At 70.9% G+C, this 113357-nt stretch carries 97 protein-coding genes, 1 tRNA gene and 7 pseudogenes (2 of these 105 running past the window's edge); 45 read left to right on the top strand and 60 right to left on the bottom strand.

Annotated elements, in window-relative coordinates; genetic code table 11:
• The 3 genes in view from I2W78_RS31210 to uvrC are tightly spaced (each overlapping or abutting the next) and all read right to left on the bottom strand, a layout consistent with a single transcriptional unit that may run on beyond the window.
• On the bottom strand, positions 1-455 hold the start of the coding sequence (locus I2W78_RS31210) for a gluconeogenesis factor YvcK family protein (RefSeq protein ID WP_196463584.1). 613 nt of this gene lie to the left of the window's left edge; only the first 455 of its 1068 coding nucleotides appear in the window; the start codon lies at positions 453-455; its stop codon lies off the left edge, out of view.
• The gene (gene rapZ / locus I2W78_RS31205; protein WP_196463583.1) at positions 452-1468 is read right to left on the bottom strand and encodes an RNase adapter RapZ; all 1017 of its coding nucleotides are present in this window, start codon (positions 1466-1468) and stop codon (positions 452-454) included. The genes I2W78_RS31210 and rapZ overlap by 4 nt, the downstream gene beginning before the upstream one ends.
• On the bottom strand, positions 1465-3639 hold the full coding sequence (uvrC, locus tag I2W78_RS31200; protein ID WP_196463582.1) for an excinuclease ABC subunit UvrC: 2175 nt from the start codon (positions 3637-3639) through the stop codon (positions 1465-1467). Before uvrC ends, rapZ begins: the two co-directional genes overlap by 4 nt.
• Positions 3640-3941: 302 nt before the next feature.
• On the opposite strand from uvrC, the gene I2W78_RS31195 reads away from it, so the two are divergent.
• The 3 genes from I2W78_RS31195 (at position 3942) to I2W78_RS31185 (ending at position 7013) form a co-directional block, all read left to right on the top strand.
• A complete protein-coding gene (locus I2W78_RS31195) occupies positions 3942-4922 on the top strand; it encodes a hypothetical protein (RefSeq protein ID WP_196463581.1) in 981 nt (326 codons plus the stop codon).
• Between the two features lie 151 nt (positions 4923-5073).
• Positions 5074-6105 carry a LacI family DNA-binding transcriptional regulator gene (locus tag I2W78_RS31190; RefSeq protein ID WP_196463580.1) on the top strand — a complete coding sequence of 344 codons (1032 nt, stop codon included), beginning with the start codon at positions 5074-5076 and terminating at the stop codon, positions 6103-6105.
• A complete protein-coding gene (locus tag I2W78_RS31185) occupies positions 6102-7013 on the top strand; it encodes a carbohydrate kinase family protein (protein WP_196463579.1) in 912 nt (303 codons plus the stop codon). The genes I2W78_RS31190 and I2W78_RS31185 overlap by 4 nt, the downstream gene beginning before the upstream one ends.
• 70 nt (positions 7014-7083) lie before the next feature.
• On the opposite strand, the gene uvrA is transcribed toward I2W78_RS31185, so the two are convergent.
• The gene (gene uvrA / locus I2W78_RS31180) at positions 7084-10083 is read right to left on the bottom strand and encodes an excinuclease ABC subunit UvrA (protein WP_196463578.1); all 3000 of its coding nucleotides are present in this window, start codon (positions 10081-10083) and stop codon (positions 7084-7086) included.
• Positions 10084-10307: 224 nt separating this feature from the next.
• Between uvrA and I2W78_RS31175 the strand changes: the two genes are divergently transcribed.
• Entirely contained in the window at positions 10308-10994 is a 687-nt protein-coding gene (locus tag I2W78_RS31175; RefSeq protein ID WP_196463577.1) for a maleylpyruvate isomerase family mycothiol-dependent enzyme, read from the top strand.
• A gap of 44 nt (positions 10995-11038) precedes the next feature.
• The gene (locus I2W78_RS31170; protein ID WP_196463576.1) at positions 11039-11692 is read left to right on the top strand and encodes an MBL fold metallo-hydrolase; all 654 of its coding nucleotides are present in this window, start codon (positions 11039-11041) and stop codon (positions 11690-11692) included.
• A gap of 556 nt (positions 11693-12248) precedes the next feature.
• Here I2W78_RS31170 and I2W78_RS31165 read toward each other — a convergent pair.
• Complete coding sequence (locus I2W78_RS31165) at positions 12249-13880, bottom strand: MFS transporter (protein WP_196463575.1); 1632 nt, start codon at positions 13878-13880, stop codon at positions 12249-12251.
• Between the two features lie 94 nt (positions 13881-13974).
• A complete protein-coding gene (locus I2W78_RS31160; RefSeq protein WP_196464793.1) occupies positions 13975-14997 on the bottom strand; it encodes an NAD(P)/FAD-dependent oxidoreductase in 1023 nt (340 codons plus the stop codon).
• A gap of 409 nt (positions 14998-15406) precedes the next feature.
• Here I2W78_RS31160 and I2W78_RS31155 point away from each other — a divergent pair, with 409 nt between their 5' ends.
• Positions 15407-16030, top strand: a complete 624-nt coding sequence (locus I2W78_RS31155; protein WP_196463574.1) for a TetR/AcrR family transcriptional regulator — start codon at positions 15407-15409, stop codon at positions 16028-16030.
• A gap of 120 nt (positions 16031-16150) precedes the next feature.
• Positions 16151-16339: pseudogene (locus I2W78_RS31150) on the top strand (MBL fold metallo-hydrolase); the annotation flags it as partial.
• A gap of 243 nt (positions 16340-16582) precedes the next feature.
• Here I2W78_RS31150 and aroQ read toward each other — a convergent pair.
• Positions 16583-17056 (bottom strand): type II 3-dehydroquinate dehydratase, encoded by a 474-nt coding sequence (gene aroQ / locus I2W78_RS31145; RefSeq protein WP_196463573.1) that lies wholly within the window; start codon positions 17054-17056, stop codon positions 16583-16585.
• Positions 17057-17292: 236 nt separating this feature from the next.
• On the opposite strand from aroQ, the gene I2W78_RS31140 reads away from it, so the two are divergent.
• Entirely contained in the window at positions 17293-18576 is a 1284-nt protein-coding gene (locus I2W78_RS31140) for an MFS transporter (RefSeq protein ID WP_230885647.1), read from the top strand.
• Positions 18577-18590: 14 nt separating this feature from the next.
• Here the strand turns inward: I2W78_RS31140 and I2W78_RS31135 are convergent, their stop codons facing one another.
• The 6 genes from I2W78_RS31135 to I2W78_RS31110 all read right to left on the bottom strand — a co-directional run bounded on the left by I2W78_RS31135 (position 18591) and on the right by I2W78_RS31110 (position 27016).
• Complete coding sequence (locus tag I2W78_RS31135; RefSeq protein WP_196463571.1) at positions 18591-19691, bottom strand: calcium:proton antiporter; 1101 nt, start codon at positions 19689-19691, stop codon at positions 18591-18593.
• A gap of 233 nt (positions 19692-19924) precedes the next feature.
• Positions 19925-20926: a TerC/Alx family metal homeostasis membrane protein gene (locus I2W78_RS31130; RefSeq protein WP_196463570.1), complete on the bottom strand. Its 1002-nt coding sequence runs from the start codon at positions 20924-20926 to the stop codon at positions 19925-19927.
• Between the two features lie 231 nt (positions 20927-21157).
• On the bottom strand, positions 21158-23158 hold the full coding sequence (locus I2W78_RS31125) for a TerD family protein (protein WP_196463569.1): 2001 nt from the start codon (positions 23156-23158) through the stop codon (positions 21158-21160).
• Between the two features lie 61 nt (positions 23159-23219).
• Positions 23220-23798, bottom strand: a complete 579-nt coding sequence (locus tag I2W78_RS31120) for a TerD family protein (RefSeq protein ID WP_196463568.1) — start codon at positions 23796-23798, stop codon at positions 23220-23222.
• Positions 23799-23958: 160 nt separating this feature from the next.
• Complete coding sequence (gene uvrB / locus I2W78_RS31115; protein ID WP_196463567.1) at positions 23959-26109, bottom strand: excinuclease ABC subunit UvrB; 2151 nt, start codon at positions 26107-26109, stop codon at positions 23959-23961.
• 40 nt (positions 26110-26149) lie between these two features.
• The gene (locus I2W78_RS31110; RefSeq protein WP_196463566.1) at positions 26150-27016 is read right to left on the bottom strand and encodes an MHYT domain-containing protein; all 867 of its coding nucleotides are present in this window, start codon (positions 27014-27016) and stop codon (positions 26150-26152) included.
• 401 nt (positions 27017-27417) lie between these two features.
• Between I2W78_RS31110 and I2W78_RS31105 the strand changes: the two genes are divergently transcribed.
• A complete protein-coding gene (locus tag I2W78_RS31105) occupies positions 27418-27972 on the top strand; it encodes a methylated-DNA--[protein]-cysteine S-methyltransferase (protein ID WP_196463565.1) in 555 nt (184 codons plus the stop codon).
• Positions 27973-28024: 52 nt separating this feature from the next.
• Here I2W78_RS31105 and I2W78_RS31100 read toward each other — a convergent pair whose 3' ends face one another.
• Positions 28025-28453 carry a VOC family protein gene (locus I2W78_RS31100; RefSeq protein ID WP_196463564.1) on the bottom strand — a complete coding sequence of 143 codons (429 nt, stop codon included), beginning with the start codon at positions 28451-28453 and terminating at the stop codon, positions 28025-28027.
• Positions 28454-28551: 98 nt separating this feature from the next.
• Here I2W78_RS31100 and I2W78_RS31095 point away from each other — a divergent pair, with 98 nt between their 5' ends.
• From I2W78_RS31095 to I2W78_RS31085, 3 genes are all read left to right on the top strand, one after another.
• Positions 28552-29460 (top strand): pseudouridine-5'-phosphate glycosidase, encoded by a 909-nt coding sequence (locus tag I2W78_RS31095; protein ID WP_307783864.1) that lies wholly within the window; start codon positions 28552-28554, stop codon positions 29458-29460.
• Positions 29445-30413, top strand: a complete 969-nt coding sequence (locus tag I2W78_RS31090; protein WP_196464791.1) for a carbohydrate kinase family protein — start codon at positions 29445-29447, stop codon at positions 30411-30413. Before I2W78_RS31095 ends, I2W78_RS31090 begins: the two co-directional genes overlap by 16 nt.
• Positions 30414-30720: 307 nt before the next feature.
• On the top strand, positions 30721-31848 hold the full coding sequence (locus I2W78_RS31085; protein WP_196463562.1) for a magnesium and cobalt transport protein CorA: 1128 nt from the start codon (positions 30721-30723) through the stop codon (positions 31846-31848).
• Between the two features lie 30 nt (positions 31849-31878).
• On the opposite strand, the gene I2W78_RS31080 is transcribed toward I2W78_RS31085, so the two are convergent.
• The 3 genes from I2W78_RS31080 to I2W78_RS31070 form a co-directional block, all read right to left on the bottom strand.
• Positions 31879-32307: a CBS domain-containing protein gene (locus I2W78_RS31080; RefSeq protein WP_196463561.1), complete on the bottom strand. Its 429-nt coding sequence runs from the start codon at positions 32305-32307 to the stop codon at positions 31879-31881.
• Positions 32308-32410: 103 nt separating this feature from the next.
• Positions 32411-32839 (bottom strand): PPOX class F420-dependent oxidoreductase, encoded by a 429-nt coding sequence (locus I2W78_RS31075; protein WP_196463560.1) that lies wholly within the window; start codon positions 32837-32839, stop codon positions 32411-32413.
• 71 nt (positions 32840-32910) lie between these two features.
• Complete coding sequence (locus I2W78_RS31070) at positions 32911-33543, bottom strand: uridine kinase (RefSeq protein WP_196463559.1); 633 nt, start codon at positions 33541-33543, stop codon at positions 32911-32913.
• Positions 33544-33632: 89 nt separating this feature from the next.
• Here I2W78_RS31070 and I2W78_RS31065 point away from each other — a divergent pair, with 89 nt between their 5' ends.
• The 3 genes from I2W78_RS31065 to I2W78_RS31055 all read left to right on the top strand — a co-directional run bounded on the left by I2W78_RS31065 (position 33633) and on the right by I2W78_RS31055 (position 36620).
• Positions 33633-34367, top strand: a complete 735-nt coding sequence (locus I2W78_RS31065) for a DUF2293 domain-containing protein (RefSeq protein ID WP_196463558.1) — start codon at positions 33633-33635, stop codon at positions 34365-34367.
• Between the two features lie 178 nt (positions 34368-34545).
• On the top strand, positions 34546-35025 hold the full coding sequence (locus I2W78_RS31060; protein ID WP_196463557.1) for an anthrone oxygenase family protein: 480 nt from the start codon (positions 34546-34548) through the stop codon (positions 35023-35025).
• A gap of 107 nt (positions 35026-35132) precedes the next feature.
• The gene (locus I2W78_RS31055; protein ID WP_196463556.1) at positions 35133-36620 is read left to right on the top strand and encodes a glutamate synthase subunit beta; all 1488 of its coding nucleotides are present in this window, start codon (positions 35133-35135) and stop codon (positions 36618-36620) included.
• A gap of 348 nt (positions 36621-36968) precedes the next feature.
• Here I2W78_RS31055 and I2W78_RS31050 read toward each other — a convergent pair whose 3' ends face one another.
• Positions 36969-37550, bottom strand: a complete 582-nt coding sequence (locus tag I2W78_RS31050; protein ID WP_374222710.1) for a carboxymuconolactone decarboxylase family protein — start codon at positions 37548-37550, stop codon at positions 36969-36971.
• A 46-nt stretch (positions 37551-37596) separates the two neighbouring features.
• On the opposite strand from I2W78_RS31050, the gene pdxR reads away from it, so the two are divergent.
• Entirely contained in the window at positions 37597-39009 is a 1413-nt protein-coding gene (pdxR, locus tag I2W78_RS31045) for a MocR-like pyridoxine biosynthesis transcription factor PdxR (protein ID WP_196463555.1), read from the top strand.
• A gap of 46 nt (positions 39010-39055) precedes the next feature.
• On the opposite strand, the gene I2W78_RS31040 is transcribed toward pdxR, so the two are convergent.
• From I2W78_RS31040 to I2W78_RS31030, 3 genes are all read right to left on the bottom strand, one after another.
• A complete protein-coding gene (locus tag I2W78_RS31040) occupies positions 39056-39844 on the bottom strand; it encodes an SAM-dependent methyltransferase (RefSeq protein ID WP_230885646.1) in 789 nt (262 codons plus the stop codon).
• Positions 39845-39963: 119 nt separating this feature from the next.
• Complete coding sequence (locus tag I2W78_RS31035) at positions 39964-40239, bottom strand: DUF397 domain-containing protein (protein ID WP_196463553.1); 276 nt, start codon at positions 40237-40239, stop codon at positions 39964-39966.
• The gene (locus tag I2W78_RS31030; RefSeq protein ID WP_196463552.1) at positions 40240-41100 is read right to left on the bottom strand and encodes a helix-turn-helix domain-containing protein; all 861 of its coding nucleotides are present in this window, start codon (positions 41098-41100) and stop codon (positions 40240-40242) included.
• Positions 41101-41372: 272 nt separating this feature from the next.
• On the opposite strand from I2W78_RS31030, the gene I2W78_RS31025 reads away from it, so the two are divergent.
• From I2W78_RS31025 to I2W78_RS31015, 3 genes are all read left to right on the top strand, one after another.
• Positions 41373-41993, top strand: coding sequence for an ATP-binding protein (locus tag I2W78_RS31025; protein ID WP_307783863.1), 621 nt, complete (start codon positions 41373-41375; stop codon positions 41991-41993).
• The gene (locus I2W78_RS31020) at positions 41984-42421 is read left to right on the top strand and encodes a hypothetical protein (RefSeq protein WP_196463550.1); all 438 of its coding nucleotides are present in this window, start codon (positions 41984-41986) and stop codon (positions 42419-42421) included. Before I2W78_RS31025 ends, I2W78_RS31020 begins: the two co-directional genes overlap by 10 nt.
• Positions 42422-42995: 574 nt before the next feature.
• A complete protein-coding gene (locus I2W78_RS31015; protein ID WP_230886808.1) occupies positions 42996-44858 on the top strand; it encodes an ABC transporter ATP-binding protein in 1863 nt (620 codons plus the stop codon).
• A gap of 10 nt (positions 44859-44868) precedes the next feature.
• On the opposite strand, the gene I2W78_RS31010 is transcribed toward I2W78_RS31015, so the two are convergent.
• The 3 genes from I2W78_RS31010 to I2W78_RS31000 all read right to left on the bottom strand — a co-directional run bounded on the left by I2W78_RS31010 (position 44869) and on the right by I2W78_RS31000 (position 47372).
• The gene (locus tag I2W78_RS31010; protein WP_196463549.1) at positions 44869-45045 is read right to left on the bottom strand and encodes a hypothetical protein; all 177 of its coding nucleotides are present in this window, start codon (positions 45043-45045) and stop codon (positions 44869-44871) included.
• Between the two features lie 155 nt (positions 45046-45200).
• The gene (locus I2W78_RS31005; protein ID WP_196463548.1) at positions 45201-45890 is read right to left on the bottom strand and encodes a DUF899 domain-containing protein; all 690 of its coding nucleotides are present in this window, start codon (positions 45888-45890) and stop codon (positions 45201-45203) included.
• Between the two features lie 117 nt (positions 45891-46007).
• The gene (locus I2W78_RS31000) at positions 46008-47372 is read right to left on the bottom strand and encodes an amidohydrolase (protein WP_196463547.1); all 1365 of its coding nucleotides are present in this window, start codon (positions 47370-47372) and stop codon (positions 46008-46010) included.
• A gap of 136 nt (positions 47373-47508) precedes the next feature.
• Here I2W78_RS31000 and I2W78_RS30995 point away from each other — a divergent pair, with 136 nt between their 5' ends.
• On the top strand, positions 47509-48450 hold the full coding sequence (locus tag I2W78_RS30995; RefSeq protein WP_196463546.1) for an endonuclease/exonuclease/phosphatase family protein: 942 nt from the start codon (positions 47509-47511) through the stop codon (positions 48448-48450).
• Positions 48451-48474: 24 nt separating this feature from the next.
• Here I2W78_RS30995 and I2W78_RS30990 read toward each other — a convergent pair whose 3' ends face one another.
• From I2W78_RS30990 to I2W78_RS30965, 6 genes are all read right to left on the bottom strand, one after another.
• On the bottom strand, positions 48475-50343 hold the full coding sequence (locus I2W78_RS30990) for an FUSC family protein (RefSeq protein ID WP_196463545.1): 1869 nt from the start codon (positions 50341-50343) through the stop codon (positions 48475-48477).
• A gap of 181 nt (positions 50344-50524) precedes the next feature.
• Positions 50525-51721 carry an ABC transporter permease gene (locus I2W78_RS30985; RefSeq protein ID WP_196463544.1) on the bottom strand — a complete coding sequence of 399 codons (1197 nt, stop codon included), beginning with the start codon at positions 51719-51721 and terminating at the stop codon, positions 50525-50527.
• The gene (locus I2W78_RS30980; protein ID WP_196463543.1) at positions 51718-52398 is read right to left on the bottom strand and encodes an ABC transporter ATP-binding protein; all 681 of its coding nucleotides are present in this window, start codon (positions 52396-52398) and stop codon (positions 51718-51720) included. Before I2W78_RS30980 ends, I2W78_RS30985 begins: the two co-directional genes overlap by 4 nt.
• Positions 52399-52438: 40 nt before the next feature.
• Entirely contained in the window at positions 52439-54013 is a 1575-nt protein-coding gene (locus I2W78_RS30975; RefSeq protein ID WP_196463542.1) for a hypothetical protein, read from the bottom strand.
• A gap of 58 nt (positions 54014-54071) precedes the next feature.
• Positions 54072-54536, bottom strand: a complete 465-nt coding sequence (locus I2W78_RS30970; protein ID WP_196463541.1) for a hypothetical protein — start codon at positions 54534-54536, stop codon at positions 54072-54074.
• Positions 54537-54838: 302 nt separating this feature from the next.
• Positions 54839-55618 carry a nucleotidyltransferase domain-containing protein gene (locus I2W78_RS30965; protein ID WP_196463540.1) on the bottom strand — a complete coding sequence of 260 codons (780 nt, stop codon included), beginning with the start codon at positions 55616-55618 and terminating at the stop codon, positions 54839-54841.
• A 230-nt stretch (positions 55619-55848) separates the two neighbouring features.
• Between I2W78_RS30965 and I2W78_RS30960 the strand changes: the two genes are divergently transcribed.
• Positions 55849-56250: a RidA family protein gene (locus I2W78_RS30960; protein WP_196463539.1), complete on the top strand. Its 402-nt coding sequence runs from the start codon at positions 55849-55851 to the stop codon at positions 56248-56250.
• 20 nt (positions 56251-56270) lie between these two features.
• Here I2W78_RS30960 and I2W78_RS30955 read toward each other — a convergent pair whose 3' ends face one another.
• Together I2W78_RS30955 and I2W78_RS30950 are read right to left on the bottom strand one after the other, a co-directional pair.
• Positions 56271-57002 carry an aspartate/glutamate racemase family protein gene (locus I2W78_RS30955; protein WP_196463538.1) on the bottom strand — a complete coding sequence of 244 codons (732 nt, stop codon included), beginning with the start codon at positions 57000-57002 and terminating at the stop codon, positions 56271-56273.
• 6 nt (positions 57003-57008) lie between these two features.
• Entirely contained in the window at positions 57009-58460 is a 1452-nt protein-coding gene (locus tag I2W78_RS30950; RefSeq protein ID WP_196463537.1) for an NCS1 family nucleobase:cation symporter-1, read from the bottom strand.
• A gap of 245 nt (positions 58461-58705) precedes the next feature.
• Here I2W78_RS30950 and I2W78_RS30945 point away from each other — a divergent pair, with 245 nt between their 5' ends.
• The gene (locus I2W78_RS30945) at positions 58706-59359 is read left to right on the top strand and encodes a GntR family transcriptional regulator (RefSeq protein ID WP_196463536.1); all 654 of its coding nucleotides are present in this window, start codon (positions 58706-58708) and stop codon (positions 59357-59359) included.
• Between the two features lie 55 nt (positions 59360-59414).
• Here I2W78_RS30945 and pip read toward each other — a convergent pair whose 3' ends face one another.
• The 3 genes and pseudogenes from pip to I2W78_RS30925 all read right to left on the bottom strand — a co-directional run.
• The gene (gene pip / locus I2W78_RS30940; protein ID WP_196463535.1) at positions 59415-60380 is read right to left on the bottom strand and encodes a prolyl aminopeptidase; all 966 of its coding nucleotides are present in this window, start codon (positions 60378-60380) and stop codon (positions 59415-59417) included.
• Between the two features lie 37 nt (positions 60381-60417).
• Positions 60418-60555 (bottom strand): annotated as a pseudogene (locus I2W78_RS30935) (uracil-DNA glycosylase); the annotation flags it as partial.
• 235 nt (positions 60556-60790) lie between these two features.
• Positions 60791-61387, bottom strand: a pseudogene (locus tag I2W78_RS30925) (uracil-DNA glycosylase); the annotation flags it as partial.
• A 155-nt stretch (positions 61388-61542) separates the two neighbouring features.
• Here I2W78_RS30925 and I2W78_RS30920 point away from each other — a divergent pair.
• The gene (locus I2W78_RS30920; RefSeq protein ID WP_230885643.1) at positions 61543-62310 is read left to right on the top strand and encodes an RNA-binding S4 domain-containing protein; all 768 of its coding nucleotides are present in this window, start codon (positions 61543-61545) and stop codon (positions 62308-62310) included.
• Positions 62311-62742: 432 nt separating this feature from the next.
• Here the strand turns inward: I2W78_RS30920 and I2W78_RS30915 are convergent, their stop codons facing one another.
• Positions 62743-63228: a DoxX family protein gene (locus I2W78_RS30915; RefSeq protein ID WP_196463534.1), complete on the bottom strand. Its 486-nt coding sequence runs from the start codon at positions 63226-63228 to the stop codon at positions 62743-62745.
• 156 nt (positions 63229-63384) lie between these two features.
• Positions 63385-64077: a class I SAM-dependent methyltransferase gene (locus I2W78_RS30910; protein WP_196463533.1), complete on the bottom strand. Its 693-nt coding sequence runs from the start codon at positions 64075-64077 to the stop codon at positions 63385-63387.
• 194 nt (positions 64078-64271) lie between these two features.
• Between I2W78_RS30910 and I2W78_RS30905 the strand changes: the two are divergent.
• Positions 64272-64538: pseudogene (locus tag I2W78_RS30905) on the top strand (DUF6343 family protein); the annotation flags it as partial.
• Between the two features lie 495 nt (positions 64539-65033).
• Here the strand turns inward: I2W78_RS30905 and I2W78_RS30900 are convergent.
• The 4 genes from I2W78_RS30900 to rpsA form a co-directional block, all read right to left on the bottom strand.
• Positions 65034-65414, bottom strand: a complete 381-nt coding sequence (locus I2W78_RS30900; RefSeq protein WP_196463531.1) for a tetratricopeptide repeat protein — start codon at positions 65412-65414, stop codon at positions 65034-65036.
• A gap of 215 nt (positions 65415-65629) precedes the next feature.
• On the bottom strand, positions 65630-66259 hold the full coding sequence (gene coaE, locus I2W78_RS30895; RefSeq protein ID WP_196463530.1) for a dephospho-CoA kinase: 630 nt from the start codon (positions 66257-66259) through the stop codon (positions 65630-65632).
• A 77-nt stretch (positions 66260-66336) separates the two neighbouring features.
• Positions 66337-67275 (bottom strand): PAC2 family protein, encoded by a 939-nt coding sequence (locus tag I2W78_RS30890; RefSeq protein ID WP_196463529.1) that lies wholly within the window; start codon positions 67273-67275, stop codon positions 66337-66339.
• Between the two features lie 203 nt (positions 67276-67478).
• Complete coding sequence (rpsA, locus tag I2W78_RS30885) at positions 67479-68969, bottom strand: 30S ribosomal protein S1 (protein WP_196463528.1); 1491 nt, start codon at positions 68967-68969, stop codon at positions 67479-67481.
• Positions 68970-69288: 319 nt separating this feature from the next.
• Here rpsA and I2W78_RS30880 point away from each other — a divergent pair, with 319 nt between their 5' ends.
• The gene (locus tag I2W78_RS30880; protein ID WP_196463527.1) at positions 69289-70134 is read left to right on the top strand and encodes a class I SAM-dependent methyltransferase; all 846 of its coding nucleotides are present in this window, start codon (positions 69289-69291) and stop codon (positions 70132-70134) included.
• A 66-nt stretch (positions 70135-70200) separates the two neighbouring features.
• Positions 70201-72753, top strand: coding sequence for an ATP-dependent helicase HrpB (hrpB, locus tag I2W78_RS30875; protein ID WP_196463526.1), 2553 nt, complete (start codon positions 70201-70203; stop codon positions 72751-72753).
• On the opposite strand, the gene I2W78_RS30870 is transcribed toward hrpB, so the two are convergent.
• The 3 genes from I2W78_RS30870 to I2W78_RS30860 all read right to left on the bottom strand — a co-directional run bounded on the left by I2W78_RS30870 (position 72743) and on the right by I2W78_RS30860 (position 75778).
• Positions 72743-73735 carry a DUF3068 domain-containing protein gene (locus I2W78_RS30870; protein WP_196463525.1) on the bottom strand — a complete coding sequence of 331 codons (993 nt, stop codon included), beginning with the start codon at positions 73733-73735 and terminating at the stop codon, positions 72743-72745. The two genes, hrpB and I2W78_RS30870, sit on opposite strands and share 11 nt — an antisense overlap.
• Positions 73736-73756: 21 nt before the next feature.
• A complete protein-coding gene (locus tag I2W78_RS30865; protein ID WP_196463524.1) occupies positions 73757-73891 on the bottom strand; it encodes an SPW_0924 family protein in 135 nt (44 codons plus the stop codon).
• Between the two features lie 156 nt (positions 73892-74047).
• Complete coding sequence (locus I2W78_RS30860; RefSeq protein WP_196463523.1) at positions 74048-75778, bottom strand: lytic transglycosylase domain-containing protein; 1731 nt, start codon at positions 75776-75778, stop codon at positions 74048-74050.
• Between the two features lie 284 nt (positions 75779-76062).
• On the opposite strand from I2W78_RS30860, the gene I2W78_RS30855 reads away from it, so the two are divergent.
• Positions 76063-76920, top strand: a complete 858-nt coding sequence (locus tag I2W78_RS30855; RefSeq protein ID WP_196463522.1) for a DUF4184 family protein — start codon at positions 76063-76065, stop codon at positions 76918-76920.
• Here I2W78_RS30855 and I2W78_RS30850 read toward each other — a convergent pair.
• Both I2W78_RS30850 and polA read right to left on the bottom strand, forming a co-directional pair.
• Positions 76865-77251, bottom strand: coding sequence for a hypothetical protein (locus tag I2W78_RS30850; RefSeq protein WP_196463521.1), 387 nt, complete (start codon positions 77249-77251; stop codon positions 76865-76867). The genes I2W78_RS30855 and I2W78_RS30850 overlap by 56 nt on opposite strands.
• Before the next feature lie 880 nt (positions 77252-78131).
• A complete protein-coding gene (polA, locus tag I2W78_RS30845; RefSeq protein WP_196463520.1) occupies positions 78132-80858 on the bottom strand; it encodes a DNA polymerase I in 2727 nt (908 codons plus the stop codon).
• Positions 80859-81734: 876 nt separating this feature from the next.
• Between polA and I2W78_RS30840 the strand changes: the two genes are divergently transcribed.
• The 8 genes from I2W78_RS30840 (at position 81735) to I2W78_RS30805 (ending at position 91670) form a co-directional block, all read left to right on the top strand.
• On the top strand, positions 81735-84017 hold the full coding sequence (locus tag I2W78_RS30840; protein WP_196463519.1) for an FdhF/YdeP family oxidoreductase: 2283 nt from the start codon (positions 81735-81737) through the stop codon (positions 84015-84017).
• Between the two features lie 57 nt (positions 84018-84074).
• Positions 84075-84563 carry a PaaI family thioesterase gene (locus tag I2W78_RS30835; RefSeq protein WP_196463518.1) on the top strand — a complete coding sequence of 163 codons (489 nt, stop codon included), beginning with the start codon at positions 84075-84077 and terminating at the stop codon, positions 84561-84563.
• 57 nt (positions 84564-84620) lie between these two features.
• Positions 84621-85007, top strand: coding sequence for a hypothetical protein (locus I2W78_RS30830; protein WP_196463517.1), 387 nt, complete (start codon positions 84621-84623; stop codon positions 85005-85007).
• 912 nt (positions 85008-85919) lie between these two features.
• The gene (locus I2W78_RS30825) at positions 85920-87149 is read left to right on the top strand and encodes a branched-chain amino acid ABC transporter substrate-binding protein (protein ID WP_196463516.1); all 1230 of its coding nucleotides are present in this window, start codon (positions 85920-85922) and stop codon (positions 87147-87149) included.
• A gap of 117 nt (positions 87150-87266) precedes the next feature.
• Positions 87267-88199, top strand: a complete 933-nt coding sequence (locus I2W78_RS30820) for a branched-chain amino acid ABC transporter permease (protein WP_196463515.1) — start codon at positions 87267-87269, stop codon at positions 88197-88199.
• Between the two features lie 7 nt (positions 88200-88206).
• Positions 88207-90033: a branched-chain amino acid ABC transporter permease gene (locus I2W78_RS30815; protein WP_196463514.1), complete on the top strand. Its 1827-nt coding sequence runs from the start codon at positions 88207-88209 to the stop codon at positions 90031-90033.
• 3 nt (positions 90034-90036) lie between these two features.
• On the top strand, positions 90037-90957 hold the full coding sequence (locus I2W78_RS30810) for an ABC transporter ATP-binding protein (protein WP_196463513.1): 921 nt from the start codon (positions 90037-90039) through the stop codon (positions 90955-90957).
• Complete coding sequence (locus tag I2W78_RS30805; RefSeq protein ID WP_196463512.1) at positions 90954-91670, top strand: ABC transporter ATP-binding protein; 717 nt, start codon at positions 90954-90956, stop codon at positions 91668-91670. Before I2W78_RS30810 ends, I2W78_RS30805 begins: the two co-directional genes overlap by 4 nt.
• Before the next feature lie 77 nt (positions 91671-91747).
• Here I2W78_RS30805 and I2W78_RS30800 read toward each other — a convergent pair whose 3' ends face one another.
• Entirely contained in the window at positions 91748-92404 is a 657-nt protein-coding gene (locus I2W78_RS30800; protein WP_196463511.1) for an ANTAR domain-containing response regulator, read from the bottom strand.
• A 101-nt stretch (positions 92405-92505) separates the two neighbouring features.
• Here I2W78_RS30800 and I2W78_RS30795 point away from each other — a divergent pair.
• Positions 92506-92579, top strand: a tRNA-Leu gene (locus I2W78_RS30795).
• Positions 92580-92684: 105 nt separating this feature from the next.
• Positions 92685-93460, top strand: a pseudogene (locus I2W78_RS30790) (helix-turn-helix domain-containing protein).
• Positions 93461-93480: 20 nt separating this feature from the next.
• Here I2W78_RS30790 and pyk read toward each other — a convergent pair.
• Both pyk and I2W78_RS30780 read right to left on the bottom strand, forming a co-directional pair.
• Positions 93481-94908, bottom strand: a complete 1428-nt coding sequence (gene pyk, locus I2W78_RS30785; protein ID WP_196463510.1) for a pyruvate kinase — start codon at positions 94906-94908, stop codon at positions 93481-93483.
• 194 nt (positions 94909-95102) lie between these two features.
• Positions 95103-95822, bottom strand: a complete 720-nt coding sequence (locus tag I2W78_RS30780; RefSeq protein WP_196463509.1) for an SIMPL domain-containing protein — start codon at positions 95820-95822, stop codon at positions 95103-95105.
• 163 nt (positions 95823-95985) lie between these two features.
• Here I2W78_RS30780 and I2W78_RS30775 point away from each other — a divergent pair, with 163 nt between their 5' ends.
• Positions 95986-97782 (top strand): bifunctional metallophosphatase/5'-nucleotidase, encoded by a 1797-nt coding sequence (locus I2W78_RS30775; protein WP_196463508.1) that lies wholly within the window; start codon positions 95986-95988, stop codon positions 97780-97782.
• Positions 97783-97795: 13 nt separating this feature from the next.
• Here I2W78_RS30775 and I2W78_RS30770 read toward each other — a convergent pair whose 3' ends face one another.
• The 7 genes from I2W78_RS30770 to I2W78_RS30740 form a co-directional block, all read right to left on the bottom strand.
• Positions 97796-99283: a lysine N(6)-hydroxylase/L-ornithine N(5)-oxygenase family protein gene (locus I2W78_RS30770; RefSeq protein ID WP_196463507.1), complete on the bottom strand. Its 1488-nt coding sequence runs from the start codon at positions 99281-99283 to the stop codon at positions 97796-97798.
• Positions 99280-100638, bottom strand: coding sequence for a pyridoxal phosphate-dependent decarboxylase family protein (locus I2W78_RS30765; RefSeq protein WP_196463506.1), 1359 nt, complete (start codon positions 100636-100638; stop codon positions 99280-99282). Before I2W78_RS30765 ends, I2W78_RS30770 begins: the two co-directional genes overlap by 4 nt.
• A 254-nt stretch (positions 100639-100892) precedes the next feature.
• On the bottom strand, positions 100893-103376 hold the full coding sequence (gene pepN / locus I2W78_RS30760) for an aminopeptidase N (RefSeq protein ID WP_196463505.1): 2484 nt from the start codon (positions 103374-103376) through the stop codon (positions 100893-100895).
• Positions 103377-103434: 58 nt separating this feature from the next.
• Positions 103435-103977 (bottom strand): response regulator, encoded by a 543-nt coding sequence (locus tag I2W78_RS30755; protein ID WP_196463504.1) that lies wholly within the window; start codon positions 103975-103977, stop codon positions 103435-103437.
• 136 nt (positions 103978-104113) lie between these two features.
• Positions 104114-104464 (bottom strand): chorismate mutase, encoded by a 351-nt coding sequence (locus I2W78_RS30750; protein WP_196463503.1) that lies wholly within the window; start codon positions 104462-104464, stop codon positions 104114-104116.
• Between the two features lie 11 nt (positions 104465-104475).
• Positions 104476-104964, bottom strand: a complete 489-nt coding sequence (locus I2W78_RS30745; RefSeq protein ID WP_196463502.1) for a GNAT family N-acetyltransferase — start codon at positions 104962-104964, stop codon at positions 104476-104478.
• A 66-nt stretch (positions 104965-105030) separates the two neighbouring features.
• The gene (locus I2W78_RS30740; RefSeq protein WP_230886797.1) at positions 105031-105795 is read right to left on the bottom strand and encodes a S1 family peptidase; all 765 of its coding nucleotides are present in this window, start codon (positions 105793-105795) and stop codon (positions 105031-105033) included.
• Between the two features lie 193 nt (positions 105796-105988).
• Between I2W78_RS30740 and I2W78_RS30735 the strand changes: the two genes are divergently transcribed.
• Positions 105989-106885 carry a hypothetical protein gene (locus I2W78_RS30735; RefSeq protein WP_196463500.1) on the top strand — a complete coding sequence of 299 codons (897 nt, stop codon included), beginning with the start codon at positions 105989-105991 and terminating at the stop codon, positions 106883-106885.
• 14 nt (positions 106886-106899) lie between these two features.
• Here I2W78_RS30735 and I2W78_RS30730 read toward each other — a convergent pair whose 3' ends face one another.
• Positions 106900-107160, bottom strand: a complete 261-nt coding sequence (locus I2W78_RS30730) for a hypothetical protein (protein WP_230886795.1) — start codon at positions 107158-107160, stop codon at positions 106900-106902.
• 7 nt (positions 107161-107167) lie between these two features.
• On the opposite strand from I2W78_RS30730, the pseudogene I2W78_RS40820 reads away from it, so the two are divergent.
• Positions 107168-107377: pseudogene (locus I2W78_RS40820) on the top strand (IS630 family transposase); the annotation flags it as partial.
• Between the two features lie 25 nt (positions 107378-107402).
• Here I2W78_RS40820 and I2W78_RS30725 read toward each other — a convergent pair.
• A complete protein-coding gene (locus tag I2W78_RS30725; RefSeq protein ID WP_196464787.1) occupies positions 107403-107888 on the bottom strand; it encodes a GNAT family N-acetyltransferase in 486 nt (161 codons plus the stop codon).
• A gap of 225 nt (positions 107889-108113) precedes the next feature.
• On the opposite strand from I2W78_RS30725, the gene I2W78_RS41770 reads away from it, so the two are divergent.
• Complete coding sequence (locus tag I2W78_RS41770; protein WP_374222709.1) at positions 108114-108533, top strand: NAD(P)-dependent oxidoreductase; 420 nt, start codon at positions 108114-108116, stop codon at positions 108531-108533.
• Positions 108534-108536: 3 nt separating this feature from the next.
• Here the strand turns inward: I2W78_RS41770 and I2W78_RS30715 are convergent, their stop codons facing one another.
• Positions 108537-109448 carry an SDR family oxidoreductase gene (locus tag I2W78_RS30715; protein WP_196463498.1) on the bottom strand — a complete coding sequence of 304 codons (912 nt, stop codon included), beginning with the start codon at positions 109446-109448 and terminating at the stop codon, positions 108537-108539.
• Position 109449: 1 nt separating this feature from the next.
• Positions 109450-110184 (bottom strand): annotated as a pseudogene (locus I2W78_RS30710) (SDR family oxidoreductase); the annotation flags it as partial.
• A 213-nt stretch (positions 110185-110397) separates the two neighbouring features.
• Here I2W78_RS30710 and I2W78_RS30705 point away from each other — a divergent pair.
• The 4 genes in view from I2W78_RS30705 to I2W78_RS30690 are tightly spaced (each overlapping or abutting the next) and all read left to right on the top strand, a layout consistent with a single transcriptional unit that may run on beyond the window.
• Positions 110398-111144: an enoyl-CoA hydratase family protein gene (locus tag I2W78_RS30705; protein ID WP_196463497.1), complete on the top strand. Its 747-nt coding sequence runs from the start codon at positions 110398-110400 to the stop codon at positions 111142-111144.
• The gene (locus tag I2W78_RS30700) at positions 111141-111989 is read left to right on the top strand and encodes a CoA transferase subunit A (protein ID WP_196463496.1); all 849 of its coding nucleotides are present in this window, start codon (positions 111141-111143) and stop codon (positions 111987-111989) included. Before I2W78_RS30705 ends, I2W78_RS30700 begins: the two co-directional genes overlap by 4 nt.
• On the top strand, positions 111986-112726 hold the full coding sequence (locus I2W78_RS30695; protein WP_196463495.1) for a CoA-transferase subunit beta: 741 nt from the start codon (positions 111986-111988) through the stop codon (positions 112724-112726). Before I2W78_RS30700 ends, I2W78_RS30695 begins: the two co-directional genes overlap by 4 nt.
• Positions 112726-113357, top strand: partial view of an NAD(P)H-dependent flavin oxidoreductase gene (locus I2W78_RS30690; protein ID WP_196463494.1) — the 5' portion only. Its footprint extends 427 nt past the window's final position; the window shows 632 of its 1059 coding nt (coding positions 1-632); it begins with the start codon at positions 112726-112728; its stop codon lies beyond the right edge, outside the window. Before I2W78_RS30695 ends, I2W78_RS30690 begins: the two co-directional genes overlap by 1 nt.

Raw genomic sequence — 113357 nt, 5'->3', positions numbered from 1 at the left:
AGCTTGCCGACCAGGTCGAGGGCCAGGACGTGGTCGCCGAGCTGCTCCCACAGGGCGACGATCAGCAGGTTGCCGACCGCGTGGCCGTGCATCTCGCCGCCGGACTGGAAGCGGTGCTGGATGACCCGGGCCCAGGTCTGGCCCCAGTCGTCGTCGCCGCACAGCGCGGCGAGCGCCTTGCGCAGATCGCCGGGCGGCAGCACGCCCAGCTCGTCGCGGAGCCGGCCGCTGGAGCCGCCGTCGTCGGCCACGGTGACGACGGCGGTGAGGTCGCCGGTGATCCGGCGCAGCGCGGCGAGCGAGGCGGACAGTCCCATGCCGCCGCCGAGGGCGACCACCTTGGGCTGGGTGCCCCGGCGGCGCGGGCGGCCGCCCCGGGACTCGGTGAGCCGGCCGCCCCGCCCCTCGGGGGTGACCCTGCGCAGCCGGCTCAGCCGCAACGTACGTCCCGTCATTCGCGTCCCATGTCCCGGTGCACGACCACCGTTTCCACACCCTCGGCCGCCAGGCGCGCGGCGAGCTTCTCCGACATCGCGACCGAGCGGTGCTTGCCACCGGTGCAGCCGACCGCGATGGTCACATACCGCTTGCCCTCACGCCGGTAGCCCGCCGCGATGAGCTGGAGCAGCTCGGCGTACCGGTCGAGGAACTCCTTCGCGCCGGGCTGGTTGAAGACATAGCCCGACACCTCCTCGTTGAGGCCGGTGAACGGGCGCAGCTCCGGCACCCAGTGCGGGTTGGGCAGGAAGCGGCAGTCGACGACGAGGTCGGCGTCGACCGGCAGGCCGTACTTGTAGCCGAAGGACATGACGGTGGCCCGCAGCTCCGGCTCCTCCTCGCCCGCGAACTGGGCGTCCATCTTGGCGCGCAGCTCGTGCACGTTGAGGCTGGAGGTGTCGATCACCAGGTCGGCGTCGCCGCGCAGCTCGCGCAGCAGCTCGCGCTCGGCGGCGATGCCGTCGACGATCCTGCCGTCGCCCTGCAGGGGGTGCGGGCGGCGCACCGACTCGAAGCGGCGCACCAGGGCCTCGTCGGAGGACTCCAGGAAGACGATCCGCCGGGTCACCCCGCGGGTGTCGAGGTCGGCGAGGGACTCGCGCAGATTGTCGAAGAAACGCCTGCCGCGTACGTCGACGACGACCGCGATCCGCGCCACATTGCCCTGCGAGCGGGCACCGAGCTCCACCATGGTGGGGATCAGCGCGGGCGGGAGGTTGTCGACCACGAACCAGCCGAGGTCCTCCAGACACTTCGCGGCCGTCGAGCGTCCGGCTCCGGACATGCCCGAGATGATCACCAGTTCGGGGATGGCCGCTTCGGGGACCCCGCCTGCTTCGATGCCCGTACCCACCTGTGCTCCGTCGTCCTGAGGCGCGTCCTGCCGGGTGCGATCCTCGTCGGTCACCTTGTGAGTTTCCTTGGGTTCCTGATCTCGCCGGTCCGTGGACTGCTTCTCGTGCTCGGTCATCTCTCCTGCCCCCGTCGCTCGTCCGGGGCGCCCGTGGGCACGGGCTCCCCTGGGGTACCCGCCGTCGTCTCGGGTTCCCCGTCTTCCACGTCTTCCATGATCTCTCCAGTCGCCGTGTTCACGGCGGGTGCGGCCGGGGCCGTCCGGGCGAGCGCCACGGCGATCGTCTCGGCCGTCTTGCGACCTATGCCCGGTACCTCACAAATCTCGTCGATTGTCGCGGACCGTAGCTTCTTCACCGACCCGAAGTGCTTGATCAGCGCCTGTTTGCGCGTCTCGCCGAGCCCGGGCACGTCGTCCAGGGGACTGGAGCGGATGCGCTTGGCGCGCTTGCTGCGCTGGTAGGTGATCGCGAACCGGTGCGCTTCGTCGCGGACGCGTTGCAGCAGGTAGAGGCCCTCGCTGGTGCGGGGCAGGACGACCGGGTCGTCCTCGCCGGGCAGCCAGACCTCCTCCAGGCGCTTGGCGAGGCCGCACACGGCGATGTCGTCGATGCCGAGCTCGTCCAGGGCCCGCTGGGCCGCGGCGACCTGCGGCTGACCGCCATCGACGACGACGAGCTGCGGGGGGTAGGCGAAGCGCTTGGGGCGACCGTCGTCCTCGGTGAGGGAGCTGGTGAGGGCGCTTGCGCCACCGGCGGTGAGCGCGCTTGTGCCACCGGCGGTGAGCGCGCTTGCGTCCCCGTCGGCGCCGACGCTTGTGCCACCGTCGGCCAGGGCGGGCTCGCCGTTGGTGAGGGCGGGCTCGCCGTCGGCCCACTCGCCCGTCCGCTCCTTCTCGGCGAGGTAGCGCCGGAAGCGGCGGGTGATCACCTCGTGCATCGAGCGGACGTCGTCCTGGCCCCGGAAACCCTTGATCTGGAAGCGGCGGTACTCACTCTTGCGCTGCAGCCCGTCCTCGAAGACGACCATGGAGGCCACCACGTCGTCGCCCTGGAGGTGCGAGATGTCGTAGCACTCGATCCGCAGCGGGGCGCTGTCCAGGTCCAGGGCGTCGGCGATCTCCTCCAGCGCGCGCGAGCGCGTGGTCAGGTCCGAGGCGCGCTTGGTCTTGTGCAGCGCCAGTGCCTGGAGGGCGTTGCGCTGCACGGTCTCCATCAGGGCCTTCTTGTCGCCGCGCTGCGGGATCCGCAGCGAGACGTTCGAGCCCCGGCGGACGGCCAGCCACTCCTGCACCGGCTCCACCGGGTCGGGCAGCGCCGGGACGAGTACCTCCTTGGGGACCGCGTCACCGGTCTCCTCCCCGTACAGCTGCTGCAGGGCGTGCTCCACCAGAGCCCCTGTTGTGATCTCCTCGACCTTGTCGGTGACCCAGCCACGCTGGCCGCGCACCCGTCCGCCACGGACGTGGAAGATCTGCACGGCCGCTTCCAGCTCGTCCTCGGCGACCGCGATCAGGTCGGCGTCGGTCGCGTCGGCGAGCACGACCGCGTTCTTCTCCATGGCCTTCTTCAGGGCCTCGATGTCGTCACGCAGCCGGGCCGCCCGCTCGTACTCCAGCTCCTCGGCCGCCTGCCCCATCTGCTTCTCCAGACGGCGCAGGTACGTGCCCGTACGGCCCGTCATGAAGTCGCAGAACTCCTCCGCCAGCTCCATGTGCTCCTCGTCGGAGATCCGGCCGACGCAGGGCGCGGAGCACTTGCCGATGTAGCCGAGCAGGCAGGGGCGGCCGGTGCGGCGTGCGTTCTTGAAGACGCCGGTCGAGCAGGTGCGTACCGGGAAGACACGCAGCAGCAGGTCGACCGTGTCCCGGATGGCCCACGCGTGCGCGTACGGCCCGAAGTAGCGCACGCCCTTCTTCTTGTGGCCGCGCATCACCTGCACGCGCGGGTACTGCTCGTTCATCGTCACCGCGAGGTACGGGTAGCTCTTGTCGTCGCGGTACTTGACGTTGAACCGGGGGTCGTACTCCTTGATCCAGGAGTACTCCAGCTGTAGTGCCTCGACCTCCGTGGACACCACCGTCCACTCCACGGATGCGGCCGTGGTGACCATGCTCCGGGTGCGCGGGTGCAGGCCGGCCAGGTCCTGGAAGTAGTTGGCCAGGCGCTGGCGCAGGCTCTTCGCCTTTCCGACGTAGATCACCCGGCGGTGCTCGTCACGGAATCGGTACACCCCCGGGGAGTCCGGGATGTCTCCCGGCCTGGGGCGGTAGCTGGAGGGATCGGCCATGTCTCACACCCTACTGGCGAGCGGTGACACCGCGGCGGGCCTGTGGACAACGCCCGCCGAACCGCCGGGCGGCACGGTGGGCGCTCCCCCGTGACGCACCGGTCGAACCTCGGCCACGAGCACACCACGGTTGGGCATCAGGTGTTGTCGAGGCATGGTCAACACGCTTCAATGCGGAGGAACTCGGGACCGTGAACGGCGGCGTACGCATGTGAAGACGGCCCGACGCCGCCCGGGTGACCCGGACGACCTGCGCGAACGGACTGACCAGCCGTTGTGATCCAGCACAGAAAGGCCCCTGCATGCCGCACGCCACACCGCACGCGGACGTCGTCCCCGCGGAACTGGACACGGAACTGGACTCCGAACTGGACACGGCCCTGCGCGGCGGCCCCTTCCACGTCGCGCTGCGCGCCGCGATAGCCGCCCGCGGACTGCCGTTGCAGCGGGTACAGCACCATCTGACGCGGTACGGCGTGAAAGTGGGCGTCACGAGCCTGAGTTACTGGCAGCAGGGTGCCCGCCGCCCTCAGCGCCCCGAGTCGCTGCGCGCCGTACGGGCCCTGGAGGAGATCCTCCACCTCCCGGAGGAGTCGTTGATCCGGCTGCTCGCCGAGACGACCGACGACCGCACGTCCGCGCGCCGCCCCGAGGGCCGCTCCTACCGGTCCCTCATCGAGGCTTCCGGCGTCCTGGAACGGCTGCTCGCCGAGCTGGGCGCCCCGCTCGACGGCGGCCTGCACATGCTCGGGCACCACGAGCGGGTACGGATCGGGGCGCGCCGCGAGCTGCTGGGGCGGGAGTCGCACCACATCGTGCGCGCACACCGGGACGGCGTCGACCGCTTCGTGGCCGTCCACCACGGCGACCCCGGGTGCGCGCCGGACCGCATGACCGTGCACGCCCTGGAGAACTGCCGCACCGGACACGCCCGTTGGCACCAGGAGACCGGGATCCTCGTCGCCGAGCTGCTCTTCGACACCCGGCTGCGGACCGGCGACACCTTCCTCTTCCGCTACGGCGTCGAGGACGGCACGGCGGGCGTGTCCCGCGAGTACGTCCGTGGCTTCGGGCCGGCCGGCGGCCAGTACGCCCTTCAGGTGCGGTTCGACGAGAACGCCCTGCCGGTGCGCTGTCACCGGTTCGCCCAGCACTCGGCCGCGGCGCCGCGCAGCGGCCACCAGGACCTGCCGCTGACCGGGCGGCACCACTCGGTGCATCTCGTGGAGCCGCGGGTGCGGGCGGGGATCTTGGGGATCGGGTGGGAGTGGGAGGACGGGTGAGCCTCGGAGTGACGTAAACGTTTGCGCAAGCGTTTACGTCCGGCTCTGGATGGGATACCGTCCCCGCCAGGAAGGGCGCGGCCCGGCATGACCCCGCCCGGCACGGGCGCCTTCGGGAACCGCATGGGCGCCTTCGGGAAGGGGACACACCATGGCGACGATGGCGGACGTGGCGCGCAGCGCCGGAGTCTCCGTGGCGACCGTCTCCCATGTGCTGAACGGCACCCGACCGGTGCTCCCGCAGACCCGACAGGCCGTCCTGGACGCCATCGACGAGCTCGGCTACACCCCGAACACCCTGGCCCGCTCCCTGGTGACCTCCCGCACCCGCTCCGTCGGGCTCGCGGTGTCGGCCATCAGCAACCCGTACTTCACCGAGATCCTCCAGGGTGTCGAGGCGACCGCCCTGGAGCAGGGCTACAGCCTCCTCATCGCCGACCCGCACGAAGATCCGCAGCACGAGCGCAAGGTCGTCCAGCTGCTGCACGAGCGACGCGTGGACGGCCTGATCGTCGCGCCGTCCCCACACCCCCACGAGCTGCTCTCCTACCTGCACCGCCACAAGGTGCCGACCGTGCTGCTGGACCGCGTGGTCGACGATCCGGCGAGCGGTGCGCCGCGCTTCGACCAGATCTGCGCGGAGAGCGCGGAGCCGGTGGCGAGCCTGGTCACCCACCTAGCCGAGCTCGGCCACCGCCGTATCGCCCTGGTCGCGGGCCGCCGCGGACTGAGTACGACCGCCGAGCGGATCACCGGCTACCGGCACGGGCTGGCCGCCGCCGGGCTCCCCCACGACGAGCGACTCGTCGCGCACGGCGACTCCGAATCGGCCGGCGGCGCGGAGGCCACCGCCGCCCTGCTCTCGCTCGCCGCGCCGCCCACGGCCCTCGTCACCGCCAACAACGCCATGACCATCGGCGCCCTGCGCGCCCTGCGCGAGCGGGGTCTGTCCGTGCCCGGCGACATCGCGCTGTGCTGCTTCGACGACTTCGCCTGGGCGGACCTGTTCTCGCCCCGGCTCACCGCGATCGCCCAGCCCAGCAAGGACCTCGGCGCCCAGGCCGTTCGGGTCCTCCTGGAACGCCTCGCCGCTCCGGACCGGCCCGCCCGGACCGTTCGGCTCCCCTGCACCTTCGTCCACCGCACGTCCTGCGGCTGCCCCGAGAAAGGACCCGACTCGTGATCGTCGTCGCCGGTGAGGCCCTGATCGATCTGGTACCGCAGGGCCCGGGTGCCCTCGCCGGACTGCGGCCCGCCCTCGGCGGCGGCCCGTACAACACGGCCGTGGCCCTCGGCCGGCTGGGCTCGCCCACAGCCTTCTGCTCCCGCACCTCCTCCGACGCCTTCGGCGAAGCCCTGCTCGACGGGCTGCGCAAGGCCGGTGTGGACGTCTCGGCCGTACAGCGCGGCCCGGAGCCGACCACGCTCGCGGTCGCGACGATCGACGGAAACGGTTCGGCCGCGTACTCCTTCTACGTCGACGGCACCGCCGACCGGCTGTTCACGGCCCCGGACCGCCTGCCCGCCGGCACACGCGCGGTGTCGTTCGGTACCTGTTCGCTGGTCCTGGAGCCGGGGGCGAGTGCCTACGAGAACCTGATGCGCACGGCGGCCGGGCAGGGCGTGTTCACCGCGCTCGACCCGAACATCAGGGCCGGACTCATTCCCGACGCTGACGCCTATCGGGCCCGATTCCAGGGCTGGCTGCCCTCGGTGACGCTGCTGAAGCTCTCCGAGGAGGACGCGGAATGGCTGGGCGGCACGCCCGGCGAGTGGCTGGCGGCGGGGCCCTCGGCGGTGGTGATCACCCGGGGTGGCGACGGGCTGACCGTCTTCACCCGGGACGGTGGGGAACACTCCGTGCCGGGTGAGCAGGTCGAGGTGGTGGACACGATCGGCGCCGGCGACACGGTCAACGCGGCCCTGCTGCACGGCCTGTCCGCCTGGAACGCCCTGTCCCCCGAGGCCCTCGCCACCCTCGACGCCGACGCCTGGACCCGCCTTCTGCGGTTCGCGGCCCGCGCGGCGGCGATCACCTGCTCACGGGCGGGGGCGGAGCCGCCGTATGCCTCGGAGCTGGGTGAGCTGTAGGGGGAGGCCGACAGCCAAGGGCGGTGCCCACGGGTGTTCCCGCAGGGTACCGCCCCTTCGCTCGCTGTTCTCAGGCCTTGCGAGCCCGCGTCGCCTTCTTCGCGGGCGTGGCCTTCTTGGTCACCCCGATCGCCTTCTTCGTGGACGTGTTGTTGACCGCCTTGGCTGCCGCCATCTTCTTGGCCGCGGCCCTGCGCGGGGCCGGCACCGCGGCGGCGTCGCTGATCCGGTCCGCGCCGAGGATCTCCCGCAGGAACTTGCCGGTGTGGCTGGTCGACACCGCGGCGACCTCCTCCGGCGTGCCCTCCGCCACGACGAGACCACCGCCCGCGCCGCCCTCGGGGCCCATGTCGACGAGCCAGTCGGCGGTCTTGATCACGTCGAGGTTGTGCTCGATGACGATGACCGTGTTGCCCTTGTCGACCAGGCCGGACAGGACCTTCAGCAGCTTGCTGATGTCCTCGAAGTGCAGACCGGTGGTCGGCTCGTCGAGGACGTAGACGGTGCGTCCGGTGGAGCGCTTCTGGAGTTCGCTGGCGAGCTTCACGCGCTGGGCCTCGCCGCCGGAGAGGGTGGTCGCCGACTGGCCGAGGCGGACGTAGCCCAGACCCACGTCGTGCAGCGTCCTCAGGTGGCGGGAGATCGCCGGGACGGCCTCGAAGAAGTCGAGTGCCTCCTCGATCGGCATGTTCAGGACCTCGGCGATGGACTTGCCCTTGTAGTGGACCTCCAAGGTCTCCCGGTTGTACCGGGCGCCGTGGCAGACCTCGCACGGGACGTAGACGTCCGGGAGGAAGTTCATCTCGATCTTGATCGTGCCGTCGCCCGCGCAGTTCTCGCAGCGGCCGCCCTTGACGTTGAAGGAGAAGCGGCCGGGCATGTAGCCGCGGACCTTCGCCTCGGTGGTCTCGGCGAACAGCTTGCGGATGTGGTCGAAGACACCGGTGTACGTCGCCGGGTTGGACCGCGGGGTGCGGCCGATGGGCGACTGATCGACGTGGACGACCTTGTCGACGAGGTCGTCGCCGTCCACGCGCGTGTGCCGCCCGGGCACGTTCCTCGCGCCGTTCAGCTCGCGGGCGAGGTGCGTGTACAGGATGTCGTTGACCAGGGTCGACTTACCGGAGCCGGAGACACCCGTGACCGCGGTGAACACGCCCAGCGGGAAGGACACGTCGATGTCCTGGAGGTTGTTCTCCCGGGCGCCGTGCACCGTGAGCTGCCGCGAGGGGTCGCGAGGCCGGCGGATGTCCGGCAGCGGGATGGACTTCTTCCCGGCGAGGTACTGACCGGTCTGCGACTCCTCGTTGGCGAGCAGCTCCTTCAGGGAGCCGCTGTGCACGACCTTGCCGCCGTGCTCGCCCGCACCGGGGCCGATGTCGACGACCCAGTCGGCGACCTTGATGGTGTCCTCGTCGTGCTCGACGACGATGAGCGTGTTGCCCATGTCGCGCAGCCGGACCAGGGTCTCGATGAGCCGGTGGTTGTCCCGCTGGTGCAGGCCGATGGACGGCTCGTCGAGGACGTACAGGACGCCGACGAGGCCGGAGCCGATCTGGGTGGCCAGGCGGATGCGCTGGGCCTCGCCGCCGGACAGGGTGCCGGCCGCGCGGTTCAGCGAGAGGTAGTCGAGGCCGACGTCGACCAGGAACCGCAGCCGCTCGTTGACCTCCTTGAGCACGCGCTCGGCGATCTTCTTGTCGCGCGCGCTGAGCTTCAGCTCGCCCAGGAACTCCGCGCAGTCGCTGATCGACATCGCGGAGACCTCGGCGATCGACTTCTCCATGATCGTGACCGCTAGGACGATCGGCTTCAGGCGCGTGCCCTCACAGGTGGGGCAGGGCACCTCGCGCATATAGCCCTCGAAGCGCTCGCGGCTGGCGTCGGACTCAGCCTCGCTGTGCCGGCGCTTGACGAAGGGGACGGCGCCCTCGAAGGGCGTGGTGTACACCCGCTCGCGCCCGTACCGGTTGCGGTAGCGGACCTCGATCTGTGTCTTGTGCCCGTACAGCAGGGCCTTCCTGGCGCGCTGCGGCAGGCCCGCGAAGGGGATGTCGGTCCGGAATCCCAACGCGTCCGCGAGAGCGCCGATCAGGCGGCCGAAGTAGTCCTTGGTGTGCCCGTGCGACCAGGGGTGGATCGCGCCCTCGTCGAGGGACTTGTCCTCGTCCGGGACGATCAGCTCGGGGTCGACCTCCATGCGCGTACCGATGCCGGTGCACTCGGGGCAGGCGCCGAAGGGCGAGTTGAAGGAGAAGGAGCGCGGCTCCAGCTCCTCGAAGGACAGGTCGTCGTACGGGCAGTACAGGTGCTCCGAGTACATGCGCTCGCGCTCGGGGTCGTCCTCGGGGAGGTCGACGAAGTCGAGCACGACCATGCCGCCGGACAGGCCGAGCGCGGTCTCCACGGAGTCGGTGAGGCGGCGCTTGGCGGAGTCCTTCACCGTGAGGCGGTCGACGACCACCTCGATGGTGTGCTTCTCCTGCTTCTTCAGGGTGGGCGGGTTGGAGAGCTGGATCGTCTCGCCGTCCACCCGCGCGCGGCTGTAACCCTTGGTCTGGAGATCGGCGAAGAGGTCGACGAACTCGCCCTTGCGCTCGCGCACCAGCGGCGACAGCACCTGGAAGCGGCTGCCCTCCGGCAGCTCCAGGACCTTGTCGACGATGGCCTGCGGCGACTGGCGGGAGATCGGGCGGCCGCACTCGGGACAGTGCGGCTTGCCGATGCGCGCGAAGAGCAGGCGCAGGTAGTCGTAGACCTCGGTGATGGTGCCGACCGTCGAGCGCGGGTTGCGCGAGGTCGACTTCTGGTCGATGGAGACCGCCGGCGACAGGCCCTCGATGAAGTCGACGTCCGGCTTGTCCATCTGGCCCAGGAACTGGCGGGCGTACGAGGAGAGCGACTCCACGTAGCGCCGCTGGCCCTCGGCGAAGATGGTGTCGAAGGCCAGGGAGGACTTGCCCGACCCCGACAGGCCCGTGAAGACGATGAGCGAGTCGCGCGGCAGGTCGAGCGAGACGTTTTTCAGGTTGTGCTCGCGCGCGCCACGGACGATGAGACGGTCGGCCACGCCGGTCCGCACCTTTCTTGAGAGAAGTGACAGGGGCGGGGCCCCCGTGCTTTCTCAGACTAGGGGGAGCCACTGACAACGCCGGTCGGATTCCCGGATACGACAACAATCCCGGGCCTTCCAGCATGCCCGACGCCACGTCCGACCCTATAGCACGCGCATTCGATTTACGGCACCCGTTCACCACCTTCACCCAAAGGTGTGGCGGGACTAGTGTCAGCACCATGATTGATCACGCTCGTGACCTGGTGTCTGTACGAGAAGCGACCGAGAGGCTGCTCACAGCAGCCGCCAAGCTGGACAACGCGTCGGTGGCCGAGCCGTCACGGCTCCCCGGCTGGACCCGCGGCCACGTCCTCGCACATCTCGCCCGCAATGCGGACGCCCTAGTGAACGTCCTGGAGGGTCGACCCATGTACCCCTCCGCCGGGACCCGGGACGCCGACATCGAGCGGGACGCCCCGCGGCACCTCGACGCCCAGCTCGCCGACGTACGCGAGAGCGCGGCCCGCTTCCAGGAGGTTGGGACGGCACCGGCGGACTGGTCGCGCACGGTGACGCTGCGCAACGGAGTCACGGACGCGGCGGCCCGGGTGCCGTTCCGGCGGTGGGTCGAGGTGGAGCTGCACCACGTGGATCTCGGGATCGGATACGACCTGGAGGACCTGCCGGCGGAGTTCGTGGAGCGGGAGACCGACTTCCTCGCGGAGCGGTTCACCGGTCACCCCGATGTGCCGCCGACGCGTCTCACGGACGGCACGCGCGCGTGGAGCACGGGCCGGGAGGCCGAGGTGCCCGATGTCACCGTCACAGGCCCCGCGCCGGAGCTGCTCGGCTGGCTCGCCGGGCGCCGCGACGGGGCCGGGCTGACGGTGGCGGGCGGCCCGCTGCCGCCGCTTCCCCCGCTGTAGTGGCTGGACGGTCCCCGGACGCTCTGCCGCTATAGGCTGCCGCCATGACGTACAGCGGACAGGTGACGGTCGGCGGCCCGGCGGACGTGCACGAGCTCAAGGACCTGATGATCACCAAGATCGCGGTCGGCCCGATGGACAACAACGCCTATCTGCTGCGCTGCCGGGCCACCGACGAGCAGCTGCTGATCGACGCCGCCAATGACGCGGACTCGCTGCTCGGCATGATCGGTGACGACGGCATCGCGTCCGTCGTCACCACCCACCAGCACGGCGACCACTGGCAGGCGCTCGCCGCGGTCGTCGCGGCAACCGGCGCCCGTACCTACGCCGGCCGCGACGACGCCGCCGGCATCCCCGTGCCGACCGATGTCCTGGTCGACGACGGGGACACCATCCGGGTGGGGCGCGTGGAACTCACCGCGCGCCATCTGGTCGGGCACACGCCGGGCTCGATCGCCCTGGTCTACGACGACCCGCACGGGCACCCGCATGTGTTCACGGGCGACTGCCTCTTCCCCGGGGGGCCTGGGCGGACAACACGTCCGGAAGAGTTCAACTCCCTGATGGGTGGCCTGGAGACCAAGCTCTTCGACGTTCTGCCCGACGAGACGTGGATCTACCCCGGCCACGGCAACGACACCACCATCGGCACGGAGCGGCCCCACCTCGCGGAGTGGCGCGCACGAGGCTGGTAACCGTCCAACGCCGACCGCTCCAGTTTCGAAACCGAAGCAGGGGCGGTCGCGCATTCAGGCCCGTCCGCGCTCGGGAGGGTCATGCCCCACGGATGGTGGCCTCCAGAGCACCGCACCGATGCCGGCAGCGATGACCGCCATGGTCAGGGGGACGGTTGCATGGGCTGCGGTCTGCCGGGCGGGTTCAACTGGCAGGCAGCGGAACCTCCCCCTTCTCCGCAATCCATCCCTTCGGCTCCCAGCCGTACTACGGGCGCGAAACACCCGCACGCAGCTGGAGGCCGCGCTCAAGCGGCCTGCGACCGCCGCTGTCACTTCACGCCTTGGCCTCCGGGCCGCCCCGGCGGAGTCCCCGGGGCGGCCCGGAGGCCGAGGACGGTGAAGTGTTCCGGCAGAGGATCCGCGTGGCTGTGGACCGTGGACGACGCACGCGCCCTGCGCGTCTCGCGCCGCCGGGGCTCCTGCCTGACTCGCCTCGCGGGTGATCCGGCGGAGTCGGTGCCCGGCGACCCGGCGGGCGCGTCCCCGGTGATCCAGTGGACGGCCCGCCGGCGGTCTAGCGGGTGGCCCCGGTGTGCTCCCGCACAGTCGCCGTCTCGTTCGCCGTCGTCCCGGCTCCCGGCTCGGCGTTGTGCTTCGCGAAGCCGCGCCGACCCGGCAGGATGGCGAGGACGATCAGTGTTCCGGCTGCCATGATGATCCCGCCGATGAGGCTGGTCTGGGCGACGCCGTGGGCGAAGGCCTGGTGGACGGCGTCCACGGCGGCCTGGGCCTGCTGGGGTCCGGCAGCGGGATCCTGCGCGACCCGCTCCGCGACGGCCAGGCCGGCGCCGACCGAGTCCTTGGCGGTCTCCATCGCCTCCGCCGGGAGCCGGTTGCCCACCAGGTCGGTCAGCTCGTCCCGGTAGGCCGTGCCCAGCAGCGAGCCCAGCACCGCGATGCCCAGCGCCCCGCCCAGCTCCAGCGCGGTGTCGTTGACACCGCCGCCGACGCCCAGCTCGGACTCGGGGAAGGAGCCCATGATCGTGTCTGTCGCCGGAGAGATGGCCAGTCCGAGCGCGAGGCCCAGCATCATCATCGGCGCCACGAAGTCCCCGTACGTCGAGCCCTTGTCGATCTGGGTGAGCAGGAACATGCCCGCCGTGCCGATGGCCAGGCCGGTCACGACCATCGGCTTCACGCCCAGCTTCGGGGTGAGCATCCCGGTCAGCGCGGACCCGAGGAACACCGCACCGGCCAGCGGCAGCAGCCGTACACCCGTGTCCAGGGCGCCGTAGCCGAGGACGAACTGCAGGAACTGCGTCGCGTAGTAGATCACGGCGAACATGCCGAAGAAGAAGAACAGCACCGCGAGCATCGAGCCGCTGAAGGGCCGCAGCGCGAACTTGCGGACGTCCAGCATCGGGTGCGGGTGCCGCAGCTCCCAGGCGACGAAGGCGACCAGACCGACAGCGGCGACCACGGCGGCGGTGACGGGGCCGACGCCCCAGCCGGAGTGCGGGCCCTCGATGGCGGCGTATATCAGGGAGCCGACGGTGACGATCGACAGCAGACCACCGACGTAGTCGATCCGGCCCATGCCCTGCGCCTTGGACGGCGGCACCAGGGCGAGCGCGCCGAACACGCCGAGGAGGGCGATCGGCACGTTGATCAGGAAGGTCGAGCCCCAGGCGTGGTCCTCAAGCAGCCAGCCGGAGACCAGCGGGCCGACGGCGACCGCCAGCCCGGAGGTCGCGGCCCAGGCGGTGATGGCCTTGGTCCGCTCGCTGCGGGGGAAGGTCGCGACCACCAGGGACAGCGTGGCCGGCATCACGACCGCGGCACCGACACCCATGATCGCGCGGGCCACGATGACCAGCGAGGTCTCGTCGACCAGGCTCCCCATCACCGAACCGGCGGCGAAGATCAGCAGACCCAGCACCAGCGCGCCGCGTCGGCTGTACTTGTCGCCGATCGCGCCCAGCACCAGCATCAGCGCCGCGTACGGAACGGTGTAGGAGTCGACGACCCACTGCAGATCACTGCTGCTCAGGCCCAGGTCGGTGGTCATGTCGGGGGCGGCGACGATCAGCGACGTGTTCGCCATCACCGTGATCAGCAGGCTCAGACACAGCACGAGCAGCGCCCACCAGCGCCGCGCGTACGGCTCGGTCATCTTCTCCACGGGGGTATGTGCAAGGAAGGGCATCAGTAGCTCCTGAGAGGGACGGGGCGGACGAGCGGAATCACTTAATTGCCCGTGAGGGGAGCGGGCGGCGGGCTGAGATCTCAGGGCTTCGAGATCATCCTGTGGCCCCGTGTGGGCTTGCCTCGGCGATTCCCCGGAGGGCCGCGTCGGTGTCCGCGGTGGCCAGCATCCTGTTGATGTAGTCGCCGGCCAGTGCGCCGGCCGCTGCGGAGGCCCCGACCTGGGCGACCGGATCGGTGGCGTTGCCGGCCACCCACACACCCGGCACCTCGGTGGTGCCGGCCATGCCGGAGGCGAAACCGCGGCCCATGTTGTTCGGCAGGTCCTGCACCGGCAGGCCCAGACCTTCCAGGCCCTGAGTGCGGGCCTGCATCTGCGGGGTGACCGCGAGGACGCGGCGGGCCACGACCTGACCGTCGGCCAGGCGCACCCCGGCGAGGGCACCGTCCTCGTCGTTGACGACCTCGGTGACCGGGGTGTCGATGATGCGGATGCCGCGGGCGGCGAAGCGGGCGCGGCTGTCCTCGTCCAGGTCGGTGCCGTGGGTGAAGTAGGTCAGGTCCTCGGTCAGCTGGCGGAACAGATACGCGTGGCCGATGGAGGCCGGGCCGGTGGCGAGGATGCCGATGGGCTCGTCGCGCATCTCCCAGCCGTGGCAGTACGGGCAGTGCACCACACTGTGCCCCCAGTGCTCGGCGAGCCCGGGCACCTGTGGCAGCACATCCGTGAGGCCGGTGGCCACCAGGATGCGGCGGGCGGTGATGCTGCGGCCGTCGGCCAGGGTGACGGTGAACCGCAGGTCCCCGTCCGCCGACGGGGCGGCGGACTCGGCCGAGACCACCTCGCCGAACACGACGCGTCCGCCGTACTGGCGCACCTGCTCCCGGCCCCGTCGAAGGATCTCGGACGGCGGGGTGCCGTCCAGGACGATGAAGCCGTGCATGGCCTCCGCGGGCGCGTTGCGCGGGGAGCCGCTGTCGATCACGACGACCGAGCGGCGGGAGCGGGCGAGGATCAGTGCACCGTTCAGCCCCGCGGCGCCCCCGCCGATCACCACCGCGTCGACGGTCCCCTCGGCCAGTGCGTCGCTCACGTACGGAGGAGTCGCCACAGCCATGGCCTCCTGCCTTTCCTTATCAGTCATGGTTCGGTCAGCCCTTCGAGTTCCGGGTGGTTGGAGGGGGTCAGCCGTTCAGAAAGCCGAGGATGTGGTCGGCGACCGTCTTGGGCTGTTGTGGAGAGTCCGGCCCCGGTGTGCTTGGGACGTTCGTCATGTACAGATCCAGTACGGCGATGAAACTCGCCGTCGCCAGGATCGCGAGGATCAGACCGTGCCTTGCCGGCCTGGAAGGCGTCGCAACGCCGGGCGGCGCGGAGGAGTTCAAGGCATGGGCTGCCCTCGATCGCGCCAGGCGTGCACGCAGCCTGTCCGGTGAGCTCAGGTCCGTTGTGTACTGAACAGTCAGAAACCTAGGCGGTTCTGTACTGGGTTGTCAAATACGGCGGGTCGGCTTTACCTTCGATGTATGGCGAGACCACGGAGCTTCGACCCCGACCACGTCCTCCACGCCGCCGAGCGGCAGTTCCGCACCTCGGGCTACAACGGCACGAGCGTCGACGACATCAGCGCCGCCACCGGCCTGGGCCGCGGCAGCCTCTACGCCGCGTTCGACGGCAAGCACGGCGTGCTGCTGCAGGCGATGACCGGCTACTTCGCCCGGCTGGCGCAGGGTCCGCGGAAGATGCTCGCCGGACCGGACGAGGGCGCCCTGGAACGACTGCACGCGTACCTGCTCCGCGCCGTCCACGGGGTGCCACTCGCCGCCGACGTACCCGCCGCCCCTGACCGGACGGCGGCGGCCTGCTTCGCCGCCAAGATGGCCCTGGAGATCGGCGCCTCCGACCCCGAGGTGCAACGCCTGGCCAACGACTGCTTCTCCGTAGTCCGGACGGCGGTGGCCGAGTGTGTGCAAGCGGCGCAGCGCAACGGCGACATCGACCCCGACGCGGACCCCGACGACCTTGCCTACCTTCTGCTGACCATCATCCGCGGGACCGATGTCGTAGGCGCGTACGGCCACAGCCCTGACCGCCTGACTTCGATCGCGGAGAGCGCGTTCGCCTTGCTGCCTCGCCCGCGTCACCGCTGAGAAGGGCACGGCCGGCCTCGTTGCACAGGCATCTGATGCGGTCGGCCCACTTCGACGCCGCGGAGGCACGGCCCGTAGGTTTACGCGCCGCAGTGACCTCGCGTGTTGGCGCGTGCTGTGGTGTTTCCGGGCGGGGTGGGCAACACCCGTAAGGATCCGAAGGCGTTCGCCAGTCTGATCCACGATGTCGAGACGAAGATCTTCGACGTGCTCCCGGACGAGACCTGGGTCTACCCGGGACACGGCGACGACACCACGCTCGGTGCGGAGCGTCCGCAGCTGCCGGAGTGGCACGCGCGCGGGTGGTGAACTCCGGAGGTCCACGCGGGTGGTGAACTCAGGAGACTCAGGGGGCGCGTGTTGCAAGACGCGCGCCCCGTGTGAATCCTCTGCACGCGCCGGTGCCCTGTGCGCGCTCCCCGCGCGCGTGGTTGCGCGGTCAACTGGAAGTAGCCCCGCGCGGGATCACAGCCCCTGCGCGGTATGGGCCGCCGGTCCCTCGATCCCCGCCCTCGGCCGGCGGCCCAGGCAACCACCCACCCCGGACACCCCCTAGGCGTCGGCCTGTGCTGCCCCGATCAGCGCCGCGACTCGCTCCACCCCGAACACGTACCCCTGCACACCACATCCCGCGATGACCCCGTCGGCGCGCAGCGAGACGTACGAGTGGTGCCGGAACGACTCCCGCTGATGGATGTTGGAGATGTGGACCTCCAACACGGGCATGCCGTCACAGGTGTTGAGTGCGTCCAGGATCGCGACGGACGTGTGCGAGTAGGCGCCGGGGTTGATGACGATCCCGCAGTGGTTGAGCCGCGCCTCGTGGATCCAGTCGACCAACTGACCCTCGTGGTTGGACTGCCGGAAGTCCACCGTGCCGCCGTGTGCGGCGGCCGCCTTGGCGCACAGGGCCTCGACGTCGGCGAGTGTGTCGGAGCCGTAGATCTCCGGCTGGCGTTGCCCGAGAAGGTTCAGGTTGGGCCCGTTGAGGATCATGATCGGGGCGTTGGCCAGGGTGCGGGGCACGGTTCCTCCGGTCCGGTCGAGGTCGGGCGGTCCACGAGGACCGCTGCTCGGACCCGGTCTATCACGGTGCGCCGACACCGGGCCCCGCGCACCTTCCTCGCATGAGGACAGTTCCGGCCGGCGCATCACCCGTCACTTGTCGAGGCGCACCGCGCCTCCGCGCGCCCCCGTAACCCGTGGTCACCGTGGGTAGTTGACGCGGCATGCACGACGTACGCACCGTAAGGGCACCTTCCATGCTGCGGCTCGCGGCCGCCTCGCTCGCCGGAACGGCCATCGAGTTCTACGACTTCTTCGTCTACGGGACAGCGGCGGCGCTGGTCCTGGGGCCACTGTTCTTCCCCACCTTCTCGCCGCTGGCGGGGACGCTGGCCGCCTTCGCCACGTTCGGCGTGGGCTTCGTGGCGCGGCCGCTGGGTTCCGTCCTGTTCGGGCACATCGGGGACCGGCACGGACGGCGGCCGGTCCTCGTCGGCTCGCTGCTGCTCACCGGTGCGTCGACGGTCGCCGTCGGCTGCGTACCCACGTACGACTCGATCGGTGTGGCCGCCCCGGTGCTGCTGCTCGTCCTGCGCTTTCTGCAAGGGCTCGGGCTCGGCGGCGAGTGGGGCGGGGCCGTGCTGCTGACCGCGGAGCACGCGCCGGCCGACCGGCGGGGACTGTGGTCGAGCTTTCCGCAGGTGGGGCCCCCGGTGGGGTTCGTGCTCGCCAATGGCGCGGTGTTGACGCTGTCGGCGACGCTGACCGACGCCCAGTTCGCCGCGTGGGGCTGGCGGGTGCCGTTCTGGGCCGCCGGGGTGCTGGCCCTGGTGGGGCTGTGGCTGCGGTCGTCGCTCACCGAGAGCCCCAGCTTCCTCGAAATCGACGACTACGCGCGCGTGCCGCTCGCCGAGGTCGTGCGCGACCATTGGCGGCTGGTGCTGCTGACCGCCGGCGCGCTGGCCGTCGGGTACGCGATCTTCTACGCCGTGACCACCTGGTCGCTCGCGTACGCCACGGAACGGCTCGGGGTGAGCCGTACCGTCATGCTGACCTGCGTCATGGCCGCCGTGGTGATGAAGGGTGCGCTGACGCCGGTGGCGGCGGTGCTCGGCGACCGCTACGGGCGGCGGCCACTGTGTCTCATCGGGTGTGCGGCGGCCGCGCTGTGGATGTTCCCGATGGTGGCGCTCCTCGCGACCGGCGCCCCGCTGCTGATCTTCCTCGGCTTTCTGGTGGCGCTGGTCGCGTTCGTCACGATGTTCGGGGTGATCGCCGCGTACCTGCCGGAGCTGTACGAGCCCCGGGTGCGCTGCACGGGCGCCGCCGTCGGGTACAACCTCGGCGGCGTCCTCGGGGGCGCGCTCACCCCGATCGTGGCGACGGCACTGGCCGAACAGGGCGGTCGGGTGCCGTGGGGTGTGGGCGCCTATCTGACCGGCATCGCGCTGCTCAGCCTGGGGTGCTTCGCGCTGCTCCCGGAGACGCGCCGGGTACGGGTGCGTGCGGCCAAGGCGGAGGCCGAGGCGGCCGCCGGCTGACTTACGGATCGTCCCTACGGATTGACCGCCAGTTCCAGGTACGCCGCCAAAAGCACCAGATGGACGCCTCCCTGCAGCGGTGTGGCCCGGCCCGGCACCACCGTCAGGGAGGCGACCACGACGGTCAGCGCGAGCAGCACCATGTGGGTGGAGCCGAGGCCCAGGATGAGCGGTCCGGGCAGCCAGATGGAGGCCAGGGCCACGGCGGGGATCGTCAGGCCGATGCTGGCCATGGCGGAGCCGAGCGCGAGATTGAGGCTGGTCTGCACCCGGTCGCGGCGCGCGGAGCGCAGCGCGGCGATGGTTTCGGGGAGCAGCACCAGCAGCGCGATGATCACCCCGACGACGGCATGGTCCAGGCCGACGGCTGCCACGCCCGACTCGATCGTCGGCGACACACCCTTCGCCAGACCGACCACTCCGACCAGCGCGAGCAACAGCAGGCCCAGGCTGATCCAGGCGGTGCGGGCGGACGGGGCCGCGGCGTGGGTCTCCGCGGTGATCACCTCGCCCTGGCGGGTGATCGGGAGGAAGTAGTCGCGGTGCCGGACGGTCTGCGTGGTCACGAACAGGCCGTAGAGGATCAGCGACGACAGCGCGGCGAAGGTGAGCTGCACAGTCGAGAACTCCGGGCCGGGCTTGCTGGTGGTGAAGGTCGGCAGCACGAGGCTGAGCGTGGCCAGCGTGGCGACCGTCGCGAGGGCGGCGCCGGTGCCCTCGGGGTTGAAGACGGCCGTGCGGTGGCGCAGGGAGGCCACGAGGAGGCTCAGGCCGACGATGCCGTTGCAGGTGATCATCACGGCGGCGAAGACGGTGTCCCTGGCCAGGGAGGCGCTCTTGTCGCCGCCGTCGGCCATGAGCGTGACGATCAGCGCGACCTCGATGACGGTGACGGCGACGGCGAGGATGAGGGAGCCGAAGGGTTCGCCGACCCGGTGGGCGACCACTTCGGCGTGGTGCACGGCGGCGAGAACCGCGCCTGCGAGGACGACCGTCATCAGCACCACGACCGCGCCCGGCACGTCCCGGCCCCAGGTGAAGACCAGCAGGACCGCCGCGAGCACCGGCGCTACGGACGTCCACCCAGGCGTGAGCGACCTGAGCCGAGCGATCATGCGGCGATCCTCGCAGACCGGTTACGACCTCGCATTCCGGCCGACCGGCGGTCAGCGCAGGTCGTGGGCCGCCCGTACGTCACCGTCATGGCCTCCTCGTATGAGTCGCATGCGTCGCATGAGTTGTATGAGTCGAGTCGAATCGAACGAGTCGAACTCGAAGAAGCGGGAGCGGTGCTCGGTGAACTGCCGAGCACCGCTCCCGGTGATGGTTGTCGCCGCGTCCGCGGTGGTCAGACGTCGATGCTGTCCTTCGGAGCGTCTTCGCTCCGCTCCTGCGCAGCCTCGGCCGCCGCCTGCTTCCGGGAGGCCCTCAGGCTGGTGATCGTGGTGACGATCAGGACCGTGCAGATCACGCCGAGCGAGACCGGGATGCTGATCTCCGGGACGTGGACCCCGGACTCGTGCAGGGCGTGCAGCACCAGCTTGACGCCGATGAAGCCGAGGATGATCGACAGGCCGTACGACAGGTGGACCAGCTTCTTCAGCAGGCCGCCGATGAGGAAGTACAGCTGCCTGAGACCCATCAGCGCGAAGGCGTTGGCGGTGAAGACGATGTACGGGTCCTGCGTGAGGCCGAAGATCGCCGGGATGGAGTCGAGCGCGAACAGGACGTCCGTGGTGCCGATGGCGAGCATCACGACCAGCATCGGGGTCATGACCCGCTTGCCGTTCTGCTGGATCCACAGCTTGGTGCCGTGGTACCGGTCGGCCACACCGAAGCGGCGCTCGGCGGCCTTGAGGAGCCTGTTCTCCTCGTACTCCTCGTCCTCGGCGTCGGCCCGGGCCTCCTGGATCAGCTTCCAGGCGGTCCAGATCAGGAAGGCGCCGAAGAGGTAGAACACCCACGAGAAGCTGGCGATGATCGCGGCACCGGCGGCGATGAAGACCGCGCGCAGCACCAGGGCTATGAGGACGCCGATGAGGAGCACTCGCTGCTGGTACTGCGAGGGCACGGCGAACTTCGCCATGATCAGGACGAAGACGAAGAGGTTGTCGACGCTCAACGACTTCTCGGTGATGAAGCCGGCGAAGAACTCACCGGCGGGCTGGCCGCCTCCGAAGACGAGCAGGCCGAGGCCGAAGAGACCGGCGAGGACGATCCAGACGACGGTCCAGATCCCGGCTTCCTTGATTGATACGTCATGGGGCTTGCGGCCGATGAAGAAGTCGACCGCGATGAGCGCGGCGAGTCCCACGATGGTCAGGACCCACAGGTTCACGGAAACATCCACTGCGCCTCCGGCAGTACGTAACGGCTTAACAGTCAGTCAGCGTCGTCGCTGCCGGAGGTCTCTTCCACCCATAAGTGGGCCGACGCCCCGGGATCTGGCCTGATCCGTATTGACGGGTACGCCGCAGTAGTCAGGGAGTACTCCCCTCCGTACGAAGAACAGTACCCCAATCACCAAGGATTGGTAAAGTGCTTGGCAAAGTAAAGACCAAGTGCGCAGGTCAGCCGGGCTTTACCGTTGCTTGGTGCGAGCTGCGGCGACCTGGTCGAGCACCCGCTGGAGCACCTGGCTGCCGGGCGGCACCAGCGCCGGCTCATACGTCCAGGCGTGGCCCACCCAGGGGTCGGCGAGGTGGTCGTCGGGAACCGGAGTCAGTCGCAGCAGCGAACGCCACAGCGGGTCGAGCAACGGTCCGTAGGCGGCGGCGTCCTCGCGGTCCGCGACCATCATGAGGTGGACGCCGACGGCGGGGCCCTCGTCGGCCAGGTAGCGCAGTTGCGTGACGGCGCGGTCGTCGAAGCCGTGCGGGAAGTCGTTGACCACCAACAGGTTCTGGGACGTGTCGAAGCCGGGCGGGAGGGCGTCGGCCGCGCCGCCGCGCACCGCCATCTGCACCAGGTCGACCCGCTGGGTGAGCTTGCCCAGGACGTCCGCCACCCCCGCGGCACCGACCGCGGGCGGGGCCGCGAGCACCCCGCTCTGCACCAGCGGCACCAGCGTCTGCGCCCCCGAACCGGCCGGGTCGATGACGTACACGGTGAACTCGCCCGTCGGATGGACGGCGAGCAGCCGCGCCACCTGCGCCACGGCCGCCTCCATCGCCAGGCGCCGCAGGTCGTGCGCGTCGTGGAACGAACCGTCGACGGAACCGGCACGACCGCTGTCGATCCACAGGCCGCGCTCCAGGGGCAGCCGGACCAGCATCGGTATCCGTATCTCGGCGCACTCCGGCAGATGCAGGTCGCCCAGGCGCAGGGCCATGGGCGTCTCCGTCGGCACGCGGTAGCCGTGCCAGACGGGGTTGTCCCAGCGGGCGTACGCCGGTGGCAGGGCCGGTTCGACGACGTCGGCCTCGGCGGCGAGCTGGGCGACGTCACGGTCGAGGGCCTGCCGGGCCTGGTCGACGAGCCGGCCGTGCCGGGCGCGGGCCGCCTCGCGCGCGGCGTCGGCCTGCCCGCCGATGCGGCTGCGCGGGTCGGACAGGACCTCCTCCAGCTCCTTGTCCATGCGCGACTCGGCGAAGTCGACGGCGCTGCGGTACGCGGCCGTGGTGCGGGCCAGGTCCTCGAACATGCCCCACACCTGGTTGTAGAGCCGCTCGTCCATGGACCAGCCGGTCGCGTCACCCGCGACGGGCTGGGCGGGCCGGCCGGGCGCTACAGGAGGGGCTGTCGGTGGGGGCGGGGGCGGTGCGGAGTTCCGGCGGCGCGGGTGGTTGTAGTCGATCGGGCCGCCCGCAGTGGGCGCGGACGGCTGGGTGAGGGCAGAGGGGTCGGCGACGGCGGGGGGATCGGTGTGGGCGGATCCTGCGGAGTAGCCCGTACGTCCCCCCGTCGCGCCCTGAGGGGTCTGGGTGCCGTAGGGCGAGCCGCCGTGGTCCGGGCCCAGGGTGGGTGCGGCCGCCTGGCGGGTACGGTCGCCGTCCGTCGTACGGGGCGGGGGTGCCGCCACCGAGCGGGCCATGCCCTGGGCGACCGCGTCGTTGATGGTGCCGGCGAGCTGGTGGGCCTGGGGCAGGCCCTGGTCGGTGAAGAGCTCGGCGAGGCCGCCTGCGTAGCCCTGGCCGACGGCGCGCACCTTCCAGGCGTCCTGGCGGCGGTAGAGCTCGAGGGCGACGACGGCCGTCTCGGCCTCCAGGCCGGTGATGGTGTAGCTGGCGACCTCCGCACCGTCGAGTCCGGTGACCGCGACGAAGGGGGCGGCCACGGCGCCGAAGCGGGCCGGTCCCCCGGCGCCGGTGGGCAGAGCGAGCAGGACATGGACCCGGTGCACGGCGTCCGGCATGGCGTCCAGATCCACCGCGAGCCGGTGGGCGGCGGCCGCCTGGCGGGGCACCTCCAGTCCGGGCAGGGTGGGTGCGCCGGGGTGGGCCACCCGCTCCGTGTCCTGGACCTTGCCCTGCTCGTCGCTGAGCGTGGCCGCGGCCACGATCGGCTTGTCGGCCGAGACCCGGATCTCCAGGCGGGCCTGGGAGAGCGGGTGGTTCTGCCCCCGCACCAGCTCGGCCGTCATCGCCTCAATCCCCCTGTGTGGTTGTTGTTTGTCGTGTTGCCGCTCGCCCGGGCCCGCCGTCTCAGAGGAGCGGCAGGATCGACGGCATCAGGTCCTGGAAGGTGCGGCCGTTGGCCGGGGTGCCGAGGGCGGTCATGGACCAGCCCGTGCCCGCGCGGTGCACCTTCGCCATGATCTGGGCGGTGTAGGCGCCGCCGCCGGCGAGCGTGTAGCGGGCGAGCTCCTGGCCGTTGGTCTCGTCGACGAGGCGGCAGAAGGCGTTCTGCACCTCCTGGAAGGTCTGGCCCGTGAAGGAGTTCACGGTGAAGACGATCTGGTCGATGTGGACCGGGAGGCGCTGCAGGTCGACGAGGATCGCCTCGTCGTCGCCGCCCTGGCCGACACCGCCGACCAGGTTGTCGCCGGTGTGGCGCACCGAGCCGTCGTCGCTCACCAGGTGACGGAAGAAGACGACGTCGACCGGCTGCTTGTCCGCGAACAGGACGGCGGAGGCGTCGAGGTCGATCTCCCGGGTGCGCGAGCCGAACAGGCCGCGCCGCGGGGCCGCCTGCCAGCCGAGACCCATACGCACCGCGGTCAGGCTGCCTCCGTCGTTCTTCTGCAGACTGATGGCCTGACCCTTGGTCATGTTGACGGTCACGCGCAGATTCCCCTCTCGAGCATTCCCCTGTTGCCGCGAAGTCGCGGATGACCAGCACCTTACGCAGGGGCACTGACAGCGACGTACTCCGGTCCGCACTTTGTGTCGGTCTTGCAACACAGCGCAGTCGCGGCGAGGTCACAGCGGTCCCGCCGGCCCGTCAGGCCAGGCCGGCCTCCTTCATCTGGCGCAGTTCCTTCTTCATCTCGGACACCTCGTCGCGCAGCCGTGCCGCGATCTCGAACTGCAGGTCCGCGGCGGCGGCGCGCATGCGCTCCGTCAACTCCTCGATCTGCTCGGCGAGTTCCGCGGCCGGACGGTCGGTCGGCACGGTCTCCTTGACCTTGCCCTTGGCGCGCTTGGTGGGCTTCACGTCCTTGACCGCGTGGTCCTTCAGGGAGGGCACGGGGGCCCTCGTCCCACGGCCGTCCTTGCGGGACTGGCGATAGCCCGTGCCGAGCAGCTGTTCGGTGTCGACGTCCTCGCGCGCGATCTGCGCGACGATGTCGTTGATCTTCTTGCGCAGCGGCTGGGGGTCGACGCCGTTCGCCTTGTTGTACGCGATCTGCTTCTCCCGGCGGCGGTTGGTCTCCTCGATGGCCTTCTCCATCGCCGGGGTGATCTTGTCGGCGTACATGTGGACCTGGCCGGAGACGTTGCGCGCCGCGCGGCCGATGGTCTGGATCAGCGAGGTACCGGAGCGCAGGAAGCCCTCCTTGTCGGCGTCGAGGATCGCCACCAGGGAGACCTCGGGCAGGTCCAGTCCCTCCCTGAGGAGGTTGATGCCGACCAGGACGTCGAACTCGCCGGAGCGCAGTTCGCGCAGCAGCTCGACACGGCGGAGTGTGTCGACGTCGCTGTGCAGATAGCGGACCTGGATGCCGAGCTCCAGGAAGTAGTCGGTGAGGTCCTCGGCCATCTTCTTGGTGAGCGTGGTGACCAGGACGCGCTCGTCCTTCTCCACGCGGGTGCGGATCTCGTGGACCAGGTCGTCGATCTGGCCCTCGGTGGGCTTGACCACGACCTCTGGGTCGACCAGGCCGGTGGGGCGGATGATCTGCTCGACGACGCCGTCGGAGCGGGACATCTCGTACTGGCCCGGGGTGGCCGACAGGTAGACGGTCTGGCCGATGCGTTCCTGGAACTCCTCCCACTTCAGCGGGCGGTTGTCGAGGGCCGAGGGCAGCCGGAACCCGTGTTCCACGAGGGTCCGCTTGCGGGAGGCGTCGCCCTCGTACATGGCGCCGATCTGCGGCACGGTGACGTGCGACTCGTCGATGACGAGGAGGAAGTCCTCGGGGAAGTAGTCCAGCAGCGTGTTCGGCGGGGAGCCGGGCAGGCGGCCGTCGAAGTGCATCGAGTAGTTCTCCACGCCGGAGCACGTGCCGATCTGGCGGAGCATCTCGATGTCGTACGTCGTGCGCATCCGCAGCCGCTGGGCCTCCAGAAGCTTGCCCTGCTTCTCCAGCTCGGCGAGCCGCTCCCCCAGCTCCTTCTCGATGTCGTTGATGGCCCGCTCCATGCGCTCGGGGCCCGCGACGTAGTGGGAGGCCGGGAAGACGTACAGCTGCTGGTCGTCGCTGACGATCTCGCCCGTGAGCGGGTGCAGCGTGGACAGCGCCTCGATCTCGTCGCCGAACATCTCGATGCGGACGGCCAGCTCCTCGTAGACCGGGAAGATCTCGATGGTGTCGCCGCGGACCCGGAAGGTGCCCCGGCTGAAGGCCATGTCGTTGCGCGTGTACTGGATGTCGACGAAGCGGCGCAGCAGCTGGTCGCGGTCGAGCTCGTCGCCGACGCGGAGCGGCACCATGCGGTCGACGTACTCCTGCGGCGTACCCAGGCCGTAGATGCAGGACACCGAGGCGACCACGACGACGTCGCGGCGGGTGAGCAGCGAGTTGGTCGCCGAGTGGCGCAGGCGCTCGACCTCCTCGTTGATCGAGGAGTCCTTCTCGATGTAGGTGTCCGACTGCGGGACGTAGGCCTCGGGCTGGTAGTAGTCGTAGTACGAGACGAAGTACTCGACGGCGTTGTTCGGCAGCAGCTCTCGGAACTCGTTCGCCAGCTGGGCGGCCAGCGTCTTGTTCGGCGCCATCACCAGGGTGGGGCGCTGGAGCTGCTCGATCATCCACGCGGTGGTGGCGGACTTGCCGGTGCCGGTCGCGCCGAGGAGCACGACGTCCTTCTCCCCGGCTTCGATGCGCCGGGCGAGGTCGGCGATGGCCGTCGGCTGGTCGCCGCTCGGCTGGTAGGGGCTGACGACCTCGAAGGGCGCCACCGTGCGTTCGATGTTGGAAACGGGCCGCATGGAATCCACCGTACGACCCCGCACTGACAACGGGCTCCGATCAGCGGTTCTGCGGGGTGCGGGAACCGCTGCGAGTGGGGTGCCGACGGGTGCGGAGGGCGAGTCGGCGGGTCTGGTCCGGCAGCGGCGGGTGCGCCGGGACGCCGGGCTTGTGCTCGGGGCGGGCCGTGGCGGGCCTGCCCATGACCATCAGCGGGTCGAACAGCACGACGACGGCCGCGAGGAGCAGGAGGGCGAGCGGGCCGATCAGCATCGGGGCGAGCAGCGCGGCGGGCGAGTCTCCCGTGGCGGGGTCGGCGGTGCCGTGGAGGTGGACGCGGAGGGCGGCCATGCCTGTGTAGTGCATGCCGGTCACGGCGAGGCCCATGACGAGGCTGGCGCCCACGCTCCACAGGAACCCTCTGACCTGTCCGGCCGCCCACAGGGCTGCGGTGGCGGCGACCATGGCTATGAGGACGGAGGCGGCGACGGTGACCGTGTTGTACTCCAGCTTTCCGTTCAGTTGCAGGCCGGCCATGCCCAGGTAGTGCATGGACGCGATGCCGAGGCCGGTGATGGTGCCGCCGGTGAACAGGGCCGTGCCGGACGCGCCCCGGTAGCCGACGATGAAGATCCCGACGCCCACCATCAGGATGGCGACGCCGAGGCTGGCGTACGTCATGGGCTTGTCGTAGTGGATCGGGGCCTGCTGGACCGTGAAGCCCATCATCGCGACGAAGTGCATGGTCCAGATGCCGGAGCCGATCGCCATGGAGCCCAGGGCGAGCCAGCCGGGGCGCCAGGAGCCCGCCACCAGCAGGGATCTGGTGGTGCAGCGCAGGCCGAGGGCACCGCCGAGGCAAGCCATGAGATAGGCCACCAGCGGTGTGACGAGGCCGTAGCTGAATCCATCGACCGTGCCCTGCATGTGCGGCTGCCCTTCCGCCCCATTCCGTCCCGGAATCCCATGAAATACTCCCCCACCCAGGACCGCCCGAGCGGTCAGGGTTGAGGCAGAGAGTATGACTCGCACTGGAATGGTCGAACGACTTTCCGGCAAAGAAACACGCCTCTGCCCCAGTTGTGCCGCACTGGTGAGCACCCTCGGGCAACTCCATGCCATCTGTGTCCATCCTGTACCCCCCGGCGTTGACCCTCCGCTGTCAGGTAGGGGCTGTTCGTGATGGGGGTCGAGCGACCACCTGGCCTGGGGTACGGCCAGAGGCGACGAGGAAAAGCCCGATGTCGTCCGGGACGCGCTGGGCGGGCAGTGACGTTCCGGCATCGGTTCGGGCCGGCGTTGTCAGTGGCGGGTCGTACGGTGGGCACATGGACAGCCATGGGCAGTACGAGCAGCAGGTCGTGTGGGCCGTCGTCGCCAGTGACATCGGTCCGCTGCTGCTGGCCGCGACCGACGAAGGCCTGGTCAACGTCGTGTTCCACGCCACGGACCCGGTGCGCGACAGGGCGCTCGGCCGGCTGGCGTCCCGCCTGGGCGCCGAGCCGGTCGAGGCTCCCGGCTCCCCGTTGCTGGCCGAGGCGATACGTCAGGTCCGGGCCTACTTCGCGGGCGAGCGCCACGACTTCGAACTGCCGCTGGACTGGTCGCTGATCGCGGGCTTCAACCGCCAGGTGCTGCGCGAGCTGGCGTCCGGCGTGCCGTACGGCACGGTCGTCGGATACGGCGATCTGGCCGACCGGGTCGGTCAGCCGGGCGCGGCCCAGGCGGTGGGGACCGCGATGGGCGCCAACCCGCTGCCCGTGGTCGTGCCCTGCCATCGGGTCGTGGAGAGCGACGGTGGCATCGGCGGGTTCGGCGGCGGCCTGGAGACCAAGCGGAAGCTGCTGGCGCTGGAGGGCGTGCTGCCCGAGCCGCTGTTCTGAGACCGACGGGGGCCGGTGTGCGACCCCCGCTGATACGTCCGGTGGATACGTCTCAGGCGTAGTGGCGTGCCTCGAAGAAGTTGCCGTCCGGGTCCCGGAAGTAGAAGTTGCGCCGGGCGTTGCCGCGGGCGCCGAAGGAGTCGTGGCCGATGTCCGTCATGGGGACCGAGCGTTCTTGCAGGCGGTCGCGCAGGGCGTCGAAGTCGTCCTCGGGCAGGGCGAGGCAGACGTGGTTGACGGGGTGCCCGGAGCTGTCGGCCGCACCGGGGAGCATCGTCATGCGCTCCGCCGTGCTGAGCGGCATCAGGTCGATGATCGTCTCGTCGTTGACGCGCACCGAGGGGAAGGGCACCTGCCCTGCGGCGAACTCGGTGAGCCTGACCGGCTCCAGGCCGACCGCCTTCTCGTAGAAGTCGGCGGCCGCGACCGGGTCGCGCACCCAGAGGACGACGTGGTCGAGACGTGTCGTGTTGTCCGTCATGCCCCCAGGCTGGTGTCGTCCCGCATCGACCGCAAGGGTTTGACGGGGCGCGCCGCCTGCCAGAGATGAGGGAAGACCGACAGACAGGAGGCAGGCGCGTGACGCTGGTGGTGTCCGAAGAGGTCCGGGAGGCGGTCCACGCACGTCGGCCCGTGGTGGCCCTGGAGTCCACGATCATCGCGCACGGGCTGCCACGTCCCCGCAATCTGCGGGTGGCGCTGGAGCTGGAGGAGGCGGTACGGCAGGAGGGCGCCGTTCCGGCCACGATCGCGGTGCTGGACGGGCAGCCCCGGGTGGGTCTGGACAAGGAGCAGCTGGAGCGGATCGCGAACGAGGACGGGATCCGCAAGCTCGGCCACCGTGATCTGCCGCTCGCGGTGGCCGCCGGGGCGAGCGGGGCGACCACGGTCTCCGCGACCGCGCTGCTGGCGGCCCTGGCGGGCGTGCGGGTGTTCGCGACGGGCGGGCTCGGCGGGGTGCACCGGCAGTGGACGGTGACGCAGGACGAGTCGGCCGACCTGGGTCTGCTGGCCCGCACACGGATCACGGTGGTGTGCGCGGGCGTGAAGTCGATCCTGGACGTGCCGGCCACGCTGCAGCGGCTGGAGACGCTGGGCGTGGCGGTGGCCGGGTACGGCACGGACCGCTTCCCCGGCTTCTACCTCTCGGACTCCGGGCACCCCGTGGACTGGACCCTGGACAGCCCGCGGCAGGTGGCCGACGTCATGCGCGCCCAGGACGCGCTCGGCGGGCCGGAATCGGCGCTCGTCGTGGCCAACCCGGTACCGGAGGCGGAGCAGCTGGATCCAGAGCTGCACGCGCGCGTGCTGGCCGACGCGCTGCAGGCGTGCGATGCGGAGGGGATCACCGGCCAGGCCGTCACACCGTTCCTGCTCGACTACCTGGTACGGCACACGGAGGGGGCTTCGCTGAGCGCCAACCTGGCGGCGGTGCGCGGCAACGTGCGGCTGGCGGCGCGGATCGCGGCGGCCTGGGCCGAGGCGTGAGCGGGTCGGGGCGCGTGTCGGTCGGCGGCGCCCTGCTGGTCGTCGGGGATGTCGTGACGGACGTCGTCGCCCGGCACCGGGGCCCACTGGCGGGCGGCACGGATACAGCGGCCGTGATCCGGACGCTGCCCGGTGGCGCGGGCGCCAACGTGGCCTGCTGGGCGGCCCATTGGGGCTGGGCGGACGTGCGGCTGCTCGGGCGGGTGGGCCCGGACTCGGCGGCGTGGCACGAGCGTGCGCTGACCACGGCGGGGGTGCGTCCCCATCTGGTGGTCGACCCTCAAGCACCGACGGGGACGGTGATCTGCCTGGTGGACACGGGCGCCGCAGCCGAGCGGACGTTCCTCACCGACAGCGGCGCCTCGTTGCGGCTCGATCCCGCGGACTGGTCGGACGCGCTGCTCGACGGCGTGGCGTGGCTGCATCTGTCGGGCTATCTGCTCTTCTCCGAGCCGGGACGGGCGCTGGTGGCGGCGGCCCTGGCGTCGGCACGTGCGCGTGGAGTGCCGGTGAGCCTGGATCCGGCGTCGGCCGGGTTCCTAATGGAGTTGGGGGTGGACCGTTTCCTCGCGTCCGTCGACGGCGTGCAGGTCCTGCTGCCCAGCCGGGACGAGGCCTGCCTGCTCACCGGGCTGCCGGACGCGGCCGACGCGGCGGCGAAGTTGAGCCGCCAGATCCCGCTGGTGGTGGCCAAGCAGGGCGCGGACGGGGCACTGGTGGCCCGGTCCGGCACCGTGCACGCCCGTGTCCCCGCCGTACGCGCGACGCCCCGGGACACGACGGGCGCCGGCGACGCGTTCACCGGGGCGTTCCTCGCCGCCCTGCTGGCCGGCGCCCAGCCGGAGGTCGCGGCGGCGGAGGGGTGCACGGCGGGGGCGCGAGCGGTCGAACAGGTGGGCGGCAGGCCTCCCGTGGGCCCGGCCTCCGGTGGCGGCGGGTCCACCATCGCCTGAGACAGGTACAGCCGTCCGGCCAACACACCGCCTGCCCTTCGGCCGGGCCCGTCGACGAGGGCGAGCCGGGCATGCATCAAGTCGAACCCCTTCCCCCGGCGGCTCCCGCACATCCACGTCGTGCATCGCGCCGCTCGACAGGCGAACGCAACGGTATGCAGGCTGGGGACCAACTCCCGTTGTCCACAGGCGGGAACCAAGCGGAACGTGGGGTTTCCACAGGCTTACCCGCTGCTCACGCGGTCCTGGCACACTGGCCGAACGGCGCAGGAATGCGGCGCGAGAGGATCCACGCAAGGAGATCCAGATGTCCATGGCAGGGAATCTGCGGAAGGTCACGAGCCTCGGCGGGGTCGGCGGCCTCCGCAAGGTGGCGCGGCTGGCCCGGCGGGGCCGACGGGTCGACCTCAGCCACCCCGCGCGCTCCCCGCTGGGCTCCTCCGTGGTCAACTGCGTGGCCTACGAGGAAGGTGCCCGGCTCCCCCTCGGCGGTGACCTCGTCGACACGGTCGAGCGGGTCCGCAAGAGCGGCGCGGCCTTCGTCTGGCTGGGTCTTCATGAGCCGACGGACCAGGAGTTCGCGGGGATCGCCGAGCTCTTCGACCTGCATCCGCTGGCGGTCGAGGACGCGATCGAGGCCCACCAGCGTCCGAAGGTGGAGCGGTACGGCGAGACGCTGTTCGCGGTGTTCAAGACGGTCTGCTACGTCGAGCACGAGGAACTCACAGCGACCAGCGAGGTGGTGAACACCGGCGAACTCATGGTGTTCGTCGGCCAGGACTTCGTCGTCACGGTGCGGCACGGCCGGCACGGCTCGCTCGGCCCGCTCCGCGAGGAGCTGGAGGCCAACCCCCACCAGCTCGCCAAGGGCCCGTCCGCGGTGCTGCACGCGGTCGCGGACCACGTCGTCGACGACTACCTCAGCGTCATCGACGCGGTGCAGGCGGACATCGAGCAGGTCGAGACGGACGTCTTCGCGGAGAACGGCGCACGCGCCGACCCGGGCCGCATCTACCAGCTCAAGCGCGAACTGCTGGAACTGAAGCGGGCCGTGGTCCCGCTGAACCGGCCGCTGCTGGACCTCGCCGACCGGCCGATGCGGGTGGTGGAGCCGGAGATACAGGCCTACTTCCGCGACGTCTCCGACCACCTGATACGGGCCACGGAACAGATCGCCGGCTTCGACGAACTGCTCAACTCCATCCTGCAGGCCCACCTCGCCCAGGTCACGGTCGCGCAGAACGAGGACATGCGGAAGATCACGGCATGGGCCGCGATCGTCGCCGTACCGACGATGGTCTGCGGCGTGTACGGCATGAACTTCGACCACATGCCCGAGCTGCACTGGAAGTACGGCTACGGCATGGTCGTCGGCGTCATATCCGTGGCCTGCCTGGCCCTGTACCGCGGATTTCGGCGCAACGGCTGGCTGTGACCGTCCGGTGCGGGCAAGGCGGGCTGGCGGTCAGCGGCTCGCACTCCTGGCGTAGACCCGCTCCGCCCACTCGGCGATCTGGTCCTCCGTCAGGTGCTGGGCGAGATCGGCTTCGCTGATCATGCCGACCAGGCGCTTGTTCTCGATGACGGGCAACCTGCGGATCTGGTGATCCTCCATCTCCTGGAGCACCTCGCTGACATCGGCGTTCGCGTCGATCCAGCGCGGTGTGCCCTTGGCCATCTCGCCTGCGGTGATCTTGGACGGGTCGTGGCCCATGGCCACACAGCCGACCACGATGTCGCGGTCGGTGAGGATGCCGCAGAGCCGTTCGTTCTGGTCGCTGATGGGCAGGGCTCCGACATTGAGCTCACGCATCAACTGGGCTGCGCGGTCCAGGGTCTCGTGCGCGGGGATCCACTGGGCACCCCGGTGCATGATCTCTCCGGCAGTGGTCATGGAGTACCTCCCGGTGCCGGACGGCCGGCGCGGCGCGGGACGCACCGCTGGTCCCGGCGTTCTTCATTCTCGCCGGGTACTCCGGGGCACGCACCTGGGAGGCTCAGGCGGAGAACCCGATGATCTTCCGTGGCACCACGCGGATGATCACACGGACCTCGTCGTCCTTCTCCGCGGGCGGGTCGATGCCGAGGTACTTGTGCGAGAGCTCGTACGGGAGCCGCTTGCCCTCGTCCGGGAGGATCTCGGCGGTGCCGCGGATCTCGACCGAGGTGTAGGGGTTGGCGAGGTCGAAGACCGAGAGGCTGATGCGCGGGTCGCGACGGAGGTTGCGCACCTTCTGGCGGCCGTCGGTGGAGGAGAAGAGGACGGTGTCGCCCTCGCGCTTGATCCAGACCACGGAGTTCTGGGGGGCGCCGTCGGGGCCGAGGGTGGCGACGCCGGCGAAGTTCTTGCCGTCGAGGAGGGCCCGGACCGAGTCGTTGAAGGAGACGGGGGATGGGGAAGCCGTGGACGTGGCTGAAGTCGTCATGCCAAGGGAGCTTACATGCGTGTGCATATAAATTGGCGTGGATTCTGGAGGGAGTTCGAGCCGTGTTCCGGTCAGCCGCTCCACGCCGGGCGGCGCGGATCGTCGGCGCGTACGAGGACGTCGGCGGTGCCGGCGGGGTCGACCTCGCCCTCGTAGCGCTCGAAGGCGGGGAGGGTCCAGTGCTCGGCCTCCGGGGTGCGGCGGCGCAGAGCGCCCGGGGAGAGGAGGAGGTGAACGGTCAGATCGAAGGGGAACCAGTGGCGCAGCAGGAGGGGGCCGTGCACCAACAGAAGGCCGTCGTGCGGGAGTTGGATGTACGGGCTGCGGGTGGCGCGGTCGGTGACCGGGTCCAGCAGGTCGGGCAGGACCCGCCCGTCGCCACCGGGTTCGAGGGGGCCGAACACCTCACGCCACAGGGCGCCGGTGTCGAACCAGCCGTCGTAGTAGGCGTCCACGTCGTGGTGCCCGTGCTCCAGACGCACGGAGGCCGGGCGCAGGAAGCCCTCCGTGCCGACGACCAGCGAGGACCGGCCGCGTATGCGCAGGGCGTCGTGGACGCGTGCTGCGAGGTCTCCCGGGGCGGCCGCCGGGGCGCCGTCGAAGGCGACGCGTGGCCAGGGGCTGCCGTCGGCCGGCTTCAGGTCGAGCAGGCGTTCGGCGAGGCGGTCGACGAGCCGGTCCCAGGTGATCGCTTCGAGTCGCACACGACCATGATTACGGATGCGGAGGTGGTGGCGGACATGGCCGAGGGGCGGGGGCGTGGAGGGCGTGGGGCCATGGGAATGAAGCGGATATGGCAGTGCGTGTGACTCCCTCGTCCTCCGGCGGAGGCGAGCTCAGACCCCTCACCGGCTCCCGTACCGCTCCTGTCGTCATCCAGCCACTGAAGAAGAAGCGCTGTGCCAAGTGCCGGCGTGGGCCGCTGTCGCTGCTGGTCATGGAGGACGGGGTGCCGCGGTGCCTCGACTGTGCCGACCTCGGGCATCTGGTGTTCCTGCCGCGCGGCGACACCGCGCTGACGCGCAGGGCGCGGGAGGAGAGCTCGCTGTCGGTGGTCGTCGTGCGGTTCAACCGGCGCAAGAGCCGTTACGAGCGGCAGGGTGTCCTCGTCGAGGAGGCGGGGCTCACCCGGGCGGAGGAGCGGTGTCTGGCCGATGCGGAGGCCCGGCGGCGGCGCCGGGCGCGGGACGCGCAGCGCCGGGCGGTGGAGGATGCACGGTTCGCGGAGGCGTTCGCGGCGGAGATCCTGCGGCTGTTTCCCGGGTGCCCACCCGAGCGGGCTCGGGCCATCGCGGCGTACGCGTCCCTCCGGGGCAGTGGGCGCGTGGGGCGGTCGGCGGCCGGGCGGGCGCTGACGGACGGGGCGGTGACGTCGGCGGTGGTCGCGGCAGTACGGCATGTGGACACGCCGTATGACCAGCTGCTGATGAGTGGCGTGCCCAGGTACGAGGCGCGGCGCAGGATCGCGGCGACCGTGGAGTCGGTGCTGAGGGAGTGGCGGGAGGTGGGGCTCGACTCCGTCGGGTGAGGGTGAAGGGGACTTGCGGGCGTGTGTGTGCCGGGGTAGAGCCCGGCCTGGACGCTCGCGTATGGGGCCGCGGCGTTGAGAAATGGTCCGGGTCGGTGGGCCGGGATTCACTGGTGGGGAGTGGGGATGACCGGTGTGCTGGGCGGCGGCCCGGTACGACGTGGGAGGAGTGGGTGCCGTGATCGACGGGCCGTACTTTGCGCTGACGGTCGTGGGGCTGATCGGGGCCGGGCTGGTGGCCGGGGTGTTCTGTGCCTTCTCGACGTTCGTGATGCAGGGGCTGGCCGCCCTGCCGCCCGCGCAGGGCGTCGCCGCGATGCAGGCGATCAATGTGACGGCGTTGCGGCCGGCCTTCATGATCGTGTTCCTGGGTTCGACGGTGCTGTGCGCGGTGATCGCCGTGGTGACGTTCGTGCTGTGGCCGGACGAGGGGGCGGTGGAGTTGTTGGTGGGCAGCGCCCTGTACCTGTTCGGGTGCTTCGGGGTGACCGTGCTCGCGAACGTGCCGCGCAACAACGCGCTGGTCAAGGTGGAGGCGGGCACAGCCGAGGCGACCGCGTACTGGCCGACGTACGTGCGCGAGTGGACGGCGTGGAACCACGTCCGGACGGTCGCCGCGGTCGGCGCGGTGGTGGCGTACGTGCTGGCCCTCACGTAAGCCGCCGGGGAGGGCTCTGCACAGGTGGCCGACGGGACGTATCGTGGCCAAAAGGGTGCCGCCGATGACGCACGGCCCGTCGTACCCCTATGCAAGGAAAACCGGCCATGGCCGATCCCAAGGGTTTCATGACCACCCCCCGCCAGGACTGGCCCCGCCGGCCGGTCGAGGAGCGGGTGCGGGACTGGAACGAGGTCTATGTCCCGGGGGCGCTGCTCCCCATCATCAACCAGCAGGCGGATCGCTGCATGGACTGCGGCGTGCCGTTCTGCCACCACGCCTGTCCGCTGGGCAATCTCATCCCGGAGTGGAACGACCTGGTCTCCCGGGACGACTGGCGGGCGGCGAGCGACCGGTTGCACGCCACGAACAACTTCCCCGAGTTCACCGGACGGTTGTGCCCGGCGCCGTGCGAGACGGGGTGCGTGCTCGCCATCAACCAGCCGGCGGTCACCATCAAGAACGTCGAGTGCGCGATCGCCGACCGGGCCTGGGAGGAGGGCTTCACGCCGCCGAGCCCGCCGGAGCGGCTGAGCGGGCGGACGGTCGCGGTGATCGGGTCGGGGCCCACGGGGCTGGCGGCGGCACAGCAGCTGACGCGGGCGGGGCACACCGTCGCCGTGTACGAGAAGGACGACCGGCTCGGCGGGCTGATGCGGTACGGGATCCCCGAGTTCAAGATGGAGAAGCACCATCTGGAACGCCGGCTGGAGCAGATGCGGGCCGAGGGGACCAAGTTCCGTACCTCGACGGTGGTCGGGCGGGACGTCGGGGCGGCGGAGCTGCGGTCGCGGTACGACGCGGTGGTGATCGCGACCGGGGCGACGGCGTGGCGTGAACTTCCCGTGCCGGGGCGGGAGTTGGCCGGGGTGCAGCAGGCGATGGAGTATCTGCCGCTGGCCAATCGGGTGTGTGAGGGCGATCTGGAGGTCTCGCCGCTGTCCGCGGCCGGGAAGCATGTCGTGATCGTCGGGGGCGGTGACACGGGGGCGGACTGCCTGGGGACGGCGGTACGGGAAGGTGCGGCGTCAGTGACACAGCTGGACATCTACGCGCAGCCGGGGGGCGAACGGGACGAGGATGCGGAGCCCTGGCCGACGTACCCGAAGATCTACCGGCTCTCGGCGGCGCACGAGGAGGCGCGCGATCTGCGGACCGCGCCGGCGGCGGATGCGGACGCGCGGTTGTTCGCGGCGTCCACGCTCCGCTTCACGGGGGACGAGGAGGGGCATGTGCGGTGGCTGCACCTGGTCGAGGTGGACGCGCAACGGCGGCCGGTGTCCGGCACCGAGCGCAGGCTGCCCGCCGACCTCGTGCTGCTCGCGCTGGGCTTCTCCGGGCCCGACCGGGAGGACGGGCTCATCGAGCAGTTGGGGCTGGAGATGGAACCGCGCGGCACGGTCGCGCGGGACGCCGGGTTCGCGACGAACGTCCCCGGTGTGTTCGCCGCCGGGGACGCGGCGCGAGGACAGTCGCTCATCGTGTGGGCGATCGCGGAGGGGCGGGCGGTGGCGGCGGCCGTCGACCGCCATCTGACAGGGAGTTCAGAACTGCCGGCGCCCATTGGGCCGTACGACCGGCCGATGGTGGTGTGAGGGGCGCCGCGACCGGCGGGCCAGGGAGGCGGAGGGCCTGGAGGCTCGGCCCTCGCCGGGCCGCGCCGGTGACTGCTCGCCGTGGCGGGCAACCGACACCGGCCATCCGCCGCCCGACACCGGCCGCCCGGGACCCGGCACCCGACACCGGCCACCCGACACCCGGCACCCCGCACCCCGCACCCCGCACCCCGCACCCGCTACCCGACACCCGCCACCCAGCACCCAGCACCCGGCACCCGGCACCCGGCACCGGGCGCCCGCCCCCACCCGGCACCCGCCACCCAGCACCCGCACCCGCACCCGCACCCGCACCCGCACCCGGAACGCCCCCTCCCACGGGCATGCTCAACCGCGGCGTTCGTCCGTCCCCGCCACCTTCCCCGTCGACAGCGCCACCCGGTTCCACGTGTTGATCGTGCAGATCAGGGCGATGACCTGGGCCAGTTCCCGGTCCTCGAAGTGGGCCGTGGCCTCGGCGTAGACGTCGCCGGGGACGCCGGCGTCGGCGACCAGGGTGAGGGCCTCGGTGAGGGCCAGGGCGGCCTGCTCCTTGGGGGTGAAGAAGTGGCGGGCCTCGCGCCACACGGCGACCATGTGCAGCCGGTCCTCGCTCTCACCGGCCTTGCGGGCGTCGTTGGTGTGCATGTGCAGGCAGTACGCGCAGTGGTTGAGGTGCGAGGCGCGGATCTGGATGAGCTCGACCAGGGCCGGGTCGAGGCCCTCGCGGGCCGCCGCGTCGAAACCGATGAGGGCGCGGAAGGCCTTCGGGGCGGACTTGGCGAAGTCGAGCCGGGTCCGCTCGGCCTCGGCGGCGGCGATGGCGGCAGCGGGGGCGCCGGGCGTCGCGTGCATCGTGTTCGTCGCCTTGTTGGTCGTCGTGTCGGTCGTCTTGCTCGTCGTTGCGTTCGTCGTTGCGTTCGTCGTCATGCCCTCAACCTACGGCCCGCAAAGACCGGCTGTAGGGTGCATTTCCATGGCAGAAACGTGGGTCAATTCCGCCCAGCGCATCGGCTCCGACCTGCACCTGGAGCTGGCGGGCCCGGGTGGTCGCCGCGCCGCCCTCATCCGGGCGCTGCGGGACGCCGTACGCAGCGGCCGCCTCCCCCCGGGCGCCCGCCTGCCCCCGTACCGCTCGCTCGCCGCCGATCTCGGCGTCGCCCGCAACACGGTCGCCGACGCCTACGCCGAGCTCGTCGCGGAGGGCTGGCTGACCGCCCGTCAGGGCTCGGGCACCCGCGTAGCCGACCGGGCCGAGCCCCTCAAGGGCAGCACCCGGGTCGCGAAGAAGACACCCGCACGCGCGCGTGGCCCACGACACGACCTCCGGCAGGGCACCCCGGACGCGTCCGCGTTCCCGCGCGCGGCCTGGCTCGCCTCGTACCGGCGGGCGCTCCAGCAGGCGCCCAACGAGGTGTTCGGCCCAGGGGACCCGGCGGGGCGCCGGGAACTGCGCGAGGCACTCGCCGAGTACCTGGCACGCGCGCGTGGCGTCCGCACCGAGCCCGGCCGGATCGTGATCTGCTCCGGTTTCGCGCACGCCCTGCGGCTGCTCTTCGGCGGCGGCGTCCTGCGCGGCCCACTGGCGGTGGAGGCGTACGGACTGGGCTTCCACCGCGAGTTGCTGACCGCGACCGGCGTACGGACGGTCCCGCTGCCCCTGGACGAGGACGGCGCCCGCGTCGACCTGCTCGCGCGCGAACGGGCCGTCCTACTCACGCCGGCCCACCAGTTCCCGACCGGCGGCCCGCTGCACGCCACGCGCCGCGCCGCCGTCATCGACTGGGCACGCGCGCGTGGGAGCGTGATCCTGGAGGACGACTACGACGGGGAGTTCCGCTACGACCGCAAACCCGTCGGCGCCGTCCAGGGGCTCGACCCCGAGCGGGTGATCCACATCGGCTCGGTCAGCAAGAGCCTGTCACCGGCGCTGCGGCTGGGGTGGATGGCCCTGCCGGAGCGGTACGTCGACGGCGTCCTCGCGGCCAAGGGCGAGCGGGAGGGCTGGGCGAGCGTCCTGGACCAGCTCAGCCTCGCCGACTTCATCGCCAAGGGGTCGTACGACCGTCATGTGCGGCGCATGCGGCAGCGGTACCGCAGCCGCCGGGACCGTCTCGTCGCCACGCTCGCCGAGCACGCCCCGCACATCGAGGTGACCGGCGTCGCGGCCGGCCTGCACGCGGTGCTGCGGCTGCCGCCCGGCACCGAGCGCTCCACGGTCAAGGCCGCCGCCTGGCAGGGCGTCGCCCTCGACGGTCTCGCCGCGTTCCGGCACCCGCGGACGGACATGACCGCACGTGACGGCCTGGTCGTCGGCTACGCGACCCCCTCGGAACACGCGTACGGGGCGGCACTGGAGGCGCTGTGCGGCATCCTGCCGCCCCAATGAGTGCTTCCGGCACCCCGCAGGCCCCGTAAGGACACGACGCAAACGCTTACGCCTTCCGCCCCACGGCCCCGTACCCAGGAATCACCCCGTCGTCCTGCCCCGGCACCGGCTCCCCCAGCTCCGGACGCCACTCGGGCACCACCACGACCCCCGGCTCGACCAGTTCGAGCCCGTCGAAGAAGCGGGCGAACTCGCCCCGGGACCGCAACGCCAGCGTGACGCCCGCCGCCCTGAGCTTCTCGGTGGCCGCCGCCGACTCCTCCGGCGTGAAGTCGGCGGTGGCGTGGGTCATCATCAGGTAGCTGCCGGAGGGGAGTTCGGACAACAGCTCCGTGACCAGCTCGTGCGCGCCGTCCTCGTCGTCGACGAAGTGCAGCAGCGCGACGAGGGAGAGCGCCACCGGGCGGCTGAGGTCCAGGACCTTCCTGGCCCCCTCGATGATGGTGGCCGGTTCGCGCACATCGGCCTGGAGGTACTCGGTCACGCCCTCGGCCGTGCCGCGCAGCAGGGCGCCCGCGTGGGCCAGCACGATCGGGTCGTTGTCGCAGTAGACCACGCGCGCGTCCGGTGCGACGGCCTGCGCGATCTGGTGCAGGTTGGGCTCGGTCGGGATGCCCGTGCCGACGTCCAGGAACTGCCGTACGCCGTTCCCGGCCAGCCAGCGCGTGGCCCGGTGCATGAACGCGCGGTTGACCCGCGCCATCACCGGCACGCGCGGGTCCAGGGCCAGCATCTGCCGGCCCATCTCCTCGTCGACGGGGTAGTTGTCCTTGCCGCCGAGATACCAGTCGTACATCCGTGCGGGATGGGGCTTGCTGGTGTCGATCTCGGTCATGAGGCACTCCATAGGCGTCGGACGCGATAAGTGATCAAGTCAGTACCAAGATAGGGAAGTTGAGCCGCAAACAAGGACAGAAGAAGGGCACCAACAAGCCAAAGTCCGTCGGGCCGGCGTCAGGACAGCAGGAAGTCCGCTTCCCCCGCCTTCGCACCCTCGATGAACGCCGTCATCTCGTCGGAGGTGTAGATCAGCGCCGGCCCGTCCGGGTCGGTGGACTGCCGGACGGCGATACGGCCGTCGGCGAGCTTCATCGCCTCCAGGCAGTTGCCCCCGTTGCCGCCGCTCCACGGCTTGTGCCAGCCCTCGCTGCCCAGTTCCCGGGCGGGCATGCCGTTGTAGATCCGCTCGGTGCGGACCCGCGGCTTGGGCTGGGACGTGATGCGATCCATTCACAGCTCCTTGCGGAGATCCTCGAGGATCTCCTTCGTGCGATGTGCCGTAGCGGCCTGCGCCGCCATGCGGTCCATGACCTCGAGGTGGGTGGCCACCTCGGCGCGCGCGTCCAGGTAGACGGCGCCGGTCAGGTACTCGCTGTAGACCATGTCCGGAAGTTCGGGCACGGCGAATCGGAACAGCACGAAGGGCCCGTACGTGCCGGGGTGCGGCCCCGTGGCGAACGGGACGACCTGCAACGTCACATGGGGCAGCTTCGTGGCGTCGAGCAGTCTTTCGATCTGGGCACGCATCACCTCCGGGCCGCCGATCGGGCGGCGCAGCACGGTCTCGTCCATCACGGCCCACACCCTGGGTGCGTCCTGACGGGTGAGCAGTTCCTGGCGTTGCATACGCAGTGCGACGTGTCGCTCGATGTCCTCGGGCCGGGTCTGGCCGACGGCGCCCGATTTCAGGACGCCACGCGCGTAGTCCTCGGTCTGCAGGAGTCCGGGCACGAAGTGGGGTTCGTAGCTGCGGATGAGGGAGGCGGCACCCTCCAGGCTGACGTACATCGAGAACCAGCCGGGCAGGATGTCGTGGAACCGCTGCCACCAGCCGGGTTTGTTGGCCTCCTCGGCCAGTTGGACGAACGCGTCGGCCTCGTCGTCGGGGACGCCGTAGGCCTTCAGGAGCAGTTGGAGATACGGGATCTTGAGGGCGACCTCGGCCGTCTCCATACGGCGGATGGTGGCGGGGGCGACGCGCAGGACACGGGCGGCCTCCTCGCGCTTGAGGCCGGCGCGTTCGCGCAGGTCGAGCAGGCGCCGACCGAGAACGACCTGGCCGACCGTCGGTGCCGACCGCGGCTCGCTCACGCTCCACCTCCACTCATCGAGGTCCTGACGGCTCATCGAGACCCTGACGGCCGCACGATGCGCATGAACCCCGTACGAATCCTGTACGAATCCTGACAGCCCAGCGGCGCCATTCGAAGACCTATTCGAAGGTCGGTGCCGACCTCCGGGGATCTCAACTGGCGCCGCGTCACATGTTGTTGCGAGCAGTGTGCCACGACCCTTCACCGCGTCATACAGCACTCTGCAATTTTCAGAGTGACACTTGCCAAGTTGTTCGCGGCGGGGCGATAGTGGCAAGCGTGATTCCGTCCGCGCCCTTAGGAACAGACGCCGCCGCAGGCCGTTTCGGCCTCGGTGCAGCCGCGGCAGCCGGCCCCTTGGGGTCCGCTGCCGAGCGCCGGTTCCGCTTCGAGCTGGCCGCACACCCGGGTTCTCCCGCGCAGGCCAGACGTCTGACGCGGACCCGGCTGACCGGCTGGGCGGTGTGCGAGGACACCTGCGACACGGCCGCGCTGGTGGTGTCGGAGCTCGTCACCAACGCGATCCTGCACACCGCGAGCGATGTCGTCGTCTGCGAGTTGCACGACGGCGACCACATGGTGCGCATAGCCGTGCGTGACCAGGGATGCGCCGCGGGTGATCCCCATCCGGCCCCGGGCAGGCCCGAGGAGGAGCACGGGAGGGGACTGCTCCTCGTCGACGCGTTGTCGCACGCCTGGGGCGCCCAGGAGCACGGCCCCGGGCTGCTGGTCTGGGCCGAGGTGCCGCGCCAGGCCGACGCGCCCCGGGGCGACCTCGGCTGGGGCGCCCGCCCCAAGCCGGGTCCGTCCGGCGGCTCGGGCGAGGACGACGAGGCGCACGCGCGCGTGTGCCGGCCGGCGCGCGGTGAAACGGGGACCGAATGGGTGTGACGGCTGCCTCCGGCGGCGGACAGGTACTCGCCCTGGACACGCTCGTCCGCCTGAGCCGCGGGCTGCGCGGGGCGGACGCACCGTCTCTGCGGCTGTCCGTACCCGACGGCATGACGGCCCCGCTGGGCTGCGACGCGGTGCAGGTACCCGCTCGCTTCGGCCCACTCGTCCTGCCCCGCCTCCCGCGCGTGGGGTGCGTGTACGCCGACGACGCGCACTGGTGGTGGCTGGTCCCGTCCGACTCGGACTACGCCCTGGAGTGGCCCGCCCCCGCCCGCTACGCCACCGGCGCGGTCGTCCCCGAGGCCCCCCGCCTCATCCACCGCCCCGACGGCACACTCCCCTACACCCCACCGATCCCCCTCTACCTGGCCCTGTGCCGCATCATGGGCACGACGCCGAGCTGGTCACGAACGGTCACCGCGTAGCGCTCCGCGGAGGCGCACCCGACCACGCAAGCCCCCCGCAGGGGACGCACCACCTAGCGCAAGCCCCTCCGCACAGGCGCACCCGACCACCGCGAGCCTCCCGCAGGGCACGCACCACCTAGCGCAAGCCCCTCCGCACAGGCGCACCCGACCACCGCGAGCCTCCCGCAGGGGACGCACCACCCGGCACAACCCCCGCCACAGAAGCGCACCCGAACCACGCAAGCCCCTCACAGGCACGCACCACCCGGCACAACCCCCGCCACAGAGACCCACCCGACCACCGCAAGCCCCCCACAGGACCGCGCCCAACCAGCGCCCCCTCCCCCGCAAGAGCACACCGCCCAGCGCAACCCACCCCCCACGCGCCCCCACCCCAAGGCCCGCGCCCCCGCACACCCCGGCGTGCGCCCCCACCCCCACCCCGCGCCCTGCCCAGTCGCCGACCGTGCCGCGATAGTGGCCGTTCGTGCGGGTTCGGGGGAGGCAGACGGTGGGGACGAAAGGCGGCACGGACAAGCCGGAGGTGTCCGAGTCGGAGCGGCTGCTCTTCGGTGGCCCCCTGCGCTACGACATGGGCTGGAACCAGCACTCGGAAGCCTTCCTGGAGCTCTCCTTCCGGGCCATGATCACGCGGATGCCCGCCCTGCTCGCCTCCAGCCTCCGGCTGGCCCGCCAGGCCGACCGCGGTGCCACACGGACGGTGCTGGCGGCCGAGGTGGGCCGGGGCATGGCGCAGGCGGTGAGCCTGTTCGCGGTCAACAGCGTGCTCAGCCGACTGATGGGCACCGGCCCGATCGAGGACCGGCTGCGCGGCGCCGTCCCCGCGCTGGTCGCCATCGCCGTCGTCCTGCTGCTCGGCGCGCTGCTGCGGGCCGCGTCGACGTACGCCACCGGGCGGCTGGAGCCGAAGGTGGAGCGCGTCGCGACCGAGCAGTACCTGGAGCGGGCCGCGGCCGTCGAGCTCGCGGCCATCGAGGACCACGCCTTCCACAAGCTGCTGGACACCGCGCAGTACGGCGCCGCCTCGGCACGCCGGATGATCATGTACGGCACGCGCGTGGTGAACGCGCTGATCTCGCTGGTCGCGGCAGCCGGCGTACTCACCGTGCTGCATCCGCTGCTGCTCCCGCTGCTGGTGACGATGACGCTGCCCAGCGCGTGGAGCGCGCTCACGAACGCGCGGCGGCGCTACGAGTCGTTCCACACCTGGGTGCAGCACGCGCGCGCGGGACACCTCATCAGCAGTCTGCTGACGGAACCGGAGGCGGCGCCGGAGATCCGCCTGCACGGCGTGGGCCCGTTCCTGCTGCGGCACTTCCGCGCGATGTCGGAGGCGGCGGAGGCGGAGCAGGCCCGGCTGGCACGGCTAGCGGCCCGTACCGGCCTGATCGCGGCGGCCTGGACGGGCCTCGCGACCGTGTCGACGTACGCCACGCTGGGCGGTCTGCTGCTCTCCGGGGCGATGTCGCTGGCGGTGGCGGGCACGGCCGTGATCGCGATCCGGACCGGCTCGGCGAGTCTGGAGTCGCTCGTGCTGGAGATCAACCAGCTGCACGAGGAGGCCCTCTTCGTGGGCGACCTGGAGCGTCTGTACGTCGAGGCCGCCGACCGTGCGATTCCGGTCGGCGGCGTGGTGCTGCCCGAGAACGCGCGTGAGATCCGCTTCGAGAACGTCACGTTCAGCTACCCGGGTGACGCCACCCGCCCCGCGCTCGACGACGTCTCCCTGACGCTGCCGCTCGGCCGGATCGTCGCGCTGGTCGGCGAGAACGGCTCGGGCAAGACCACCCTGGTCAAGCTGCTGGCCGGGCTGTACACACCGGACCGGGGCCGGATCCTGTGGGACGGCGTCGACGCGGCGACCGCGGACCGGCGCCTGCTGGCCGAGCGGATCGCGATGGTGGCGCAGGACTTCAAGCGGTGGCCGTTCACGGCGCGGGTGAACATCGCTGTGGGCCGTCCCTCGGTGCCGGTGGCCGAGGAGCGGCTGGCGGCGGCGATTGTCGAGGCGGGGGCCGAGGACGTGGTCGCGGATCTGCCGCGCGGTCTGGACACGCTGCTGGCCCGCCATTTCAGCGGCGGGCACGAGCTGTCCGGCGGGCAGTGGCAGCGGCTGGGCATCGCCCGGGCGGCGTACCGGCGGGGCGGCATCCTGATCGTGGACGAGCCGACGGCCGCGCTGGACGCCCGGGCCGAGCTGGAGGTGTTCGACAAGATCCGCGCGCTGGCCGGGACCGGCCAGACGGTCGTGCTCATCACCCATCGGCTGGCGTCCGTACGCCATGCGGACCTGGTGCACGTCCTGGACGAGGGCCGGCTCGTGGAATCGGGAACCCCGGAGGAACTGCTCGCCAAGGGCGGCGTCTACGCCGAGCTGTACGGGCTGCAGGCGGAACAGTTCGCGATGCCGGCGCCCGCGCCCGAAGTGAGCTGATCCTTGTCACTCACTCCGTGCCGTCGCCACCCCGGACGATCACCAGGAACGTGTCCGTCGCGAGGTCCATCACGACCTCGGCGGGCAGGCCCTCCGACCGACGCGCCCGCGCGAACTCCTCCGCGGGCCACGACCCGCGCGGCCCGCCCGCGGGAAAGCGTTCGAGCACCATTCGCCCGTTCACCATCCTGCACCTCCAGAAAGCGTCGTACTTGTAGGAGTTAACGCCTTCCGAAGGGAAATCGCCTCGCCAAGTGACACTACTGAGACGTAGTTGACACTCGTTCACCGTCAAAGGTGAGGAGGCTCTCCCCATCTGCACGTTTACCGTTACCCTCCGCTTCACTCCTCGTACTCGTCGTGATAACGGATCCGCTCACTTCCCGCGGGCGCCCCGAACGCCGACGCGCGCCCCTTGGGTTCCTCCCACTCCTCCTGTCGGCCCAGCGCGGTGAGGTCCAGGAAGCTGGTGGTCGAGCCGAGCCCGTCCAGCCCGCGCTCGTACGTCGAGTAGGTGTGGAACGCCCGGTCCCGGTCCCGCAGGAAACAGCTGACGCCGGGGCGGTCGACGAGTTGCCCGTCGTGCTCCAGGGTGGCCGCGAAGTCGTGGTTGAAGTCGTCGTCGTACGACGAGTACCAGGGCAGCGTCCAGCCCATCCGCGCCTTGAACGGCAGGATCCGCGTGTACGGCGCCCTGGAGACGGCCGCGAACGTCGTCCCGCGCGCGTGCAGATGCGCCAGATGCCCGACCTGGTCGAGGAACGCCGAGCAGCTGCGGCAGCCGGCGTCCCACTCGGGCGCGAACATGAAGTGGTAGACGACGAGCTGGCGCCGGCCCTCGAAGAGGTCGAGCAGAGTGGCCTTGCCGTCGCCACCCTCGAACACGTATTCAGTGTTGATCTCCACCATCGGCAGCCGCCGCCGCTCGGCGTTGAGCGCGTCCCGCGCGCGTGTGGCGGCCTTCTCCTTGACCAGCAGTTCCTGACGCGCCCTGCGCCACTCCTCGCGCGAGGCGATCTCCGGAAGCGACATGGCCCCTCCTGTGCAACGGTCCCGTTGCGGATGGTGACCGTTGGACGGGGTGGAACTCATCGCGGTTCCCCGAAGATTTTTTGGCGCGGCAGAAGATTCTTCGCGGCGGGCGAAGTCTCAGGTGTCGTACTCCTGGATACGCCGCCCATGGCTCCGGTCCAGCAGCGCGGGCATGCGCTCACCCAACTCCCGTACGACCGCGCTCACGTCCAGCGTCAGCAGCTCGCGGTCGCGCATCAGGATCCGCCCGTCGACGATGGTCGTGCGTACGTCCGAGGAGCGGGCGCTGTGCACGAGCGTCGCGGCGAGGTCGTGCACGGGCTGGGTGTGCGGGCCGGTGAGGTCGACGAGGACGATGTCGGCGCGCCGGCCCGGCGCGAGGGCGCCGATGGCGTCGCCCAGTGCGACCGCGCGGGCGCTCTGCAATGTGGCGTGGTGCAGGGCCTGACGTGCGGTCAGCCAGCGTGGATCGCCCTCGGTCGACTTCTGGATGAGGGCGGTGAGCGCCATCGACTCCCAGACGTCGAGGGAGTTGTTGGAGGCGGCGCCGTCGGTGGCGAGTCCGACGGGGACGCCGATGGCGCGCAGGGCGCGGACGGGTGTGGTGGTGGGCCAGCCGAACTTCAGATAGCCGCGCGGTGCGGTGGCGACGGCGACACGTCCGCCCGCGCGTTCCAGCAGGGGCAGGTCACGGTCGACGATGCCGGTGCCGTGCGCGATGAGCAGGTCGGTGTCGAGGAGCCCTGTGCGTTCCAGGACCTCGATGGGGGTGATGCCGTGGCGGGCGAGGCTGGTGTCGGTCTGGTCGCGGTTCTCGGCGGCGTGGAGGTGCACCGGGAGGCCGTGAGCGCGGGCGAGGTCGGCGGTGGCGGTGAGGTCGGCGTCGTCGACGGTGTAGGGGGCGTGCGGGGCGAGGGCGGTGGTGATACGGCCGTCGGCGCGCCCCCGGTTCCGTAGCGCGAAGTCGAGACTCCGCTCCCGCCCTTGAGCCCCCTGCGAGGAGAAGAAGGCCTCGCCCAGATGGGCGCGCATCCCGCACTCCTCGACGACGGCGGCGACCGCGTCCATCGTGAAGTAGTGGTCGGCGAAGCAGGTGACGCCGCCCCGGATCATCTCGGCGCAGGCGAGCCGCGCGCCCAACTCCACGTCCCGCTCGGTCAGGTTGGACTCGACGGGCCAGACGACGTCGTTGAACCACGCCTCGGTCGGCAGGTCCTCGGCGAGGCCGCGCAGGGCGACCATGGGCGCGTGGGTGTGACAGTTGACGAGTCCCGGGAGGGCGACCTGGCCGACGGCGTCGATGCGCTCGACGGCGGGCAGGTGCCGTACGGCATCGGCGGTGGTGACGGACTCGACGACTCCACTTCGTACGACGACCGCGGCGTTCTCCTCGAACCGGATCCGCTCCTGATCGTCGTGCACGAGGACGGCGCATCCGGTGATGACGAGGTCGGCGGGAGCTTCCGCGGGAGAAGGCGTCATCAGGCCAACGTACGACGCGGTCGCCGGGGCGCGTGAAGTGAACGGCGCATCCTGTCACGGGTCTGTCCAGGAACCGCGCGCACGGGCACGCTGGCCTCACCACACACCGCCGTCCAGCCTCTGAAGGGAGCCCGGCATGCTGCTCGGCACCTGGAACCTGGAGAACCTGTACCGGCCCGGCGGGCCGTTCGGCCCCAAGGACAAGGCCGCCTACGAGACCAAGCTCGCCGCCCTCGCCGACGTCATCGCGGAACTCGACCCGGCCCTGCTCGGCGTACAGGAGGTCGGGGACCCGGACGCGCTGGCCGACCTGGCCGGGATGCTGGCCGGCAACTGGCACATCTGCCTGTCCGAGCACGCCGACAGCCGGGGCATCCGGGTCGGCTTCCTCAGTCGTACGCCGCTGGTGGTGCTGTCGGACACGACAACGTTCCCGGCGCCGTTGCGGCCGGTGCAGGCGGACGACTCGGGACCGGCCGTGGCAGAGGCGGGCCGGGGCCTGCTGGCGGTGCGGGCCGGTGAGCTGTCGGTGGCCGTCGCGCACCTCAAGTCGAAGCTGCTGTCGTACCCGGAGGGCCGTTTCCACCCCCGTGACGAGGGCGAACGCGCACGCTACGGCGCCTACGCCCTCTACCGGCGGGCCGCCGAGGCGACGGCGCTGCGGGCGCTGGCCGACAAACTGCTGGCGGGCGACGGGCGGGCGCGGGACGTGGTGGTGCTGGGCGACCTGAACGACGAGGCCCAGGCGGCGACCACCCAGATCCTGCTCGGCCCGCCCGGTTCGGAGATCGGCACGCCCGGCTTCCGGGCGACCGACAAGGGCGACGCGGCCCGGCTGTGGAACGTGGCGCCGCTGATACCCGCCGAGCAGAGGTTCTCGCGGGTGAACTCCGGGCGGCGCGAACTGATCGACCACATACTGTGCAGCCACCGGGTGGTCCGCCGGGTGACGGCGGCGGGGACGGGACTGCCGGGGACCGGTGCGCCTCAGTTGCCGTCGGTGGGGCCGGATCCGGCGGAACGGCGGGGCGCGGCGGGGTCGGATCACGCGCCGGTGTGGGTGCGGGTGGGGAGCTGACGGCCTCCTCGCAGGGGAGCCACGTCAGCCGGCGACGGGCAGCTCCGGCTCGCGCAGGCCGAGGCGGCGGCGTCCCGACTCCAGTTCGTCGAGGAGCTCGGCGAGTCGCTCGGTGTGGCGCGGCGTGAGCCGGCCGGCGTCGTCGAGGTGGACGGCGCACGCGGTGGTCGTGTCGACGAGCCGTTCGAGGGTGCCGGCGACCTCGTCGGCGCCCTCCGTGTGCCGGGCGAGCGCGGGCAGTTCGGCGGCCGCGAGGGCGATGGCACCTCGCGCCTCGGCGAGCGTGCGGTAGGCCTCGCGGCGCAGGGTCCAGCGGGCGGCGCGGTCGTCGGACTCGCTCATCACATGGGCGAGATAGGCCTGGGCCGCGCTCCCGGCCGCGCCGAGCCGTGCCCGCACGCCCCCGCCCCGCTGCCCCGGCATCGGCAGATGCCCGACGACCAGGACGATCGCGCAGGCCAGCAGGGTCTCCCCGATCCGGCTCACGGAGGCCTGCGGTTCGCCGCCGACCATCACCAGGGCGAGGACGAGCACGGTCACGACGGCGGTCTGGGCGGCGAAGTGCCGCGTGGCGACGGGAATGAGAGCACCGCTGACGGCGACGAGCGCGACGAGCCCCTCGGGCCGGGGCAGCAGTGCCGCGAACCCGGCGAAGACGAGGGCGCCGAGCACGGTACCGGCGGCACGGCACAGGACACGGGAGACGAGTGGTCCCAGATCTGGCTTGACGAGGAAGACGACGGTGGCGGGGAGCCAGTACCAGTGGTCGTGCGGCCCGTACCACTGGGCGTGTCGCAGCGCCTGGGCGATGGCGACGCCGGCGCCGAAGCAGAGGGCGACGCGCAGCCCGTACTCCCGGCCACCGACGCCGACGACGGCCCGCAGCAGGCCCCGGGCCGTACGCCGCCGGGTGTGCAGGTCGCCGCCGTCACCCTGGTCGAAGACCTCGGCGGCGTGCAGCAGGGCGTCGTCGAGGGCGCGCAGGGCGGGCATCGACCGGGCGGGCGCGGGGAGCGGCCCGGTGTGCGCGTTCCCGCGAACGGCGGCGGCCAGCCGACGGGGCCCGGCGGAGGCCCGTTCGGAGGCCCGACCGCTGAGGCTCTCGCCCGCCCAGGCGAGGGCGGTGGCGGCTTCGGCGAGGGGCAGCGCGGCGGCGTACTGCGCGTGCAACCGCCGTTCGGCGGCCGAGGAGGCGTACCGCCGTAGCCGGGGGCCGGTGAGGGCGTCCTGTGCGTGATCGAGGGCGGCGGTGAGGGCGGCACGCCGGGTGGTGGCGTGCTCGGTGCCGACGGCGTCGAGCAGGTCGCCGATGGCGTCGTACACGTCGGCGACGGCTTCCCGCTCCCCGTCGAACCGGTAGTCACCGGCGAGGGCGCCGGGCGTGGGAAGGAGCAACCGCAGCGCGAGCAGCCACCCGGCCCCCGCAAGGAAGGCGAGCGCCCGCAGCCACCCCGGCTCGGGCAACGGCATCCCGGCGCCGACCGCGCACGCGACCAGCAACTGCGTACCGGCCGCGGAGGCGACGGGCCCGACAGCGCTGACGCTTCCGGCGACGAGCCCGAGCCCGGTGAGGAGCAGCGTCTGCACGACGACACCCGCGTGCTGCCCGGCGTACGTGCCGACGAGCAGCCCCACCGCGCCCGCGAGCGCGGGCGCCCCGAGCCGCCGTACGGCTGCCCGCCGGCTGCCGGGCCGGTCGTTGATCCCGGCGAGCATGGCGGCGATGGCGGCGACGACACCGACGGAGGGGTGACCCACGAGCACGGCGACGAGGAGCAGCGGCCCCGCGGCCAGCGCCCCTCGGGTGACCGCGCTCCACGGCACGGGGCCGCGTTGGGCGCGGAGGGCGTGGGCGAGCCAGGGTGGGAGGGCGCGGGTGACGCGGCGGTACACGGGGCTCCTGTCGATGCGAGGGCTGGGTTGGTGCCTTCGGGCGACGGTGGCCGGGCGGTGGGTTGTGCTGTCAACCGTAGATCGCGTTCTTGGAGGGCGTGGAACGCTCGTATTACCGCGATGTGACGATGTCTGGATGGACCACGTTCTTTATGAACGCAATCGGTGCGGGGGTCTCCCGTCAGGTGTGCGCTCGCGCCGTGAGGTACGGATCCCGCCGGAGAACCTCACGGCTGCCGAGGAGAGTGCCGGCGGCCAGACCGGCGGCGGGTAGCACAAGTGCCGCGGCGGCCCAGGCGGGCCCCGGCAGGGCGTCCGCGACCGTGATGGGCAGACCGAGCACGTCGCTCAGCGGCCCGACCAGCGCGACGGAGAGCCCGGTCCCGGCAACGGCCCCGACCAGCCCCGCCACCCCTCCGGACAGCAGGGCTTCACCGAGCAGGATCCGCCGCAGTTCGGGCTGGCCGGTACCGAGGATCCGCAGGACGGCGAACTGTCCGAGTCGCGCCCGCGCGCTGTCGGAGGCCCGGACGGCACCGAGCCCCAGCGCGCCCACGGCCAGGAGCAGGACCCCGACCCGCATCGCGAGATCCGCCACGCCGAACAGTCCCGGCAGATTGCGCACCCGGTCGGACACCGCGGACGCCGAGAAGCCGTCGTCCTGCAGCGCCTGGGTGACAGCGGCCACCTGCCTCTGATGCTCGACGACCACGACAGCGGACTGCGCGCCCTCCTTCTCCCGGTACGCCTCCGCGTCCACGCCCGCGCGTGCCGCGGCCAGGAACGCGGCGGTGTCCTCGGCGAGATAGGCGACGCCGGGCCCGTCGGCCTGCCAGCTCGGGTCGTACAGGGCGACGATCCTCAACTCAATGACGTCGGTGGTACCGGAGGCGGCCCCGGACGCCTGGGTGTACCCGAAGGAGACGGTCCGGCCCAGCAGTGGCGCGAAGTCGGTCCCCTGCGCGGTGGCGGGCAGAACGACGTCCTTCGGCCCCAGCTCCGCCGGGATGGCACCTTCGCGGACGGGAAGATCGTCGCCCGGGGTGAGGGTGTGGCTGGTCAGGTCGTACGTCCCGTGCTCTTCGGCATACAGCACGGAGGAGTAGTCACCGACGACCTGCCGAACACCGGGCACACTCCCGGCGTCCCGCAGCGCCGAGGCGGTGAGCGACCGCACCGACGCATCCCCCTCGAACGCGGACAGCTCGACCTGAGTGAGCCCACCCGACCCCAGCACATCCCGCTCCACAGCACCGGCAGCCCCGGCCGCCACCCCGGCGGACGTGGTGAGCAACGCGGCGAGAACGGCAAGGGCGGGCACGGCCCGACGCAGGGAACGCCCGTCGCGTTTCCAGGTGTGGAGGCTCCAGTGACTCATCCCAGCTCCTTACTGGCTGCCGACAGAACTCCGGCATCGAGGACATGGCGCTGATCGCAGCGCTCGGCGACCGCCGAATCGTGCGTGACGAGCAGCACGGCCGCGCCCCGCCGGGCGCATGAACTCAGGGCATCCATCACGGACTTCGCGGTGTCGGGGTCGAGCCCCGAGGTCGGCTCGTCGGCCAGGACGAGCACCGGTTCCTTCACGGCCGCGCGGGCGACGGCGATACGTTGCCGCTGGCCACCGGAGAGTTCGCTGACCGGGGATTCGGCGAGTGGCTCCATGCCGAGGTCGGCGAGCAGGTCGTGGGCCGCGGTGCGGTGCCGGGCGAGGCGGGGACCGAAGGCGGCGGCGACGTTCTCCCAGGCGTTGAGGAACGTCAGCAGCCCGAGGTCCTGCAGGACGATGCCGATCGAACGCCGGCGCAGGAGATCCCGGTCCGCCGAGGACAGCGAACCGGTGTCCGTGCCGGCGATGCTCAGGGAGCCCGCGGCCGGCGAGAGGATCAGACCGAGGAGGGCGAGCAGGGTGCTCTTGCCCGAGCCCGAGGGGCCCTCGACGGCCGTCATCGTTCCTGCATCGAGGGTGAGGTCCGCACGGGTCAGCCCACCCCCGGACGCGTAGTGGAAGCCCAGGCCTTCGGCAACGACAGCGGGTGGAGAGGCGGTGTTCATACGACGGGGTGACCTTCCGGGCATGGAGGGGCGGGCGGGTTCAGGCGAGGAGGTAGTACGCGGCTCTGGTCGCGTCCGCTGAAGCGGCACCGCCCGGTGAAGGGGCGTACAGCTCGGGAAACCTCGCGTCCCGATACCGCTTCAGCAGGCCGGGGAGCTCGCTCCAGAAGGCCTGCGGAATGCTCTGGTCGGAGACGAGGGCCGCCTGCACCGCATCGGAGGCGGTCACCAGATCCCCGGCAGCCAGGGCTTGCCGAGCCCGTGCCACCAGATCGGTCCCCTCCGTGAGCCGTGCCGCCTGGGCCGCACAACCGGCGTCGGCGAGTACGACCACCCTGCGCAGCGAGCGGGAGGACAGGGTGGAGCGCTCGTCGGCGGACAAGTCGACGGACGTGTGCCGACAGCCCAGCCCGAACTCGGCCCTCGCTGCCATGGCGCCGTACCAGCCACGCTCGTTCTCTGCCGTCAGGCGTGGCGGCACCTTCAGCGCGGCCGCCTCCTCGACCCCCTTCTCGGCCTGCGGCCCACAGGCCAGGGCCAGTCGATGGCAGGTCATGGCCAGCAGAACGCGGTCGGACGGATCGAGGTGACGGTCCGCCCCCATCTGCCTCAGCCGCTTCTTCAACCATCCCGGCGCCTGCTCCTGCTGGGCGCGTGCGGTCAGGGCCCGCGCGGCGTTGTAGGTGGCGGTGAGCGTGCCCAGCTGTGCCGGGGACTTGGCGACCAGACCGTCGGACCGAATGCCGCTCACCGGAGCGGGAAGCGCCGGGGAGGAGTCGGACGCACCGAGGGCGAGCGCGCGCCGGACCAGCCATCGCGTCTGAGGGTCGGAGTCGTGCAGTGCGGGTCGGAGGCAGTCACGTGTCGCTTGCGGCAGCCGTTGACGCAGCAGGGCCAGTGCGGCTCGCTGGATGGGGTCGAGGCCGGCGCAGCCACCCTCCAGCAGCACGTCGGCGCCACGAACAGCCCGGGTGGTGTGGGCTCGTACGCCCGCCACGCGCAGAGCCTCGACGGCGTAGAGCACCGGTACGGGCTGATCGGCACGAGCGGTGTCCGCCGCGAGTCGGTCCAGGGTGGCGCGCGACACCTCGCTCTCGCGATCCAGGCACGTCAAGGTGGTCAGAAAGGCGGCACGGGTGGCGAGCGAGGTCAGACCGTCGTCCCCACGGTCCGGAGCGCGCAGATAGGCCAGCGCTTCGCTTTCGGCCTGTTCCCGAATCCCGGCCCGTTCCAGGACGGTTGCCGCGTCGGTCGGCTTCGCGCCCTTGGAGCCGGACAGCGACAGACACACGTAGTGGGCTCGCCAGGCAGGGGTGTCCAGGGCGTCGGTGCGGGCGAGATCCGCCAGGGCGGCGGGGCTGACCGCGGGTACCGTCTCGCCGGTACGTCGGTCCTCGGTGAGCGCGGCCTCCAGCCGCCCGAACGCGGTCGGATACAGCGCGGGTTCCCGTCCGACATCGGCGCGGGAGGCACGTACCAGATCATTGGCACCGCGCAGGGCGTCGAGCTGCTCGGCGAGGCCGCCACCGGGCGGGCCGGGCCGCTCGACCGCTCCACCGCCGTACAAGGAGGCGCCCAGCGCCGCGGCGATCGCCACCGCGACGGCGGCGAGCACACGGTTTCGATGACGCGTGTGCCGGTGGAGAAGGCTGTTCTTCACGGCAGGTCGCCGGTCAGTCGTTGGCGCAGGCAGAAGCGAACGCCTTGACGCCGGACTTGAAGGCACCGCCGTCGGAGCAGGTGGTGATGCTCGTGTTCATGGAGCCGCCCGGATCTGCGATGCCGCTGATGTCGGCGATCCAGGTGTTCTTGTTGGTCCAGCTGACCTGGCGGGTGTTCTCACTGACCTGCGTGCCGCTCGGGCTCAGGGAGAGAGTGGCCTGCCACCCGTTGGCCTTCACGGTCGCCACATTGGTGATCTTGCTGACCTTGTACTTCGCGCCGTCCTTGGTGGTCTTGGTGGACGTCTTGAAGGAGCACTTGTCGGCGTAGACGTTGCAGTGCCAGGCGTTCGCCACGACCCTAGCGCCTGTCCCCGGCAACGGCGCCGACCCGGTGTCGGAAATCGCCATACCCGGCACGGCCGTACCCGTGACCAGCACCCCGACGAGCCCAGCGGTCAGCAGAGCCTTCTTCATGTGTCTCTCCCCCTGCTCATGGCGCACCCACGCACGTCTTACGTCGCCCTCTGGCGGAAGCCGGACTGTACATGCCGCGGAAAGCACCAAGAGCGACCGAAAAGCGGCGTATGAATGCCCAGGAATCGGAGAGATGCGGGCAGCGCCGGCGTGATGGGGATGACCGTCTTCAATGACTCAGCGCCGCGCCGCACGGCGACCTCAACGATCAGCCGCCCGAGCCCCAGCACGCGCCCGCCGCCCAAGGTGGACAAGATCCAGCCACTTGGAGTCGCCCTGATTCACACGCCGGCGTGACACGCTCAAGTCGCCGTCGCCGCCTCCACCGCCTGCGCGAACAGCTGCTCAGCCTCGGTGACCGCCTGACTCAGCTGATCGCCGCGGATTCCCAGACCACCGATCACGCCGTCCACGGTTCGCAACCCCGCCCGCTCCAACAGCCCCTTCTCATTGGTCACCCACTCCCCCCGCGCCGCCAGCACGGCATGCCCGGCCTGCATGGCTGCCGTTGCGATGGCGCCGGCGACCTCCGTGAGGCGGCCCGTCGGGGCGTGGTTGGCCTTGGCGTAGGCGAGGGTGGCGGCGGCGGTGCCGTGCCAGCGTCGGCTCGCCGTGCGGCGCAGTCTCCTCGGGTACGACGCCGGCCGCGGCAGCTCACCCCGCAGCACCTTGTTGATCGCCAGCTCTGCGACGACCAGGTAGCTGGGAATCCCCGCGAGATGGAACAGCAGGGGCTCCACCCGGAACCGCCCCTCCTCCGCCTCCGCCAACTCCCGCTCCACGACGTCGAGGTCACGGTAGTGGACGTCGACGCGCCGCCCGTCGATCGTCAGCCACGCGCCCCCGTTGAAGACGCCGCCGCCCCAGCCGCCGACCTCCGACACCTCGCCCTCCCAGCCGAGGGCGCGCAGGTCGGCCGGGTCGAAGGGGCCGCGGTAGTAGATGGCCAGGTCCCAGTCGCTGTCGGGTCGGTGGGTGCCCTGGGCACGGGAGCCGCCGAGGGCCACGGCCTGGACGGTGGGGAGGCCGGCCAGGCGGTCGGCGATGGTGTCGAGGAACGTGGTGTCGTCGGGGGTGGGCATGCGCGCAGCGTACGTAGGTGTGCGACGTGGCTCCATGCAATTGCGTTCGCGAGCCGTGCGGGGGCTCTCGGACGTAGTGATTTGGGCGCCGGGAAATTCGGATGCGTGTGCCCGCGCGGGCGCGGATGATCGGCGGGTTGGCCGCCGTACGCGCGTGTGCCGGTACGACTGATGTGCGCGTGCCCGTGCCCCTCCCCGCGCACCCGCCGTCGAGTTCAGGAGCGAGCCCCGTGATCCGTCGCGTCACCGTCCCCTCCCTCTTCCCTCCCCCCACCTACTCCCACGCCTCGGTCGTCGAAGCCGGCACCAAGCTCGCCTTCCTCGCCGGTGCCGTCCCTCTCGACGCCGACGGCAAGCTCGTCGGCGAGGGAGATCCCGTACGGCAGGCCCAGCAGGTGATCGCCAATCTGGACGAGCAACTGCGTGCCGTGGGCAGCGACTTGGCGCACGTCCTGTCGAGCGAGGTGTACGTCGTGAGCAGCGAGCCCGCCGTACTGTCCGCCGTATGGGAGGTCGTCGAGGCGTCCGGACTGAGTGCGGGTCCGCACTCGTCGACCCTCCTCGGGGTGGCCTGCCTCGGGTACACGGGGCAGTTGGTGGAGATCACGGCCACGGCCGTCGTCCCCGAGTAGCTTGGGGAGCGCGACGCGGCTCAGTCGACGGCAGACGCCCCCGGCCTCCGCCACACCCGCCGCTTGGCCAACGGCCGCGCATAGGTCCCCACCCGACTCGTCGTCAGCCCCAAGCCCACCAACGACTCCGCCAGCTTCACCGCCGCCCCCACCCCGTCGACGACCGGAAGCCCCAGCTTCTCCCCCACCCGCCGCTGCAACCCGGTCATCCCGGCGCACCCCAGCACCAGCACCTCGGCCCCCGCCTCACGCGCCCGCTCCCCCGCGGCCAGGAAGGCCGCCTCGGTGCGTTCGCCGTCTTCGAGTTCCAGGACCCCCAGGCCCGTACCGATCACGGCGACACAGTTCCGGCCCACCCCCGCCAGCTCCAGGCTGTCCTCGATCTGCCCGCACGACCGTTCCAGCGTCGTGACCACGCCGTACCGCCGCCCGATCAGGCACGCCACATGCGCGGCCGCCTCCGTGATGTCGACGACCGGCACGTCCACGAGCTCGCGGACGCCCTCACGCCCGTGCTCCCCGAAACCGGCCATGACGACCGCGTCGTACGGCGGCCCCTCGTACGTCCGCAGCGCGTCCAGCACCGCCGCCGCCGACAGATAGCTGTCCAGCCAGCCCTCAGCCGACTCGGGCCCCCACGCCGGGGTCAGCCCGGTCACGGTGGTGCCCGGGCCTGCGGTGGCCCGGGCACCTCGTACGATCTCCTCGGTCATCTCCCGCGTGGTGTTGCAGTTGGTGACGACGATGCGCACGTCCGCTCAGCCCTCCACCACGGCACGCTCGCGCCGGCAGTGCAGCACGTACAGCCCGGCCGCCACCGCCGTACCGATGAACCACGAGTACGGTGCCACGTCGCTGAACGTCTTCACCAGCGCCAGCACCGCCGCGATCGCGGCCGCGGGCAGGAAGGCCCAGAGCGCCTTGGGGTTGACGCCCTTGCGGTAGTAGTACGGCGATCCCGGCTCGGCGTTGAAGAGCTGGTCGACGTCGACCCGGCCGCGCTTGACCCAGTAGTAGTCGACCATGATCACGCCGAACAGCGGGCCCAGGAAGGCGCCGAGGCCGCCCAGGAAGTAGTTCACCACCGTCGGGTTCGAGAAGAGGTTCCACGGCGTCACCATCAGCGCCGCCACCGTGCTGATCATGCCGCCGACCTTGAAGGTGATCTTCTGCGGCCAGATGTTGGCGAGGTCGTACGCCGGTGATACGAAGTTGGCGACGATGTTGACGCCCATCGTGGCGATGGCGAACGTCAGCGCGGCCAGCACCAGGACCCAGGTGTTGCCCACCTTGGCCACCAGCTCCGCCGGGTCGGTGATGGCCTCGCCGAAGACCTCCAGGGACCCGGCGGTGACGATGACCGACACGACCACGAAGGCGGTGGAGTTGATCGGCAAGCCCCAGAAGTTGCCGCGTTTGACGGTCCGATAGTCCGGCGCGAAGCGCGAGAAGTCGCAGAAGTTGAGCATCAGCGTGCCGTACGTGGCGAGGATCAGGCCGATCGCGCCGAACCACTGCCGCCACTGCTCGCCCACGGAGACCGGGTGCGGGGTCGAGGTCAGCGAGATGGTCCAGCCGGCCTTCGCGAGGATCCACACGGCGAGCGCGATCATCACCAGCCAGATCGCGGGGCCGCAGAAGTCCTGGAACTTCCGGACCGACTCCATGCCCCGGCTGATGATCAGTGCCTGGATCAGCCACAACGCCACGAAGGACACCCAGCCGAGCGCGTCCAGGCCCAGGAACGAGCTGTGCGTCCAGGACTCCAGTCCCGGCCAGGCGGCCAGCAGCATCACGTTGACGGCGACGGAGGCGAGGTAGGTCTGGATGCCGTACCACATGATGGCGATGATCGCCCTGATCAGGGCCGGGATGTTGGCGCCCCAGACGCCGAAGCTGATGCGGCTGACGACGGGGAAGGGGACGCCGTGGCGCTGCCCGATGCCGCCCATCCAGTTCATGCCGACGTAGATGAGTACGAAGCCGACGAGCAGGGACGTGAAGACCTGCCACACGTTCATGCCGAGCACGAGCAGGCCCGCCGCGAACGTGTAGTTGCCGAGGTTGTGGACGTCGGACATCCACAGGGCGAAGAGGTCGAAGACCTTCCAGTTGCGTTTGCCGGCCGGGGCGAGGTCTTCGTTGGTGAGGCGGGGGTCGGGGACGAACGGTGGCGTGCCGGTGGCTTCGGCACGGTCGGCGAGGGACACGGAGGCCTCCACGGACGAGGGGACGGAGGGGCGGAGGGCCGTTCGTGCGGGCACGGGGTGCCGGGCTCGCACGGACAGGGAATGCCGGGCTGGTTTGGGCAGGGAATGCCGGGCTGGTTGGGACAGGGAATGCCGCTGGTTTGGTATACCAAACTGCTGACATGGTCCCGTCGTCAACCGTTCCGACGGATATCGCTGCTGTTAACGCTCCGTAAAAGACACCTGGAATCGGCGAAGATGGCCCCATGACGAAGATCGAACCCCTCGGAGCGGTGCGCGAACGCGTCCTGGCCGGCCTGCGGCAGGACATCATCGCGGGCCGTCTGCGCCCCGGCGACCGGCTGGTCGAGCGCGAGCTGGCCGAGCGCTTCGAGGTCTCCCGCGTTCCGGTCCGGGAGGCCGTCCGGGCGCTGGTCGCCGAGGGCTTCGTCCTCTTCGAGACCCCGCGCCGCGCGGTCGTACGCCGTCTGACCCCGGCCGACGTCAAGGAACTCTTCGAACTGCGCGAGGCGTTGGAGGTGTATGCGGCAGGCCTGGCCGCCTCCCGCGCGACGCCCGAGGCGCTGACGGAGCTGCGCGCGCTGCTACGGAGCGCCGCCGACGCCACCGAGGCCGGGGACGCCGAGACGATCACCGACATCAACACCCGGTTCCACGACCGCATCCTGGCCATGGCCGGCAACAGCCTGCTCATCTCGGTCATGGAACCGGTCGACGGCCGCCTGCGCTGGCTCACCCGGCAGAACGAGGAGTGGCCCCAACTCCTGACCGAGCACCGGGAGCTGTACGAGGCGATCGCGTCCGGCGACCCCGACCGGGCGCGCACCCACGCGCTGAGCCACGTACGGGCCAACTACCGCTCGACGGTACGGCACCTGTTCGGGGAGGAACCCGCCTAGGGCCTGTTGCGAAAGTGGCCTCTGCCGGGCGACGAGGCCACTTTCGCAACAGGCCCTAGCGGGCCGCGTACCGGTCCGTCGCCGCCACCAGCACGTCCGTCATCCCCGGCGCACCAGCGTTGTGCCCGACCTCGTCGACCACCACCAACTCGCTGCCGGGCCAGGCGTGGTGCAGCCGCCAGACGGTGCCGAGCAAGTTGCCGAAGTCGAGCCCGCCCTGGACGAGGGTGCCGGGGATGCCCTTCAGCAGATGGGCGTCGCGGAGCACCACGCCCTCGTCGTTGCCCTCGCCCAAGAAGTGGTCGTTGCCCCAGTAGTGCGTGACCGTGCGGGCGAAGCCCATCCGGAACACCGGGTCCTCGTAGCGCGGCACGGAACGCGGCGGTGCCGGAATGACCGCAGTCTCCCAGTCCGTCCAGGCCCGCGCCGCCCGTTCCCGGACCCGCGCGTCCGGGGACTCCAGCAGGCGGTTGTAGGCGGCGGCGAGGTTGCCGTGCGTGCGCTCGCCGTCCGGCAGCTCCCCGACGAACCGTTCGAACGCCTCCAGGAAGATCCTGCCGAGTCCCCTGGTCATCAACGCCACCTCGGCGTTCAACCCCGTGGCGACCCCGGCCAGCACCAGCTCGGACACCGCACCGGAATGCGTCTGCGCATACCGCAGCCCCAGCACCGACCCCCACGACACCCCCCACACCAACCACCGCTCGATCCCGAGAAAGCGCCGCAGCAACTCCAGGTCGGCGATGAGATGAGCCGTCGTATTGACGCTCATGTCGGTCTCGTACGCGCTCGCGCTCGGTGTCGAACGCCCGCACCCGCGCTGGTCCAGCAGCACGATCCGATACGCCGCCGGGTCGAAGTAGCGCCGGAAGCTCGGGGAGCACCCGGAGCCGGGCCCTCCGTGCAGCATCACCGCGGGCTTGCCGTGCGGGTTTCCGCAGGTCTCCCAGTAGATCCGATTGCCGTCGCCGACGTCGAGCGTGCCGTGGTCGTACGGTTCGATCTCCGCGTAGAGGCCCATCGGGGCACCGTAGCGGCGCTACGACGACCGCGTCCCGTCAATTTCGCACCGCCAGCCCCGCCGTACGCGCCGCCCTGCGCAGGACGTCCCGCAGCATCTCCGGGGTGAGGCGGCCGGTGAAGGTGTTGCGCTGGCTGACGTGGAAGCAACCGAACAGGTCGAGGTGAGCGAGGGGGGCGGCGGGAGGGGGTGGGGCGGGCCGGTCGGGGTGATGGGCGGGGGCTGCCGGGGCCGCGGGGGTGGCGGGGGCTGCCGGGGCCAAGGGGGTCGGCGGGGTCAGCCGGGGCGAGGGGGGCCATAGGGGCGGCGGCCGGGGCCAAGGGGGCAGCAGGGGCTATCGGGGCAGCGGGGGCGGCCGGGGCCGCCGGGTCGGCGGGGCCGGCGGGGTCGGCGGGGCCGGCGGGGTCGGCGGGGTCGGCGGGGGCAGTGAGCCTCACCTGTACGCCGTGCGCGAAGGCGGGCCTCGGTCTCGGCACCGTCCAGCCCGCCGCCGTGAACGCCGGCAGCGCCGCCTGCCAACCGAAGGCGCCGAGCACGACCACCGCCCGCAACGTCGGCCGCAGCAGGCCCAGTTCCTGGACGAGCCAGGGACGACAGGTGTCGCGTTCCTCGGGGGTGGGCTTGTTGGCGGGTGGCGCGCAGTGCACGGGCGAGGTGACGCGGACGCCGTACAGCTCCAGGCCGTCGTCAGCCGCCACGGACGTGGGCTGGGAGGCGAGCCCCACGTCGTACAGCGCCTCGTACAGTACGTCCCCGGACCGGTCGCCGGTGAACATCCGACCGGTGCGGTTCCCGCCGTGCGCCGCCGGGGCGAGTCCGACGATCAGCAACCGGGCGTCCGGCGGACCGAAGCCCGGCACCGGCCGCCCCCAGTACGTCCAGTCGGCGAAGGCGGCGCGCTTGGTACGGGCCACCTCCTCACGCCAGGCGACCAGCCGAGGGCACGCCCGGCAACCCGCGATCCGCTGGTCGAGGCCGGGGAGACCGGCGGGGGCACTGCTGTCCATGCGTCCACCGTAGATCCGCGGCCACCCGTGTGCGGCGGGACCGACTCAGGGCGGGGCGGCCCAGGACGGGGCCGGTCCAAGGCGGGGGCGGCGCAGGGCGGGGGCCCCGGAAAAGCCGTCCGACGCACGCGGCCCGGGGGACTAAGGTCAATGGCATGGCTTCCGATCGCATGGACAAGGCAGGCCGCGGCGGGACCAGCCGGAACGCCCCGGACACGACCGCGGCCCCGGCAGACGGACGTCCCCCTAAGACGCCACCGGCCCAAGAGGCCGACGACCGACAGGCCCCGCCGCAGCTTGCGGATCCGTCCGCCGACGGCCGAGAGGCGACCGGCTGTTCGCAGACCGAGCACCCGGGCGCCTCCGACCCGAAGGTCGCCGCCGCGATCGCCGCCGCCGAAGCGGCCGGTCCGGCGAACGGCGAGAGTGTCCGCATCGACAGCTGGATCTGGTCCGTACGGCTGGTCAAAACCCGCTCCCAGGGCGCCACGGCCTGCCGGGGCGGCCATGTGCGCCTGAACGGCGAGCGGGTCAAGCCCGCCCATGCGGTGCGCGTCGGCGACGAGGTCCGGCTCCGGCAGGAGGGCCGAGAGCGGATCGTCGTCGTCAAGCGGCTGATCCGTAAGCGGGTCGGCGCACCGGTGGCCGTCCTGTGCTACATCGACAACAGCCCGCCGCCCCCGCCCCGCGAGGCCGTCGCCCCCGCCGGCATCCGCGACCGCGGCACGGGCCGCCCGACCAAGCGAGACCGCCGCGAACTGGAACGTCTGCGCGGCCTGAACGCCTTTGGCAGCTCGGGTGGCCGCGGAGTCCCCGACGCCCGGGGAGGCCCGGGCGCACCCGGAGGGACAGGCGGGCTGGATGGGCCGGGCGGTGGCTTCGACCGGCGGGGTGACCGCAGCGGCCGTCCCCAAGGACGCTGACACCCGGACACCGGCGGAGCCCAGAGGACGCGCTGGACCCGCGGACACCGAGGCAGCGCGGGACGCGCTGGACCTGCAGACACCGGGCCAGCGCAGGAAGCGCTGAACCTGCACACACCGGCGGAACCCGGGAAGCGCTGAACCTGCACACACCGGCGGAACCCGGGAAGCGCTAGACCCGCACACACACGGCGCAGCACAGAAAGCGCTGAACCTACACACACCGGCGAAAGCAGCGCGGGCGGCCGGCCGGGGCTGCTATCGCCGGCGGCCGTTGAATCGATCACGCCTACCGACTTCGATGACAGCCCCGTGGACGCCTGACTGACCAGGCCGACGCCATCCACGCGGCCCTCGCCCCACGACGACGACGATGGCCGGCGGGCACATCCCCACCGGTCGCCATCGCCGCCATAGGTCGGTGGCCGCCTGTCACGCCCGCCGCCGCCCCAGCACCCTCAGCAGCTCCGCGTTCTGTCCCCGCCGTGCCCACGCGATCAGGGCGAGCGGCACCAGCAGAATCACCGGTGTCGCCGCGTTCTGTCCGTCGAAGACCGTGAGCTGCACGATGAACGCACCCACCATCAGCGCACCCAGCGACATCGCGGCGACGGACTGGAGCAGCGGCACAAGCAGGGCGACCGCGCCGGCCAGTTCGAGGACGCCGATGGTGTACATCCCCGCGTTGCCCCAGCCCATGTCCGCGAAGATCTCGGAGGCCGAGGAGTGCGCGATCAACTTGGGCAGCGCGCTCGCGATCGCGTAGAAGAGCGCGAGCACCACCTGCAGGGCACGCAGGGCGATTCGGGCCCGGCGGCCCCGAGCGGTCGCGGACTCGGCCACGACGGCGGCCGACGAAGCGGGCGCGACGGACGCGTTGGAGGCGACGGAGGCTACGGAAGCGGTGGTCTCGGACATTTGGGTCTCCTGTGTGAAGCGGTCCGTGATGCTGTCACAGAGGTAGACCCGCCCTCGGTCCGGAACTCATCGCCGAACTCATCGCCATCCGGCCGGATTTCCCGACCCTTCCCGACCACTCACGGGCCCGGCAACCAGCGGCACCGCGCCCCGTGTTCAGCCCGTCGCCCCCGGCTCAGCCACTGCCCGCACCCATATCCGGTCCTCCGTCAGATACTTCTCCACTCTCAGCCCCGCCTCCCCCAGCGCCTCCTCGAACTCCTCCTTCGTCAACGGCCTGGCCCGGAACGTCTGCGTCCAGGTCGCGTCCGGGAACTCGTACTCCGCGCGTACCGAGTTCGTGCCGTCTCCGACCGGCTCCGACGACACGATCCGCACGGTGAAGCCGCTGGGATCGACCCGTTCGCGCGGCAGGTTTGTGTGGTAGTCCTCGCCCTCCCGCTGGATCACCACACAGCCGCCGTCCGCGAGATGCCGCACGCACGTCCGCAGCAGCCCCCGCCTCACCTCCTCGTCCCCGGTGTGCACGAGGAAGGACGCCAGCAGCACCGCGTCGAACCTCTCCCCGAGGTCGAGCTTCTCGATCGGGCTGCACATCGTGCGCGCCCCACGGACGCGTTCCAGCATTTCCGGGGACTCGTCCACCGCCGTGACCGTGTAGCCCAGCTCCAGCAACGGGTGCGTCATACGGCCCACGCCGCTCCCCAGCTCCAGAACGTGCGCCCCGGCGGGCACCGCGCCCGCGATGATGTCCGGCTCGCTCCCCACCGGCAGCCGTGAGTAGAGCTCCACCGCGCAGCCGTCCGGCGTGATCGCTCCCGGCCCCGTCCCCTGATGTCCCGCTCGCATTTTCAGCCCCATGCCCGCCCAACGGCCCGCTCCCGCACGGCCGTTCCCACCGACCCCGAGATCACCCGTTCGAGTGAGCTCGATGCCCTGCGTCACCTTCTCAGCAGGGCCGCCGTCGTGCCGGCAGGCGACCAGACCCGAGACCCAGCGCTGGAGAAGATCCGCGCCGAAGAGTACTTTTCAAGCGAGGAGTGATGATCCCGATGCGTACGGGCAGTGAGCCGATGACCGCGCGCAGTGCGCTGCGGATGCGCTTGTGGCTGAGTGTGTGGGGACTGGCCTGGGCGATTTTCGGCACGATCGCCTTCATACTGGTCGGCCGTCCCGGCTGGGCGATCGCCTGCGGTGTGCTCTGGCTGGTGATCACCATCGACCTGGTCGTCATCGTCCGGCACATCCGACAGGGCCCGCACTTCCAGCCGGGCCGGGACATCCCCCCGTATCAGCCGGTGGACGACCGCACACCGCACCGGCCTCCGGACGACCGCCCACCGTACCGGCAACCGGACGACCACGCGCCAAACCGGCCCCCGGACGACAGCGCTCCGTAGCCCCCTCCCACGGCCCCCCGCCCCGACTTCCAGGCCTCCAAGCGCCTGTCCCCGGCCGCATGTCCTCCAAACCCGCGCCCGCAACAGCGGTCTTCCAAGCCCGCGACCGCGACCGTTGTTCTCCGAGCGCCGCCCGCGACCGTTGCCCTCCAAGCCCCGCCCGCGACCGTTGCCCTCCAAGCCCACGCCCGCAGCCGTCGTCCACCAAGCCCACGCCCGCAGCCGTCGTCCACCAAGCCCACGCCCGCAGCCGTCGTCCACCAAGCCCACGCCCGCAGCCGTCGTCCACCAAGCCCACGCCCGCAGCCGTCGTCCACCAAGCCCACGCCCGCGGCAGTGGTCCTCCGAGCTCCCCTCCCCCCGCCCCGGTCCCCCGTCCGCGGCCTCCGATTCCACGCCCCCGCGTCACCCGTCGAAACGCGCCGCCTTCAGGTACTCCGGGTTCGGATCCAACGCGGCGGCCAGCCGAAAGTGCCGCTTGGCCTGCTCCGGCCGCCCCTGCCGCTCATAGGTACGCGCGAGCGCGAAGTGCGCGTACGCGTTGTCCGGCTCGCGCTCCAGAACGATCGTGAACTCCAGCTCCGCGGGCCGCAGTTGCGCGGCGGCGAAGAATGCTCGCGCGCGCAGCAGCCGGGCCGCGGTGTTCTCGGGGTGCGCGGCGATGACTGGATCGAGCAGCTTCACCGCGCCCCGCGGGTCGCGCGCGGCGAGCAGCTGCTCGGCGGCGCGGTAGTCGATGATATGCGTCTCCGGCGAACGTCCGGTCGAACCACTGATCTCGGGCACGGCAAAGTCCTTCCCTTACTGGCCCGATTCAACGCCCGCTCTCCGGGCCCCTATTCCCGGCATTCCCGGCCGACGCGTGGCCGCGACAACCACAGTCGGCCCCACGGCAATCACAGCCGGCCCCCACGACCACCACAGTCGGCCGCAACAACCACCACAGTCGGCCGCAACGACCACCACCATCGAGCGCAACGACCAGGACAGCTCCGTGGCCGCTACTCCCCGGACGACTCCGTCGCCCCCCGGGCCACACGCGCCCGGCGCACCAGCTCCGCCCACACTTCCTTCACGCGCCGCTGCAACTCCGCCAGCGGCACATCATTGTCGATCACGATGTCCGCGATCTGCAGCCGCTTCTCCCGCGTCGCCTGGGCCGCCATACGCGCGCGTGCGTCCTCCTCGGCCATACCCCGCAGCCGTACGAGCCGGTCGAGCTGGGTCTCGGGACTGGCGTCGACGACGATCACGAGGTCGTAGAGCGGTGCGAGGCCGTTCTCGGCGAGGAGGGGGACGTCGTGTACGACGACGGCGTCCTCAGCGGCCGCGGCCTCCAAGTCGCGGGAGCGGGCGCCCACCAGGGGGTGCACGATCGAGTTCAGGACGGCCAGCTTCTCCGGGTCGGCGAAGACGATCGAGCCGAGTCTGGGCCGGTCCAGGCCACCGTCCGGGGCGAGCACCTCCTCGCCGAAGGCCTCGACGACCGCGGCGAGACCTGGAGTGCCGGGCGCGACGACCTCCCGCGCGATACGGTCCGCGTCGATCAGCAGGGCCCCGCACTCCACGAGCAGCCGCGACACCTCGCTCTTGCCGGCACCGATCCCGCCGGTCAGGCCCACCTTCAGCATGAGCGGAAGCTTAGGCCCTGCCGGTGACAACGCACCCCACCGGGACGCACGGCCACCGGCCGCCCTGCCGGTCCCCCTCAGTTGTCCCCTTCACGCTCCGCCAGGAACCGCTCGAACTCCCGCCCGATCTCGTCCGCCGACGGAATCTCAGTCGGCTCGGCGAGCATGTTGCCGCGGGTCTCGGCGCCCGCGACGGCGTCGTACTGGTGCTCGAGGCCTTGGACGAGGGCGGTGAGTTCCTCGTCGCCCTCCTGGATCTGCCGGTCGATCTCCGTCTGGGTGCGGTAGGCGTCCGTGCGCAGGGAGTGCGCGATGCCGGGCAGGACGAGTCCCGTGGCGGCCGTGATGGCCTCAAGGACGGTCAGCGCCGCGTCCGGATACGGGGAGCGGGCGATGTAGTGCGGGACGTGCGCCGCGACGCCCAGGACGTCGTGCCCCGCCTGCATGAGGCGGTACTCGACCAGCGACTCGGCACTGCCGGGCACCTGGGCCTCGTCGAAGGGGCTGCGGTAGCCCGGCACGAGGTCGGTGCGGTTGCCGTGCGGGGTGAGGCCCACCGGGCGGGTGTGCGGGACGCCCATGGGGATGCCGTGGAAGTTCACGGCGAGGCGTACGCCGAGGCGCTCCGTGATCTGCTCCACGGCCGCGGCGAAGCGCTCCCACTCCACGTCCGGCTCCGGGCCGGACAGCAGAAGGAACGGCGCCCCGGTGGTGTCCTGGACGAGCCGTACCGCCAGTGTGGGCTCCTCGTAGTCGGTCCAGCGGTCGCGCTTGAAGGTCAGCAGCGGGCGGCGGGCGCGGTAGTCCACGAGCCGGTCGTGGTCGAAGCGGGCGACGACCTGGTGCGGCAGCGAGTCGAGGAGCCGGTCGACGATCTGGTCGCCGGTCTCACCCGCGTCGATGTATCCGTCGAAGTGGTAGAGCATGACAAGGCCGGCCGACTCCTGGGCGAGCGCCATGTCGACGACTGCCAGGCCCTTCGGCTCCCACGTGTACAAACCCTGCGGATCAAGCACAGTGACCGCTCCTCCTTGTGTTCGTACGTCACAACGCCCTTACGGGCGTGGGCATTCCCGGAGGAGGAGGCCATGATCTTGAGAAGGGAGGGACGCAGGTCCTGCAAAACGCTGAGGGGCCGCACCTCGAACAAAACGCTGAGGGGCCGCACCTCGAAAGGTACGGCCCCTCAGTCAGGAGCTATTGCTCAGTGAGCGTCAGCTCAGCTCTGCCCACCGGCCAGCTTCTCGCGCAGCGCGGCCAGCGCCTCGTCCGAGGCCAGCGCGCCGGACTGGTCGGCACCCTCGGAGGAGTACGAACCACCGGTCGCGGCCGGAGCGGCGGCCTCGCCACCCTCGGCAGCGGCGGCAGCGTCGGCCTCGCGGCTCTTGATGACCTGCTGCTGGTGCTGCTCGAAGCGCTGCTGCGCCTCGGCGTACTGGCGCTCCCACTCCTCGCGCTGCTTCTCGTAGCCCTCGAGCCAGTCGTTGGTCTCGGGGTCGAAGCCCTCGGGGTAGATGTAGTTGCCCTGGTCGTCGTACGACGCGGCCATGCCGTACAGGGTCGGGTCGAACTCCACCGAGGCCGGGTCGGCACCGAAGGACTCGTTGGCCTGCTTCAGCGAGAGGCTGATGCGGCGGCGCTCGAGGTCGATGTCGATGACCTTGACGAAGATCTCGTCGTTGACCTGGACGACCTGCTCCGGGATCTCCACGTGGCGCTCGGCCAGCTCGGAGATGTGGACCAGACCCTCGATGCCCTCGTCGACGCGGACGAACGCACCGAACGGAACCAGCTTCGTGACCTTGCCGGGCACGACCTGGCCGATCTGGTGGGTGCGAGCGAACTGCTGCCACGGGTCTTCCTGGGTCGCCTTCAGCGACAGGGAGACGCGCTCGCGGTCCATGTCGACGTCGAGGACCTCGACGGTGACTTCCTGGCCGACCTCGACAACCTCGGAGGGGTGGTCGATGTGCTTCCAGGACAGCTCGGAGACGTGGACCAGACCGTCGACGCCACCCAGGTCCACGAAGGCACCGAAGTTGACGATCGAGGAGACGACGCCGGAACGGACCTGACCCTTCTGGAGGGTGGTGAGGAACGTCTGGCGGACCTCGGACTGGGTCTGCTCCAGCCAGGCACGGCGGGACAGGACCACGTTGTTGCGGTTCTTGTCCAGCTCGATGATCTTGGCCTCGAGCTCCTTGCCGACGTACGGCTGGAGATCGCGAACGCGGCGCATCTCGACCAGGGAGGCCGGGAGGAAGCCACGGAGGCCGATGTCGAGGATGAGACCACCCTTGACGACCTCGATGACGGTACCGGTGACGATCCCGTCCTCTTCCTTGATCTTCTCGATGGTGCCCCAGGCACGCTCGTACTGGGCGCGCTTCTTCGAGAGGATCAGGCGGCCTTCCTTGTCCTCCTTCTGGAGAACAAGGGCTTCGATCTCGTCACCGACGGCGACGACCTCGTTGGGGTCGACGTCGTGCTTGATCGAGAGCTCGCGGCTCGGGATAACGCCTTCGGTCTTGTAACCGATGTCGAGCAGGACCTCGTCCCGGTCGACCTTCACGATGACGCCGTCGACGATGTCGCCGTCGTTGAAGTACTTGATCGTCTCGTCGATCGCTGCGAGGAAGGCTTCCTCGTTACCGATGTCGTTGACCGCTACCTGCGGGGTGGTGGCGGTGGTCTCGGTGCTGCTCGTCATGTGGGAAAGGGCTCCGGTACGGACATTGAAGTCGTAGGTACTGCTTACGCCGGGAGCCCGTTTCGCTCTGCAGAAGCCGGACAGCCAAGGAAGCGCCCCACCAGAAACTGGTGACGGCGCCTCGACAACCGAGGGGACATACAACAGATGCGAGCGCAGCCTGCTACGTCTGAGGTGCGCAGGCCCGCAGCGCAACTTGTAGCATACGGGGGCGGCCGGACAGGGTCAATGCGCGAAGCCGCACACCCGGGGCGGATCGCCCCATTCCCGGCACAAAACCTGTCTCTTGAGGCCACGCAGGCCCTGGGGCGCCCCTCCAGTGCCACCCCCGGGACGGGTTGGACGGAAGATTACGACGAGGGAGCCGATCATCCAAGAGCCGGAAGCCACCCGACGTGCCGCGGATGTCACGGAGAGCGCCCGGGCCAACCGGGGCTGGTGGGACCGCAACGCGGACGAATACCAGATCGAGCACGGCACGTTCCTCGGCGACGACCGCTTCGTGTGGAGTCCCGAGGGCCTGGACGAGGTCGAGGCGGAACTGCTCGGCCCGCCGGAGGAGCTGAAGGGCAAGGACGTCCTGGAGATCGGCGCCGGCGCGGCCCAGTGCGCGCGCTGGCTGGCCGCACAGGGCGCCCGCCCGGTCGCCCTGGACCTCTCCCACCGCCAGCTCCAGCACGCCCTGCGCATCGGCGGATCGTTCCCCCTGGTGTGCGCCGACGCGGCCGCCCTGCCCTTCGCGGACGCCTCCTTCGACCTGGCGTGCTCGGCGTACGGGGCGCTGCCCTTCGTGGCGGATCCGCGGATGGTGCTCCAGGAGGTGCGGCGGGTACTGCGTCCGGGTGGCCGTTTCGTGTTCTCGGTGACGCATCCGATCCGCTGGGCGTTCCCGGACGAGCCCGGTCCCGAGGGGTTGAGCGTTTCGGGATCGTATTTCGATCGCACGCCGTACGTGGAACAGGACGAACAGGGTCGCGCGGTGTACGTCGAGCACCACAGGACGCTCGGCGACCGTGTCCGGGACATCGTGTCGTCCGGCTTCCGGCTCGTGGACCTGGTGGAGCCGGAGTGGCCGGCCTGGAACTCCTCCGAGTGGGGTGGCTGGTCGCCGCTGCGCGGCAGCCTGATCCCCGGGACGGCGATCTTCGTGTGCGAGCGGGACTGAGGCCCGTACCCGATCAGGCAGGCACGAGCGCGTGGGGCGGATTCGCGGGCGTACGACACTAGGTGCGTGATCCGTTACGACGCCCTGCACGCACTGCCCGTACGTACCGCGCTGCCCGCCCTGCGTGAGGCCCTGGACGGACCCGGCACCGCCGTCCTCGTCGCGCCCCCGGGCACGGGCAAGACGACGCTGGTGCCGCTCGCGCTGGCGGGGCTGATCGGCGAGGGGCCGGCCCGGCGGGTGGTCGTGGCCGAGCCGCGGCGGATCGCGGCGCGGGCGGCGGCGCGCCGGATGGCATGGCTGCTGGGCGAGCGGGTGGGCGAGAGCGTCGGCTACACGGTGCGCGGGGAACGGGTCGTCGGGCGGCACGCGCGCGTGGAGGTCGTCACGACGGGTGTGCTGCTGCAGCGGCTCCAGAGGGACCAGGAGCTGGGCGGCGTCGACGTGGTGGTGCTCGACGAGTGCCATGAGCGGCATCTGGACGCGGACACGGTGGCGGCGTTCCTGTGGGACGTACGGGAGGCGCTGCGGCCGGAGCTGCGGCTGGTGGCCGCGTCGGCCACGACGGACGCCCAGGGTTGGGCGCGGCTGCTCGGCGGGGCTCCCGTGGTCGCTGCGGAGGGCGCCTCGTACCCGGTCGAGGTGGTGTGGGCGCCGCCGGCGCGTCCCGTACGGCCGCCGCACGGCATGCGGGTCGATCCGGCGCTGCTCGCCCATGTGGCGTCGGTGGTGCGGCGGGCGCTGGCCGAGCGGGCGGGGGACGTGCTGTGTTTCCTGCCGGGCGTCGGGGAGATCGCGCGGGTCGCCGGGCAGCTGGGGGATGTGAGGGACGTCGATGTGCTGCAGGTGCACGGGCGGGCGTCGGCGGACGTGCAGGACGCGGTGCTGTCGCCGGGGGCACGGCGCCGGGTGGTGCTGGCGACGTCGGTGGCCGAGTCGTCGCTGACGGTTCCCGGCGTGCGGGTGGTGGTCGACTCGGGGCTGGCGCGGGAGCCTCGGGTGGATCACGCGCGCGGGCTCAGTGCGCTGACGACGGTACGGGCCTCGCAGGCGTCCGGGCGGCAGCGGGCGGGGCGGGCCGGGCGTGAGGCGCCGGGGGCGGTGTACCGCTGCTGGGCGGAGGCCGAGAACGCGCGTCTGCCGCGGTTCCCGGCGCCGGAGATCCAGGTGGCCGATCTGACGGCGTTCGCGCTGCAGGCGGCGTGCTGGGGGGATCCGGAGGCGTCCGGGCTGGCCCTGCTGGATCCCCCGCCGGGTGGGGCGATGGCGGCGGCGCGGAGTGTTCTGCGGGCGGTGGGGGCTGTCGACTCCGGCGGGCGGGCGACGGAGCGGGGCGCTGCGCTGGCTCGGCTGGGGTTGCATCCCCGGTTGGGGCGGGCGTTGCTCGATGCCGCGCGCATCGTCGGTACGGAATCGGCCGCCGAGGTTGTCGCCCTGCTCAGTGAGGAGGCGCCTCGGGAGTACGGCGACGATCTGGCCACTGCTTTGCGGGTTGCTCGGCGTGGGGGCGACGCCTATTCGGCGCGGTGGCGCGCGGAGGTTCGGCGGCTGCGGGCCGTCGTCACAGAGTTTGTCCACCCGCCGACCCGTTACCGCCAATCGGTGGAGGTCGATCTCGAGGCCCCTGTGACTGGACGTGACCACGCGCCCCCGTCCGCCGTCGGCGTCGTCGCCGCCCTCGCCTTCCCCGAGCGTGTCGCCAAAGCCGACGGCGGTTCGTACCTCATGGTCTCCGGGACCCGCGCCGAACTCGGGGAGGCCTCACCCCTGCGCGGGGCGCCCTGGATCGCCGTGGCCGTCGCCGATCGCCCGATCGGCAAGGGGCACGCGCGTGTGCGGCTCGCCGCCGAGGTGGACGAAGAGGTCGCCCGGTCGGCCGCCGGGACCTTCCGCAGCGAGGCGCAGGAGGTGCGCTGGGCCGACGGTGACGTCGTCGCGCGGCGGGTCGAACGGCTGGGGGCCGTGGAGGTGGCGGTGCGGCCGCTGTCCGACGCCGACGCCGGCCTCGTACGGGATGCGCTGCTGGACGGGCTGCGCCGGGAAGGGTTCGGGCTGTTGCGTTGGTCGCGGGAGGCCGACGTACTGCGGCAGCGGCTCGCCTTTTTGCGGCTGCACCTCGGGGAGCCGTGGCCGGAGGTGTCCGACGAGGCGCTGCACGCGCGCGTGGAGGAGTGGCTGGAGCCGGAGCTGAGCCGGGCGCGGCGGCGGAGTGATCTGGCGCGGATCGATGCCGAGCAGGCGCTCGCCCGGTTGCTGCCCTGGGCCTCCGGGGAGGCGGCGCCGCTTGATGAACTCGCCCCGGAGCGGATCACCGTACCGAGTGGGTCCAGAATTCGAATCGACTACGCGGATCCAGAACGGCCTGTTCTCGCCGTGAAGTTGCAGGAGATGTTCGGGCTGCAGCAGTCGCCGGTTCTGGCAGGGGTTCCTGTGCTGGTGCATCTGCTCTCCCCCGCCGGCCGCCTCGCCGCCGTCACGGCCGACCTGGCCTCTTTCTGGCGGGACGGCTACAACGGCGTCCGGGCGGAGTTGCGCGGCCGCTACCCGAAGCATCCGTGGCCCGAGGACCCCGCCACCGCCGAGCCCACCCGGCACACCAACGCGCGGCTCAGGCGGTGACCGGCTCGGGTTCCGTGGCCTCGTCGGGAGCGGGGTCGCCCGGGCGGCGGCCGCGGGCCTCCAGGTACAGGGCCAGGGCGAGCAGCAGGACGCCCAGGGTCAAGAAGCCCCAGGGCAGGTACGAGGTCATCAGCAGGACCAGGGTGCGGTTGGAGTTGACCAGGTCGACCGTGTGGTCGATGTAGTCCTCGCGCATCTTCACGTGGCCGGCGAACGCCGTGACCTTGTCGCGTCCGCCGAGCAGGGTGCCGCCCCGGAGTTCCTCCTTGTGGATCTCCTCGCCGTAGACGGGGGCGCCGGTGAGCGGTTCCACCCAGAACTTGCGGATCGTGGTGTACCAGCGCGTCGTGCCGGTCTCGGCGACGGACTCGGGGGTGATGCCCTCGACGGGCATGGCCCTGGGGAACGGGACCTTCGTCCACGGGATCGTCTGTTCGAAGTAGTAGACCTCGACACCGCGGAACGTCTGTGTGCCTTTGTACTGGATGGGTGCGGTGATGCGCGCTTGTGCGTCGAAGTACTCGTAGTTTCGTTTTTCGGTCAGGAACGGCCATTTGAACTCGATGCCCTCACGCCGAACGGGGTCGCCGTCGACCATCTCGCCGGTGGCGTGGACGGGTTCCTGGGTGTGGGCGTCGAAGATGTACCGCTCGGGGATCTTCGAGACCATCTTGCCGTCGGGGCCCTGGACGTAGGACAGGCCGTCCCAGACGACGACGTCCCGTCCCGCCGTCCGTTCGATCCGTTCGGAGGCCTCCACGTTGCCCTTGAGGGTCTGCACGATGGTCACCTTGGGGACCTTGCGGGCCTGCATGGTGCCGTAGTCGAGGAGGGTGGCGTCCTTCGCCTCCAGGACCATGTCCTGGTACTGGTTCGGCGGGATCTTGGCCAGGCGCGGGAAGGCGTACCAGCGCAGCAGTGGGGACAGCGCCGCGAAGAACACGGCGAGGGCGAGCAGAATGAGGCTGGTCCTGCGGCGCATCTCGGGCTCCCTCCCCCGGGGTCACGGGTTTGCCGGCACCGTCGTCAACAGCGGTTTCGGGGACGTCTCGCCCGTCGGTGCGCCGATGGCCGTGATCATGAGCACCAGGGCGACGGCGGCGGCGAGACCGGTCGCGGCGGCGATCAGGGCGCGCATGCCTGCCTCCGGGCCAGCTGGAACTGATACCTCGTCAGGTCCGGCACCGTAGCAACCGGCGGACGAGATGAGAACACGTCGCACACGAAAGCGGCGGCGCCCTCAGTTGGAGGGGCGCCGCCGTCGTGTCGGTGGGCAGACGAGTCGTACGCGGGGTTACGCGCTGGGGCTCGGCGACGCGCTCGCGGTCTCGGGCGCGCTGGGCGACGAGGTCGGCTCGGGCGCCGTCACGTTCAGCGGGACGTTGAGCGTCGCGCCGCCCTCGGTGGTGAGGCGGAGCATGTACGTGCCGGCCGTGTCGTCCGCGTACAGCTTCGGCAGCTTCAGCAGACCGTTCGCGTCCGTCTCCAGACCCGTCAGGGTGCGTACGGCGTTGCCGTTCGCGTCCTTGAAGTACGGACCCTTGTCGTTCTCGGTCGGGTCGAGCACCGACTTGATCAGGGTGGCGGTGACCGCCACCCTGTCCGCCGTAGCGCCCTGGTACGTCGCCTTCACCTCGACCTCTTCGGCGAACTCGCCGCCCACCGTGCAGGTCAGTGCGGTCTCGCTGGTGCGGGCCAGGGCGTCGGCGGCGCGGGCGGTGACGGTCGCGGTGTAGTCGACGCCGGCGATCGCACGGCCCACGACGGTGGCCCGCACGGTGAACGAGCCGGTCTTCTCCCCCGCCCGCAGCGCGGGCGCGACGGCCACGCCCGCGGTGCCGGTGACGACCGTGGCGACCTTCTCGCCGCCCGTGAAGGTGGCGTCGGTGTCGCCCACGATGGTGAAGCGGACCCGCACCTTGGGGACGCCCTTGCCGTCCTTGCTCTCGGCGCGGGTGCTGACCCGCTCGGTGAACGCGTCGCCCGCCATCGCGGTGAGCTGCGCGGTGCCCCCGTCCTCCAGGTGGTCCACCGTGTCGGTGGCGGTCGGCGGGGTGGTGGTCGGCGGCTTGGGCGTCGGGCTGGTGGAGCCGCCGCCCGACGGCGGTGGCGTCGGCTTCGGGCTGGGCGAGCCGGTCTCGGGCTTCGGGGACGGCTTCTGCGGCGACGGGCTCGACCCGACCGGAGTGTCGCTGCTGTTCCCGGGCAGCGGGCCGGTGCCGTCGGGGACCTCGTGCGTGCCCTCGCGGTAGTAGTCCAGCCAGGACAGAACCGTGTTCAGGTAGTGCGTCGAGTTGTTGTAGCTGAGGATCGCGCTGTGCAGGTCGTCCTGGACGGACAGGTCCCAGCCGAAGCGGCACAGGTAGTTGCCGGCGGCGAGGGCGGCGTCGTAGATGTTGTTCGGGTCCTCGACGCCGTCGCCGTTGCCGTCGCGGCCCGCCCAGGCCCAGGTGGACGGGATGAACTGCATGGGGCCCACGGCCCGGTCGTACGTGCTGTCCCCGTCGTAGGCGCCGTTGTCGGTGTCGCTGATGTGGGCGAAGCCGTTGCCGTTGAGCGCCGGACCGAGGATGGGGGTGATCGTGGTGCCGTTCGCGTTGACGTTGCCGCCGCTCGCCTGGCCGGACTCCACCTTGCCGATGGCGGCGAGGAGTTCCCAGGGCAGGTTGCAGCCGGGCTTGGCCTCGCGCAGTTCGGCCGCCGCCTTCTGGTAGGCGTCGAGGACGGTCGCGGGTATGCCCGCGGCGGCGTCGCCCGTGACGGTCGGGTCGGCCGTGGGGCCGATGGTGGGGGCGGGGCTGGGGCTGTCCAGCGGCGGCAGGTCCGTGTAGTACGGCGAGTTACCGGTCGCGCTGTCCGCGGCGGGCGTGTCGGACGAGGGCTGGGTGCCGGTGGTGGCCTGTCTGCCGGCGTCGTCGGTCTCGGCCCCTGGGCCCTGGGAGGCGACCAGTGCCGCAGCCACCGCCGCGGCCACGGCGGTGTTCGTCGCGCCCTTGCGCAGCCTCCTGCCGAAATGCGCCGCCATGAAGAGAACCCCTCCCGTGGGCGTCCGAGTCGCCCGCATATGCCCTGTTGATACTGCTCTGTTGATGCTGTTGTGCTGATGCTGCCCTGCTGGCGGTTGCACGCACTCCCCAGTCCGTCAACCCAGGTGACCCTACGACAACTTCGTTCGCCCGGGCACCCGGTCGTGCCCGGTTTTCACCGCTTGGCCATACGGCGTTGTGGCGTCGGCCGCACCCCGGGCGAGCGCGCTCACCGCACGCCGTCGCTCATACTGGACGTCAACGTCCGTCATGGGGAGCACCGTTGCCGTTCACCCTCAGTCACGCGGCAGCCGTGCTGCCCGCCATCCGCCCCGACGGAAGGGGCCGCGGTCCGCTGGTTCCGGCCGCCCTCGTCGCGGGTTCGTTCGCACCCGACTTGACCTATTACGTGGCGAGTGTGCTGTCCGGGGCGATGGAGTTCGGTGATGTGACCCACTCTTTCGCGGGTGTGTTCACGATCGACGTGCTCATCGCCTGGGCGCTGGTCGGGCTGTGGCTGCTCATACGCGAGCCCCTGGTGGCGCTGCTGCCGCGCGGGCGGCAGAACCGGGTGGCCTCGCTGCTGCGCTGCGGGGCGGCACGCGCGCGCGTACGGCCGTCCATGGTGGTGTGGTGGTACGTGTCCGCCGCGCTCGGCGCGCTCACGCATGTCGTCTGGGACGCGTTCACGCACCTCGATCGCTGGGGGATGCGGCTGTTTCCGGTGCTGGGCAGGGAGATCGCGGGCTCGCCGCTGTACTGGTACCTGCAGTACGGAGGTTCCGCCGTGGCCGCGGTCGTCATCGCCGTGTTCGTGGCGGTCGCGCTACGACGGACGCCGGCGGCCGAGCCGGTGGGGGTTCCCGCGCTGTCGGTACGGGACCGGTGGCTGGCCTTCGTCGTGATCGGCGGCTGTGCGGCGATCGGGGCGGCGCATCGGGCGGCGCGGTGGTGGGCGTACTGGGGGTCGTCGGCGAAGCCCTGGGAACTGATTCCCACGCTGTGCTTCGGCGCCGGGGCGGGGCTGGTGCTGGGAGTGCTGGTGTACGCCGTCGTCGTGCGGGTGCGGCGACCGGCTGCCGTGCCTAGTGGTTCGGGAGGGGCCGGCAGGGAGCGGAACCGGAGCCGTCAGGGGGTTTGATCGCTCCGGCGACCGTGGGGAGCGGCGCGATGAACACCGTGAGGGTGCGCACCGGGCGGTACGGGCGGCGCAGCAGGGCGAGGCAGACGGCCAGGTAGACGCGGGCCAGACCGGCCCACAGGCGCCCTGCGGCGGTGTCGCGGGGCCGTACGGCGGGTCTGCGGCTCGCCCAGTGGGCGACGACGCGGCGGCGCAGGTCCACCGCGGCGTGGCAGAGGGCCGTCGCCGGGTCGGCGGGGATGCGGGCGGTACTTGCGCCGACGGCGTGGGCCGGGGGCGGGGGCGGGGGCTGAGCCGGGGTCGTTCGGCGGCTGAGCATGCGTATACCCATGGCGGCATCTTGACGGGCGCGGACGGCGGGGGGCTTTTTCGCGGGGGCCACGCGGGTGAAGGGTGCTGCGGGGGTGGGGGGCCGGTCAGCGGCGGGGGTGACTGGTCGGGGAAGGGGTGAGCTGGGGGCGGCGGGGGTGACTGGATCGAGGCGGAGGTGAGCTGCGGGGTGCGGCGGGGGCGGCTAGACCACAGCGGGAGTGAGCTGCCGGGGGCGGCGGGGGTGGCTGGCCCGAGGCGGGGGTGAGCTACGGGGTGCGGCGTGGGCGGCTGGACCGCAGCGGGGGTGAGCTGCCCGGGGGGCGGCGAGGCGGGCACCGTCGGGCTACGCCGTAAGAAGGTCGCCGTCGCAGCGGAGGGGCGGGCACCGCCCGGCTTCACCGTGAGGGGGACTCGCCGGCGCGGCCGAGGAGCGGGCGGCACCCGCCACACGATGACGGGACCCGCCGGGCGCGGCCGCAAAGCGGGCACCACCCTGCCACACCGCGACGCGACCCCACCGTCACGGCGAAGACGCGGGCACCACCCCGCTTCACCGTGAGAGGGACCCGCCGGGCGCGGCCGCAAAGCGGGCACCACCCTGCCACACCGCGACGCGACCCCACCGTCACGGCGAAGACGCGGGCACCACCCCGCTTCACCGTGAGAGGGACTCGCCGGCGCGGCCGAGAAGCGGGCGGCACCCGCCACACGATGACGGGACCCGCCGGGCGCGGCCGCAAAGCGGGCACCACCCTGCCACACCGCGACGCGACCCCGCCGTCACGGCGAAGACGCGGGCACCACCCGGCTACACCGTGAGAGGGACTCGCCATCGTGGCGGAGATGCCGGGCGCGTCAGGAGCCCCCGGCATTCCTGCCGAGGGCTCCTGTTTGGGTGGTTAGTGCGCGGCCGACTCCCAGTCGGGGCCGACGCCGACCGAGACGTCGAGGGGCGCCCTGAGCTGGACCGCGTTGGCCATTTCGCGGCGGACCAGTTCCTCCGCCGCCTCACGCTCGCCGGGAGCGATCTCCAGGACGACTTCGTCGTGGACCTGCAGGAGCAGGCGTGACTTGAGGTCGGCCTCGCGCAGCGCCCCGTCCACCTTCAGCATGGCGATCTTGACGATGTCGGCCGCCGTGCCCTGGATCGGCGCGTTGAGGGCCATCCGCTCGGCCGCCTCACGACGCTGGCGGTTGTCGCTGTTGAGGTCGGGGAGGTAGCGCCGGCGGCCGAAGAGCGTCGCCGTGTAGCCCGTCGCCCGCGCCTCGTCGACCGCCCGGCGCAGATAGTCCCGCACGCCGCCGAACCGCTCGAAGTACGCGTCCATCAGGGCGCGGGCCTCGGCCGCCTCGATGTTCAGCTGCTGGGAGAGGCCGAAGGCCGACAGCCCGTACGCCAGGCCGTACGACATCGCCTTGATCTTGCGGCGCATCTCCGCGTCCACCGCCGCGGGCTCGACCGCGAACACCTGCGAGGCCGCCGTGGTGTGCAGGTCCTCTCCGGAGGTGAACGCCTCGATCAGGCCGGCGTCCTCGGACAGGTGGGCCATCACGCGCAGCTCGATCTGGCTGTAGTCGGCCGTCATCAGCGACTCGTAGCCCTCACCGACGACGAAGCCGCGGCGGATCGCCCGGCCCTCGTCCGTGCGGACCGGGATGTTCTGCAGGTTCGGGTCCGTGGACGACAGGCGGCCGGTCGCGGCGACCGTCTGGTTGAACGTGGTGTGGATCCGGCCGTCCGTCGCGATCGTCTTGATCAGGCCCTCGACCGTGACACGCAGCTTCGCCTGCTCACGGTGACGAAGCATGATCACCGGCAGTTCGTTGTCGGTCTGGGTGGCCAGCCAGGCCAGGGCGTCGGCGTCCGTGGTGTAGCCGGTCTTGGTCTTCTTCGTCTTGGGGAGGGCCAGCTCGCCGAAGAGGACCTCCTGGAGCTGCTTGGGCGAGCCCAGGTTGAACTCGTGCCCGGCCGCGGCGTGCGCCTCCTTCACGGCCTGCTGCACCGCGCCGGCGAACATCTGCTCCATGGCCTCCAGATGGGGACGGTCGGCCGCGATGCCGTGGCGCTCCATGCGGGCCAGCAGGGCCGACGTCGGCAGCTCCATGTCGCGCAGCAGGTCGGCCGCGCCGACCTCCTCCAGCCGGCCCTCGAAGGCCAGGCCCAGGTCGAGGATCGCGCGGGCCTGGATCATCAGTGCCTCGGCCTCGGCGCCGTCGTCCGAGCCGAAGGCCAGCTGGCCGTCGGCCGCGGCGGCGGGGGCCAGCTCGCGGTGCAGGTACTCCAGGGACAGCGCGTCCAGGTCGAAGGAGCGGCGGCCCGGCTTGACCAGGTAGGCGGCGAGAGCGGTGTCCATGGTGACGCCCTCGATGATCCAGCCGTGCTCGGCGAAGACCCGCATCGCGCCCTTGGCGTTGTGGAACACCTTGGGCCGGCCGGCGTCGGTCAGCCAGGCCGCGAACGCCTTCTCGTCGGCCTCGTCCAGCTCGGCCGGGTCGAACCAGGCGGCCGCACCCTCGGGCGCGGCGAGCGCGACCTCGGCGACCGAGCCCGTGCCCAGCGCCCAGGTGTCGACGGTGGCGACGCCGAGCGGGCCCGTGCCGTGCTCGGCGAGCCAGGGGGCCAGCTCGCCCGTGCGCAGGACCGTGCCGTCCAGCTCCACGCCCTCCGTCACGACCGGGGTCGTCTCGGCCTCCTCGGCGCCCGGGTCGACGCCGAAGAGCCGCTCGCGCAGCGAGGGGTTCCTGATCTCCAGGGTGTCCAGCACCATCGCGACGGCCTTGCGGTCGTACGGCACGCGCGCGAGGTCGGCGACCGCCCGGTCCAGCTCGACCTGCCGCTCCAGCTCGGTGAGGCGGCGGTTCAGCTTCACCGACTCCAGGTGGTCGCGCAGGTTCTGCCCGGCCTTGCCCTTGACCTCCTCGACGCGCTCGACGAGCTCCGCGAACGAACCGAACTGGTTGATCCACTTGGCGGCCGTCTTCTCGCCGACGCCGGGAATGCCCGGCAGGTTGTCCGACGGGTCGCCGCGCAGCGCCGCGAAGTCGGGGTACTGCGCGGGCGTCAACCCGTACTTCTCGAAGACCTTCTCCGGGGTGAACCGGGTCAGCTCCGAGACGCCCTTCGTCGGGTAGAGCACCGTCGTGTGCTCGGAGACGAGCTGGAAGGAGTCGCGGTCGCCGGTGACGATCAGCACATCGAAGCCCTCGGCCTCGGCCTGCGTGGTGAGCGTGGCGATGACGTCGTCCGCCTCGTATCCCTCGATCGCGAAGCGCGGGGCGTGCATCGCGTCGAGCAGCTCGCCGATCAGCTCGACCTGGCCCTTGAACTCGTCCGGCGCCTTCGAGCGGTTCGCCTTGTACTCCGCGAACTCCTGCGAGCGCCAGGTCTTGCGGGAAACGTCGAAGGCCACCGCGAAGTGCGTGGGCTCCTCGTCGCGCAGCGTGTTGGCCAGCATCGACGCGAAGCCGTAGATCGCGTTCGTCGGCTGGCCCGTCACGGTCGTGAAGTTCTCCGCGGGCAGCGCGAAGAACGCGCGGTAGGCCAGCGAGTGCCCGTCCATGAGCATCAGGCGCGGGCGGTTGCCGCCGGGGTTGCTGTCGGTCTGCTTCGGTGCTGTCTCTGCCACGCCCCCGATCCTGCCACGCCCCACTGACACTCGACCCCGGCCGCCCGGCGCGCACCCGGAGCGACGGGATCGGGGCACCTTGGCCACCGGGCAACGCCGACACGACCCTCGGCTACCGCCGGCCTCGACTGTCCCGACCACCGCGCCCCACCGACCACCACCGCCCGCAGTCGGGTGGGACGCTCGCGCCGGAGGACCGGCTCAGTGGCCGTTCTGCGCCGACCGGAGCAGATGGTCGGCAAGTGCGGGCCCCCACCCGGCGAAGCCCCGCCCGCCCTCAACCGGACACTGCCGCCGAACCACCTGACGCCCCCACCACGCCCACCGGCCACGCCCACCGCTGCCCCACCGGCCACCACCCAGCACCACCTGCCCCCAGACACCACCGGGCCCCACCACCCAGCACCACCTGCCACCCAGACACCACCGGGCCCCACCACCGGCCACCACCCAGCACCACCTGCCCCCGGACTCCACCTCCGGCCACCACTCCAGCACCACCCCCGCCACGCCCACCGACCACGACCGCCAACGCCCCAGACGGCCACAACCGCCACGTCCACCGGCCAAGACCACCACGCCCCACCCAGCACCCCCGCGCCCCCCCTCCCCGCACCACCACCGCCACACACCACCCACCACCACGGCCCCGCTCCACCAGCCCCGATCCACCCAGCCACCACCCGCTCCCCCCGCTCCCGCCCGATCCACCAGCCACCACCCGGCCCCACCCAGCAGAACCCCGCCCCGTCGCCCCCGCAGCCCCTGCGAAACCTCCGCCCACGCCCTCCGCCCAACCCCGGCCTCCACCGTTGTCACTGTCACGTGGCAGGATCGGAGACATAGCTCACACGTGTCCGCGAAGGAGAGTGCGCGATGGCCACCAAGCCGCCCAAGGCCGACCCCGTTCAGGACGCGCCGCGGGTCGCCGAGCCGCAGCACTCGGCGGCCGGGCTGCCGGCGATCGGGCACACGCTGCGCGCCGCCCAGCAGCAGATGGGCGTCAAGCGCACCGCACTGACGCTCCTCAGCGTCAATCAGAAGGACGGCTTCGACTGCCCAGGCTGCGCCTGGCCGGAGCCGGACCACCGGCACCGGGCGGAGTTCTGTGAGAACGGCGCCAAGGCGGTCGCCGAGGAGGCCACCCTGCGCCGGGTCACCCCGGAGTTCTTCGCCGCGCACCCGGTGTCGGACCTCGCCCGCCGCAGCGGCTACTGGCTCGGCCAGCAGGGCCGGCTCACGCACCCCATGTATCTCCCGGACGGTGCGGACCACTACGAGCCGGTCACCTGGGAGCGCGCCTTCGACATCATCGCCGAGGAGATCACCGCCCTCGCCTCCCCCGACGAGGCCGTCTTCTACACCTCGGGACGCACGAGCAACGAGGCCGCGTTCCTCTACCAGCTCTTCGCACGCGAGCTCGGCACGAACAACCTGCCCGACTGCTCGAACATGTGCCACGAGTCGTCCGGCTCGGCGCTCTCGGAGACCATCGGCATCGGCAAGGGCAGCGTCCTGCTGGAGGACCTGTACAAGGCCGACCTGATCATCGTGGCCGGCCAGAACCCGGGCACCAACCACCCCCGTATGCTCTCCGCCCTGGAAAAGGCCAAGGCGAACGGCGCGCGGATCATCAGCGTCAACCCGCTGCCCGAGGCCGGCCTGGAGCGGTTCAAGAACCCGCAGACCGCCAAGGGGCTGCTGAGCACCGGGTCCTCGCTCACGGACCTGTTCCTGCAGATCCGCATCGGCGGCGACCAGGCCCTCTTCCGCCTCCTGAACAAGCTGATCGTGGAGACCGAGGGCGCCGTCGACGAGGAGTTCGTGCGCGAGCACACGCACGGCTACGAGGAGTTCGCCGCGGCCGCCCGCGCCGCCGACTGGGACGAGACGCTCACGGCGACGGGCCTGGACAAGCGCAGGATCCAAGAGGCCATGGACATGATCCTCGCCTCGAAGCGCACCATCGTCTGCTGGGCCATGGGCCTCACCCAGCACAAGCACGCCGTGCCCACCATCCGCGAGCTCGTCAACTTCCTCCTGCTGCGCGGCAACATCGGCCGCCCCGGAGCGGGCGTGTGCCCGGTGCGCGGCCACTCGAACGTGCAGGGCGACCGCACCATGGGCATCGTCGAACGCCCGACGCCCGCCTTCCTGGACGCCCTGGAGCGCGAGTTCGGCTTCGCTCCCCCGCGCGAGCACGGCTACGACGTCGTACGCGCCATCCGTGCCCTGCGCGACGGCGAGGCGAAGGTCTTCCTCGCCATGGGCGGCAACTTCGTCTCCGCCTCCCCCGACACCGAGGTCACCGAGGCGGCGATGCGGCGCGCCCGCCTCACGGTACATGTGTCGACCAAGCTCAACCGCAGCCACGTCGTCACGGGCGCGCGGGCGCTGATCCTGCCCACTCTGGGCCGCACCGAGCGTGACCTCCAGGGCAGCGGCGAACAGTTCGTGACCGTTGAGGACTCCATGGGCATGGTGCACGCCTCCCGCGGCCGCCTGGAGCCCGCGAGCGCGCACCTGCTGTCCGAGACGGCGATCGTCTGCCACCTGGCACGCCGCGTGCTCGGCAAGGACAGCAGGGTGCCGTGGGCGGAGTTCGAGAAGGACTACGCCACGATCCGCGACCGGATCGCACGCGTGATCCCGGGCTTCGAGGACTTCAACGCGCGCGCGGCCCGCCCCGGCGGCTTCGTACTCCCGCACGCCCCGCGAGACGAGCGCCGCTTCCCGACCGCGACCGGCAGGGCCAATTTCACCGCCGCGCCCATCGAGTACCCGAAGCTGCCCGAGGGCCGGCTGCTGCTGCAGACGGTGCGCTCGCACGACCAGTACAACACCACGATCTACGGCCTCGACGACCGCTACCGGGGCATCAGGAACGGCCGCCGGGTCGTCCTCGTCAACCCGGAGGACGCACGGGAGCTCAAGGTCGCCGACGGGTCGTACGTCGACCTGGTCAGCGAGTGGACGGACGGCGTGGATCGGCGGGCGCCCGGCTTCCGGGTCGTGCACTACCCGACCGCCCGGGGCTGCGCCGCCGCCTACTACCCCGAGACCAACGTCCTCGTCCCGCTGGACGCCACCGCCGACGTCAGCAACACTCCGGCCAGCAAGTCCGTCGTCGTCCGTCTGGAACAATCGGCGACCGACTGAGCGTTTGCTCAGCAAGGTACGTCCGACGACGAAGACGACGAAACGGAGCCGGTCGCCATGGGCGAGCAGCAGCAGGTGAAGTTCCCGCAAGAGGTCATCGACGAGTACGCCGCGCTCGGCGTCGACCTGCCCGCCCTGTTCTCCGCCGGGCACCTGGGCACGCGCATGGGCGTGCAGATCGTGGAGGCCTCGGCGGACCGCGTCGTCGGCACCATGCCGGTGGAGGGCAACACCCAGCCGTACGGCCTGCTGCACGGCGGCGCGTCCGCCGTGCTCGCCGAGACCCTCGGCTCGGTCGGCTCCATGCTGCACGGCGGCAGCTCCAAGATCGCCGTGGGCGTCGACCTGAACTGCACCCACCACCGGGGCGTCCGCTCCGGCCTGGTGACAGGCGTGGCCACGCCCGTGCACCGGGGGCGTTCCACGGCGACGTACGAGATAGTGATCAGCGACGAGGCCGACCGCCGCGTGTGCACCGCCCGTCTGACCTGCCTGCTGCGGGACGTGAACCCCGGGGACGGCGAGCACGTGCGCACGGCGGGCTGATCCGGCCCAACTCCCTTGCCATTGCCGAGAATCACCCCGCCCCCGTAGCGTCGGCACATGGCAACGGGAGGACCCACCCGATCGGCGGCCCTGGGGCTGGCACTGCTGACCGGCGCCCTCCTCACCGGATGCGCCGGTCCGGCCCCCCGGCAGCCGGCCTCCGCGTCGCCCTCCCCGCACGCCACCCCGCCCGCCGAGGTGTGCGCCCGGATCGTCGCCTACTGGTCCCGGAAGGTCCTCGACGGCGACACCTACGGTGACTACCAGTCGATGGGCCTGTCCAACGGCCAGTACGAGATCCTCCGGGACGTCGTCGACGCCGCCCGCGCCGAGCGGACGCGTCAAGGCCCGGCGGCAGCGGAGCAGTTGATCGACCGTCAGGCCCGGGAACGCTGCACGGAGCGGTACCGCGACGGCGGGCCCACCGGAGGGCCGTGGAGTTGAGCGGCGTCGGTCCGATCGAGCCGGGCGAAGGCACGCGCGCGTGGGAGCCCCCGCCCGCACCGCCCGCCGCCCGGGCCCCGCGCGGGCGCGCCGCACGGTTGCTCGCCCGGCACCGCCGAGCCGTCCTCGCGACCACCTCGGCCACCGCCTTCGCCGCCGTCGGCGCCTACCTCTACGCCACCCGCCCCGAGGCACCTCCCCAACCGGCCCCGCCGCCCCCGTCCCAGACGGTCCGTCTCACCTACCTCGGCACCGAGGCGACCGAGGGCACCGAGCCCACGACCCCCGGCTTCCGCTTCACGGTGGCAGTGACCGCGCACTCCGGCCCACCGCTCACGGTGGTGCGGATAAGTCAGCCGAACGAAGGCCTTTCCCTGACGGCGATTCCCCGCCCGCCTTTCCGCACCCGGACCGGAATCCCCCACAAGATCGAGATCACCATGAAGGTGACCGATTGCGGGAAAGTGCCGCGGAACGCCGGACTCCCTTTCCTGGATGTAACTCTGCGTAATACGCGCGCAATAGAAGCACACAGTTTCATCCTGGGTGAGCACTATGCCCAGGACCTCTCGGACGCCCTTCAAGTAGCCTGCAGCAACGAGTCCTTGCCATCACCAAAACCCGAGAACACTACTGATAAGGGGCGGGCAGTCCTGCGAGTCTCATAATGCGGACGGGGCGAATCGGCCGGAATTCCGCGCTTCCACCCGCTCAGTACCGCTCTGCATTACGTCGTGTCATAACAAGAGCGTCACAGCCTTGGTCAGACTCTCCTCCACGTTCCCTGCACACGCTTAGAGTCACCGCCAGTCACCGCGCCGTCGGAATCGACGTCAATGGGCATCTCTTCGGCCCCAGCGCTCGACTCGGCGTCTTCCACCGGGAAGAGCCGCGCCAGGGAAAGGACTGATCGTGCGTCAACGTTCGCTCATCGCCATCACCGCCGCACTGGCGGCGGGAGCGCTCACTCTCACCGCCTGCGGTTCGCGCGACGGGGACGGCGGCTCGGACTCCAACGGCGGTGGCACCACCGTCGTCATCGGCGTCGACGCCCCGCTGACCGGCGACCTGTCCGCACTGGGCCTGGGCATCAAGAACTCGGTGGACCTGGCCGTCAAGACGGCCAACAAGGACAAGTACGTCGAGGGCGTCACCTTCAAGATCGAGGCCCTCGACGACCAGGGGCAGCCCTCCGCCGGCCAGCAGAACGCCACCAAGTTCGTTGCCAACGAGGACGTCCTCGGTGTGGTCGGCCCGCTGAACTCCTCCGTCGCCGAGTCCATGCAGAAGGTCTTCGACGACGCCAAGCTCGTCGAGGTCTCGCCGGCCAACACCAACCCGGCCCTCACCCAGGGCCCGGACTGGCAGACCAAGAAGGAGCGTCAGTACAAGTCGTACTTCCGCACCGCGACCACGGACGCCATCCAGGGCCCGTTCGCCGCGCAGTACGTATACAACGACGCCAAGAAGAAGAAGGTCTTCGTCATCGACGACAAGAAGACCTACGGCGCGGGCCTCGCCGCCACCTTCTCCGAGGAGTTCAAGAAGCTCGGCGGCCAGGTCGTCGGCACCGAGCACATCGACCCCGACACCAAGGACTTCTCGGCCGTCGCCACCAAGGTCAAGAGCTCCGGCGCCGACGTCGTCTACTACGGCGGCGAGTACCCACAGGCCGGCCCGCTCAGCAAGCAGATCAAGGCCGCCGGCGCCAAGATCCCGCTGGTCGGCGGTGACGGCATCTACAGCGCCGACTTCATCAAGCTGGCCGGCGCCAGCGGCACCGGCGACCTCGCCACCTCCGTCGGCGCCCCGGTGGAGGAACTCCCCTCCGCCAAGGAGTTCGTCGCCAACTACAAGACCGAGGGCTACAAGGAGGCCTACGAGGCGTACGGCGGCTACTCCTACGACTCGGCCTGGGCGATCATCGAGGCCGTCAAGAAGGTCGTCGAGGACAACAACGGCGAACTGCCCGACGACGCCCGCGCCAAGGTCACCGAGGCCATGCAGGGTGTCTCCTTCGACGGTGTGACCGGCAAGGTCTCCTTCGACGAGTTCGGTGACGCCACCAACAAGCAGCTCACCGTCTACTCCGTCGAGAACGGCGCCTGGAACGCCGCCAAGTCCGGCACCTACGGGGGCTGACCCACACCCGCTCCACTCCCTTGAGAGCCGCGCGGGGCGCTGCATCACTGGCGCCCCGCGCGGACTCGCATCCGGCCCCCTGTCGTCGAATCATCCGAACGTCTCGGAGGACATGCGGTGAACGAACTGCCGCAGCAGCTGGTCAACGGCCTGCTACTTGGATCCATGTACGGGCTGGTCGCCATCGGCTACACGATGGTCTATGGCATCGTCCAGCTCATCAACTTCGCCCACGGCGAGATATTCATGGTGGGTGGCTTCGGCGCCCTCACCGTCTACCTCTACGTGCTGCCCGACGGCACGTCCCTGTGGGTGGCGCTCCCGCTGATGCTCATCGGAGGCATCATCGTCGCCGTCCTTGTCGCCGTGGGAGCGGAACGGTTCGCCTACCGCCCCCTGCGCACGGCCCCACGCCTCGCGCCCCTCATCACCGCCATCGGTCTCTCCCTCGCGCTGCAGCAGGCGGTGTGGGCCTGGTACCCCGACGCCCGCTCCGCCATCACGTTCCCGCAGATCGACGGCGGCCCCTTCGAGATCGGCAGCGTCACCATCCAGACCGGTGACGTCTTCCTGCTGATCGCGGCCCCCATCAGCATGGCGATCCTCGCCTACTTCGTGATGAAGACCCGCACCGGCCGCGGCATGCAGGCCACCGCCCAGGACCCGGACACCGCCAAGCTCATGGGCATCAACACCGACCGCATCATCGTGGTCGCCTTCGCCCTCGGCGCCACCTTCGCCGCCATCGGAGCCGTCGCGTACGGCCTGAAGTACGGCGAAGTCCAGTTCCGCATGGGCTTCATCCTCGGCCTCAAGGCCTTCACCGCCGCCGTCCTCGGCGGTATCGGCAACATCTACGGCGCCATGCTCGGCGGCGTGGTCCTCGGCGTCGCCGAAGCCCTCTCGACCGCCTACATCGCCGACATCCCCGGCATGGACCAGTTCGGCAGCCAGTCCTGGGCCAACGTCTGGGCGTTCGTACTCCTCATCCTCGTACTCCTGTTCAGGCCCCAGGGTCTGCTCGGCGAGCGCGTCGCGGACAGGGCGTGATCCACCGATGACCACACAGACCACCGCACCAGAAACCCCCCGCAAGGTCGACACCGGCAAGCACGCCGGCCTCATCGGGATCCCCCCGCAGCTCGGCCGCGCCCTCGCCACCGGCGGCGGCGCCCTGACCATCGTCTCCACCTTCCTCGCCTGGACTTGGACCTCCGAATTCCCCGGCGACCTCACCGTCTACGGCTACCCGGGCGGACTGCAGGTCCTCGTCCTCATCGGCGGCGCCCTCACCGCGCTGTTCGGCCTCGCCTCCTACGGCATCAAAGGCCTGCGCCGGCTCACCCCCGCCGGCGCCGACAGCGCCCTGAAACTGTCCGCGCTCGGCGCCTTCGCCACCGCCTGGTACACGATCATCGCGATCAGCGCCCAGCTCGGCGGCCTGGTCAACCTCGAACCCGGCGGCTGGGTCGTGGCCATCGCCACCCTCGCCGCCCTACTCGGCGCGTTCGCCCTGCCGTTCGACTGGCCCGCCCCCGAGCCGCTCGACCCCGAGGACAGCAGCTGGGAACAGTTCCGCCAGCGGCTGCGCGGTGCCGGATCCGTCCTCAAGGCCACGCTCGCCACCGGCACCCCGCCGCCCGCGCGCAAGCTCCCCGCGTACGCCGAGATCCTCGTCATCGTCGCCGCCCTCGCCCTCGGCCTGACCGTCTTCACCTACGGCATCGGCACCGAGTACGACGAACTCTTCGTCGGCTTCCTCATCACCGCCGGCTTCGGCTTCGCCGCGGCCGCCAAGGCCGGCCTCGTGGGCCGCGTCTCGGCGCTCACCGCCAAGCACCGCAACGTGACGATGATCGGCGCGTTCGTCGCGGCCGCCGCCTTCCCCTTCACCCAGTCCGACGACCAGTACGCGACGATCGGCGTCTACATCCTGATCTTCGCCACCGTCGCCCTCGGCCTGAACATCGTCGTCGGCCTCGCCGGCCTCCTCGACCTCGGCTACGTCGCCTTCCTCGGCGTCGGCGCCTACACCGCGGCCATGGTCTCCGGCTCCCCCTCCTCGCCCTTCGACATCCAACTGCCGTTCTGGGCCTCGGCACTGCTCGGCGCCGCCGTCGCCATGATCTTCGGCGTCATCATCGGCGCCCCGACCCTACGGCTGCGCGGCGACTACCTCGCCATCGTGACGCTCGGCTTCGGCGAGATCTTCCGCATCACCGTCCTCAACATGGACGGCACCTCCGGCCCGGACATCACCAACGGCTCCAACGGCATCTCGTCGGTCCCCAACCTCAACATCCTGGGCTTCGACTTCGGCGCCGAACACACCATCGCCGGCTTCACCATCGCGCGGTTCGCGAACTACTTCCTGCTGATGCTGCTGATCACGCTGATCGTCGTGATCGTCTTCCGCCGCAGCAGCGACTCCCGCATCGGCCGCGCCTGGATCGCCATCCGCGAGGACGAAACCGCCGCCCTCGCCATGGGCATCAACGGCTTCCGGGTCAAGCTCATCGCCTTCGCCCTCGGCGCCGCGCTCGCCGGCCTCGCCGGCACGGTCCAGGCACACGTCACCTACACCGTGACACCCGAGCAGTACCAGTTCGCCCACGTGGTCCCGCCCAACTCGGCGTTCCTCCTCGCCGCGGTCGTCCTCGGCGGCATGGGCACCATCAGCGGCCCCCTCGTCGGCGCCGCACTGCTCTACCTCATCCCCGCCAAACTCCAGTTCCTCGGCGACTACCAGCTCTTCGCCTTCGGTCTCGCACTCGTCCTGCTCATGCGCTTCCGCCCCGAGGGCCTCATCCCCAACCGGCGCCGCCAGCTCGAGTTCCACGAAGACACGGCAGCACCCACAGTCCTCAGCAAGGCAGGGGCCTGACCCATGACAACCGACACCATCACCACCGGTGAGGCCGTCCTCGACGCCCGCGGCGTCACCATGCGCTTCGGCGGCCTGACCGCCGTACGAAACGTCGACCTCCAGGTCAACAGCGGCGAGATCGTCGGCCTCATCGGCCCCAACGGCGCCGGCAAGACCACCTTCTTCAACTGCCTGACCGGCCTCTACATCCCCACCGAGGGCGAAGTCCGCTACAAAGGCACCGTCCTGCCGCCGAAATCCTTCAAGGTGACCGCCGCAGGCATCGCCCGCACCTTCCAGAACATCCGCCTGTTCGCCAACATGACCGTCCTGGAGAACGTCCTCGTCGGCCGCCACACCCGCACCAAGGAAGGCCTCTGGTCCGCACTCCTGCGCGGCCCCGGCTTCCACAAGGCGGAGGCCGCCTCCCGCGAACGCGCCATGGAACTCCTGGAGTTCGTCGGCCTCGCACCCAAGGCCGAACACCTCGCCCGCAACCTGCCCTACGGCGAACAGCGCAAGCTCGAAATCGCGCGAGCACTCGCCAGCGAACCCGGCCTGCTCCTGCTCGACGAACCCACCGCGGGCATGAACCCACAGGAGACGCGAGCCACCGAAGAGTTGGTCTTCGCCATCCGCGACAAGGGCATCGCCGTCCTCGTCATCGAGCACGACATGCGGTTCATCTTCAACCTCTGCGACCGCGTCGCCGTCCTCGTCCAGGGCGAAAAGCTCGTCGAGGGCGACAGCGCCACCGTCCAGGGCGACGAACGCGTCATCGCCGCCTACCTCGGCGAACCGTTCGAAGGCGCCCCCGGCACCGCCGAAGTCGCGGAGGTCGAGGCCGCCGAGGCGGAGGCCGCCGGGGCACAGGCCTCGGAGAAGCGGGCCTCCGAAGCACAGGCCGACACCACGTCGACCGGCAAGGAGAACGACCGATGACCGCACTGCTCGAAGTCGACGACCTCCGCGTCGCATACGGCAAGATCGAGGCCGTCAAGGGCATCTCCTTCAAGGTCGACGCCGGCGAGGTCGTCACCCTCATCGGCACCAACGGCGCCGGCAAGACCACCACCCTGCGCACCCTGTCCGGCCTGCTCAAGCCCGTCGGCGGCCAGATCAAGTTCAACGGCAAGTCACTGAAGAAGATCCCCGCCCACCAGATCGTCTCCCTCGGACTCGCCCACTCCCCCGAGGGCCGGCACATCTTCCCCCGCATGACGATCGAGGACAACCTGCGCCTCGGCGCGTTCCTCCGCAACGACAAACCGGGCATCGAGAAGGACATCCAGCGCGCCTACGACCTCTTCCCCATCCTCGGGGAACGACGCAAGCAGGCCGCGGGCACCCTCTCCGGCGGTGAACAGCAGATGCTGGCCATGGGCCGCGCCCTGATGTCCCAGCCCAAGCTGCTCATGCTGGACGAACCGTCCATGGGCCTGTCGCCGATCATGATGCAGAAGATCATGGCGACCATCGCCGAACTGAAGGCCCAGGGCACGACGATCCTGCTCGTCGAACAGAACGCCCAGGCAGCCCTCTCCCTGGCCGACCACGGCCACGTCATGGAGGTCGGCAACATCGTCCTGTCCGGCACGGGCCAGGACCTGCTGCACGACGAGTCGGTACGGAAGGCGTACCTGGGCGAGGACTAGCTCCTTCGGCATACAGGACGAGGCCCGCGCCCCCTGCTCACCAGGGGACGCGGGCCTCACCGTACGAGACGACGAACTCAGCCCTTGGCCGCCTTCTTCTCCTGGGCGTCCTGAATGACCGCCTCGGCGACCTGCTGCATGGACAGGCGCCGGTCCATGGACGTCTTCTGGATCCACCGGAACGCGGCCGGCTCGGTCAGCCCGTACTCCGTCTGCAGGATCGACTTCGCCCGGTCCACCAGCTTGCGCGTCTCCAACCGCTGGCTGAGGTCGGCGACCTCCTTCTCCAGCTCCTTCAGCTGCGTGTACCGGGACACCGCCATCTCGATCGCCGGAACGACATCACTCTTGCTGAACGGCTTCACCAAGTACGCCATCGCACCGGCGTCCCGGGCACGCTCGACGAGGTCGCGCTGCGAGAAGGCGGTGAGCATCAGCACCGGGGCGATGGACTCCTCGGTGATCTTCTCGGCGGCGGAGATGCCGTCGAGCTTCGGCATCTTCACATCGAGGATCACCAGATCGGGCCGGTGCTCCCGGGCCAGCTCCACGGCCTGCTCACCGTCACCGGCCTCACCGACGACGGTGTAGCCCTCTTCCTCCAGCATCTCTTTGAGGTCGAGCCGGATCAGGGCCTCGTCCTCGGCGATGACAACACGGGTCGTCATCGGAGGCACATGCGACTTGTCGTCGTCGGACGCGTCAACGGGCTGGGGCGACTCGGGGGCGGTCACTCGGGCTCCTCGTTCAGGGGCAGGGGTACTGCTGACAAGAGCGTACCTAGCTGCGGTATGGTGGACGGGCAGCGGGTCGACGATAACCTTTGATTCGCAGGGCTCCGGTAGTCCAATCGGCAGAGACGATACCCTCAAAAGGTATTCAGTGTGGGTTCGAATCCCACCCGGGGCACTTTTCCTTAGTTTTCAAGGTCACACTGTTCAGCGGAAGGCCACCTTCGCGTGATCTTCCGCTTTTTGCTGCACGCAGCCACCATCATTCACGCAAAGTAGCCGCATGTACGACATGGGTACACGCAAGCGAGCGTTGGCACTGGTGGCGCAGGGGCGCAGCCTCAGCTCCGTAAGCAGGGAGACGGGAATCTCCCGGGCCACCATCCGCAACTGGCAGAACCGCATCGAACCCCAGAAGCGCGGAGGCGGCCGCCCCTGCCCCAGATGCGAACCCGTGCCGCGCTTGCCCGAGGACCAACCCTCGTGTGCCTACCTGCTGGGTCTCTATCTCGGTGATGGCTACATCAGCGCGCATCGGAAAGGCGTCTACTTCATGCGTATCGTTCTGGACCGAGCCTGGCCCGGCGTCATCGACGCCTGCGAGAGGGCACTCCGCGCAGTACGCCCGACCAACAGCGTTTTCCGCGTGAAGAAGAAGGGCTGCTTCGCCGTGTCCTGCTCCAGCAAGCACTGGTCCTGCCTCTTCCCCAGCACGGGCCCGGCAAGAAGCACGATCGCTTCATCACCCTCGAACCCTGGCAGCAGGCCATCATCGATGCCCACCCGTGGGAGTTCATCCGAGGCCTCATCCACTCCGACGGCTGCCGCATCACCAACTGGACAGTGAAGACAGTCGCCGGCGAGCGCAAGCGCTACGAATACCCCCGGTACTTTTTCTCCAACAAGTCGGACGACATCCGGCGGCTCTTCACATACGCCCTCGACAAGGTCGGCGTCGAGTGGACCACCCTCGCCCGGGGCAGCGATCCGTTCAACATCTCCGTCGCCCGCAAAGCCTCCGTAGCCCTCATGGACGCCCACGTAGGCCCCAAGCACTGACAACCAGAACCCCTGCCCGGCTACGACTTCTCCCCGATGTGGTGCACCCGCACCATGTTCGTCGTGCCCGGCATCCCGGGCGGCGAGCCCGCTGTGATGATGACCGTGTCGCCCGGCCGGCAGCGGCCGTACTGGGTCAGGAGCTCGTCGACCTGCCCGACCATCGCGTCCGTCGACTCCACGTGCGGACCCAGGAACGTCTCGACACCCCAGGTCAGGCTCAGCTGGGAGCGGGTCGCGGGCTCGGGTGTGAAGGCGAGGAGCGGGATCGGGGAGCGATAGCGGGACAGGCGGCGGGCCGTGTCGCCGGACTGGGTGAACGCCACCAGGAACTTCGCGCCGAGGAAGTCGCCCATCTCCGCCGCCGCCCGGGCGACCGCGCCGGCCTGCGTGCGGGGCTTGTTGAGCTCGGTCAGGGGTGAGAGCCCCTTGGCGAGGAGGTCCTCCTCGGCCGCCTCGACGATCTTCGCCATCGTCCGGACCGTCTCGACGGCGTACTTGCCGACGCTGGTCTCGCCGGACAGCATCACCGCGTCCGTGCCGTCGATGACGGCGTTGGCGACGTCGCTGGCCTCGGCACGGGTGGGCCGGGAGTTCTCGATCATGGAGTCGAGCATCTGCGTCGCGACGATCACCGGCTTGGCGTTCCGCTTGGCCAGCTTGATGGCGCGTTTCTGGACGATGGGGACCTGTTCGAGCGGCATTTCCACGCCCAGGTCACCGCGCGCCACCATGATGCCGTCGAACGCCGCGACGATGTCGTCGATGGCTTCGACCGCCTGCGGTTTCTCGACCTTGGCGATGACCGGGAGGCGGCGCCCCTCCTCGTTCATGATGCGGTGGACGTCCTCGATGTCGCGGCCGCTGCGGACGAAGGAGAGGGCGATGACGTCGAAGCCGGTGCGCAGGGCCCAGCGCAGGTCGGACTCGTCCTTCTCGGAGAGCGCGGGGACGGAGACGGCGACACCGGGGAGGTTCAGTCCCTTGTTGTCGGAGACCATGCCGCCTTCGACGACCCTGGTGTGGACTCGGGGTCCGTCGACGTCGGTGACCTCCAGGCAGACCTTGCCGTCGTCGACGAGGATGCGCTCGCCGGGGGTGACGTCGTCGGCGAGGCCTTTGTACGTCGTCCCGCACGACTGCCGGTCGCCCTGGGCGCCGTCTTCGACGGTGATGGTGAAGGTGTCGCCGCGTTCAAGGAGTACGGGTCCTTCGGTGAAGCGGCCGAGCCGGATCTTCGGGCCCTGAAGGTCGGCGAGGAGCCCGACGCTGCGGCCCGTCTCGTCGGAGGCCTTGCGTACGCGCTGGTAGCGCTCCTCGTGCTCGGCGTATCCGCCGTGGCTGAGATTGAATCGGGCGACGTCCATTCCGGCGTCGACCAGTGCCTTGATCTGGTCGTACGAGTCGGTGGCGGGGCCCAGTGTGCAGACGATCTTTGCTCGGCGCATGATTCGAGCCTAGGCCTTACCGGCGGGTAGACAATTGGTCGGGCATGACTACTCAACAACCTTTGCGTGAAGGGGTGTTGACAAGTGTTGAATTGTGCGGAGGGGTGCTCTGATGAGCATTCCGCACCCCTCACCCATTCACCGTCATGCATTCACCCAGGCAGAAATTTTCGAATTTCGGTGAGCCGGTCCCGTCAAAGCCGCGGCGGCACCATGGTGAAACGTGCGTTGACCTGGGCGTGGACGTGTTGCCGCTGGGGTTCGAGATCGAGGGGTGCCGCGGCCGTGTCCTCGGCGGCGGCCGAGTAGGCCACGGAGCGCATGCGTCCGCCGGATGCCGAGGGATAGGGCTGCGGGCTCTCGGCGCCGATGTCGGCGAGTTCCACGAGCGCCGAGAGAGTCGTACCGAGCGCCTCGGCGTATTCGCGCGCGCGTTGTACCGCCTCGCGGACGGCCTGCTGGCGGGCCTCGCCGTGGGCGGGTGAGTCGGGGCGCAGCGCCCACCAGGGGCCGTCGACGCGGGTGAGGTCGAGGTCGGCGAGGCGGGAGGTGAGTTCGCCGAGGGCGGTGAAGTCGGTGAGTTCGGCGGTGATGTGGACGATGCCGTGGTAGGTGCGGACGCGTTCGCCGCGGCCGTGTTTGGTGAGTTCCGGGGTGATGGAGAAGGCGCCGGTCTCCAGTCGTTCGACGGCGTCGCCGTAGGACTTGACGAGGTCGAGGACGGTGGTGTTGCGGCGGGTGAGGTCGTCGAGGGCGGAGCGTCGGTCGCGGCCGCGGGCGGTGACGGTGATGCCGATGCGGGCGATCTCGGGGTCGACTTCGAGGTGGGCCTCGCCGCGGACGGCGATGCGGGGGGCGTCGGGGGTGCCGTAGGGGACGGCGGGTGGCTGGGGTTCCTCGGTGGGTGAGGTCATACGTCCCACTCTGTCACCGCTGGGTGGGTTGTGGTCCTGGCGGGTCATCAGATCGCAACGTGTGGGGACTGTTGGGGGCGGTCATGTCCGGGTCAGAATCTACGCGCGTTGTTTCTGTTCGAGCCTTCGACCCTGATCGACCCTGACCCCTGGAGTTCCCCACATGCCGTTGAACCGCCGGAAGTTCCTGAAGAAGTCCGCCGCGACCGGGGCGGGGGTGGCGATGGCCGGCGCGGCCGCGGCACCGGCGGAGGCGGCACAAGACAGGAGGAAGCGCCCCAAGCGGTACTCCATCACCGTCATGGGCACCACCGACCTGCACGGTCACATCTTCAACTGGGACTACTTCAAGGACGCGGAGTACTCCGACGCCAAGGGCAACGTCCAGGGCCTGGCCCGGATCTCGACGCTGGTGAACCAGGTGCGCAAGGAGAAGGGCCGCCGCAACACGCTGCTGCTGGACGCGGGCGACACCATCCAGGGCACCCCGCTGACGTACTACTACGCGAAGGTCGACCCGATCACCGCCAAGGGCGGCCCGGTGCACCCGATGGCGCAGGCGATGAACGCCATCGGGTACGACGCGGTGGCGCTCGGCAACCACGAGTTCAACTACGGCATCGAGACGCTGCGCCGGTTCGAGGAGCAGTGCCGGTTCCCGCTGCTCGGCGCCAACGCCGTAGACGCGAAGACGCTGCGGCCGGCCTTCCCGCCGTACTTCATGAAGACGTTCCGCGTGCCGGGTGCCCCGCCGGTGAAGGTCGCCGTGCTGGGGCTGACGAATCCCGGCATCGCGATCTGGGACAAGGCGTATGTGCAGGGCAAGCTGGTCTTCCCGGGTCTGGAGGAGCAGGCGGCGAAGTGGGTGCCGAAGCTGAGGTCGATGGGTGCGGACGTGGTGGTGGTCTCCGCGCACAGCGGTTCCTCGGGCACGTCGTCGTACGGCGATCAGTTGCCGTACGTGGAGAACGCCGCCGCCAACGTGGCCCGGCAGGTGCCGGGCATCGACGCGATCCTGGTCGGTCACGCGCATGTGGAGATCGAGGAGCTGCTGGTCACGAACGAGCAGACCGGCAGGTCGGTCGTCCTGTCCGAACCGCTGTGCTACGCCGAACGGCTGACGCTGTTCGACTTCGAGCTGGTCTTCGACAAGGGCCGCTGGCAGGTCGAGTCGGTCAAGGCATCGCTGCGGAATTCGAACACGGTCGAGGACGACCCGAGGATCACGAAGCTGTTGTCGGACGAGCACGCGAAGGTCGTGGAGTACGTCAACCAGGTCGTCGGCACCGCGACCGAGACGCTGACGACGGTCGAGGCCCGCTACCGGGACGCCCCGATCATCGATCTGATCACCAAGGTGCAGGAGGACGTCGTCCGGGCGGCCCTGGCGGGCACCGAGTACGCGTCGCTGCCGGTGCTCGCGCAGGCGTCGCCGTTCTCGCGGACGTCCGAGATCCCGGCCGGTGATGTGACGATCCGGGATCTGTCGAGCCTGTATGTGTACGACAACACGCTGGTCGCCAAGTTGATGACGGGCGCGCAGCTGCGGGCGTACCTGGAGTACTCGGCGGAGTACTTCGTGCAGACGGCGGCCGGCGCGCCGGTCGACGTGGAGAAGCTGACCAACGCGGGCGGCCGCCCGGACTACAACTACGACTATGTGTCGGGGCTGACGTACGAGATCGACATCGCCCGGCCGGCCGGGTCGCGGATCAGGAATCTGGCCTTCGGGGGTGCCGCGCTGGACGATGCCCAGCGGTTCGTGCTGGCGGTGAACAACTACCGTGCCAACGGCGGAGGCGCGTTCCCGCATGTGGCGTCGGCTCCGGAGTTGTGGTCGGAGTCGACGGAGATCCGCACCCGGATCGCGGAGTGGGTGACCGCGAAGGGTGTGCTGGATCCGAAGGACTTCGCGTCGGTGGACTGGAAGCTCACGCGGGACGGCACGCCGGTGTTCTGAGCCTTCGTGGCTCTCAGGTCCCGTCCCGCAGGGGGGTGAGCGCCCCCGGGTGCCGGGCGGGCGGGACCTGGGAGCGGGGCTGGTCCAGGCCGAAGGTGGTGAACGCGGTGCGCTGCGGCAGCGGGTACGACTCCTTGCCGGTCAGCGTGTTGAGGATGGTGGCGCTGCGCCAGGCGGCGAGGCCGAGGTCGGGGGTGCCGACGCCGTGGGTGTGGAGTGAGGTGTTCAGGACGTAGGCCGCTCCGGTGACGGAGGGGTCGAGGACCAGGCGGAAGTCCTCGTCGACGCGGGGGCGTTCGTGGCTGTCGCGGCGCAGATAGGGGTCGAGGCCGGCGAGGAGGCGGGTCAGGGGGCGTTCGCGGTAGCCGGTGGCGAGGACGACGGCGTCGGTGGCGAGCCGGGAGCGAGTGCCCTGCTGGAGGTGTTCGAGATGAAGTTCGACCCTGCTGGTGGCGATCCGGCCGGCGGTGCGGACGCGGACGCCGGGGGTGAGGACGGCGTCGGGCCAGCCGCCGCCCAGGTTGCGCCGGTAGAGCTCGTCGTGGATGGCGGCGATGGTGCCGGCGTCGATGCCCCTGTGGAGCTGCCACTGTGCTGCGACGAGTTCCTCGCGGACCGGCTCGGTCAGGGCGTGGAAGTAGCGCGTGTAGTCGGGGGTGAAGTGTTCCAGGCCGAGCTTGGAGTACTCCATGGGCGCGAAGGCGGGGCTGCGGCCGATCCAGTGCAGTTTCTCCCGCCCTGCCGGGCGGTGTCGCAGCAGGTCGAGGAAGACCTCGGCGCCGGACTGTCCTGAGCCGACGACGGTGACGTGTTCGGCGGCGAGCAGGGTGGCGCGGTGGTCGAGGTAGTCGGCGGCGTGGATCACGGGTACGCCGGGTGCGTCGACGAGGGGCCTGAGCGGGTCGGGGACGTAGGGCTCGGTGCCGATGCCGAGGACGATGTTCCTGGTGTACGTACGGCCGAGGGACTCGGCCCCTGCGTCGGCGTCGGCCTCGGCGTCGAGTCGGGTGTAGTCGACCTCGAAGACATCGCGTTCGGCGTTCCAGCGGACGGCGTCTACCTGGTGGCGGAAGTGGAGTCCGGGGAGGTTCTCGGCCACCCAGCGGCAGTAGGCGTCGTACTCGGTGCGCTGGATGTGGAAGCGCTCGGCGAAGTAGAAGGGGAAGAGCCGCTCGCGGGTTTTGAGGTAGTTGAGGAAGGACCAGGGGCTGGCGGGATCGGCGAGGGTCACCAGGTCGGCGAGGAACGGGACCTGGATGGTGGCGCCGTCGATGAGGAGGCCGGGGTGCCAGTCGAAGGTGGGGCGCTGTTCGTAGAAGACGGCGTCGAGTTCGGCGAGGGGGTGGGCGAGTGCGGCGAGGGAGAGGTTGAGCGGGCCGATGCCGATGCCGACCAGGTCGCGGAGAGCCTCGACTTCGTGGGGAGCCGGGTGCGGGGCGGCGGCCGGGTTCGCTTCAGGGGTGGCCGGTGGTGTGGTCGGCGGGTGGGTCGGGCGGGTCATCGGGGGGTGTGTCCTTCCACCAGTGTCAGGAGGGCGGCCAGGTCGTCTGGCCTGGTGTGGGGGTTGAGGAGGGTGGCCTTGAGCCAGAGCCGGCCGTTCAGCCGGGCGCGGCCGAGGACCGCGCGGCCGTCGTTGAGGAGGCTTCGGCGTACGGCGGCCACGGTGTCGTCCGTGGCACCGGCGGGCCGGAACAGGACCGTGCTGATGGTGGGCCGGTCGTACAGTTCGAAGGCCGGGTGTGCGGTGATGAGCCGGGCCAGATCGTCGGCGCGCTCGCACACCTGGTCGACCAGTGTGCCGAGCCCGCTCCGGCCGAGGGTTCTCAGCGTGACGGCGATCTTGAGGATGTCCGGGCGCCGGGTGGTGTGCAGGGAGCGGCTCAGCAGGTCGGGGAGACCGGCCTCGGTGTCGTCGTCGGCGTTGAGGTAGTCGGCGCGCTGGTGCAGGGCGGTGAGGTCGCGGGCGTCGCGGACGGTGAGCAGGCCGGCGGCGATCGGCTGCCAGCCGAGTTTGTGCAGGTCGAGGGTGACGGTGTCGGCGGCGTCGAGTCCGGTGAGCCGGTGGCGGTGCCGTTCGCTGAACAGCAGCCCGCCGCCGTACGCGGCGTCGATGTGCAGCCGGGCCCGGTGGGTGCGGCACAGGGCGGCGATCTCGGGCAGCGGGTCGATGAGCCCGGCGTCGGTGGTGCCGGCGGTGGCGGCGACCAGCACGGGGCGGGGCAGTTCGGTGAGGGCCTCGTCCAGGGCGGCCGGGTCGAGGGTTCCGGCCGGGGCGGGGACGGTGACGGGTTGGGGCAGGCCGAGCAGCCAGGCGGCGCGGGTGAGCGAGTGGTGGGCGCCCGCGCCGGTGACCAGGTGGACGTTGCCGCCGTGTGCCTCGCGGGCGAGCAGCAGGGCGAGTTGGTTGGACTCGGTGCCGCCGGTGGTGACGAGGCAGTCGGCGGCGCCGGCCGTCTCGGCGAGCGCCCGCGTGACGAGGGCTTCCAGGGCGGAGGCGGCCGGGGCCTGGTCCCAGGAGTCCAGGGAGGCGTTGAGGGCGCCGACGGCGAGGTCGGCGGCGGTGGCGACGGCGAGGGGCGGGCAGTGCAGATGGCCGGCGCACAGCGGGTCGGCCGGGTCGGCGGCGCCCTCGGCGAGGGCGTGCACGAGGGCGCGCAGGGCGTCAGGGTCGCCCTCGTCCGGCAGTACGTCCCCCAGCGTGTCCCGCATCCGCGCGGTCACGGCCTCCGGGCCGCCCGCCGGGAGGGGGCCGCCCCGTGCCCGGCCGCCGGCGTCCAGCGCGTCGAGCACGGTGTCGAGCAGCGGCCGCAGGGCGCCGGGGCCCGAGGGGCCGGAGGCGAGGGGCGGCGTGGGCATGTACCCAGCTTGTACGCGGATGGGGCGACGCGCCCGAAACGTGCGGGTAGAACGACCCGAAGGGGGTAATGAGCCCGGCGGTTTACGCTTCCCGGCGTTTTCGTTTCCCGGCGTTTTCGCTTCCCGACGTTTTCGCTTCCCGGCGTTGGTGCGGGCGTCGCTGGGGGCTGCCGCCCCCAGGCCCCCGCTTCGGCCCTGGACGGGCCTCGTCCTCAAACGCCGGACGGGCTGAGATACCGCCCGGCGCTGAAGAGCTAGGCGGTTCCCCTCACCCGCAACGCCCTCGCCAGATCGTCGAGTTGATCGACGAGCTTCCGCCGCAGCGCCGGTGTCGGCTCGGCGTCGCGCAGGCACTCCTCGCCCAGCCGCAGGGTCTCGGTGTCGACGGCGTGGGCGGGGAAGGCCCACCTGCCGGCGGCCTCGGCCATGGCGGGGCCGCGGCGGGCCGCGAGGGCGAGGGCGTCCTCGTAGTAGCGCGGCACGTACTGGCGGACCAGTTCGGCCTGTTCAGGCTGCCAGAAGCCCTGGGCGGTGGCCGTGAACAGGTAGTTGGACAGCTCGTCGTGCGCGAACATCGCCTCCCAGGCCGTCTGCTTGGCCTGCGGGTCGGGCAGGGCGGCGCGACAGCGGGCGGCGCCCTCCTGGCCGGTGGCGCTCGGGTCGCGGTCGAGTTCGGCGGCGATGGCGTTCTCGTCCGTGGCGCCGAGGACGGCGAGGCGGCCGAGGATGCGCCAGCGCAGCTCGGGGTCGAGCCCGGGGCCGCCGGGGACGATGCCGTCGGCGAACCAGGCGGCGATGGTGTCGGGGTGGGCGGCGACGTCGATGAAGTGGCGTACGGCGAGCAGGCGCAGGCCGGGGTTGTCGCCGTCCTCGGTGCGGCGCAGCAGGTCGCGGCAGAGGGCGGAGAGGGTGCTCAGGGCGGCGGGGCGCTCCTCGGGGGTGAGGTAGCGGTCGGCGATCTGGTGGATGGCGAAGCCGAGGACGCCCTGGACGAGGGCGAGGTCGCTCTCGTGCGGCAGGTGGGCGCGGGCAGTCTCCAGGTAGGCGGTGGGGGGGAGTTCGGCGTCGCGGACCGCGTCCCTGAGGGCGTTCCACACGACCGCGCGGGTGAGGGGGTCGGGCAGGCCGGACAGTTCCTCGCGCACGGTCTGGAAGGAGCGCGGGTCGAAGCGGACCTTGGCGTAGGTGAGGTCGCCGTCGTTGAGGAGGAGCAGGGCGGGGCGCTTGCCGATGGGGAGGCCGTCGGGGTGCGGGATGTCGAGGTCGAGGCGGGCGCGCAGGGTGAGGCGGCCCTCGTCGCCGAGGTCCTGGTCGTAGAGGCCGACGGCGATGCGGTGGGGGCGGCTGCCGGTGTGGTCGACGGTGAGGGTGCAGGTGCCGTTGTCGCCGGTGGTGATGCGCGGGGTGAGGGTGTCGACGCCGGTGGTGCGCAGCCAGGCGTCGGCCCAGGCGGGGACGTCGCGTTCGGTGGCGGCGGCGAGGGAGTCGATGAAGTCGGCGAGGGTGGCGTTGCCGAACCGGTGCCGGGTGAAGTGGGTGTTGATGCCGGCGAGGAAGTCCTTCTCGCCGAGCCAGGTGACGAGTTGGCGCAGGGCGGAGGCGCCCTTGGCGTAGGAGATGCCGTCGAAGTTGAGCAGGGCGGAGGCGGTGTCGGGGACGGCCTCGGGGGCGACGGGGTGGGTGGAGGGGCGCTGGTCGGCGTCGTAGCCCCAGCCCTTGCGGACGACGCCGAAGTCGGTCCATGTGTCGGTGAAGCGGGTGGCCTCGGTGAGGGTCTGGTAGCCCATGTACTCGGCGAAGGACTCGTTCAGCCAGATGTCGTCCCACCACTTGAGGGTGACGAGGTCGCCGAACCACATGTGGGCCATCTCGTGGGCGATGACCATCGCGCGGGTCTGCCGCTCGGCGTCGGTGACGGCGGACCGGTAGACGAACTCGTCGCGGAAGGTCACCAGTCCGGGGTTCTCCATGGCGCCGGCGTTGAACTCGGGGACGAACGCCTGGTCGTAGGAGTCGAAGGGGTAGGGCTCCTCGAACTTCTCGTGGTAGCGGTCGAAGCAGGCGCGTGTGACGTCGAGGATCTCGTCGGCGTCCGCGTCCAGGTGGGGAGCGAGCGAGCGGCGGCAGTGGATGCCGAAGGGCAGGCCGCGGTGTTCGGTGCGCACGGAGTGCCAGGGGCCGGCGGCGACGGCGACGAGGTAGGTGGAGATCGGCGGGGTCGGTGCGGCCTTCCACACGCCGTCGGTGTGCTCGGTGATGCCGTTGGCGAGGACGGTCCAGCCCTCGGGGGCCTTCACCGTCAGCTCGAAGACGGCCTTCAGGTCGGGCTGGTCGAAGGCGGCGAAGACGCGTTGGACGTCGTCCAGGAACAGCTGGGTGTAGACGTATGTCTCGCCGTCGGTGGGGTCGGTGAAGCGGTGCATGCCCTCGCCGGTGCGGGAGTAGCGCATGGCGGCGTCGACGCGCAGTTCGTGGTCGCCGGCGGTGAGGTTCTTCAGGGGCAGGCGGTTGCCGTCGAGGGTTTCGGGGTCGAGAGGCTGTCCGTCCAGGGTGACCGAGCGCAGCTCGGCGGGTTTCAGCTCGACGAAGGTGTCCGCGTCCGTGCGCGCGGTGAACCCGATCACCGTACGGGAGTCGAAGGTCTCGTCACCGGTGGTCAGGTCGAGATCGATCGTGTAGTGGCGGACGTCGATGAGCTGGGCACGGGTCTGCGCTTCGTCGCGCGTGAGTACGGACATGGATCACATGCTGCCTGATGGCACCGACAGCGGGACAGGGGTGGGTCGTTTCGCGGGGTCACGTGCGGTCCTGCGCCGGCGTCGACCCTCGCCGGTCGCGCTGCCCGGGCAGGCGCGCGCCCGGCTTGTCCAGTTCGGCCCGGGACTCGGTCTTCGGTTCCGCTCGGGACTCGGTCAGGGCGCGCAGTTCGCGGACCTCGCGTTCCAGCGCCTGGTGGCGCTGGTGGGCGTCGTACAGGTAGCGGACCTTGGTGCGCAGCGCCCAGGGGTCGACGGGTTTCATGAGGAGGTCGGCGACGCCCAGCCCGAAGGCGGCGGAGGTCAGTTCGTGGTCCGGGCCGTAGCCGGTGAGCAGGACGACCGGGATGTGCTGGGTCTGCTCCAGGCGGCGCAGGTAGCGCACCACGTCCAGGCCGCTGACGCCGGGCATCCGCACATCGAGCAGCAGCAGTCCGACCCGACCGCGCAGCACCTGTTTCAGGGCCTCGTCGCCGCTGGTGGCGCGGCCGAGGTCGTAGCCGAGCGGGGCCAGGGCGCTCTCCAGTGCGTACAGCGTGTCCTCGTGGTCGTCGACGATGAGGATCTTGGTGTCCGACCCCATGCCCGAACTCCCTCCGGCGTGGACACCAGAGTATGCGAGGCACTGACGGTCAGTGGTTGCCCGTTGACGATCAGTGCGCGCCGCGGCCGGCCCCGTCCGGGCCGCGCTGTCCCGTGCCGGGTCGGGTTCGCCGAGGTCAGCCGAGTGTCGGCGAGGTGCCGTTCGCGGTGTCCTCGGCGATGCGCTCGTGGTGCCTGATCACTTCGCCGATGATGAAATTGAGAAACTTTTCAGCGAACCCTGGGTCGAGCTTGGCGCTCTCGGCGAGGGCGCGCAGCCGGTCGATCTGCCGTGCCTCACGGGCCGGGTCGGCGGGGGGCAGCCGGTGCACGGCCTTGAGGCGGCCGACCTGCTGGGTGCATTTGAAGCGCTCGGCGAGCATGTGGACGACGGCCGCGTCGATGTTGTCGATGCTGTCGCGCAGCCGGGAGAGTTCCTCGCGGACGGCCGGGTCGACGTCACCGGTGGTGGTGTTGCTGGTGGTCATGGGCGCCCACCCTACGCGGCGGGCGGCTGTCGTCGGATGCCTTCAGGATCGGATGAGGATCGGATGACCTTGTGCAGGTACACGTCCTCGTGCCCGCCGGGAACGCCCGGCAGGCGCCCCGCCTCACGGAAGCCGAGCTTGAGGTAGAAGTCCGGGGCCTGGAAGGTGTACGAGGAGACGATCATGTCCGTGCAGCCGCGCCGGACGGCCTCGTCCTCGGCGGCCCGCATCAGCTTGCTGCCCCACCCGGTGTGCCGCTGGTCCCTGCGCACCCACAGCATCTCCACGCCGCACAGGCCGCCCCAGACCCACCCGGTGAGTCCGCCGAGCAGTTCGCCGTCCTCGGCGGTGACCCGGACGCTGAACTCGTCGGGTTCCCCGGCGCCGGTGGCGGCCGTGTTGAACGCGGTCAGCTCCTGGTCGAGGCGCTGCTCCAGGTCGTCGTCCTTGCCGCCGACCTGGAGGGACGCGGTGGCCGCGGAGTGCTGTTCGGTGGTCACGCCCGGGATTCTGCCAGGGGGCGTTGACCGACGACCGGATTTCCGGCGTCCTCCTCCGGACAGGCCCTACAGCGCGTTCGCTGCCCGGGCTATGTCCTTGGCGAAGTGGCTGACCTCGGTGTACACACCGGGGACGCCGGTCCGGGCGCAGCCGTCGCCCCAGCTGACGATGCCGACCTGGATCCACTTGCCGGCGTCGTCCTTGCGGAACATGGGGCCGCCGGAGTCACCCTGGCAGGTGTCGATGCCGCCGCTCTGGTAGCCGGCGCACAGCTCCTCCTGGGGCACCAGCCGGTTGCCGTAGTGCCACTTGCACGCGCGGTCGGTGACGAAGGGCACCGTGGCCTTCTGCAGCTTGGTGGTGCCGGTGCCCGCGCCCTCCTGGGTGTCGCCCCATCCGGCGATGGTGAAGGTGCCGCGGTTGTAGCGGTTGGTGGTGGCGATCTTCAGGGTGGGCTTGTTGATCGGCCGGGCCAGCTTGATCAGCGCCCAGTCCTTGCCCACACCGTCGTAACCCGGCGCCACCTTGACCTTGGTCGACTTGACCTTGATCGCGGCCGGGGAGTTGAGGTCGGCGACTCCCGCGGTGACGGTGATGCGGGTGTTGTTGCCGGAGCCCTCCATGCAGTGGGCGGCGGTCAGGACGACGTCCTTCTTGTAGAGCGCGCCGCCACAACCCATCGAGAGGTGGACCATGAACGGGAACTCGTTCTGCGCGGCGGGCTTTCCTCCGATCACGCGCGCGTCCGCGGCGTGCGCGCTGACGGGCTGGAGGCTGGCGACCGCGAGAGCGACGGCACCGGCCGCCGCGGCTCTCCTGGCCAGGGACAGACGATTTCTCGTCGTCGCGTGATGGGTCAACGTACTTCCCTTCGTGGGGGATTGGGCGGCTGGCCAGTATGAAGATCACACAGCGTCCAGGACAAGGACTGATCTCACGCCCCCACGACTGAACCCGCCGAGCGAAAATCCGCTCTCCCCCTCGTACAGTGGAATCGGGTTCAAGGCGTCTTGGGGGTACGGCGTGGCGAACGACGGACCGGTCGAGCACGGCTACCCGCACCTGGAGACGGTGCGGGCCGCCATCACCGCGCTGTACAAGCGGCTGTCGTACGACACGATCCAGACGTTCGCGATCAGCGTGCCCCCGGCCGACGTGGCGTTCTGCGACACCGACGACCTCTATCTGGGCGCCCAGCGCGTGGCCCGGGAGCTGGTCCGGCACTACCGGTTGCCGGACGCCCGCCTGATCGTCAGCTTCCGCGAGATGCACCACGCGGCGAACGTCGAACTCACCGCGGGACCCGAGTACTTCGTGGAGCTGAACGACCGCTTCCGTACCCATCGCCGGGACATCGGCGCGGCGCTCGCGCACGAGATCATGCACGTCTATCTGCACCGCCTGGACCTGTCGTTCCCCGGCACCCGCGACAACGAGATCCTCACGGACACGGCGACGACGTATCTGGGCGCCGGCTGGCTGCTGCTCGACGCCTACCGGGAGGACGCGGCCTCCAGCCAGAAGCTCGGCTATCTGACCCCGGAGGAGTTCGGGTACGTCCTCGCCAAGCGCGCCCTGGTGTTCGGCGAGGACCCGTCGATCTGGTTCACCAGCCCGCAGGCGTACACGGCGTATGTGAAGGGCATGTCCCTGGCCCGCCACGACGAGCAGCAGCCGCCACTCACCGCGGCGGGCTGGGCGGGCCGCCGCCGCTACGCCCGCGACCGCCGCCACGCCCAGAGCCACTACACCCCGGCCGGCTCACCGGGTACTCCGTACGCCTTCACCCCCGACGCCCGGGGCCCGCTGCGGGTGTCGTTCCCCTGCCCCACGTGTCACCAGCGGATCAGGGTGCCGGTGCGGGGGCGGGTGCGGGCGCGGTGTGCGTTGTGCCGGACGGTGTTGGAGTGCGACACCTAGGCATCAGTCCAGGGTCACCGTCGCCCGGTGCACCGCCCCCGGCGTCCCCTCTGGGCGAGCAGGGCGGTACCGGCGGTGATCGAACGACCACGCAGATGATCGTCCTGGAGGATCGCGCGGGTCTCGCCCTTCTGCGCACCGCGGCTGATCGCCCGGCCCGAGACGCTGTCCATGGCCAGCCCGTTGAAGAGAGAGGGCGCATGAGCCTTTTCGACCGAGCCGACGATGATCTGCCCTCCCGGATCGGTGCCTTTCCAGGCGGAGCCCTTGAGCAGGGCGAACATCGAGGCGCACTTCGGCCCGCTGCGGCAGTTCACCATCGCCGACTCCGATCACCACAACCACACCGTGCAGACCCGAGCTCCGCACCGCTACCTGCGGTGGCGCAACGCGAATGCCCGCCACCCCGACGTCCTGGCCGCTCAGCGCCGCGAACGCACCCGCATCCGCATCCGCATGCGCAGCGAGAAAGACATCCGCTGGGGCGGACGCCCACTTGCGGCGGCGAACCTTCCCATCAAGCGGGTGGAACCCGGCGGGCAGGGACCTCAAAGACGAGTTCGAGACCGTCCTCCTCATCCCACTGCTCTCCGACCTCAACGAAGCCGAAGCCCGAGATCGTGGCCAGGGATGCCACGTTGTCGGGGCTGATCGTCGCCCGCACGGTCGTGACAGAGGTTTCCGCTGCTGCCCGGCGAAGCAACTCGATCAGGGCGGATCGGGCATATCCCTGGCGACGGAAGTCGGGAGCGATTGAGTAGCCGATCTCGACCATGCCGGCCTCATCGGGCGGTCCGTGGAACCCGGCATGTCCGACGACGAGCCCCTTGTCGCCAACGATCGCTTGCCGCACCATCCACCGCGCACGACCGGGATCGGCGGCCATCTGGTCGAGCCGGAACTGCCACAACCACCGTGCTCTGTCGGTCGCGAAGTACTCGGTCAGCAAAACCCCGGCCATCCTGCTGGCTCCGGGCAGGTCTCCGTCGAGCAAAGCGGACATCGCGCCGCCGGACAGCTCAACAAAACGGACACGTTTCGGGCTCCGCGTGAGCGGCCTCTGGTGATCGGCTTCATCTGTCACCTGCGGATGCTCACCGACCAACCCGAAGGGTGTCCAACGATTTCGGAGCGGCGCGACAACCGGCCCGGGGCATCATCCACCACCGCAACCCCACCCCGGTGAACGTCCTCGAACAACACAACCAGATCCCTGACGGACCCGCCTGTGCGGGAGGCGCTGTTCGACGGGACCGCGCTCGACCGTCTGACGACGATCGCCGACACCGATCCGTCCCTGGTCGTACGTGACTTCGCCGACCCGGCGGCGACCGCCGCCCTCGCCAGGGCGGAGGCCCTCCTGACCGGTTGGGGCTGCCCACCGCTCACCGGGGAGGCGCTCGCCCGGGACGAGTTCGTCTCCGGCTGCCTGAACGCGGTCCTCGACGTCACGGACCCCGAGGTCCTGGCCCGCTCCTCCCCGCTGTACGACCTGCCCAACGTCCTGCTCACCCCGCACATCGCGGGCTCCCTCGGCAACGAGCTGCACCGCATGACCCACGCGGCTCTGGACGAGCTGGACCGCTACGCCCGAGGGCTGCCGTACACGTCCCCGGTCCACTCGGACGACCTCACGCGCTCCGCGTGACGCTCACACCTGGCTGCCGTACACCGGCCCGGGCTCGGTCGACCGGGCCAGCAACCCTCGTACCACCGCGTCGAGTTCGGCCACGCCCCACCGCGCACCCTTGTCAGCGGTGGGCCCGGCCCGCCACCCCTCCATCACGGTGATACGGCCGCCCTCCGCCTCGAACACCCGACCGGTGACGCCCGCGCTCGCGGCGGACCCGAGCCAGACGACCAGCGGCGAGACGTTCTCCGGTGCCATGGCGTCGAATCCGCTGCCCGGCGCCGCCATGGTCTCGGCGAACGTCCGCTCCGTCATCCGGGTACGCGCCGCCGGGGCGATGGCGTTGACCTGCACGCCGTACCGGCCCAGTTCGGCCGCCGCGACCAGGGTCAGCCCGACGATCCCGGCCTTGGCGGCGCTGTAGTTGCCCTGGCCGACAGAGCCCAGCAGTCCGGCCCCGCTGCTGGTGTTGACGATCCTGGCCTCCGGCGTGCGGCCCGCCCTGGCCTCGGCCCGCCAGTGCGCGGCGGCGTGTTTCAGCGGCAGGAAGTGGCCCTTGAGGTGAACGCGCAGGACGTCGTCCCAGTCGTCCTCGTCGAGGTTGACGAGCATGCGGTCGCGCAGGAAACCGGCGTTGTTGACGAGCGTGTCCAGGCGGCCGTACGTCTCCAAGGCGGTCCGGATCAGGGCGGCGGCGCCCTCGGTGGTCGCGATGTCGCCGGCGTGGGCGACGGCCTCGCCGCCCGCCGCGCGGATCTCGTCGGCCACGCGGGCGGCCGGGCTGTCGGCGCCGGGCCTGCCGTCGAGTCCGACGCCGAGGTCGTTGACGACGACCCGTGCCCCCTCGGCGGCGAAGGCGAGCGCGTGGGCCCGCCCGAGCCCTCGTCCGGCCCCGGTCACGACGACGACCCGTCCCTCGCGGCTTCGGCTCATGTCATCCCTCCTTGCGGGCGGTCGCGGCGTCCAGGAACGCGGGCCGCTCGCCGCCGCCGTGCACGTGCAGACTGGCTCCGCTGATGTACGAGGCGGCGTCGGACGCGAGGAACACGGCGGCCGCCCCGACGTCGGCCGGGGTGGCGAGCCGCCCGAGCGGGACCGTGCGGGAGACGGCGGCGACGCCCTCGTCGCCGCCGTAGTGCAGGTGGGACAGCTCGGTGTGGACCATGCCGACGAGGAGCGTGTTCACGCGGACGTGGGGCGCCCACTCCACCGCCATCGAGCGGGCGAGACTCTCCAGCCCGGCCTTGGCGGCGCCGTACGCGGCCGACCCGGGTGACGGGCGGCCCCCGCTGACACTGCCGATCATCACCACGCACCCCCGCGCCCGCCGCAACGGCTCGTAGGCGGCGAGCGACGCGGTCAGCGGAGCCAGGAGGTTGAGCTCGACGACGCGGGCGTGGCGCTCGGCGTCGACGTCGGTGAGCAGCCGGTACGGGGTGCCGCCGGCGTTGTTGACGAGGACGTCCAGCCGGGGCAGCGCGGCGAAGAAGTCCCGTACGGCAGCGGGCTCACGCAGGTCGAGGGGTACGAACCGGCTGCCCTCGACGGGGACTTCGGGTGGCCGTCGCGCGCAGGTGACGACCTCGGCACCGGCCTCGGCGAACACGCGTGCGATCCCTGCCCCGACCCCTCGGGTGCCGCCGGTGACGACGACGGTCCGGCCGTCGAGCTGTGGGAGCGGCGGGTTGTTCGGCGCGTTGTCAGGCGCGTTGTCAGGCGCGTTGTCAGGCGCGTTGTCAGGCGCGTCGTCAGGCGGGGTGTCCGGCGAGTTATCCACAAGGGCGGCTTTGTCCACAGGGGCTCCCGCGCTGAATCGGCGACTGCTAGCTTCGAGGCCTCGAACACCTAACAAATGTTTGGTGGAAAGGTAGTTGATGCGGCCATGGGTGTCTCCACCTCGTCCCCGGAAAAGGGGATTTCCGTCGTCACGGTCGACTTCCCCCCGGTCAACGCGCTGCCGGTGCACGGCTGGTACGCCCTGGCCGACGCCGTGCGCGCGGCCGGACGGGACCCCGACGTGCGCTGTGTCGTGCTGACCGCCGAGGGGCGCGGCTTCAACGCGGGCGTGGACATCAAGGAGATACAGGCGGGGGGCCCGAGCGCCCTGCTGGGCGCCAACTCGGCGTGCGCGGAGGCGTTCGCGGCGGTGTACGAGTGCGAGGTTCCCGTCGTGGCGGCGGTGCGGGGCTTCTGTCTGGGCGGCGGCATCGGGCTCGTCGGCAACGCGGACGCGATCGTGGCGAGCGAGGACGCCACCTTCGGCCTGCCAGAGCTGGACCGGGGGGCGCTCGGCGCCGCCACGCACCTGGCCCGCCTGGTCCCCCAGCACCTCATGCGCGCGCTGTACTACACCTCGCGTACGGCGAGCGCGGCCGAGCTGCACGCGCACGGCTCGGTGTGGCGGGTGGTACGCGGCGAGGAACTGGGCGGAGCGGCGCTGGAGTTGGCTCGCGAGATCGCCGCCAAGGACGGCCGGCTGTTGCGCCTGGCGAAGGCGGCGATCAGCGGTATCGACCCCGTCGACGTGCGCCGCAGCTACCGCTTCGAGCAGGGGTTCACCTTCGAGGCCGAGGTGAGCGGGGTGGCGGACCGGGTGCGGAGCACCTTCGGAAAGGACGGGACTCGGTGACCGACAAGACGATGACCGCGCAGGAGGTCGTCTCCCGGCTGGAGAGCGGCATGACGCTCGGCATCGGCGGCTGGGGCTCGCGCCGCAAACCGATGGCACTGGTGAGAGCACTGCTCCGGTCCGAGATCACCGATCTGACCGTCGTGTCGTACGGCGGCCCGGACGTCGGCATGCTGGCCGCCGCCGGCCGGATCCGGAAGCTGGTCGCCGCCTTCGCCACGCTCGACTCCATCCCGCTCGAACCGCACTATCGCGCGGCCCGGGAGCGCGGGGCGCTGGAGCTGATGGAGATCGACGAGGCGATGTTCCTGTGGGGACTGCACGCGGCCGCGAACCGGCTGCCCTTCCTGCCGGTACGGACCGGGATCGGCTCGGACGTCATGCGGGTCAACCCCGGCCTGCGCACGGTGACGTCGCCGTACGACGACGGGGAGACGCTCCTCGCCATGCCCGCCCTGCGCCTCGACGCGGCCCTGGTCCACGTCAATCGCGCCGACCGGCGGGGCAACGGGCAGTATCTGGGCCCCGACCCGTACTTCGACGACCTGTTCTGCGCGGCGGCCGAGACGGCGTACGTCTCCTGCGAGCGGATCGTGGACACGGCCGAGCTGACGAAGGAGGCGGCGCCGCAGACGCTGCTCATCCCGCGGCACACGGTGACCGGGGTCGTCGAGGCCCCGAACGGCGCCCACTTCACGTCCTGCGCACCGGACTACACACGGGACGAGACCTTCCAGAAGCACTACGCCACCGCACCCTGGCCGGGGTTCGCCGAGCGCTTCCTCGGCGAGGACGAGCACGCATACCGGTCCGCCGTCCGGGCCTGGCACGAGGAGGGGAAATGAACCCGACGCCCCCACCCACCCGCGCCGAGTACTGCGTGCTCGCCTGCGCCGAAGCCTGGCGTGGTGCAGGCGAGATCCTCGCGAGCCCCATGGGCCTGATCCCCTCCATCGGCGCCCGGCTCGCCCGGCACACCTTCGCCCCCGACCTGCTGCTCACCGACGGCGAGGCGACGCTGGTGGACGCCGACGGCAACGCCGAGGGCTGGCTGCCGTACCGCCGGCACCTCACCCTCGTCACCGGCGGCCGACGGCACGTGATGATGGGCGCCAGTCAGATCGACCGGCACGGCAACCAGAACATCGCCTGCGTCGGCGACTGGGCCAAGCCGTCGAGGCAACTGCTCGGCGTGCGCGGGGCGCCGGTCAACACGCTGAACAACCCGACGAGTTACTGGATCCCCCGGCACTCCCGGCGGGTGTTCGTCGAGCGCGTCGACATGGTGTGCGGGGTCGGCCACGACCGTGCCGCCCGCCATCCGGAAACGGCCCGCTTCCACCATCTGGCCCGGGTCGTCTCGGACCTCGGCGTCTTCGACTTCGCCACGCCGGACCGCTCCATGCGGGTCGCCTCCCTGCATCCGGGGGTGACCGTCGAGCAGGTCAGGGAAGCGACCGGCTTCGAGCTGACGATCCCGGCCGAGGTACCGCAGACCCGTGCACCGACCCCCGAGGAACTGCGCCTCGTCCGTGAGGTGATCGACCCGGCGAACACCCGGGAGCGGGAGGTGCGGATCTGATGGAGACGGCGTTCACCAGACTGGTCGGCGTACGGCACCCGATCGTGCAGACCGGGATGGGCTGGGTGGCGGGCCCCCGCCTGGTCTCGGCGACGGCGAACGCGGGAGCGCTGGGCATCCTGGCGTCGGCCACGATGACGCTCGACCAGTTGCGCGCGGCGATACGGGAGGTCGGGGCGCGGACGACGGCACCGTTCGGGGTGAACCTGCGCGCGGACGCGGGGGACGCGGCAGACCGGGTGCAGATCATGATCGAGGAGGGGGTGCGGGTCGCGTCCTTCGCCCTCGCGCCCTCCCGTGACCTGATCGCCGCGCTCAAGGAGGCGGGCGTCGTCGTCATCCCGTCCGTCGGGGCGCGGCGGCATGCCGAGAAGGTCGCGGCGTGGGGCGCGGACGCGGTGATCGTGCAGGGCGGTGAGGGTGGCGGGCACACCGGCGAGGTCGCGACGACGGTGTTGTTGCCGCAGGTGGTGGATGCCGTGGACATCCCGGTCGTGGCGGCGGGCGGCTTCTTCGACGGGCGGGGGCTGGTCGCGGCGCTGGCGTACGGGGCGGCGGGGGTCGCCATGGGGACGCGGTTCCTGCTGACGTCGGACTCGACGGTGCCGGACGCGGTGAAGGCGAGGTATCT

The sequence above is a fragment of the Streptomyces spinoverrucosus genome, from assembly GCF_015712165.1.
Taxonomy (GTDB): domain Bacteria; phylum Actinomycetota; class Actinomycetes; order Streptomycetales; family Streptomycetaceae; genus Streptomyces; species Streptomyces spinoverrucosus_A.
The sequence above is the reverse complement of the archived record's forward strand: the minus strand, read 5'-3'. Positions and strand labels throughout refer to the sequence as shown.

Excerpts from the sequence above, each read along its gene's own strand:
- I2W78_RS31000 (WP_196463547.1), bottom strand. The coding sequence starts at position 47,372 with ATGACGCCTTCTCCCGCGGAAGCTCCCGCCGACCTCGTCATCACCGGA.
- I2W78_RS30705 (WP_196463497.1), top strand. The coding sequence starts at position 110,398 with ATGGGTGTCTCCACCTCGTCCCCGGAAAAGGGGATTTCCGTCGTCACG.
- I2W78_RS30805 (WP_196463512.1), top strand. The coding sequence starts at position 90,954 with ATGACCGCACTGCTCGAAGTCGACGACCTCCGCGTCGCATACGGCAAG.
- I2W78_RS30775 (WP_196463508.1), top strand. The coding sequence starts at position 95,986 with ATGCCGTTGAACCGCCGGAAGTTCCTGAAGAAGTCCGCCGCGACCGGG.
- rpsA (WP_196463528.1), bottom strand. The coding sequence starts at position 68,969 with ATGACGAGCAGCACCGAGACCACCGCCACCACCCCGCAGGTAGCGGTC.
- I2W78_RS30970 (WP_196463541.1), bottom strand. The coding sequence starts at position 54,536 with ATGAAGAAGGCTCTGCTGACCGCTGGGCTCGTCGGGGTGCTGGTCACG.
- I2W78_RS31055 (WP_196463556.1), top strand. The coding sequence starts at position 35,133 with ATGGCCGATCCCAAGGGTTTCATGACCACCCCCCGCCAGGACTGGCCC.
- pyk (WP_196463510.1), bottom strand. The coding sequence starts at position 94,908 with ATGCGCCGAGCAAAGATCGTCTGCACACTGGGCCCCGCCACCGACTCG.
- I2W78_RS31080 (WP_196463561.1), bottom strand. The coding sequence starts at position 32,307 with ATGACCACTGCCGGAGAGATCATGCACCGGGGTGCCCAGTGGATCCCC.
- I2W78_RS31005 (WP_196463548.1), bottom strand. The coding sequence starts at position 45,890 with ATGTCGCTTCCGGAGATCGCCTCGCGCGAGGAGTGGCGCAGGGCGCGT.
- I2W78_RS31010 (WP_196463549.1), bottom strand. The coding sequence starts at position 45,045 with ATGGTGAACGGGCGAATGGTGCTCGAACGCTTTCCCGCGGGCGGGCCG.
- I2W78_RS31085 (WP_196463562.1), top strand. The coding sequence starts at position 30,721 with ATGTCCATGGCAGGGAATCTGCGGAAGGTCACGAGCCTCGGCGGGGTC.
- coaE (WP_196463530.1), bottom strand. The coding sequence starts at position 66,259 with ATGCTGAAGGTGGGCCTGACCGGCGGGATCGGTGCCGGCAAGAGCGAG.
- I2W78_RS31040 (WP_230885646.1), bottom strand. The coding sequence starts at position 39,844 with ATGACCGAGATCGACACCAGCAAGCCCCATCCCGCACGGATGTACGAC.
- I2W78_RS31155 (WP_196463574.1), top strand. The coding sequence starts at position 15,407 with ATGGCGAGACCACGGAGCTTCGACCCCGACCACGTCCTCCACGCCGCC.
- I2W78_RS30870 (WP_196463525.1), bottom strand. The coding sequence starts at position 73,735 with ATGCGCCGCAGGACCAGCCTCATTCTGCTCGCCCTCGCCGTGTTCTTC.
- I2W78_RS31105 (WP_196463565.1), top strand. The coding sequence starts at position 27,418 with ATGGACAGCCATGGGCAGTACGAGCAGCAGGTCGTGTGGGCCGTCGTC.
- pdxR (WP_196463555.1), top strand. The coding sequence starts at position 37,597 with ATGGCAGAAACGTGGGTCAATTCCGCCCAGCGCATCGGCTCCGACCTG.
- pip (WP_196463535.1), bottom strand. The coding sequence starts at position 60,380 with ATGGGCCTCTACGCGGAGATCGAACCGTACGACCACGGCACGCTCGAC.
- rapZ (WP_196463583.1), bottom strand. The coding sequence starts at position 1,468 with ATGACCGAGCACGAGAAGCAGTCCACGGACCGGCGAGATCAGGAACCC.
- I2W78_RS30910 (WP_196463533.1), bottom strand. The coding sequence starts at position 64,077 with ATGCGAGCGGGACATCAGGGGACGGGGCCGGGAGCGATCACGCCGGAC.
- I2W78_RS31140 (WP_230885647.1), top strand. The coding sequence starts at position 17,293 with ATGCTGCGGCTCGCGGCCGCCTCGCTCGCCGGAACGGCCATCGAGTTC.
- I2W78_RS31075 (WP_196463560.1), bottom strand. The coding sequence starts at position 32,839 with ATGACGACTTCAGCCACGTCCACGGCTTCCCCATCCCCCGTCTCCTTC.
- I2W78_RS30945 (WP_196463536.1), top strand. The coding sequence starts at position 58,706 with ATGACGAAGATCGAACCCCTCGGAGCGGTGCGCGAACGCGTCCTGGCC.
- I2W78_RS30835 (WP_196463518.1), top strand. The coding sequence starts at position 84,075 with ATGGGCGAGCAGCAGCAGGTGAAGTTCCCGCAAGAGGTCATCGACGAG.
- I2W78_RS31175 (WP_196463577.1), top strand. The coding sequence starts at position 10,308 with ATGATTGATCACGCTCGTGACCTGGTGTCTGTACGAGAAGCGACCGAG.
- pepN (WP_196463505.1), bottom strand. The coding sequence starts at position 103,376 with ATGTCCGTACTCACGCGCGACGAAGCGCAGACCCGTGCCCAGCTCATC.
- I2W78_RS30865 (WP_196463524.1), bottom strand. The coding sequence starts at position 73,891 with ATGCGCGCCCTGATCGCCGCCGCGACCGGTCTCGCCGCCGCCGTCGCC.
- I2W78_RS31125 (WP_196463569.1), bottom strand. The coding sequence starts at position 23,158 with ATGACGGCCGAGCTGGTGCGGGGGCAGAACCACCCGCTCTCCCAGGCC.
- I2W78_RS31035 (WP_196463553.1), bottom strand. The coding sequence starts at position 40,239 with ATGGATCGCATCACGTCCCAGCCCAAGCCGCGGGTCCGCACCGAGCGG.
- I2W78_RS30780 (WP_196463509.1), bottom strand. The coding sequence starts at position 95,822 with ATGACCTCACCCACCGAGGAACCCCAGCCACCCGCCGTCCCCTACGGC.
- I2W78_RS30750 (WP_196463503.1), bottom strand. The coding sequence starts at position 104,464 with ATGACCACCAGCAACACCACCACCGGTGACGTCGACCCGGCCGTCCGC.
- I2W78_RS30985 (WP_196463544.1), bottom strand. The coding sequence starts at position 51,721 with ATGAGTCACTGGAGCCTCCACACCTGGAAACGCGACGGGCGTTCCCTG.
- I2W78_RS30850 (WP_196463521.1), bottom strand. The coding sequence starts at position 77,251 with ATGGGTATACGCATGCTCAGCCGCCGAACGACCCCGGCTCAGCCCCCG.
- I2W78_RS31165 (WP_196463575.1), bottom strand. The coding sequence starts at position 13,880 with ATGCCCTTCCTTGCACATACCCCCGTGGAGAAGATGACCGAGCCGTAC.
- I2W78_RS30770 (WP_196463507.1), bottom strand. The coding sequence starts at position 99,283 with ATGACCCGCCCGACCCACCCGCCGACCACACCACCGGCCACCCCTGAA.
- I2W78_RS30860 (WP_196463523.1), bottom strand. The coding sequence starts at position 75,778 with ATGGCGGCGCATTTCGGCAGGAGGCTGCGCAAGGGCGCGACGAACACC.
- I2W78_RS30715 (WP_196463498.1), bottom strand. The coding sequence starts at position 109,448 with ATGAGCCGAAGCCGCGAGGGACGGGTCGTCGTCGTGACCGGGGCCGGA.
- I2W78_RS31160 (WP_196464793.1), bottom strand. The coding sequence starts at position 14,997 with ATGGCTGTGGCGACTCCTCCGTACGTGAGCGACGCACTGGCCGAGGGG.
- I2W78_RS30915 (WP_196463534.1), bottom strand. The coding sequence starts at position 63,228 with ATGTCCGAGACCACCGCTTCCGTAGCCTCCGTCGCCTCCAACGCGTCC.
- I2W78_RS31020 (WP_196463550.1), top strand. The coding sequence starts at position 41,984 with ATGGGTGTGACGGCTGCCTCCGGCGGCGGACAGGTACTCGCCCTGGAC.
- I2W78_RS31050 (WP_374222710.1), bottom strand. The coding sequence starts at position 37,550 with ATGACGACGAACGCAACGACGAACGCAACGACGAGCAAGACGACCGAC.
- I2W78_RS30765 (WP_196463506.1), bottom strand. The coding sequence starts at position 100,638 with ATGCCCACGCCGCCCCTCGCCTCCGGCCCCTCGGGCCCCGGCGCCCTG.
- I2W78_RS30725 (WP_196464787.1), bottom strand. The coding sequence starts at position 107,888 with ATGTCCGCTTTGCTCGACGGAGACCTGCCCGGAGCCAGCAGGATGGCC.
- I2W78_RS30695 (WP_196463495.1), top strand. The coding sequence starts at position 111,986 with ATGAACCCGACGCCCCCACCCACCCGCGCCGAGTACTGCGTGCTCGCC.
- I2W78_RS30920 (WP_230885643.1), top strand. The coding sequence starts at position 61,543 with ATGGCTTCCGATCGCATGGACAAGGCAGGCCGCGGCGGGACCAGCCGG.
- I2W78_RS30965 (WP_196463540.1), bottom strand. The coding sequence starts at position 55,618 with ATGCCCACCCCCGACGACACCACGTTCCTCGACACCATCGCCGACCGC.
- I2W78_RS30840 (WP_196463519.1), top strand. The coding sequence starts at position 81,735 with ATGGCCACCAAGCCGCCCAAGGCCGACCCCGTTCAGGACGCGCCGCGG.
- uvrC (WP_196463582.1), bottom strand. The coding sequence starts at position 3,639 with ATGGCCGATCCCTCCAGCTACCGCCCCAGGCCGGGAGACATCCCGGAC.
- I2W78_RS31015 (WP_230886808.1), top strand. The coding sequence starts at position 42,996 with ATGGGCTGGAACCAGCACTCGGAAGCCTTCCTGGAGCTCTCCTTCCGG.
- I2W78_RS31065 (WP_196463558.1), top strand. The coding sequence starts at position 33,633 with ATGGCAGTGCGTGTGACTCCCTCGTCCTCCGGCGGAGGCGAGCTCAGA.
- I2W78_RS30980 (WP_196463543.1), bottom strand. The coding sequence starts at position 52,398 with ATGAACACCGCCTCTCCACCCGCTGTCGTTGCCGAAGGCCTGGGCTTC.
- I2W78_RS31100 (WP_196463564.1), bottom strand. The coding sequence starts at position 28,453 with ATGACGGACAACACGACACGTCTCGACCACGTCGTCCTCTGGGTGCGC.
- I2W78_RS31135 (WP_196463571.1), bottom strand. The coding sequence starts at position 19,691 with ATGATCGCTCGGCTCAGGTCGCTCACGCCTGGGTGGACGTCCGTAGCG.
- I2W78_RS30995 (WP_196463546.1), top strand. The coding sequence starts at position 47,509 with ATGCTGCTCGGCACCTGGAACCTGGAGAACCTGTACCGGCCCGGCGGG.
- I2W78_RS31195 (WP_196463581.1), top strand. The coding sequence starts at position 3,942 with ATGCCGCACGCCACACCGCACGCGGACGTCGTCCCCGCGGAACTGGAC.
- I2W78_RS30830 (WP_196463517.1), top strand. The coding sequence starts at position 84,621 with ATGGCAACGGGAGGACCCACCCGATCGGCGGCCCTGGGGCTGGCACTG.
- I2W78_RS31190 (WP_196463580.1), top strand. The coding sequence starts at position 5,074 with ATGGCGACGATGGCGGACGTGGCGCGCAGCGCCGGAGTCTCCGTGGCG.
- I2W78_RS31170 (WP_196463576.1), top strand. The coding sequence starts at position 11,039 with ATGACGTACAGCGGACAGGTGACGGTCGGCGGCCCGGCGGACGTGCAC.
- I2W78_RS30755 (WP_196463504.1), bottom strand. The coding sequence starts at position 103,977 with ATGGGGTCGGACACCAAGATCCTCATCGTCGACGACCACGAGGACACG.
- uvrB (WP_196463567.1), bottom strand. The coding sequence starts at position 26,109 with ATGCGGCCCGTTTCCAACATCGAACGCACGGTGGCGCCCTTCGAGGTC.
- I2W78_RS30815 (WP_196463514.1), top strand. The coding sequence starts at position 88,207 with ATGACCACACAGACCACCGCACCAGAAACCCCCCGCAAGGTCGACACC.
- I2W78_RS30810 (WP_196463513.1), top strand. The coding sequence starts at position 90,037 with ATGACAACCGACACCATCACCACCGGTGAGGCCGTCCTCGACGCCCGC.
- I2W78_RS31110 (WP_196463566.1), bottom strand. The coding sequence starts at position 27,016 with ATGCAGGGCACGGTCGATGGATTCAGCTACGGCCTCGTCACACCGCTG.